78 protein-coding genes, 1 pseudogene and 1 riboswitch (1 of these 80 only partly in view) are annotated in these 104184 nt (G+C 56.3%); of the genes and pseudogenes, 38 read left to right on the top strand and 41 right to left on the bottom strand.

The features are described 5' to 3' along the window. The 3 genes from asnB to ACR0CW_RS12545 all read left to right on the top strand — a co-directional run. A partial coding sequence (gene asnB / locus ACR0CW_RS12555) for an asparagine synthase (glutamine-hydrolyzing) (RefSeq protein ID WP_480788051.1) occupies positions 1 to 1654 on the top strand: 1654 nt, incomplete at its 5' end. Then, complete coding sequence (locus ACR0CW_RS12550; protein ID WP_480788050.1) at positions 1651 to 1794, top strand: hypothetical protein; 144 nt, start codon at positions 1651 to 1653, stop codon at positions 1792 to 1794. The genes asnB and ACR0CW_RS12550, both read left to right, overlap by 4 nt. Positions 1795 to 1819: 25 nt before the next feature. Next, positions 1820 to 2953, top strand: coding sequence for an SGNH/GDSL hydrolase family protein (locus ACR0CW_RS12545; protein WP_480788049.1), 1134 nt, complete (start codon positions 1820 to 1822; stop codon positions 2951 to 2953). A 6-nt stretch (positions 2954 to 2959) separates the two neighbouring features. Here ACR0CW_RS12545 and ACR0CW_RS12540 read toward each other — a convergent pair whose 3' ends face one another. From ACR0CW_RS12540 to ACR0CW_RS12505, 8 genes are all read right to left on the bottom strand, one after another. After that, complete coding sequence (locus ACR0CW_RS12540) at positions 2960 to 3850, bottom strand: NAD-dependent epimerase/dehydratase family protein (RefSeq protein WP_480788048.1); 891 nt, start codon at positions 3848 to 3850, stop codon at positions 2960 to 2962. After that, complete coding sequence (locus tag ACR0CW_RS12535; RefSeq protein ID WP_480788047.1) at positions 3847 to 4881, bottom strand: ATP-grasp domain-containing protein; 1035 nt, start codon at positions 4879 to 4881, stop codon at positions 3847 to 3849. The genes ACR0CW_RS12540 and ACR0CW_RS12535 overlap by 4 nt, the downstream gene beginning before the upstream one ends. 1 nt (position 4882) lies before the next feature. Then, positions 4883 to 5668: a metallophosphoesterase family protein gene (locus ACR0CW_RS12530; RefSeq protein ID WP_480788046.1), complete on the bottom strand. Its 786-nt coding sequence runs from the start codon at positions 5666 to 5668 to the stop codon at positions 4883 to 4885. A gap of 136 nt (positions 5669 to 5804) precedes the next feature. Continuing rightward, positions 5805 to 7127 carry a GDSL-type esterase/lipase family protein gene (locus tag ACR0CW_RS12525; RefSeq protein WP_480788045.1) on the bottom strand — a complete coding sequence of 441 codons (1323 nt, stop codon included), beginning with the start codon at positions 7125 to 7127 and terminating at the stop codon, positions 5805 to 5807. Between the two features lie 558 nt (positions 7128 to 7685). After that, positions 7686 to 9899 (bottom strand): NADP-dependent isocitrate dehydrogenase, encoded by a 2214-nt coding sequence (locus ACR0CW_RS12520; RefSeq protein WP_480788044.1) that lies wholly within the window; start codon positions 9897 to 9899, stop codon positions 7686 to 7688. Between the two features lie 230 nt (positions 9900 to 10129). Next, positions 10130 to 11248: a tetratricopeptide repeat protein gene (locus tag ACR0CW_RS12515; protein ID WP_480788043.1), complete on the bottom strand. Its 1119-nt coding sequence runs from the start codon at positions 11246 to 11248 to the stop codon at positions 10130 to 10132. A gap of 125 nt (positions 11249 to 11373) precedes the next feature. After that, positions 11374 to 12084 (bottom strand): aspartate/glutamate racemase family protein, encoded by a 711-nt coding sequence (locus ACR0CW_RS12510; RefSeq protein ID WP_480788042.1) that lies wholly within the window; start codon positions 12082 to 12084, stop codon positions 11374 to 11376. 3 nt (positions 12085 to 12087) lie between these two features. Continuing rightward, positions 12088 to 12786: a GntR family transcriptional regulator gene (locus ACR0CW_RS12505; protein ID WP_480788041.1), complete on the bottom strand. Its 699-nt coding sequence runs from the start codon at positions 12784 to 12786 to the stop codon at positions 12088 to 12090. A gap of 112 nt (positions 12787 to 12898) precedes the next feature. Here ACR0CW_RS12505 and ACR0CW_RS12500 point away from each other — a divergent pair, with 112 nt between their 5' ends. Further along, positions 12899 to 14593 (top strand): thiamine pyrophosphate-binding protein, encoded by a 1695-nt coding sequence (locus tag ACR0CW_RS12500; protein ID WP_480788040.1) that lies wholly within the window; start codon positions 12899 to 12901, stop codon positions 14591 to 14593. Here the strand turns inward: ACR0CW_RS12500 and ACR0CW_RS12495 are convergent. Further along, on the bottom strand, positions 14554 to 15474 hold the full coding sequence (locus tag ACR0CW_RS12495) for a LysR family transcriptional regulator (RefSeq protein WP_480788039.1): 921 nt from the start codon (positions 15472 to 15474) through the stop codon (positions 14554 to 14556). The genes ACR0CW_RS12500 and ACR0CW_RS12495 overlap by 40 nt on opposite strands. 100 nt (positions 15475 to 15574) lie before the next feature. On the opposite strand from ACR0CW_RS12495, the gene ACR0CW_RS12490 reads away from it, so the two are divergent. The 13 genes from ACR0CW_RS12490 (at position 15575) to ACR0CW_RS12430 (ending at position 28957) form a co-directional block, all read left to right on the top strand. Next, complete coding sequence (locus tag ACR0CW_RS12490) at positions 15575 to 16708, top strand: enolase C-terminal domain-like protein (RefSeq protein WP_480788038.1); 1134 nt, start codon at positions 15575 to 15577, stop codon at positions 16706 to 16708. Then, on the top strand, positions 16705 to 17955 hold the full coding sequence (locus tag ACR0CW_RS12485; protein WP_480788037.1) for an NAD(P)/FAD-dependent oxidoreductase: 1251 nt from the start codon (positions 16705 to 16707) through the stop codon (positions 17953 to 17955). The genes ACR0CW_RS12490 and ACR0CW_RS12485 overlap by 4 nt, the downstream gene beginning before the upstream one ends. A gap of 50 nt (positions 17956 to 18005) precedes the next feature. Further along, the gene (locus tag ACR0CW_RS12480; protein WP_155145669.1) at positions 18006 to 18983 is read left to right on the top strand and encodes a TRAP transporter substrate-binding protein; all 978 of its coding nucleotides are present in this window, start codon (positions 18006 to 18008) and stop codon (positions 18981 to 18983) included. A gap of 70 nt (positions 18984 to 19053) precedes the next feature. Next, entirely contained in the window at positions 19054 to 19587 is a 534-nt protein-coding gene (locus ACR0CW_RS12475) for a TRAP transporter small permease (RefSeq protein WP_155145671.1), read from the top strand. A 4-nt stretch (positions 19588 to 19591) separates the two neighbouring features. After that, positions 19592 to 20905, top strand: coding sequence for a TRAP transporter large permease (locus tag ACR0CW_RS12470; protein WP_480788036.1), 1314 nt, complete (start codon positions 19592 to 19594; stop codon positions 20903 to 20905). Positions 20906 to 20912: 7 nt separating this feature from the next. Next, complete coding sequence (locus ACR0CW_RS12465) at positions 20913 to 21839, top strand: hypothetical protein (RefSeq protein WP_480788035.1); 927 nt, start codon at positions 20913 to 20915, stop codon at positions 21837 to 21839. A 139-nt stretch (positions 21840 to 21978) separates the two neighbouring features. Then, positions 21979 to 22638 carry a DUF4129 domain-containing protein gene (locus ACR0CW_RS12460; RefSeq protein ID WP_480788034.1) on the top strand — a complete coding sequence of 220 codons (660 nt, stop codon included), beginning with the start codon at positions 21979 to 21981 and terminating at the stop codon, positions 22636 to 22638. After that, positions 22635 to 23948 (top strand): hypothetical protein, encoded by a 1314-nt coding sequence (locus ACR0CW_RS12455; RefSeq protein ID WP_480788033.1) that lies wholly within the window; start codon positions 22635 to 22637, stop codon positions 23946 to 23948. Before ACR0CW_RS12460 ends, ACR0CW_RS12455 begins: the two co-directional genes overlap by 4 nt. Continuing rightward, a complete protein-coding gene (locus ACR0CW_RS12450; RefSeq protein ID WP_155145681.1) occupies positions 23938 to 24894 on the top strand; it encodes an AAA family ATPase in 957 nt (318 codons plus the stop codon). Before ACR0CW_RS12455 ends, ACR0CW_RS12450 begins: the two co-directional genes overlap by 11 nt. 35 nt (positions 24895 to 24929) lie before the next feature. After that, entirely contained in the window at positions 24930 to 26174 is a 1245-nt protein-coding gene (locus ACR0CW_RS12445; RefSeq protein ID WP_480788032.1) for a DUF58 domain-containing protein, read from the top strand. After that, positions 26174 to 27169 (top strand): stage II sporulation protein M, encoded by a 996-nt coding sequence (locus ACR0CW_RS12440; RefSeq protein ID WP_480788031.1) that lies wholly within the window; start codon positions 26174 to 26176, stop codon positions 27167 to 27169. The genes ACR0CW_RS12445 and ACR0CW_RS12440 overlap by 1 nt, the downstream gene beginning before the upstream one ends. Beyond that, complete coding sequence (locus ACR0CW_RS12435; protein ID WP_480788030.1) at positions 27166 to 28059, top strand: RDD family protein; 894 nt, start codon at positions 27166 to 27168, stop codon at positions 28057 to 28059. Before ACR0CW_RS12440 ends, ACR0CW_RS12435 begins: the two co-directional genes overlap by 4 nt. Positions 28060 to 28180: 121 nt before the next feature. Next, the gene (locus ACR0CW_RS12430) at positions 28181 to 28957 is read left to right on the top strand and encodes a hypothetical protein (RefSeq protein WP_155145689.1); all 777 of its coding nucleotides are present in this window, start codon (positions 28181 to 28183) and stop codon (positions 28955 to 28957) included. 109 nt (positions 28958 to 29066) lie between these two features. Here ACR0CW_RS12430 and ACR0CW_RS12425 read toward each other — a convergent pair whose 3' ends face one another. After that, positions 29067 to 29951 (bottom strand): LysR substrate-binding domain-containing protein, encoded by an 885-nt coding sequence (locus tag ACR0CW_RS12425; RefSeq protein ID WP_480788029.1) that lies wholly within the window; start codon positions 29949 to 29951, stop codon positions 29067 to 29069. A 99-nt stretch (positions 29952 to 30050) separates the two neighbouring features. Here ACR0CW_RS12425 and leuB point away from each other — a divergent pair, with 99 nt between their 5' ends. From leuB to ACR0CW_RS12400, 5 genes are read left to right on the top strand one after another with little or no spacing between them, the layout of a single operon-like run. Further along, positions 30051 to 31136 (top strand): 3-isopropylmalate dehydrogenase, encoded by a 1086-nt coding sequence (leuB, locus tag ACR0CW_RS12420; RefSeq protein ID WP_480788028.1) that lies wholly within the window; start codon positions 30051 to 30053, stop codon positions 31134 to 31136. Further along, a complete protein-coding gene (locus ACR0CW_RS12415) occupies positions 31133 to 32797 on the top strand; it encodes a GMC family oxidoreductase (RefSeq protein ID WP_480788027.1) in 1665 nt (554 codons plus the stop codon). The genes leuB and ACR0CW_RS12415 overlap by 4 nt, the downstream gene beginning before the upstream one ends. Further along, positions 32794 to 34275: an aldehyde dehydrogenase gene (locus ACR0CW_RS12410; RefSeq protein ID WP_480788026.1), complete on the top strand. Its 1482-nt coding sequence runs from the start codon at positions 32794 to 32796 to the stop codon at positions 34273 to 34275. The genes ACR0CW_RS12415 and ACR0CW_RS12410 overlap by 4 nt, the downstream gene beginning before the upstream one ends. A gap of 13 nt (positions 34276 to 34288) precedes the next feature. After that, the gene (locus ACR0CW_RS12405; RefSeq protein WP_480788025.1) at positions 34289 to 35626 is read left to right on the top strand and encodes an MmgE/PrpD family protein; all 1338 of its coding nucleotides are present in this window, start codon (positions 34289 to 34291) and stop codon (positions 35624 to 35626) included. Beyond that, the gene (locus tag ACR0CW_RS12400) at positions 35623 to 37173 is read left to right on the top strand and encodes a trimethylamine methyltransferase family protein (RefSeq protein ID WP_480788024.1); all 1551 of its coding nucleotides are present in this window, start codon (positions 35623 to 35625) and stop codon (positions 37171 to 37173) included. Before ACR0CW_RS12405 ends, ACR0CW_RS12400 begins: the two co-directional genes overlap by 4 nt. Before the next feature lie 98 nt (positions 37174 to 37271). Here ACR0CW_RS12400 and ACR0CW_RS12395 read toward each other — a convergent pair whose 3' ends face one another. The 7 genes from ACR0CW_RS12395 to ACR0CW_RS12365 all read right to left on the bottom strand — a co-directional run bounded on the left by ACR0CW_RS12395 (position 37272) and on the right by ACR0CW_RS12365 (position 45151). Further along, positions 37272 to 38417: an iron-containing alcohol dehydrogenase gene (locus tag ACR0CW_RS12395; RefSeq protein ID WP_155145701.1), complete on the bottom strand. Its 1146-nt coding sequence runs from the start codon at positions 38415 to 38417 to the stop codon at positions 37272 to 37274. A 65-nt stretch (positions 38418 to 38482) separates the two neighbouring features. Continuing rightward, the gene (locus ACR0CW_RS12390; protein WP_480788023.1) at positions 38483 to 39865 is read right to left on the bottom strand and encodes an aldehyde dehydrogenase family protein; all 1383 of its coding nucleotides are present in this window, start codon (positions 39863 to 39865) and stop codon (positions 38483 to 38485) included. A gap of 90 nt (positions 39866 to 39955) precedes the next feature. Then, the gene (locus ACR0CW_RS12385) at positions 39956 to 41308 is read right to left on the bottom strand and encodes a glutamine synthetase family protein (RefSeq protein ID WP_480788022.1); all 1353 of its coding nucleotides are present in this window, start codon (positions 41306 to 41308) and stop codon (positions 39956 to 39958) included. A 93-nt stretch (positions 41309 to 41401) separates the two neighbouring features. After that, positions 41402 to 42433, bottom strand: a complete 1032-nt coding sequence (locus tag ACR0CW_RS12380; RefSeq protein WP_155145707.1) for a TRAP transporter substrate-binding protein — start codon at positions 42431 to 42433, stop codon at positions 41402 to 41404. Between the two features lie 72 nt (positions 42434 to 42505). After that, positions 42506 to 43831, bottom strand: coding sequence for a TRAP transporter large permease (locus tag ACR0CW_RS12375; protein ID WP_155145709.1), 1326 nt, complete (start codon positions 43829 to 43831; stop codon positions 42506 to 42508). Beyond that, positions 43831 to 44349 carry a TRAP transporter small permease subunit gene (locus ACR0CW_RS12370; RefSeq protein ID WP_170333641.1) on the bottom strand — a complete coding sequence of 173 codons (519 nt, stop codon included), beginning with the start codon at positions 44347 to 44349 and terminating at the stop codon, positions 43831 to 43833. The genes ACR0CW_RS12375 and ACR0CW_RS12370 overlap by 1 nt, the downstream gene beginning before the upstream one ends. A gap of 16 nt (positions 44350 to 44365) precedes the next feature. Continuing rightward, complete coding sequence (locus tag ACR0CW_RS12365) at positions 44366 to 45151, bottom strand: N-formylglutamate amidohydrolase (RefSeq protein WP_480788021.1); 786 nt, start codon at positions 45149 to 45151, stop codon at positions 44366 to 44368. Positions 45152 to 45252: 101 nt separating this feature from the next. On the opposite strand from ACR0CW_RS12365, the gene ACR0CW_RS12360 reads away from it, so the two are divergent. From ACR0CW_RS12360 to ACR0CW_RS12350, 3 genes are all read left to right on the top strand, one after another. Continuing rightward, positions 45253 to 46128 (top strand): MurR/RpiR family transcriptional regulator, encoded by an 876-nt coding sequence (locus ACR0CW_RS12360; protein WP_155145715.1) that lies wholly within the window; start codon positions 45253 to 45255, stop codon positions 46126 to 46128. Positions 46129 to 46606: 478 nt separating this feature from the next. Continuing rightward, positions 46607 to 48277: a type I secretion system permease/ATPase gene (locus tag ACR0CW_RS12355; protein ID WP_170333831.1), complete on the top strand. Its 1671-nt coding sequence runs from the start codon at positions 46607 to 46609 to the stop codon at positions 48275 to 48277. Further along, on the top strand, positions 48277 to 49584 hold the full coding sequence (locus ACR0CW_RS12350) for an HlyD family type I secretion periplasmic adaptor subunit (protein WP_480788020.1): 1308 nt from the start codon (positions 48277 to 48279) through the stop codon (positions 49582 to 49584). Before ACR0CW_RS12355 ends, ACR0CW_RS12350 begins: the two co-directional genes overlap by 1 nt. Positions 49585 to 49632: 48 nt before the next feature. Here ACR0CW_RS12350 and ACR0CW_RS12345 read toward each other — a convergent pair whose 3' ends face one another. Beyond that, on the bottom strand, positions 49633 to 51684 hold the full coding sequence (locus ACR0CW_RS12345) for a dockerin type I domain-containing protein (RefSeq protein WP_480788019.1): 2052 nt from the start codon (positions 51682 to 51684) through the stop codon (positions 49633 to 49635). Between the two features lie 226 nt (positions 51685 to 51910). Here ACR0CW_RS12345 and ACR0CW_RS12340 point away from each other — a divergent pair, with 226 nt between their 5' ends. The 5 genes from ACR0CW_RS12340 to ACR0CW_RS12320 all read left to right on the top strand — a co-directional run bounded on the left by ACR0CW_RS12340 (position 51911) and on the right by ACR0CW_RS12320 (position 61416). Next, positions 51911 to 55774, top strand: coding sequence for an Ig-like domain-containing protein (locus ACR0CW_RS12340; protein WP_480788018.1), 3864 nt, complete (start codon positions 51911 to 51913; stop codon positions 55772 to 55774). Positions 55775 to 55844: 70 nt separating this feature from the next. Then, positions 55845 to 56648 (top strand): SapC family protein, encoded by an 804-nt coding sequence (locus tag ACR0CW_RS12335; RefSeq protein WP_480788017.1) that lies wholly within the window; start codon positions 55845 to 55847, stop codon positions 56646 to 56648. Further along, complete coding sequence (locus ACR0CW_RS12330) at positions 56635 to 57978, top strand: TolC family protein (protein WP_480788016.1); 1344 nt, start codon at positions 56635 to 56637, stop codon at positions 57976 to 57978. The genes ACR0CW_RS12335 and ACR0CW_RS12330 overlap by 14 nt, the downstream gene beginning before the upstream one ends. Further along, on the top strand, positions 57975 to 60122 hold the full coding sequence (locus ACR0CW_RS12325; protein WP_480788015.1) for a type I secretion system permease/ATPase: 2148 nt from the start codon (positions 57975 to 57977) through the stop codon (positions 60120 to 60122). The genes ACR0CW_RS12330 and ACR0CW_RS12325 overlap by 4 nt, the downstream gene beginning before the upstream one ends. Beyond that, positions 60106 to 61416, top strand: coding sequence for an HlyD family type I secretion periplasmic adaptor subunit (locus ACR0CW_RS12320; protein ID WP_480788014.1), 1311 nt, complete (start codon positions 60106 to 60108; stop codon positions 61414 to 61416). Before ACR0CW_RS12325 ends, ACR0CW_RS12320 begins: the two co-directional genes overlap by 17 nt. Before the next feature lie 491 nt (positions 61417 to 61907). Here the strand turns inward: ACR0CW_RS12320 and ACR0CW_RS12315 are convergent, their stop codons facing one another. Then, positions 61908 to 64001 carry a sulfotransferase gene (locus tag ACR0CW_RS12315; protein ID WP_480788013.1) on the bottom strand — a complete coding sequence of 698 codons (2094 nt, stop codon included), beginning with the start codon at positions 63999 to 64001 and terminating at the stop codon, positions 61908 to 61910. A 272-nt stretch (positions 64002 to 64273) separates the two neighbouring features. Between ACR0CW_RS12315 and ACR0CW_RS12310 the strand changes: the two genes are divergently transcribed. From ACR0CW_RS12310 to ACR0CW_RS12300, 3 genes are all read left to right on the top strand, one after another. Continuing rightward, positions 64274 to 69646 (top strand): hypothetical protein, encoded by a 5373-nt coding sequence (locus tag ACR0CW_RS12310; RefSeq protein ID WP_480788012.1) that lies wholly within the window; start codon positions 64274 to 64276, stop codon positions 69644 to 69646. A 141-nt stretch (positions 69647 to 69787) separates the two neighbouring features. After that, positions 69788 to 69907, top strand: a riboswitch (TPP riboswitch). A 109-nt stretch (positions 69908 to 70016) separates the two neighbouring features. Then, positions 70017 to 71807 carry a phosphomethylpyrimidine synthase ThiC gene (thiC, locus tag ACR0CW_RS12305; protein ID WP_480788011.1) on the top strand — a complete coding sequence of 597 codons (1791 nt, stop codon included), beginning with the start codon at positions 70017 to 70019 and terminating at the stop codon, positions 71805 to 71807. Positions 71808 to 71921: 114 nt separating this feature from the next. Continuing rightward, complete coding sequence (locus tag ACR0CW_RS12300) at positions 71922 to 72272, top strand: nucleotidyltransferase family protein (protein WP_170333615.1); 351 nt, start codon at positions 71922 to 71924, stop codon at positions 72270 to 72272. Positions 72273 to 72358: 86 nt separating this feature from the next. On the opposite strand, the gene ACR0CW_RS12295 is transcribed toward ACR0CW_RS12300, so the two are convergent. The 11 genes and pseudogenes from ACR0CW_RS12295 to ACR0CW_RS12245 form a co-directional block, all read right to left on the bottom strand. Next, positions 72359 to 73402, bottom strand: coding sequence for a hypothetical protein (locus tag ACR0CW_RS12295; protein WP_480788010.1), 1044 nt, complete (start codon positions 73400 to 73402; stop codon positions 72359 to 72361). Positions 73403 to 73756: 354 nt separating this feature from the next. Next, on the bottom strand, positions 73757 to 75475 hold the full coding sequence (locus tag ACR0CW_RS12290; protein WP_480788009.1) for a DUF7055 domain-containing protein: 1719 nt from the start codon (positions 75473 to 75475) through the stop codon (positions 73757 to 73759). Then, positions 75472 to 77049, bottom strand: a complete 1578-nt coding sequence (locus ACR0CW_RS12285; protein WP_480788008.1) for a B12-binding domain-containing radical SAM protein — start codon at positions 77047 to 77049, stop codon at positions 75472 to 75474. Before ACR0CW_RS12285 ends, ACR0CW_RS12290 begins: the two co-directional genes overlap by 4 nt. Further along, on the bottom strand, positions 77031 to 79196 hold the full coding sequence (locus tag ACR0CW_RS12280; RefSeq protein ID WP_480788007.1) for a glycosyltransferase: 2166 nt from the start codon (positions 79194 to 79196) through the stop codon (positions 77031 to 77033). Before ACR0CW_RS12280 ends, ACR0CW_RS12285 begins: the two co-directional genes overlap by 19 nt. Continuing rightward, positions 79193 to 80143 (bottom strand): lysylphosphatidylglycerol synthase transmembrane domain-containing protein, encoded by a 951-nt coding sequence (locus tag ACR0CW_RS12275; protein WP_480788006.1) that lies wholly within the window; start codon positions 80141 to 80143, stop codon positions 79193 to 79195. The genes ACR0CW_RS12280 and ACR0CW_RS12275 overlap by 4 nt, the downstream gene beginning before the upstream one ends. Next, positions 80140 to 81387, bottom strand: a complete 1248-nt coding sequence (locus ACR0CW_RS12270) for a glycosyltransferase family 2 protein (RefSeq protein WP_480788005.1) — start codon at positions 81385 to 81387, stop codon at positions 80140 to 80142. The genes ACR0CW_RS12275 and ACR0CW_RS12270 overlap by 4 nt, the downstream gene beginning before the upstream one ends. 362 nt (positions 81388 to 81749) lie before the next feature. Next, positions 81750 to 83261, bottom strand: a complete 1512-nt coding sequence (locus ACR0CW_RS12265) for an AMP-binding protein (RefSeq protein ID WP_480788004.1) — start codon at positions 83259 to 83261, stop codon at positions 81750 to 81752. Beyond that, a complete protein-coding gene (sauS, locus tag ACR0CW_RS12260) occupies positions 83258 to 84679 on the bottom strand; it encodes an acylating sulfoacetaldehyde dehydrogenase (RefSeq protein WP_480788003.1) in 1422 nt (473 codons plus the stop codon). The genes ACR0CW_RS12265 and sauS overlap by 4 nt, the downstream gene beginning before the upstream one ends. Positions 84680 to 84734: 55 nt before the next feature. Then, a complete protein-coding gene (locus ACR0CW_RS12255) occupies positions 84735 to 85694 on the bottom strand; it encodes a tripartite tricarboxylate transporter substrate binding protein (RefSeq protein ID WP_480788002.1) in 960 nt (319 codons plus the stop codon). A 42-nt stretch (positions 85695 to 85736) separates the two neighbouring features. Further along, a pseudogene (locus ACR0CW_RS12250) lies at positions 85737 to 86192 on the bottom strand (tripartite tricarboxylate transporter TctB family protein). After that, complete coding sequence (locus tag ACR0CW_RS12245) at positions 86189 to 87700, bottom strand: tripartite tricarboxylate transporter permease (RefSeq protein WP_480788001.1); 1512 nt, start codon at positions 87698 to 87700, stop codon at positions 86189 to 86191. The pseudogene ACR0CW_RS12250 and the gene ACR0CW_RS12245 overlap by 4 nt, the downstream one beginning before the upstream one ends. Positions 87701 to 87815: 115 nt before the next feature. On the opposite strand from ACR0CW_RS12245, the gene ACR0CW_RS12240 reads away from it, so the two are divergent. Beyond that, positions 87816 to 88859: a LacI family DNA-binding transcriptional regulator gene (locus ACR0CW_RS12240; protein WP_480788000.1), complete on the top strand. Its 1044-nt coding sequence runs from the start codon at positions 87816 to 87818 to the stop codon at positions 88857 to 88859. A gap of 381 nt (positions 88860 to 89240) precedes the next feature. Continuing rightward, positions 89241 to 90239, top strand: a complete 999-nt coding sequence (locus ACR0CW_RS12235) for a LacI family DNA-binding transcriptional regulator (protein WP_480787999.1) — start codon at positions 89241 to 89243, stop codon at positions 90237 to 90239. On the opposite strand, the gene ACR0CW_RS12230 is transcribed toward ACR0CW_RS12235, so the two are convergent. Both ACR0CW_RS12230 and ACR0CW_RS12225 read right to left on the bottom strand, forming a co-directional pair. Further along, positions 90240 to 91373, bottom strand: a complete 1134-nt coding sequence (locus ACR0CW_RS12230; RefSeq protein WP_480787998.1) for a Gfo/Idh/MocA family protein — start codon at positions 91371 to 91373, stop codon at positions 90240 to 90242. It abuts the gene before it with no gap. A gap of 41 nt (positions 91374 to 91414) precedes the next feature. Further along, positions 91415 to 92518 carry a Gfo/Idh/MocA family protein gene (locus tag ACR0CW_RS12225; protein ID WP_155148583.1) on the bottom strand — a complete coding sequence of 368 codons (1104 nt, stop codon included), beginning with the start codon at positions 92516 to 92518 and terminating at the stop codon, positions 91415 to 91417. Positions 92519 to 92630: 112 nt separating this feature from the next. Here ACR0CW_RS12225 and iolC point away from each other — a divergent pair, with 112 nt between their 5' ends. From iolC to ACR0CW_RS12210, 3 genes are read left to right on the top strand one after another with little or no spacing between them, the layout of a single operon-like run. Then, positions 92631 to 93617 (top strand): 5-dehydro-2-deoxygluconokinase, encoded by a 987-nt coding sequence (gene iolC, locus ACR0CW_RS12220; protein ID WP_480787997.1) that lies wholly within the window; start codon positions 92631 to 92633, stop codon positions 93615 to 93617. A gap of 9 nt (positions 93618 to 93626) precedes the next feature. Continuing rightward, complete coding sequence (locus ACR0CW_RS12215) at positions 93627 to 94463, top strand: 5-deoxy-glucuronate isomerase (protein ID WP_480787996.1); 837 nt, start codon at positions 93627 to 93629, stop codon at positions 94461 to 94463. Then, positions 94460 to 95299 (top strand): class II fructose-bisphosphate aldolase, encoded by an 840-nt coding sequence (locus ACR0CW_RS12210; protein ID WP_480787995.1) that lies wholly within the window; start codon positions 94460 to 94462, stop codon positions 95297 to 95299. The genes ACR0CW_RS12215 and ACR0CW_RS12210 overlap by 4 nt, the downstream gene beginning before the upstream one ends. Positions 95300 to 95312: 13 nt before the next feature. Here the strand turns inward: ACR0CW_RS12210 and ACR0CW_RS12205 are convergent, their stop codons facing one another. The 9 genes from ACR0CW_RS12205 to ACR0CW_RS12165 all read right to left on the bottom strand — a co-directional run. Continuing rightward, positions 95313 to 96092, bottom strand: coding sequence for a TIM barrel protein (locus ACR0CW_RS12205; protein WP_480787994.1), 780 nt, complete (start codon positions 96090 to 96092; stop codon positions 95313 to 95315). Positions 96093 to 96124: 32 nt separating this feature from the next. Next, positions 96125 to 96883, bottom strand: a complete 759-nt coding sequence (locus tag ACR0CW_RS12200) for an SDR family NAD(P)-dependent oxidoreductase (RefSeq protein ID WP_480787993.1) — start codon at positions 96881 to 96883, stop codon at positions 96125 to 96127. Next, positions 96880 to 97686 carry a 5-deoxy-glucuronate isomerase gene (gene iolB / locus ACR0CW_RS12195; RefSeq protein ID WP_480787992.1) on the bottom strand — a complete coding sequence of 269 codons (807 nt, stop codon included), beginning with the start codon at positions 97684 to 97686 and terminating at the stop codon, positions 96880 to 96882. Before iolB ends, ACR0CW_RS12200 begins: the two co-directional genes overlap by 4 nt. Before the next feature lie 48 nt (positions 97687 to 97734). Further along, complete coding sequence (locus ACR0CW_RS12190; protein WP_480787991.1) at positions 97735 to 98916, bottom strand: phytanoyl-CoA dioxygenase family protein; 1182 nt, start codon at positions 98914 to 98916, stop codon at positions 97735 to 97737. 49 nt (positions 98917 to 98965) lie between these two features. Next, entirely contained in the window at positions 98966 to 99865 is a 900-nt protein-coding gene (gene iolE, locus ACR0CW_RS12185) for a myo-inosose-2 dehydratase (protein ID WP_480787990.1), read from the bottom strand. Continuing rightward, positions 99862 to 101694 (bottom strand): 3D-(3,5/4)-trihydroxycyclohexane-1,2-dione acylhydrolase (decyclizing), encoded by a 1833-nt coding sequence (iolD, locus tag ACR0CW_RS12180; RefSeq protein WP_480787989.1) that lies wholly within the window; start codon positions 101692 to 101694, stop codon positions 99862 to 99864. The genes iolE and iolD overlap by 4 nt, the downstream gene beginning before the upstream one ends. A gap of 155 nt (positions 101695 to 101849) precedes the next feature. Then, complete coding sequence (locus ACR0CW_RS12175) at positions 101850 to 102671, bottom strand: ATP-binding cassette domain-containing protein (protein ID WP_155148563.1); 822 nt, start codon at positions 102669 to 102671, stop codon at positions 101850 to 101852. Position 102672: 1 nt separating this feature from the next. Next, complete coding sequence (locus tag ACR0CW_RS12170; protein ID WP_155148562.1) at positions 102673 to 103779, bottom strand: ABC transporter permease; 1107 nt, start codon at positions 103777 to 103779, stop codon at positions 102673 to 102675. Positions 103780 to 103839: 60 nt separating this feature from the next. Next, positions 103840 to 104184 carry the end of a sugar ABC transporter substrate-binding protein gene (locus tag ACR0CW_RS12165; RefSeq protein WP_155148560.1) on the bottom strand. It continues 576 nt past the right edge of the window, so 345 of the gene's 921 nt are visible here — the last part of the coding sequence; its start codon lies off the right edge, out of view; the stop codon is at positions 103840 to 103842.

Here is a 104184-nt window from a genome sequence, read left to right as displayed (position 1 = left end):
GCGGGGAACTTCGGATACCGAAGTTTTGCTCGCCGCGATGGATTTGTGGGGTGTACATAAGGCACTAGAGCTTTCGCACGGCATGTTTGCCTTTGCTGTTTATGATCGCAAACAGAACCGCGTGGTTTTTGCTCGTGACCGACTGGGGAAAAAGCCGCTCTACATTGGCCTCAAATCTGGCAAGCTACTGTTCGGATCCGAACTGAAAGCGTTGCGGGCGCATCCGGAGTTCGGCGCACCTGCCGCCTGCCCGCGCGCGGAGGCGCAATATGTCCGCTATGGTTTTATTCCTGCGCCTCTGTCGATTTACCGTGATGTCATCAAGTTGCCCGCCGGAACCTTGGTCGAGGTGCAATTGGATACGCCACCAACCTCAGCAGACGCTTTGTCCGAGCGTATCGAGAGTTTTTGGGATATTCGCCAATGTGCTGCCGAAGGTCTGGCAGAGCCCTACGAAAACGAAAACCATGCGTTAAAGGCAATCGAGGCCGAGCTTGGCCGTGCAGTGCAAGACCGCATGGTCGCCGATGTCCCGGTCGGTACGTTCCTGTCGGGGGGCATCGATTCCACACTGATCACTGCGATCATGCAGGAGCAAGCCCCGTCCAAGGTCACAAGCTTCACCGTCCGCTTTGAAGACAAGGACCTGAACGAAGCGGATCACGCCGCGGCAATAGCCTCATATCTGGGCACCAATCACCACGAGGTGACAGCCACTCCCCGCATGGCGTTTGATCTGCTCGACAGTTTGCCAGCGGTCTATGATGAACCTTTTGCCGATCCATCAGCGATCCCGACCTTATTGGTTTCACAGCTTGCGCAGCGACAACTCAAGGTCGTTCTGTCGGGTGATGGTGGCGACGAGTCATTTGGCGGGTACGAACGCTATGCCCGTATGTTGGCGATGCAGAAGCTGGCGCAAAAACTGCCCCGACCCGCCGCAGCGGCCATTGCCTCGGCGCCGGGAGGCGTCAGCAAGGCGATTATGTCCGTGCTGCGCCCCGCCCTGCCCGGCTCCATACGAGAGCAGATGACACCTGACCGCCTGTCAAAGGTGGCTGACATCGTTCGTCATCCGAATCTGCGCAGCAGATACAACTCGATGTTTAGTCTTTGGGAACCTTCTGCCGCTCTGCGTGCCCAAGTGAATGACACGGGCGTATACCAGGCCCGTGATCTTCCGAATGGGCTAAGCGATACAGACACCATGATGATGCTGGATTCCAGTATCTACCTGCCCGAAGGTATCCTGGTCAAAGTTGATCGGGCCTCCATGTCTGTTGGCCTTGAGGTGCGGGCACCGCTGTTGGATGACCGCGTTGTCGCCGCCGCCTGGCGGTCGCCGAACACACTTCGATACAATGGCAAGGTGGGTAAAGTCGCGTTGCGCCAACTTGTTGACAAACGCATACCCAAGAGCCTCTACGACAGGCCCAAACAGGGATTTGGCGTTCCTATGAACGAATGGCTGCGCGGACCGTTGAAGGAAGTAGCCCAAGGCGTTTTTTCAGGTGACAGCGCGGTTTGCGAGATCTTCGATCCGGCGCTTCTGCAACGGCGCTGGCGTGAACATCTTGATGGTAGCCGGAACTGGGGGCCGCATCTCTGGTTCGTTCTGGCTTACAGTTTCTGGCACCGGAGATGGATGCAATGATCCGACCCAAATCATCCGAAGTGCGACGTCTGCCTACTACCGCATGTGCCGGACATCCGGTCAAACCAACATTCGTTGTCTCAAAGAAGCTGGACCCCTGCGGTTTCGACAACGTAGCCCGTAACTTGTTTGCTTGGTGACGCAAAGGTCAGAGGTAAGTTCAAAGTGCTCAAGAATTTCCTTTTAATCGCTCTCAGTTGCCTGATCACATTGGCCTGTGTCGAGGTTCTTCTGCGCGTATTCGATCCTTTGAATCTGGAACCTCATTCGAGCCCAAAGATTGCAAATGTCACACTACAACATCAGGGCGTCCATTTCTGCGAGGGGGGCCCCGACCGGCTGCGTCGGCATGACACTGTCTATTCACGCGAAAACCCGCTGCAATCGTATTTCGAGTTTCGCAACGATATCGTCTCGTATCACAAATATAATGAACATGGCTTCCGGGGAACGACCGAGCCAGGGGGCGACAAAGGGCGCATACTGGTTCTGGGTGACTCCTTCATTCGTGGCACATTGTCCGACGAAACAGAAACCATTCCAGCACTCCTGACGCGCTGGTCCGAGGACGCGCATTACATCAACCTGGGCACGGGCGGTCATGGCACTTTGCAACATGATCTGACCTATCGTGAATTTAAGGATGTGTTCCCGCACGACACCGTGCTGATGTTCGTCTTCAACAGCAATGATCTGACCGACAACGTCACGTTCAGAAAATGGCAGGAAAACCCGACCCCCTTCGGTCAGAAACAGACTGTCAGCCAGCAACTCAAGACCAAGATCGCGACTTTCCATGTCGGCAAGCTGGTCATACGTTTGAAATCCATGCTGACCAACCGCGACCTCTATCCGTCTGAACCAACAGAGGATGAGACAAACCTGTTCCTGGAATCTCTGCATACGCTCAATCAGGCCGTGACCGACAAGGGCGCCCGACTGGTTGTGGTTTCCCTGCCCAGCGTCTCGGAGTTCGTGGATGAAGGCTATGTAACATTCCGCTCCGATCCAGTTGGCTACAGCGATGCGGTTCGAGCCCTGATTGAGCAATCTGCTGGCGACGAAGGCTTCATCTGGCTTGACCTGAAACCCGGACTGGAAACCATGTCAGATCAGTTGCAGGTTCCGACCGTTGACCTGTTCGGCAGCCCGGATCATCACCTGCAGGAAGTCGGGAACTATGTGGTCGCCTCAGCGGTTGCAAAATTTCTCGAGGAAAATGGCATCGGAGCGTTTGAGATCGAAGACAGCTTTGTCAATCGCATGCAACACGCGCCCGATGCGGTGAGTTGCCCCTGAGCCTTATCAGACTGCAGGAGGCATGACTTGCTGCTCCAGTGTCATCGCCAACCCGGTTGGCAATGATATGAGTGGCACGTAGCCAAACGCATTCGCTGCTGCAGAATTGTCCAGAGCAAAGCGCGTGAAGGGTGGTTCATGATCCGGATGGATCGACAAATCCACCGGACCCGCTGGTCCAAAAGCGGCGATCACCTGACCAAGTTCAGCAAGTCGAACGGGCCCGGACCCTGCGATGTTGAAAACCCCTGTTGCGCCCGTTTCAGCTGCCATCAATGCCGCCCGGCTCAGGTCGTGGGCATGAACGAAATCTATCCTGTTCTCGGGGCCGCTGACCTCGATCCCGTGCCCGGCCCTTGCCGACTGCAACATCCGGATCAGAAACTTGTCTTCGGGCAGTCCAAATCCATAAAGCGATGACGGGCGCAAGATGGTGGCCTTCAATCCATCTGTTTCAGCACACTCGGCGATTACGCTTTCAGCCATCCGTTTGGAAGCGGCGTATGATCCGCCAATCGGACCTGGGCCTGTTGCAGCATCTTCGCGAATGACCGCCGTGTGTGGGTCCCGGTAGACCGAACCGCTTGAGATAAATATCAGGTGTACATTCCGCCCTGCCGCCCATTGAGCCAGGTTCAGAACTGCTCTGACATTTATGTCGTAAAGGTCGCGCAAAGACGACGAGGCATCTGCTTCAACACCTGTCGGTATTTTTGCCGCGCAATGGATGAAAATATCTGCCCCTTCGGTGATTGCGTCAAAGCGGGCGGTATCATTCCATTCGCTCAAATTCCATTTTTGACGGTCAATCGCAACAAACGGCACCCCGCGATCCGTAAGCAAAGCGCAGAGATGCCGACCCAGCAGACCGGTTGCACCTGTCAGTGCAACCTTCATGATCTGCGACCATAGAGGCTGAATTGCGTGCCGGGATCCGGGATCAACTCACCAGTATTTTCCAAGTGGTTCAGCGCTGCAGTGGGCAACACCAGCTCGCTCCAATACCTCAGAACTGCGCTGTCCCAAGCAATCTCAGGCAAATAAGGCATCCCCTGATCGTGTTTGATGTAAAACTCGACCGGATTGAAACCGAGCTGCGAACAGAATGGTGTTGTACCCGAGAAACGTGCGTTGATTTCAAAGACCTTTGGGACACCGTCGTGATCCAGTCGCAGTTGAAAATTGCAGGCCCCCTCAACGCCCAGCTTTTTGGCAATCGCTGTCACATAGGCCTCGACCTCGGCATTTTGTTCGGGGAATGCGCGATAGGTATCGCCGGACCGCAATATACGCCGCAGCGCCAGAACGGGTGAAAGCTTGCCGTTGACCCCAACGATGGTGCAGGTGAATTCTCGGGTATCGTCACCGATCAGTTCCTGCACGATGATCTGTGAATGATCCCCGGGATAGGCGGCAAGCTCTTCTCGGCTGTTTGCGCGCTCAACACCAATGGATCGAAACCCGACGGCGGGTTTCGCAATGACTGGAAAAGGCAGATCGCCAATTTTCAGCGCGTCGACCAATGGCCAGGTCCTTGGATAAGGCAACCCGTTTTCTTTGAGAAACGCCGAAGTCAGCGCCTTGTCATCAGCGATCTGAACCGCATTCAACGGATTGACCACAACCCGCGTCCCAAAGCGTTGCGCGATCTCCTCGCGTTTTTCCGCACACAATGCGAGTTCGATATCAGTACCCGGGATGTAGTAGTCGACGCTTTCAGCTTCGAAGATGCGCGCCAGCGATTCCAGGTATCGCGGCGACCGGCAACCCTCGACCAGAAATACCTTGTCGCAGGCGTAGAGACCTGCAGATTGTGCCGCCATATCAGCGCCAAGGATGCGGATCGGAAGGTCTGTTATAAGCCGCAGCGATTTGATGATCCCCTGACCGACACCTCCGCCAGCGCCTGTAACCAATACCGTGATCAATTCACTTCTCCATAAACGAAACAAGTTTGTCTTTGGTGGCCTTACTCAGGTCCGTCGCAGCAATCTCACGACAGAACTTTGCCCGATCAAAGTCGATGTTTGGAAGGCTCACTTTCACCTCGGACCCATCAAGCTGGATTGTGAGATAGGTAAAACCCGTTCCTCTTGGTTGTCCGACTGTACCCGGGTTCACCAAGAGAACTTCGCCCGCGGCCGGCTTCAGCCAGGCATCGGTTTCAACACTCTCGGCCCGACCCTCTGCATCGACAATCACAGCAAAGGAACGATGAGAATGGCCAAAAACCCCAATACTGAACCCATTGTCGCGTAAGTTCTGTGCAGCAGGAGCCCACTGCTCAGGTTTCGACACATAAGACCAGTCGCCATATTCATACGGGTTGGCATGGGAAAACAGGATCGGACCAAATTCATATCGTGTGCACCACGGATAGCGTTCCCATAGCGGCGGCAGATCAGCGACCTTGGCATGTGTCCAATGGACAGATTCCAGCACGAAATCCGGGATATTATCGTAAAATGCTGAATTGCCGCGATCCAGATCGAAATAGAACTGATCGTGATTGCCGCAGATAAAAACACAATTCTGTTCGGATTTCAGCTGATCGACAGCGTCCAGAACCTCTCGTGGCTGAACCCCATAGGTCAACAAATCTCCAAGCACGACCACAAGTTCAGGGTTGATCAACTTCACCTGCGCAATCGCTGCAACCAGTGCATCTGCGTTCCCGTGAATGTCGGACAGAACGGCGATCGTCTGAATACTCATGAACTTCTTCTGCCTGCACTCTTGCGGTTGGATTCTTGTGGTCGTTCCATCGGCATTCAACCTGTTTGGATCGTACAAGGAAATCTGACCGGCACAAACTGATCCTGTCCCTGCGAAGGTCAATGAATCCCAGAAATCAATTGAGCAATCCGCGCTGACGCAAGGATTGCACAATGGTTTCGGCGGCTACGGTCGCGCCTTTTTCATTAAAATGGGCATCTGCGGCATACATCAAGCGGGGTTCGTCAGCGGCTTCGAACACCTCAGTCAGATCGATCATCTGAAGATCAGCCTGGGTCGCTGCGTCCCGAACCATGTTGCGCAAGGGATCGTGTACAAAATCCTGTGGCAACATGCCCACAAAGCGGCTGATTGTAGGAATGTAGACGACCACCAGCTCTCCATCCCATTGTTCTACCATCTCAGCCGCCCGTTTCAGGACCTGACCATAAACCGGGTTCGGTTCGGCGGCTTTGGGATAGTGAAGCCCCATCACTTCGGTCGTTTTTTGCAGGGCGAAGAAGTTCCGGAATACGCGCTGCTTTCGAAGATAGTCCCGCCAGGACAGGGTGGTTCCACCCCACCATTGATCCATGTGCTGTCTGGCTGCCTCTATCTGCGCCTCAGAGTGCGCGATGACGCCAAAATCCGTTCCAGGCTCTAGCGCAGGCGCTAGCCAGGGCATCTCTTCTTCGCGCTGCAGGTTCTTCCAGTCATTGCCTGCGAAGAAGGCCATGACCGTCACATCCGGCTTGAAATAAGGCCCATACCGGCCAAGCACCGCCAACTCGAACAATGGCCCGGCGCCCCGGTGGCCTGTATTCATCAATTGCGGGATATCTTTGCGTAATTGACTCGCCAGATCGTGCCCATCTTCAAGGCAGAATCCTTCGGCAAACGAGTCACCCAGCAACATGACATCGATATCTCCGTCGTGCACAGTATCGGGGTTTCGGAACCCGTACCGGTCAGGCTGATAAGAAACCGGCTGGCCATTCAGTGAACACAGAAAGATGTCACCCTCGGTCAAAGGTGAGAGCATGGCGGTATCAAGCGTTTGGATGTCTTTTTCATTGTTCAAACGTTTGATTGTATAGGCTGGCGGTATATTTTGTCGGAATTGCCCGGTCTCGGTCGTCTCACTTACGACGCCGAACATACCAAGACGCGCGGGCAGAGACTTGACTGTCAGATAGGCCTCAAACGCGAACAATGTCGCAAACAGCGAGCTTGCGCATATGCCGACAACAAGCCTGGTATCGCCTTTGACCCGCAGGGCAACAAACAAAAGGCACAAAGCCATAAATCCCGGGACCAACACATAACGGGTAATACGCGCAATGCCCGACGCATACTCGGCAGAGTTCAAAACTGCATAGATGACAATCGCAATCAGATAGAGTGCCGGGAGCAGGCACAAAACAGCAGCGAAGCGCCCACCTTTCTCACCGTTTCCCATTTAGCCCCAACCCTTCGGTTTCATGCGAATTGTCCCCACTTAAGCTCGACCATCCATTGATCACTGCTATCGCGATCTCGAATCGTCGGCACGAAGTCCGATACCAATTGGGGCTGGTTGCGCACCGCAGACTTGCCTGTCGAAGCACGAGGATACGACCCCCTTCACCAGAAATGAGGGGAAGCAAAGAATTACAGAGGTGCTTTGCTAGACCCGCTACTCGGGCATAAAAGGAAGGGCCATCTAAGACAGGCTGGAAAACAGCGTATCTCATAAGGCGCGAATCCGATTCCAAACGCAAATTGGAACAATGTATGCTCATAGGCTAAAACACAAAATCACTAATACCAAACACAGATCGTGTTAACACAACGATCCATTATTGCAATTGAGCTTAGGGAACCCTCGCGGGGAAGTCAGGGGGAATTTAACTCTGCGATCCCCACACGACCAATTTGTTTGCGGTAAATTGCACTCTGGTCGTTGAGTATATCGTGTCTATGCATGCGGAGTGCATGAAAATTAGGGGGTCGGCTGTTCGAGCCGACCCCCTAAGTACTAGCTGATAATCGCGTTCAGCGTCGCGCTGGGGCGCATCACGGCTGCAGCCTTTGCCGGATCGGTATGATAGTAGCCACCAAGATCCGCAGCCGCACCCTGAGCCGCAGCCAGTTCGGACAGGATCTGCTCTTCTTTATCAGCCAGCTCTTTTGCAACCGGCGCAAACTCAGCGGCCAGTTCGGCATCTTCGGTTTGCGCAGCCAATGCCTCGGCCCAGTACCGCGCGAACCAATAGTGGCTGTCGCGGTTGTCAGGCTGACCAACCTTGCGGCTTGGCGACTTGTTGTTGTCCAGAATGCCTTGCGTCGCGGCTTCGGCTGCGGCACCCAGAACACCCGCCTTGGCGTTGCCCTTGCTGTCAGCGAGGAAGTTCAGCGATTCACCCAGCGCACAGAACTCGCCCATCGAGTCCCAACGCAGGTGGTTCTCTTCCACCAACTGCTGCACGTGCTTGGGCGCCGAACCACCCGCGCCGGTTTCGAACAACCCACCACCGTTCATCAGTTTGACGATGGACAGCATCTTGGCCGAGGTGCCGAGTTCAAGGATCGGGAACAGATCGGTCAGGTAGTCACGCAGCACGTTACCAGTGATGGCGATGCTGTCCTTACCTGCGGTGATCGTCTCCAGCGACTGACGGGTCGCCTCACGCGGGGCCATGATCAGGAACTTGTCAGCTACGCCAGCCGCCTCAAGGGCCGGTTTGACGTATTTGATCAGCTCCGCGTCATGGGCGCGGTTTGCGTCCAGCCAGAAGATCGCTTCGGATCCGGTCAGGCGCTGACGGTCCATCGCCAGCTGGATCCAATTTTCAATCGGAGCCTTCTTCACAGTGCAGGCACGCCAGATGTCGCCCTTTTCAACCTCGTGCGAATGCAACGTCTCACCATTGGCCAGAACGATACGGATCGTGCCATCGGCGGGTGCCTGGAAAGTTGTCGGGTGCGAGCCGTATTCTTCCGCCTTCTGCGCCATCAGGCCCACGTTGGCCACGGCACCGGCGGTGGCCGGGTTCAACGCGCCGTTGGCTTTGAAGAAGTTGATGGTCTCGTCATAGACGGGAGCATAGCAGCGGTCAGGAATCACACAGTTGGTGTCTCCCTTGGCGCCGGTCTCGTCCCAGCCTTTGCCACCTGCGCGGATCACCGCGGGCATCGAGGCGTCGATGATCACGTCCGACGGAACATGCAGGTTGGTGATGCCCTTGTCGCTATCGACCATGTACATGGAAGGACGGTCCGCCTTGATCGCGTCGATCGCGGCCATGATGTCGGCATTGTCTTTTACGCGATCCAACAGATCACCAAGACCCGAGTTCGGGTTCACACCCAATGCGTCCAGTTCCGCGCCAAACTTCTCAAACACTGGCGCCAGCCAAGCTTTGACTGCATAGCCGAAGATGATCGGGTCCGAGACCTTCATCATCGTCGCTTTCATGTGCAGCGAGAACATGGTGCCGTCTTTTTTGGTGTCTTCAATGGCGTCCGCCAGGAACGAGGACAGCGCTTTGACCGACATGAAGGTCGCGTCGGCAACAGTGCCTTCGGCCAGCGGCCATGCGTCTTTCAGAACGGTCACGCTGCCGTCCTTGCCGACGAATTCGATCTTGGCATCGCCCGCCTGAGCAGCCGTGATGGTGGCCGATTTCTCATTGGCATAGAAATCGTTACCGGACATCGACGAAACCTTGGTTTTGCTGTCCGACACCCATTCACCCATCGAGTGCGGGTTCTTCTGAGCGTAGTTCTTGACCGCACGGGCCGCGCGACGATCCGAGTTGCCCTCACGCAGAACCGGGTTCACTGCCGAGCCTTTGATGGCGTCATAGCGTGCGCGGATCGCCTTTTCCTCGTCAGTCGAAGGCTCTTCGGGGTAGTTCGGAATATTGTAGCCCTGCGATTGCAGCTCTTCGATGGCTGCAACCAGCTGCGGGACCGACGCCGAGATGTTCGGCAGCTTGATCACATTGGCATCCGGCGTCTTCACCAGCTCACCCAGAGCAGCCAGATCATCGGTGATGCGCTGATCTTCGGTCAGGTTTTCCGGGAAGGTCGCCAGAATGCGCCCGGCCAGCGAAATATCCTTGGTGCCGACACTCACGCCAGCGGCCGAAGCGAACTTGCGAATGATGGGCAGGAACGATGCGCTGGCCAGCTCCGGCGCTTCGTCTACAATGGTATACAATATATCGAAGTTCGATTTTTCTGCCATATTCCCTTACCTTTTTTAAGCCTTTCAGGGGCGTGCGATCCGAGAGTTGTGCCACAAGGAGCGTGGCGCGGGAGGAGCGGCTCAATCATACCGCTCCGTCGGTGACTCTGATTTGACAGGGCCTCCATTAAATCAGGATCGACCTGGGATCAATCGCAGTATCGCGCGCATATTGACACGGTTGGGAGATTATAGGCCCTCTTGCTTTTCAAATGTCTTGGCGACGCAATTTAGCCATCCCGCCGTGGAAGCCATGAAAGCTTGAGATCATCATGATCAAAATATTGATCGATGAGTTGGTCGATCCTTGAATTTCGATCCGGAGATTTATCGATATTTGGGATCAATCCGGAATTTTCCAGAGCGTTGATCATACCTTGCTCAGCATCTTGATTAGTTTCCTCGAAATAACTGCGGAACGCCTCGCGAGCCAAATCTCGTCTTCCAAATGTCTCGTACAAGAATGGGCGGTAAGCTAACACATATTCTTGTTCCCAGCTTGGGTTCGAGAACGTGCGTCGAATCCGATTTAGCCAAGATAGCTCTGCGGTTACTTGGTCGGCGCACCATTTGATATATTGATCCGCATACAGGATACCCTTTTGCTCATCCCCGATACTAAGATGAATTGCCACAGGAGACAGTAGTTCGAAATAGACATCAGGCTGCAGCTCCGCTCTTGTCTTTTCAGCTTTCAATGCAGATTCAGCATCGCCCGAATAAAGTATGTGCAGCATAATCAACTGATCATACACCCATGCTTTCTCTGGCCATCGCTCAGCGGCTTTGGATACGAGATCAAAAGCCAACTCATGGTTTCCGCTGTCGGTGTGATATGAGGCTATCTTCTCCGCTACCTCACTAATATTTGGATAGTCAGCATGTAAGCGCTCGTAAATCGCGAGAGCGGCCTCACGCTCTCCGGTATCTTCGAGAAACTTCGCCTTTTTCCAGGTTACGTAAGCCTCTTCAGGAAACGCCTTTGATACACGATCAAAGTCATCCAAAGCCGCATCAAGATCCCCGCTCGCGTGCTTTATCTGCGCTCGCATGACCCAAGTCTGGTAGTTCTCTGGTTGCAGCTCCATTGCATGATTCACATCAGCAAGCGCGCGTTCATAGTGGCCGTTGTAGCTATGAGCCCAGGCCCGTCTGGTCAGAAAGAGATGCCGGTATACGGGCGCAGTATCGTCCTGTTCGATCAACGTCGTACACGCAGCAATGCGTTCAGACCGGGTTGCCTTGCCATTGATACATGTTGCCGCCAGATCATCAGGCCTCGGGTTCCCACCAAACCAAATAATTCCAGCGGCGAGAATGGTGGTCAAAGCGGCAAGGCGTATGCGCATTCAAGCTCCAGTACAGAGTGTTTACTCGCCTCTAGATGGTATTTTTCACAACAATTACAAGCGTATTTACTTTATAACCATTTGAAAAATAGCCTTCCTTCATATCACCCTTAATGTGCAAACAACTAATACCGGGGCGGCGCCAACCCCGCCTGAAACCAGCTGACCAGCGAAACGATAGAATAGACGGGCAAGCCCGTTGCTGCCTGAATGTCGGCTGCATATGGACACATATTGGTGCATTCCAGAACCAGCGCCCCAAGCTCGGGATGCGCCTCTTTCATGGCCATCGCTGCCTCAACATTATCGACCCGCGCCTTTTCAACATCCAATGTCAATTCATTGTCGAGGATGGCTCGGGTAAACTCCTGCCCGCCTTCAGTCGTGCCGATAGGCGTGCCATCAGGAACCCGCGCCCGGGTCAGGTGGTCCTGCGTCAGGGTCGATGCCGAAATGGTCAGAACACCGGCACGCTTGCCCGCCGGCAGGAAGCGATTAACCATCTCAACCTGCATCAGGGAAGAGGTTACGACCGGAACCGGAACCGCCCTGGCCAATTCATCCTGAAACAAAGACAGAAACCCGCAATTGGTGGTGATGCCATCCACCCCGTCACGCACAAGATCGCGGGCAGCATCGATAAAGGCGTCCAGCATACCCTCAGCCTTGTGTCGCACCACCAGATCGGGTGAGGCATCGCGGACGATGCGATAATGCACCGGAAAGGGCCAGGTCAGGGCGTTACCCATGTCGCCGGGGATGCGCGGGAAACGGGCGTCCAACATCAGGATGCCGACCGAAGCGCCATAAACAGATTTTCCGCCCTTAGCGATCATACCTTATCCCTCACCTATGATACGTGCCGAAATGTCGTCCGAGCCTTCCATGTAGATGTTGGAAATCCCGTGACGCACAGCATCCTGAACCTGATCCATCCGCTTGACGATATGTCGACCCAACGCCGCCGCCGCTGCATCTGCATCGCGGTCTATCAACGCCTGCATGACCCGTTTGTGTTCCTCTTTCGACCGTTGAACCCGGTCAAGGCTCATGGAAATCCAGCGGATGTAGCGGATACGCTCATTGATCCGGCGCAGGGTCTCCAAAAGTTCGGCATTCCCCGAAAGTTTGGCGATCCCAAGATGAAATGCTTCGTCCCTGCTGACCGCCTCTTCAACAGTCAAACCGGTGATATCGATCCCGGTTTCATAAAGCTCATCGCTCAGCGAGCGGAGTTCTTCGTCGGACGCTTTTTCACAGGCTGATCGGGCCGCTGCCACTTCGATGATCTGCCGCAGTTCAAAAAGATCGTAAACGCTTTGCGCATCCAGAGGCCGGCAAAAGAACCCCTGTCCCGGTCGAAAATCGAACATCCGCTCAGCGACCAGCCGGTTCAGCGCCTCGCGCAAGGGTGTCCGGCTGACTCCCAGCTCTTTCGACAGCGCAACCTCGTTAAGCCGATCGCCGGGCCGCAGGCGAAACGATACGGCCATCGCCTTTACCTGCTCATAGATATCATCAACGCGTGGCCCAGCCATGAAACCGCCTTTTCCTGCTTTTTGCACAGGTGCCACAGGCGAGACTTGAAATCAATATACAAAACTGTATACAGCTCTGCATGCAGATTCTGCGAGGAAGGAAACGCAAGCTATGACCGGAACCAATTATCTGACCGGCGCCGAAGCGATGGTGAAAATGCTCGAGGCCCACGGCGTCAAACACATGTTTGGCTTGTGCGGAGATACGACCTTGCCATTCTATGATGCGCTGTCACGCATGGATCACGGCATTCAGCACATCCTGACCCGCGATGAACGGCATGCAGCATATATGGCTGACGGCTACGCTCGTGTGACGGGAAAGCCCGGCGTATGCGAAGGGCCATCGGGCGGTGGCGCAACTTACATTCTGCCCGGCGTGATCGAGGCCAATGAAAGCTCGGTCCCGATCCTTGCCATTACGTCAGACGTGGCCACCACCAGCCGCGGCAAGTATCCTTTGACCGAACTGGATCAGCCCGCACTTTTCAAACCACTGGCCAAGTGGAACGCTTCGCTTGATGACGCCACCCGACTGCCAGCAATGGTTCGGGCGGCATTCCGCGCCATGACAACCGGGACACCTGGTGCGACCCATCTGGCCTTGCCGTTCGATACGCAGAAAGGTCAGGTCGACGAGGCAGAAATCTGGGCGGACGCGCGCCACCGCAGCTATCCGGCTGAACGTGCTGGCCCGGATATGGCTGCAATCGAGGCGGCGGCCGAAATACTCGCAAACGCAAAATCAGCAGTTGCAATATGCGGTGGCGGACCTGTTCTGTCTGGTGCCAGCGATGCGCTGCACGAAGTGGCCTCCTTACTGGATATGCCGGTGGCAACAACGGTATCCGGTCAGGGTTCCATCGCCGAAACCGATCCTCTGGCGCTAGGAGTGGTCGGCTCAAACGGGGGCATACCCGCGACCCGCGCCGTGGTGGATCAGGCTGATGTGGTGGTGTTCATTGGATGCCGTGCCGGATCGGTGACAACCGAACGCTGGCGCAGTCCGGGCCGCGATACCACGATTATCCACATCGACAGCGATCCCATGGTGATTGGTGCCAACTATCAGACAGAAGTGGCCATTTGCGCCGATGCACGGCTGGCACTCGAAGCCTTGGCACGATCCCTGAAAGACCGTCGCGATCTGACAAGCCAAGGCGGTGCCGCCAAAGCCAAAGCAGCCTGGGAGGCCAAACTGGCCGCATATGCAGCTCTGGCAAACAGCACGGAAACACCCATCCGACCCGAAGCCGTAATGGCGGCGATGATGGATATACTGGATGATGACGCAATTGTCGTTGCGGATCCCGGCACGCCTTGCCCTTACTTCAGCGCTCACTATCGCTGGGCCAAACCGGGCCGCCACTTTATCACCAACCGGGCACATGGTGCGCTGGGGTATTCGCTGGGTGCCGCGATGGGTGCGCATGTCGGTCGACCGTCGGTAAAGACTTTGGCCGTGATGGGCGACGGATCATTTGGATTCACCTGCGGTGAATTCGAAACCATGGTACGTCACAAAATGCCGATTACGTCGATCGTCTTTTCAAACTCGGTATTCGGCTGGATCAAGGCAGGCCAGAATGCGGGATTTGGACAGCGTTATTACAATGTCGATTTCAATCGGACGGATCATGCGGCGGTCGCCTCGGCCTTTGGCGTCAAATCGTGGACTGTAAAGGATCCCGCCGATCTGCGTCGGGTTCTGAAAGAAGCAATCGAACACGACGGACCGACCCTTGTCGACATCCATTCCCAGCAGCTTCACGAAGCCGCCGCCCCGGTATCCGAGTGGGTCGCGTAAGAAGCAATCGCGGGCGTCAGCTGTGCCAGAAACTCTTGCGCGATGGCTGACAGCGGACGCCCCTTTGCGGTGATGATCGCAAGATCCAGCATCACAGTGGGTCTGAACGGGCGGGTCTGATACCCGCCCTCTTCATCAAACATGACGGTGAACGGGTCGATGACCGCCACCCCCATACCCTGCTTTACAAAGCTCAACAGGTTCTCGGACAGGTGCGTGTGGATTTTGGTGCGCCAGGTACGTCCAGCTGCCTGAAAGATATCGCGTGTCCGGCGATGGGTCTGATGCTCAGGCCCCATAACAATGAAGGACTCATTCTCCAACAGTTCCGGCGTCAGCACATCGTATTGGACCAAATGACTGCCTTCGGGAAAGGTGGCCAGTGTTTCGAAATGGAACTCTTGGTAGTTCAAAGTGTCATGCAGGATCGGCATTTCGACTATGCCGATCTCGAACAGGCCTGAGATAACCCACTCCTGAATCTTCGACGAATACTGAGACTGAAAACTGACCGACAGGTTTGGCCGCGATTCAGCAAAGCGCGCGATCTCACGCGGCATGAACCCGAATGACAACAGATGCGGCGCAGCCACCTGTAACTGCCCCGGATGCTTGTTTTGCAAATCAGTCACGGCCTGCGCCACGTGGTCCAACCCACGAACCACGGTATCGACCTCACGGAACAGCAGTTCAGCCTCTGGCGTCGGCAGTAAACGTCCCTTGTTACGCTCAAACAATGGAAGGCGGGCTTCACGCTCGAGCTGCGCAAGCAGATTACTGATACCCGGCTGAGAAATGCCAAGAACCGAAGCCGCTCCGGTTACAGTGCCGGTCTCCATGATAGCGTGAAAGGCCTGCAATTGCCGGAAGCGAAGAGACACTTTGCCCACCTCATCATTTTTTCTGATACTCTTGCTATAACATAGTATTTGAAATGATATACTAGGCAATGCACGGTTCTTCCCGACCGCCGGAGGAAGAATGAGCAATCTAAATCAAAAAATTACAGGGTTTGACGTGTGGCATCTTGCGTTGCCGGTCACATCCAGACGCGATCACGGGATCGGCTCGGTCGAGGGAACGTGCGAAGTCGTCATTCTGCGGCTAACTTCCGAAGACGGCAATGAAGGATTTGGTGAGGCCTCTCCGTGGTCGGTCTTTACCGGCACGCCCGAGGCCACCTATGCAGCGCTGAACCGGTATATCCGACCACTCGTGATTGGCGAGAAAGTCGGTGACCGGGCGGCGATCATGGCTCGGGCCGCGTATGCGGTCGCACATTGCACCGAGGCGAAGGCCGCGCTGGAAAGCGCCCTGCTCGACCTGTCAGGCCGGATAACCGGCTTACCGGTCTGGTCACTGCTGGGGGGCAAATGTCGCGACATGATTCCACTCAGCTGCTCAATCGCAAATCCGGAGTTCTCGCAGGATATCGACTTGCTGGCGCGGCTTCGAGACGACGGCGTCCGGATCGTCAAGCTGAAGACCGGGTTCAAAGATCATGCCTTCGACATCATGCGCCTCGAATATCTGACACAAAACTATCCGGAGTTTTCGGTCCGTGTGGACTACAATCAGGGGCTGTCAATTGACGATGCCCCAGCACAGGTGCAGGACGTCGCCCAATTTAACCCTGATTTCATCGAACAACCGGTCAGGGCACATCATTACGGCATGATGTCAAAGCTGCGGGATATGATCGACATTCCCTTGCTGGCTGATGAGAGTGTGTTCGGACCCGAAGACATGGAACGCGCCGCCCGCGAAGGCATCTGTGACGGCGTTTCGGTGAAAATCATGAAATCAGGTGGCCTGACTCGTGGACAAACAGTCGCCCGCATCGCGGCGGCACATGGGCTTAGCGCCTATGGCGGCGACATGTTCGAAGCCGGGCTGGCCCATCTGGCTGGCACACATATGATTGCAGCCACTCCGGAAATCACCCTTGGCTGCGAGTTTTATCAGGCCTCTTACTTTCTGGGTGAGGACATATTGGAGGAGCCCTTCCTCGTGGAAAACGGCAGGGTTGTTGTGCCCGAAACTCCGGGACTTGGAGGACGACCTGATCTGAACAAGCTTAACCATTATGCCGTTACCAGAGCTGTTGCAGCATGACTGACAAAAAGACCATAGCCATTGTCGGCGCAGGGATTGTCGGCGTATCGGCCGCTGTTTGGCTGCAGCGCGATGGCCATGACGTGATCCTGATCGACAAGGCAGGCCCGGGAGAAGGCACATCCCATGGCAACGGCGGTGTTCTGGCCTCCTGTTCGATCGTACCCGTGACGGTGCCGGGGCTACTGCAAAAAGCCCCTAAGATGCTGTTCAGCCCATCGCAGCCTTTATTCATGAAGTGGGGGTATTTTCCCAAACTTCTGCCGTGGCTGATGCGCTACCTGAGGCATGCCAATGCAGATGACGTCGAGCGGATCGCTGCTGCCCTGACCCCCATCGTTGGTGACAGCCTGAATGACCACAAAGCGCTTGCTGAGGGGACAGGTGCTGAGAAATGGCTCGAACCGTCCGACTATCTGTTTCTCTATGAAAACAGGGAACATTTCGACGGGGATGCGTTTGGCTGGGGCATTCGTCGCAAGCACGGGTTTCATTGGGAAGAACTGGAAGGTCAGGCCTTTCACGACTACGATCCGATCTTCAGCCAGGATATTGGCTTTGCCGCAAAGCTAGGGGATCACGGTCACATCAAAGACCCCGGTCAATATGTCAAAGATCTCGCAGCGTATGTGGAAACAAATGGTGGACGCATCGTACGCGCCGCTGTCGATGATATCGTCCGCAACAACGGTAAAGTGACAGGCGTACGTACCGAGGGTGAGACCATCGCCTGCGACACCGCAATTGTAACCGCAGGGGTCTGGTCAGGACCTCTTGCCAAACGTTTGGGTATCTCTGTTCCTCTGGAAAGCGAACGCGGCTATCATCTTGAACTGATAGAACCTTCGGCGATGCCGCGCAGCCCGGTCATGGTCGCATCCGGTAAGTTTGTCGCCACGCCGATGGAAGGCCGGATTAGACTGGCCGGGATCGTAGAGTTTGGCGGCCTTGATGCGGCGCCTTCGCGCGCGCCGTTTGAATTGATGCGAAAGAATGCCCGCGCTGCATTTCCGGGCGTGACATGGAAGGACGAAGTTGAATGGATGGGGCACAGGCCTGCGCCAGCGGATTCGATCCCGATCATCGGTGACGTACCCGGGATCGAAGGCGCGTACATGGGTTTTGGGCACCATCACATCGGTCTGACAGGCGGACCAAAGACAGGGCGCCTGTTGGCGCAAATGATTGCGGGCAGAACCCCGAACGCGAATCTGAGCGTTTATGCTCCGGCGCGGTTCAAGACATAACGATGCCGGTGAAAAACACTGGCGCACCTAATTTCAACTGGGAGAAAAAGATGAAAAAACTAGCTGGTCTTCTAACTGCAACTGCATTGACAGCTGCGACCGCCATGCCGGCAATTGCCGAAAAATGGGATATGCCGATGGCGTATTCGGCATCCAATTTCCACTCGGCCACGGGCGCGGAGTTTGCCAAATGCGTCACCACAGGCACCGGTGGCGAGATTGAGATCGTTACACATCCTTCCGGCTCGCTGTTCAAAGGCGCGGATATCAAACGCGCCATTCAGACTGGCCAGGCTCCGATTGGCGAACGCCTGTTGTCCGGTCACCAGAACGAAAATGCGCTGTTCGGTTTTGACTCCATCCCGTTTCTTGCGACCTCTTTCGATGACAGCGCCAAGCTTTGGGACGCCGCAAGACCCTCGATCGAAAATCTGCTGGCTGAGCAGAACCTGACCCTGCTTTATGCCGTTCCTTGGCCGCCACAGGGGCTGTACTTCAAGAACGAAGTGAACTCGGTCGCCGATATGAAAGGCATCAAGTTCCGCTCGTACAACAACGCCACATCACGACTGGCAGAGCTCACCGGAATGCTTCCGGTGACCATCGAAGCAGCTGAAATCAGCCAGGCCTTTGCCACCGGCGTCGCGGACTCGATGGTATCGTCCGGTTCGACCGGCTATGACCGGAAGGTCTGGGAAAGCCTGAACTACTTCTACGAAGTAGACGCCTGGTTGCCGCGCAACTACGTGATGGTCAATTCCGATGTCTGGTCTGGTGTCTCGGACGCCAACAAGAACGTCATCAAAGCCTGTGCCGAACTGGCGGAATACGCCGGCAACTGGCGCGCCAAGGAATACACCGGCTTTACCCTGCAAGGTCTGCGTGACGGTGGCATGACTGTTGGCCCAGCATCCGAGCAGATGACGAACGAACTGAAAGAGATCGGCGTCACCATGACCAATGAATGGCTTGAGGCCGCTGGCGACGAAGGCAAAGCCATCGTCGACGCGTTTAATTCGTCTCAGTAAACAACCTGACCCGGGCGGCAGCTGATCCTGCCGCCCGTTGTCCATTCAATCACAAACAAACGGGGACAGCATGGCGGTATTGAGAGGGCTTCGGTCCGTACTGGATTTCATTTATCTGGCGGCGGGTGTTCTGGCTGCGCTCAGCTTGATCGCCATTCTTGTGCTGATCGTCGTTCAGATGCTGGCCCGATGGACGGGCGAGGTGTTTCCGGGTGCACCGGATTATGCCGGTTACGCGATGGCAGCTGCTTCGTTCCTTGCCTTTGCCAATGCGCTGAACCGAGGCAGTCACATCCGCGTCTCGATCCTGTTGAATTCAGTGCCGGACGGGGTTCGACGCATACTCGAGATTTGGTGCTTTGCCGTTGGCGCTGCTGTGATGTGGTATTTCTGCTGGTACGCCTATCGCTTTGTCTACTGGAGCTGGAAGTTCAACGATATCAGCCAGGGACAGGACAAAACCGCCCTTTGGATACCGCAGTCAGCGATGCTGTTCGGCGCTGTCATTCTTGCCATCGCGCTGACCGATCATCTGATCCACGTGCTGTTCCGGGGTGATCACCGCATCACCCGCGACCTTGCCGACCAAAGCCACGGAGAGTGAGGACATGGAAAACGTATCAATCATCATCCTCTTTCTCTTTGTACTGTTCACCTTGCTTGGCTCGGGTGTCTGGGTCGGCCTTGCCCTGATGGGCGTCGCATGGGTCGGGATGGAACTGTTCACAACCCGCCCTGTCGGCGATGTCATGATCACGACGATCTGGTCGGCTTCATCCTCATGGACCCTGACGGCACTGCCCATGTTCATCTGGATGGGCGAAATCCTGTATCGAACCCGATTATCTGAGGACATGTTCAAAGGTCTTTCACCTTGGATGGCCCCCCTGCCCGGTGGTCTGGTGCACACCAATATTGTCGGCTGTACGGTCTTCGCCGCTGTGTCCGGATCCTCGGCCGCTACACTGACCACGGTCGGCAAGATGTCGATCCCGGAACTGAGAAAGCGAAACTACCCCGAACGCATGATCATCGGCACTCTGACAGGTGCTGCAACGCTGGGCCTTATGATCCCTCCGTCGCTTACGCTTATTGTTTACGGCGTCACCATCAATGAATCGATCACCAAGCTATTCTTTGCCGGTATCCTGCCCGGGCTGGTGCTGGCCGCGATGTTCATGGGTTACGTGGCGATCTATTCGAAATTCGGCAAAGACTGGAATCCCAACAACGAAGGCAAGCTGAGTTTTTCGGAGAAAATCAAGAACTCGCGCTTCCTGCTGCCGGTGATCCTGCTGATCATGGTGGTAATCGGATCGATGTATCTGGGATATGCCACCGCGACCGAGGCTGCGGCCTTTGGTGTGATCGGAGGGCTGCTGCTGGCCGCAGGTCAAGGGTCACTGACTTGGAAGACATTCACCGAAAGCCTGATGGGTGCCACCAGAACCAGCGCGATGATTGCACTGATCCTTGCGGGTGCTGCGTTCTTGTCCCTATCCATGGGCTTCACCGGACTGCCGCGCGGACTGGCCGATCTGATTGCCGGGTGGGAGCTGACGCGGTTCGAACTGCTGATGGTCCTGCTGGTCTTCTACATCATTCTGGGCTGTTTTCTTGATGGCATCTCCTCGGTGGTGCTGACGATGGCTGTGGTCGAACCGATGATCCGGGACGCAGGCATCGACCTGATCTGGTTCGGCATCTTCATCGTTGTCGTCGTCGAGATGGCGCAGATCACACCGCCGATCGGGTTCAACCTGTTCGTGATGCAGGGCATGACCAACCACGAAATGAGCTATATCGCACGCGCTGCCATCCCGATGTTCCTGATCATGGTTCTGATGGTGTTTGTCCTGATCTGGTTCCCAGAACTGGCCACTTGGCTGCCAGAGAACCTGCGTCAAAGGCCGGGAGGATAACCCGGCCTTGAACCCGCTCCATCTTGCGGCCCGCCACGGACCTTACGTATTGGTCGCAGGTCTGATGGCGGGTCTTGCATTGCCAGCACTTGCTGAACCGATGCGAGATTTTCTGCCGCCGCTAGTCGTGCTGCTGTTGTTCGTCACCGTGCTGCGAATGGAGCCTGCAGCCATTCTGGGTTCACTGACAGAACTGCCGAAAGTGATGTTGACGGTTCTGAGCATTCAGCTGCTTCTGCCAATGGTTATCGTAACAGCGGGGATTGCGGGTGGCTGGATCGGCACTCCACTGTTTTTGTCGATGATCATCATGGCCGCGGCGCCGTCGATTTCTGGCAGTCCCAACATGTGCTTGATGATGGGGCATCCGCCCGAACACGCCATGAGGTTGATGGTTGTAGGTACCGCCCTGCTGCCTCTGACGGTAGTGCCCATTTTCTGGCTGTTGCCCGAGCTGGGCGGGGTAAGCGCGGTATTATGGGCTGCGCTTCGGCTATTCCTGACGATTGCCCTAGCTACAATTGCTGCTGTGGCGGTGCGGCGGACCGTTTTACGCAATCCATCCGAAAACACGCTTCTGAGCCTCGAAGGCGCCGCCTCGATCACGCTTGCGGTTTTTGTTATAGGTCTCATGCCATCCGTCAGCGCAGTCGCGTTGGCCGAACCGATGCGCGCTGCCTTCTGGATCGCCTTTGCCTGCGCTGCCAATCTGGGGGCGCAGTTCATCACGTTTCAGTTGACCCGCAACAGGTTGTCGATGCCAAATGCGACTGCCCTTTCGTTGATCGCGGGGAACCGGAACATCGCACTATTTTTTGTTTCACTTCCACCCGAGGTTACCGCCCCGATCATGGTCTTTATCGGTGCCTATCAAATACCGATGTATCTGACGCCGCTGATCATGCGACCGCTCTATCGCAGAGATCAGACCTGACGAACTGCAACACCTTTTGCTCTCATTTAGATACCGGGAATTTGTCGTATTGCATGCAAAACACCGGTGATCTATCGATACGCTAATGCGTTGTGTTTTTGCGTTGATTTTCTCTTTTTTCGCGTGCGCGGCTTCCCATGTGATCGCGCAGGAAGCGGTCATTGATCCTCCTGAACTCAGTGAGTCCGGCAGGGCCTATTTGGATGCGATCCGATATCACGGCATTGACAGCGACGTCGTGTATTTTGATCCGACGCGACCAGCCCCACCGCTGGAAACAGATGCCAAGCCAAAGCCTGAGCGTTCAGAGGAAAACCGTTCCTGGACCTTTTCAGGAGGGTCTCAAACGACAACCGTCATAATCATGCTGTTGATTTTGGGGATCCTGGTGGCATTCGTCTACTTCACGGCAGGTGGAACATCCGTTTCATTCGGCAAAGGCGTAGAGAACACTCGGCGCAAATCGAGGCAGAAATCCAACGGTGAAGGGCCTGACCCAGCGGACCAATCTGATCTGGATACAATCCTCAATATTCCCGACCGCCAGCTTGCGCTCATTGGATTGGCGCAGCTTGCCCTGACGCGATGCCTCAATGCAAACGGCGTGCTGTTCAAACGCAGCTGGACACATCGCGAAGCCCTTCGAAAACTGCCGCAAACACTGTCTTACATACAAGACCTGCGGGCGCTGGTTCTGGACAGTGAACGTGTTCATTTCGGCGGCCGCTCGATCAGCGAAAGCGACTTTGCAGCACATGTTGCGCGGGTTCGACCGATATTGCGGGAGACACGCGCATGACCGACATCAGCCAGACCAGTCCCCCACCTCAGATCAGGCTGGATTGGATCATAATCGCTCTGGTGGTTCTGCTGTCTCTGGGTGTTTTCCTGTATCTCGCCGCACAACGCCAATATGTACTGCGCGAATCCACCAACGGTTTTGACGGGCTAAAAATCTGGTTGAACAGCGAGTCTCAACCGACCCAAAGTTTCACCGGTGGCTGGCCATTGGATCGCAGCACCATCGGTTTGTTGGTCCAGCCGATATTCGACACGCATCCCGATACAGATCGAAAGGCTGCCCGAACCAAAGAAGAATTGCTGCTGCAGACGGATGAATTTGATCAGCAGATCGATATCATTCAGGAGAAAGCCGGTTCCGTTCAAAGCCTGATCATTCTGCCCAAGTGGCGCAGCGGCATGCGGCTGACAGGGTACGGTCATCCTTTCCTGCTGGCGCCCCGCGGTGATGTTCAAACGGTTCTGCATCAGATCGTCGGCCCGGATGTGGGTCAGGTGTTCTACATGCGCACTCCTTTCTCGGACTTCGATTATGACGGGGATAGGGAAGTGCTGGCCGCCCGAGTTTACGCAGGACAGGCGTTTGAAGGGATCGGATGCGAGCCAGTTATCGGCAGGCCGGGCGCGATGCTACTTGGCCTTTGCCCATTACCTGGCGACGGAGACCGGGATCAGGCCTATGTACTGTCCGATCCGGATGTTCTGAACAATCACGGTTTGCGACTTGGTGAAAACGCTCTGATTGCCGCGCAACTACTGCCGCAAATCGCAGGGGAAAACCGGATTGTCATCGACTACAGTGACAGAAACTGGCTGACCGAGCCGGAGCAGATCGTCCAGAGGGAAAGAACCTGGGAGGATCTGGCGCGTTTGTTCGAGTATCCGTTCCGGATTTTGTGGATCGGGGCGGCATTGCTTCTGGCGCTTGCGATCTGGCGCGGTGGCATTCGTAACGGGCCGGTTATCAATCAGGGTCCATCGCTTGGCACTGGGAAGCGTGCAGCCAACCGGGCGCGGGCGCGATTAATGCGGCTGACCGGGCAGGACGGCGCATTGCTGTCAGATTTCGTCGATACCCGGATACGTGCACAAGCAGCCGAGGTATTTGGGCCGGGGCATGTGGTCAATGGCGGCGTCGAAGCCGCCTACCTGCGATACATGCAGACGCGCCAGCCTGCGCTGGCCGCTGAACTGACTGACCTGCTGGGAACAATCCGGGGATTGCCTGCGCATCTGAATGCCAGCGACGCCATCACTTATGTAGACAAATTTGAATCGATACTGGAGCGATTTGCCGATGACGCTTGATGAATTGTTTGCCCATGCCGAGGCTCTGCGCACGGAGATCGGCAAAGTCGTTCAGGGACAGGAAGAGGCCATCGACCTGCTGCTGACTGCCCTGTTTTCACGCGGTCATGTGCTGCTGGAAGGGCCGCCGGGAACAGCCAAAACCCTGCTGGCGCGCAGCTTTGCAGGTGCCCTCAACCTTGCATTCGGACGTATTCAGTTTACGCCTGACCTGATGCCGGGCGATGTTCTTGGAACTTCGATTTACAATTTTCAAACCAGCGAATTCGTTCTGACCAAAGGGCCCGTCTTCAGTCAGATCCTTCTGGCGGACGAGATCAACCGGGCGCCCCCAAAGACACAAGCAGCGCTATTACAGGCCATGAACGAGCGGATGGTGACCATAGACGGAACTGACCACGATCTGGGATCGGAATTCATGGTAGTCGCCACTCAGAACCCGATTGAGCAGCAGGGAACCTACCCACTGCCCGAGGCGCAGCTTGACCGCTTTCTGTTCAAGATAAACCTGACTTTCCCGCCCGAAGATGTCGAACTTGCCATTCTGCGCCAGCACGCTGCTGAACCTCTGGATTTCCTGACGGCAACACAGGCGGTTGCACCGCTATTGGACGGCGAAACCACCGCCGCTGCGCGCAGCCTGATCGATGGCATCGTTCTGGATGACGATATTCTGGCCTATATCCTAAGGCTGGTGCGCGCGACGCGAGAGAGTTCGGACATCGCCTTTGGTGCATCGACCCGGGCTGCAGATGCTATCGCCGGGGCCGCCCGTGCGACTGCCGCCCTGAACGGGCGCGACTTCGCCATTCCGGATGACGTCAAAAACCTGATTATTTACGCTTTGCAACACAGGATCGTTCTCAGCCCCTCTGCGGAAATCGAAGGGCGCAGCGCCCGGCAGGTTCTTGAGAACATCCTCAACCAGATCGAGGCACCCCGCTGATCCGACCATCGCAAAAATTGCTGGTTGCGGCCTGTGTGGCCCTTTGCCTGTCACTTGCAGCGATCGTGCTGGGTGACGCAACCCGAAACGTGGCCGTCATGCCCTGGATTTTGCTGGGTGTGATCGCTGCGGTGGATCTGCTGTTGTCTTGGCCCCGCCGCCGATCAATCTCAGTGGAACCGGTGGGGGAGGTCTTTGTTGGCGAACCTTTCGGCATAGCGCTGGAGGTTTCACCTTCCACGGCGGGCCTGCGCGGGCATCTTGATTGGCCCGAAGGCCTGAAGGGTCCGTCAGAATTTGATCTCGGGATCGGCAAGGCCACAATCAAAGGCGAGGCCGTGCGGCGTGGCACATGGGTTTTTCCAAACGTGTGGCTGTTCTGGTCCTCGCGCCTGACACTGTTCGAATTTGTGCCCAAGATCGGTTTCGGGCTTGAGGTCGCAGTCGTACCCAATATCCGCCGCGTCCAGTCAGGTGAAATATCCACGACCGTTCAATCCCGGCTGTTTGGAGTCAAGGAAAACCGCGCCATTGGTGAAGGGACAGAGTTCCATCAATTGAGGGATTTTGTACCCGGAATGGATGCCAGTTCAATCGACTGGAAACGGTCAGCGCGCCATCGTTCGCTGGTCGCGAAAGAGGTTCGCGCAGAACGCAACCATCATGTGATCATCGCGCTCGATAATGGATATCAAATGCGCGAAGAGATCGCCGGGCTACCAAAGATCGACCATGCGATTACCGCAGCTTTGGCGACGGCATGGGCCGCAGCAATCGGCGGCGATCTGGTTGGGTTGTACGCCTATGACGCAGAACCGCGGCTGTTTTTGCCACCAGAACCCGGGCGCGCAGCCTTCACACGACTGCGGACCCGTACCGCAGAGCTAAGCTATGAAAGCCGCGAAACAAACCATACGCTGGCCATGACCGAACTGAACAGGCGTACACCAAAACGCAGCCTGATCATCGTGTTTTCCGATTTTGTCGATACTACCTCGGCCGAGTTGATGGTCGAGAATGTTGGTGTTCTGGCAAAGCGGCATCTGATCGTGTTCGTTGCACTGCGCGACCCGATCTTGGAAGCTCAGGTAAAAGGCACTCCCTCAGACATGAACGGCGTCGCCGAAACGGTGTCCACCGGACAGTTGCTGCATGAACGACGCGTAGTGCTCGAGCGTCTGCATCAGCTAGGGGTCACCATCATCGACACAGAGCCGGGTAATGTTTCAGCACGGCTGATTTCGACCTATCTGGAAATCAAAGCGCGGGAGATGATCTGATGTCAGACAGTGACCTGATCCGCTCTGCCCGTTTCCGGCAGGAACGCGAAGCCGACTGGGTAAAGCTGTCGGCGTTGGTCGACAAAGCCGAAAATCAGGGTATGCACCGCCTGAGCTTTCAGGAAGCGCGTGATCTGGCCGATCTTTATCGTCAGGCAACCACATCGCTGTCCATTGCGCGTGAGATTTCACTGGATCGCGGGCTACTGGACTATCTCGAGGCACTTACAAGCAGGGCATATCTGAGCGTTTATGCGCCACAGCAACGGCTAGGCGGGATCATCCGCAGATTTCTAACCAGTGGAGGGCCAAGGGCCATGCGCGCCTCGTGGCGGGTTTTGTTGCTTGGGTTCCTCTGCATGGCAGCAGGGGCGGTGGCTGGCTATTTCTTTTATTTCGACAATCCCGAATGGTTCTACGTCTTCATGCCTTCGGAACTCGCCGGGGGGCGCAGCCCTGACGCCAGCACCGACTACCTGCATGCGCAACTCTATGGAGAGGAAGACGGATCGGGGCTTGGCGCATTTGCGACTTATCTCTTTTCGCATAACACCCGCATTGCCATTTTCGTTTTTGGTCTGGGTGCCTTTCTGTGCGCACCATCCATCCTGCTGACATTCTATAACGGGCTGATCTTAGGTGTTTTCTTTGCACTTCATGTCGACCGAAACCTTGGCTGGGATCTGTTTGGCTGGCTCTCCATTCACGGCGTGACCGAGCTTTCGGCGATCTGCATAGCCTGCGCCGGTGGCCTGAAGCTTGGGCTTGCTGTGCTGTTCCCCGGCAATCAGACCCGCGCTTCTGCATTGCGGGCTGCAGGCCACGATGCAGTCAAACTGGCCATGATCGCGGCCATGATGCTGGTCGTTGCTGCATTACTCGAAGGGTTCGGGCGTCAGCTTGTTCAGGACCAGAGCACACGCATTGCAATCGGCTGGGGTGTAGGTGCTTTGTGGTTGCTGTGGTTTGCACTGGGTGGAAGGGAGCGGTCATGACCATTCGCCCGATGGATCAGTTGCTGCCACCCGAAGGGGTGCCACTGAATTTCAGGATCGCTGGCATCGGTGTGCGGACAACGGCACAAATAAGCGATCTGCTGATCACAGGGATCGGTGCTTTGGCGCTGTTTCTGCTGACGCTGGCCTTGGACATCGTGACGCCTGGAACCGCGATTGCCATCGCCTCGATGTTGTTCTTTTTCATCCGCATCCCCTACTACGCGATGTCTGAACTGATCTGGAATGGCCAGACCATCGGCAAGCGGCTCATGAAGATCAAGGTCGTTGCGTCGGATGGGCAGGCGCTGACAACGCAATCACTTGTCGTGCGCAACCTGATGAAAGAGGCCGAGATTTTTCTGCCGGGCACCCTTCTGCTGACACTGGATGCGAACCAGATGGTGCCCTCGATCATATCACTTTTATGGATCATGGCCGTATTGGCTGTTCCGCTGTTCAACAAACGTCGCAGACGGCTGGGCGACATCATTGCGGGAACATATGTAATCCACCTGCCCAAACCGGTTCTTCTTGAGGACATGTCAAAGGCGATCAGGCAACCAGTGGCAGACGAGCAGAAGTTTCGTTTCCTGACCCATCATCTGGAACATTACGGCGCGTTCGAGCTGCAAACACTTGAAGGGTTCCTGCGCGCAAGCGACAGGCCCAAAGGTCCCGCAGCCTACAAGCGCCACAAGGAAACCCTTGCAGCAATCGTTGATCAGATCAGGCGTAAGATCGAATATGCCGATCCCGTCCGGGCACAGGATCAGCAAGCCTTTCTTGAGGCTTTTTACAAAGCGCAACGCGGATATCTTGAGCAACGGCAGCTCTTTGGCGACAAACGCGCTGACAAATATCATGCCGCGCAGGATGATCAGGCCTGAGATAGCCTGTTGTAATTTTACACTGACGAGAGCAGGCTCTGCGCATTTCTTCTTGCGGATGAGTGCCGCTGCGAGGCTTTATCTCAATCAGATAGTCTAAGATATTGATGAGGTATTCAGTATGACAGATGCAGTTAACTCTGGGGCACATACCCCTTTTGGTGTCGGATCGGTTGTCGGCGACTCTTTTTCAATTCTGTTCAGCAAGCTTCCCGTGGTCGCGCTTCTGGGCTTCATTCCGGCGTTGTTCGATGTAATTTTGACCAACTCCATGAACTTGGACACCACCACAAGCCTTGAGCCGGGTGCTGAATTCGACACAGCCGGTTTCGTTGGCAGGTTCGGTGTGGCGTTTCTGTTCAGCCTGGTGATGATGTCGATCATTACGGCAACTCTGGTTCAGTTTTCTTATGACGCCAAACTTGGTCGGTCGGCTCAGATTGGTCGCTATTTTTCCACCGCAATCAGAAATCTACCTGCCATCATTGTGTTGTCGATTGTAGCTTCGATCCTGTACGCAATCGGCTTCATGCTGTTGATCATACCCGGTATCTGGCTTTACGCCGTTTTCTCGATGCTCGTACCTGTCATCGTAATCGAAGGTGCGGGATTTAGCGCCCTAGGTCGCAGCGCCGAACTGACCAAAGGTTACCGCTGGCCGATTATCGGGGCATTGTTCCTGATATTCCTCTGCCTGTTCCTGTTCGGCTTCGTGACCGCCTTTATCCTGGCAGCTATATCAGGTGGCTCTCTCTTTGGACTTGGAGTGCTTCTTGAGACAATCATCAACGCAATCTCTTATGGTTTGGCGAGTATCGCGATAGCGATGATCTTCGCACGCCTTAAAGAGATCAAAGAAGGTGTCAGCGTTTCCGATCTGGTGGACGTGTTCAAATAATCACGACGCACGGCGCGCAAAAATTAAACCAGCAGCCCTTTCGTAAGGCTGCTGGTTTTTTAATTCTACGGCCAGACGATTAGTGCATTGAGCCTGGCGCACTACCCACTCAGTTAACCTCTCCAATCCAATCCAGAAACAAACCCGTTCCTGGCTTTGATTGCCCTGCGGACGTAATCGAACAAAAGTAACCCCGCTTGGTGTTGCACTCATGTGCGCTGGCCAGTGCCAGTGCGCCGCTGCTCAGATACTCATCCAGTAAGGGTCGCCAGCCGATGCCAATGCCCAATCCGTTCTGGATGGCTCTCAGGTAAACCATGTAGCTGAGGTACGCATCATGGGCCGGTGGCTTTGGGATTTCGATCCCTGTTCCTTCAAAGAACCTTTTCCAGTCACCGTTATGATCCAGTTCGGACATGTGCAAAAGCTTGCGTTGCGCCAGCTCAGCATGGGTTAAACTCTGCCCGTTGTTCAACAGATCGGGATGGCAGACTGCAACCATCCGCTCAGCGAAAATTCGACGACTGCTGGTGCCCGGAACACCCTGTTCACCGAACAATATGACCACGTCACACTTATTGGCGTTGAAATCAGGGTTCTGATCCCGGGTCACGATCTGAATCTTCGTAGACGGATGCAAGGCCTGAAACTCCGCCAGACGCGGTAGCAGATACAGGCTGGTAAAGCCGATACTGGCGCTGACCACGATGGTTTCATCACCGCGCCTGGCCCGTAAGGCATCCATCCCATTGCTGATCGCATCAAAGCCGCGCGACACCGCATCCGCCAGCAACACGCCATCCTCTGTCAATGTAAGGCGCGGCTTGGTCCGCAAGAAAAGCCTGACCCCAAGCTCTGCCTCCAATGCCGCGACATGGCGGCTGATTGCCGGCTGAAGCACATTCAACTCCTCGGCCGCCCGGGAAAAGCTGAGACGGCGCGCTGCTGCTTCGAACGCTTTAATCTGTTGCAGCGGAAGAGATTGGCGCGACATATTCATTCCTTTCAGGAACTATTGTCATTCACCATTTCCATCTTTTTCTCTCATTTCAAGCGCGCAAATCTATCTCAGCGACCGGTTAGGGAATGATCTATGGAAAAACGGATCCTGGCTTTGGGCGGCGACGGGATTGGCCCAGAGATTTTGGGGTATGGCTTGCGCACGGCAGAGGTTCTGGCGCGACAAACTGGTATCAAGCTCATAATCGAACAGGATTTGCTGCATGGCGCCTCTTGGGATGCGTTGGGCACTTTCTGTTCGGACGAGGTTCTGCAAAAGGCCCGTCAATCCGATGCGGTTCTGGTTGGTGCTGTTGGCGGCCCTCAATGGGACAACATCCGCGTCCCGGGCGGTGCTGAGAAACAGGATGGCCTTATGTATCTGCGGCACCATCTGCAGACCTACCTTGGCCTGAGGCCGGCGCGTGCCTGGAAACCTTTGATGCGCCAAACACCATTTCGATCGGGCCTCGCGGACACAGCAGATGTTCTGATCCTGCGCGAAATGTGTGGCGGGGCGATGTTTGCGCACGAACGTGGCCAGCGCATCAGGAATGGTGCGCGACAGGGATATGACCTGACTGCCTATGATGAGGATGAAGTATCGCGTTTCGCGCGTGGCGGGTTCGAACTTGCGCGCGAACGGCGTGGACGGCTGGTTAGCTGCGACAAATCCAATGTGATGGAAAGCTACAAACTGTGGCGCACAGTGGTGACAGAGGTCGCGCAGGATTATCCTGACGTGGCTTTTGAGAACATGTTTGCGGACAATTGCGCTTATCAACTGATGCAGCGCCCGGGAGATTTTGATGTGGTTCTGTGCTGCAACCAAATGGGCGATGTACTCAGTGATCTGACGGCCGTTTATGCCGGTTCGCTGGGAATGCTACCGTCGGCGTCATTGTCCGCCAATCCCGCCTGCGGTCCGGTTTTCGGCATGTATGAAAGCACCGCCGGATCAGCCCCCGACATTGCCGGGCGCGGCATCGCCAATCCGGTCGGTACAATCCTTTCGGTCGGCATGATGTTCAAATACAGTTTCGGTCTGCCTGAATTTGCATCTCTGTTAGAAAACGCTGTCGAAGAAACACTGTATGACGGCATTTTGACGCCGGATCTGGGTGGTGAGGCAAATGGTTCTGAAATGACCGATGCAATCCTTGCACGGGTCAACGGATGAGCCCTGCCTACGACTATATCATTGCCGGTGGTGGCTCGGCGGGATGCGTACTGGCGGCCCGGCTCTCAGAAAACCCGGATGTATCGGTCTGTTTGATCGAGGCAGGTGGCCATGGACGCGACCTTTTTATCCGGATGCCAGCCGGAAACGGATTTGTATTTGGCAATCCACGGCTGGATTGGGGTTACACTTCGGTCCCGCAAGCCGCCCTGAATGGGCGCAGCATCTACTATGCGCGCGGCAAGGCATTGGGTGGATCCTCCATCGTCAACGGTATGATCTACATGCGTGGCGTGGCAGCCGATTATGACAACTGGCGTCAATTGGGGTTGGAGGGGTGGTCTTATGCGGATGTCCTGCCCTACTTCCGCCGCGCCGAAGGGTCACGCGATCGTCGGGATGAATGGCACGGCACCAATGGACCGCTCAAAACGGAACCAGCGCGTAATTTCGGTGAAATCGAACGCGCCTTTATCTCAGCCGCCAAGGCAGCAGGACACACAGAGCTTGACGACTTCAACGGATCTGAAAGAACAGGCGTCGCGCGAAACGACAGCACCGTATCAAACGGCATCCGACAATCTTCGGCGATTGCGTATCTGCAGAACCGTCGCTCGAATCTGACGGTCCGTACAAATGCCCAGATCGGGCGGATCATATTCGAAGGTAAACGCGCAATCGGGGTTGAAACCACCGACGGTGAGGTCGTCCGCGCAAATCAAGAAGTCATCGTATGTCAGGGCGCTTTTGGTTCGCCGCAGTTGCTGATGCTTTCAGGTATCGGGCCAGCGGATCATCTGCGCGATCACGGAATTGATGTCGTCTCGGATTTCCCTTCGGTTGGAGCTCACCTGGCTGATCACCCGAATGTTTCGATGCAATACGGATCAGAGCGGATCGATCTGAGCCACGCAAAACACCAGCGGCTGGACAAGGCCGCAATCTTGATGGGCAAGTGGCTGCTGAATGGCTCTGGCCTCGGCGGTGGCGCATTTTTTTCAACCGTGCTCTTCCACGCTTTCGAGGACCCAGCCCTGCCTGAGCTTGAGGTATTTATGACGCCCATGGTGGTCGAGGAGAACCTGGGAAACGGCGCGGATGAGAATGTGCCTCTGCTTCAGCGCCTGGGTCGCAAGCTGTTGGTCCGCGGCCGCAAGATGGCCCGGCCGGGAATTCAGATCGACATCAATCTTGAACGGCCTCAATCAACCGGAACCGTTCGGTTGGCCAATTCCGATCCACGCACGCATCCCTTGATTGATCCGAATTATCTAGCCCACACAAAAGATCTGGATGATCTGAGAAAAGGCGTTGCCGTCATGCGTGAGGTGATGTCTCAGCCCGACATCGCCCGATACCACACGGGCGAAATCGGGGTTTGGAAAGATGCGCATACGAAGGCTGAAGTCACCGAAGCGATCCGTCAAAGCGCCTATACAGGGCATCATCCCTGCTGCACAGCTCGAATGGGAGATGTGTTGGATAATGAACTGCGTGTTCAGGGCGTCGACGGGCTGCGCGTTTGCGACGCCTCTGCGATGCCCACTCAAATCACTGGAAACCTCTACGCAACCGTTGTCATGATGGCTGAAAAGGCTGCTGACATGATCCTTGGACGCGCAGCTTTGCCACCTGAATACCCCGGAAAGAGACCCGAATGACCGAGACACGTATCTTTCAGTACTTCGTCAGCAATCAATGGCATGACCCGGCTGAAGGGGAATACATCGACAGCGAAAACCCCGCTACCGGAAAGGTCTGGGCCCGTATACCCGATTGCCGAGAAGCCGACGTAAACCGGGCAGTGGCCGCAGCAAAATCCGCCTTTTACGACGGACCATGGGGCCGAATGCAACCTGCCGAGCGTGGGCGGGCATTGCGTCGGGTTGGCGATGTCATCTCAAAATACGCTGACCGTCTGGGTGCGATCGAGACGCAGGATAACGGCAAGCTTCCATCGATGATCACGCCGGGGCTGAAACCGGCCCAATGGCAAGTGGACAGCTGGCATTATTACGCGGGTATGTGTGACAAGTTCGAAGGTCGCGTCATCCCTGCCGAAGCACCGAACATTCACAATTACATGACATGGGAGCCGTTCGGCGTTGTGGCGCAGGTTTTGCCGTGGAACTCACCGCTTGGAACACTGATCTGGAAACTAGCGCCCTGTCTGGCTGCGGGAAACACCGTGGTTCTGAAACCTTCTGAGCATTCCAGCTGCTCGACGCTGGAACTGATGGATGTTCTGCTCGAGGCAGACCTACCTCCGGGTGTCCTGAACGTGGTCACCGGCTATGGGCCGACGACGGCAGCTCCGATGATCGAACACCCCGATGTCCGAATGGTCAGCTTTACGGGCGGCACCGCAGGTGGAAAGGCGGCAGCAGTCGCCGCCGCGCAACAGGTCAAGCCCCTGGTGATGGAGCTTGGTGGGAAATCCCCTCAGATCGTCTTCCCTGACGCGGACATCGAACTTGCCGTCAACGGAGTTGCAGCCGGGATTTTCCCGCCGGGCGGTCAAAGTTGCATCTCGGGCTCTCGACTATTGGTTCATGCAGATGTCATCGATGAATTCACCAACGGGCTGGTCGAAGTCGTTCGCAAAGCCCGCGTCGGTGACCCTCTGGATCCGGCAACACAGATCGGTCCAATGGCGAACCGGCCACATTACGAGGCCGTATTGAACCGGATCGCAGCCGCCGAAGCAGCGGGGCACACCCTGCTGCTGGATGGACGCTCGGCCTGCCGAGACGCCGGGTACTACATCGGCCCGACCATCTTTGCCGATGTTCCAAACAGCTCCAGTCTTGCCCAGAACGAGGTATTTGGCCCCGTTGTAAGCACCGAAGCCTGGACAGATGAGGCAGACGCAATCCGCATTGCCAACGATACCATCTACGGTCTTGCCGCCGGTATCTGGTCGCGGGATATGGCCCGCGCGATGCGGTTTGCAGATCGCATCGAGGCAGGCACCGTTTACATCAACAATTACTTCAACGCCGCCACCCAATCACCAGTCGGTGGCATGAAGCAGTCTGGCTATGGCCGTGAAAACGGTTGGGAAGGGATGCGTTGCTTCATGCAGACGAAATCTGTCTGGCTATCGACCGACCCGCATCAACCCGATCCATTTGAATGAAGGACGGCCAACCGTGACTGCAACAAAGCGCCTCGCAAATTTCGCCACATCCGCAAACCCGAGTGATGAGTTGCGGCAGATTATTGCACCCGCTGTCGCTGATTGCTTTGGATGTATCCTCGCTGGGGCCGACGCCGAAGTCACACAACGTGCAATTCGTGCCTTGAGTCGAACAGGCACCGGATCGGCGACAGTCTACGGTAGCGATCAGAAACTGGCGGCGCCCCACGCGGCACTGGCCAACGCGGTTGCAGGTCACGCTTGGGATCTGGACGACTGGGAAGAGCCGGGAAACACGCACCCGACTGTCGTGCTGCTGCCTGCCCTTTTGGCAGCCACCCATCTCAGCCCTACCAGCGGCAAAGAACTGAGCAACGCTTATGCCATCGGGGCCGAGATCATCATGCGGCTCGGTGAAGCTGTGTCGCTGGATCACTACGCCCGTGGGTTTCACAGCACAGCAACACTAGGAACCATAGGCGCGGCCGGCGCCGTATCCCGATTGCTGCGACTTTCACCCGAACAGACGTCGCATGCGCTGGCACTGTCCGTGTCGCAGGCGACGGGCCTGACCCTTCAGTTCGGCTCGAATGCCAAACCATTGCAAGCCGGATGGGCAGCACGAAACGGTCTTGAAGCCGCCTTGATGGCAGCTGAGGGTGTTTCGGCGCAGGTCCATGTTCTTGACCATCCTCGCGGTTTCGCGGGCCTTTTGGGCGATCACAGTGAAGCGCGGTTTGAAAGGGCTTTCGCCGGTCTGGGCGCACCATGGGCCTTGCAGCAATATGGTCTGATCCTCAAACCCTGGCCCTCTTGCGGATATACGCATCGGTTGATGACGGCCGCGTTGGAGCTGCGCCCGCAAATCATCGATCGGTTGGAAGAGGTCACGGCCATATCCGCGACCCTGCCTGACTTTCACTTTGAAATCCTGCCCTTTCAGAACCCCGTCACCCGGAACGAGGCATTGTTTTCAGCGCCTGCCTGTGTCGGACAGGCACTTGTGGCAGGTGATCTGACATTGAACGATAGTGAAGCTTGTTTCTGGGAAAGCCCTGAGGTTGCGCGGTTGATCCAGTTGACGACAGTGACGGCAGAACCCGCTCTCAATCCCGACCTGAACTACGACCCGGAGCAGCCCGATTGTCTGCGGGTTGAATTTTCAGGGGGCGAAATTCTTGAGACCCGCTGCGCCTATCCACTTGGTGCGCCCCAGAACCCGATGACGAATGAACAACTCGCCAACAAGTTCGCCGAAGTCACCGGTCGCGACAAAGACGGTTTCTCAAAGCTCATGAACTGGCCGGACGCGCCAGATGTTGCAAATTTTTTCAGCGAGATAGCCAAATGACAGCACGCAGACGCAGCGGCGGGCGCGCAGCCCGAAAAGAAGCGCGCAACGAAGGTGCCGGTTCGGGACCAAGCACTGCTATCTGGCCCGGTATCGAAGGCGGGCAATATGCCCCTCTGACAAACGACGAAATCAGGATGATCGATGAAACGGCGATGCGCGTCCTTGAAGAGATCGGCGTCAAAGGCGCGACCCGAACCTGTATAGATACTGTCTGTGCCGCCGGAGGCTCATTGACCGGAGATGGACGCCTGCTTTTTCCCGAACACATGGTGCGGGAAACACTCAAGGGAGCAGGTCGAGATTTCAAACTGTTCGGGCAGAGCCCGCAGTTCGATCTGGACCCTTCAGGCGCACGCACTCATTTCGGCACATCAGGGGCGGCTGTGCACATTATCGACAGCGAGACCGGTGACATTCGCGATACCACGCTGCAGGACCTCTATGACATGGCGCGACTGGCCCATGTTCTGCCAAACATCCACATGTTCCAGCGTACGGTTGTCGCACGGGATCTTTCTGATCCACGCGAGATGGATTTGAACACAGCCTATGCCTGCCTGAAAGGAACTGCAAAGCCAACAGGAACCTCGTTCGGCTCGACCGAGGCAATGGAAGACGCTGTTCAGATCCTTGAGATGATAGCCGGTGGGCCAGAAGCCCTGCGGGCACGACCGCCAATCTGTGTATCGACCTGTTTCATCGTGCCGCCCCTGACCTTCGCCGAAGAGGCATTGGGCGTCATCGAATGTGCCGCCCGTCACGGTATCCCTCTCAAACTGGTGTCCGCCGGGCAGGCCGGGGCGACCAGTCCTGCCCCACTGGCCGGTGCCGTCGCACAACAAACCGCCGAAGTCCTGGCGGGCATCGTTTATGTCAATCTGCTGAACCCAGGTCATCCCGCCACATTCGGTGCCCTGCCCTTTGTCAGCGACCTGCGCACCGGCGCAATGTCCGGGGGCAGCGCAGAACAGGGTCTGCTGATGGCCGCCTGTGCGCAGATGGCCCGGTTCTACGGCATTCCCTGCGCCGTCAGCGCAGGCATGACGGACAGCAAGTTGCCTGATTTTCAGGCCGGGTTTGAGAAGGGGTACACCGAATTGCTCGCCTCCCTTGCCGGCGCCAATCTGATTTATGAGGCGGCGGGCATGTACGGCTCATTACTGGGCTGCTCACTCGAAAGTTTCGTTCTGGACAATGATCTGATCGGTTCGGTCATGCGCGCAACACGTGGGTTTGAGGTCTCAAAAGAGACATTGTCTCTTGAGGCGATACGCGAGGTTTGTGTGGGTGGGCCGGGTCATTTTCTGGGGCATGGTCAAACCCTGAACAGGATGGAAAGTGACTACTTTTATCCCGCGCTGGCCGACCGGCGCACACCGCAGGAATGGGCAGCGGCCCCCGACAAGGATCTTCTTGAGCGGGCCCGCATCAAAACCCGTGAACTGCTTTCGATGCCTGCGCCCTCTCACATATCGGATAAACTGGATCAGGAGATCCGAAGCCGCTTTCCCATTCGCAAGCTCGCTGGAAATTCTGACCGTTAACCGGCTACCAACGCAAAACGGCTGAGAGCTTTGTTCACAAAAAAGGGGCAGGGAAACTGTCCCCTGCCCCGTACTGCTCTGCCTGTTTTTTGGTTGTATCAAAGCGCCGCTTTGAACAATTGCGTCAGGTTTTCCTCGGTCAGTTCGATTGGGTTGCCACCGCAGGATGGGTCAATGATTGCGCCCTTTACCAATTCAGGGATCGATGCCTCGGTCACACCCAGTTCAGACAGTTTGCGCGGTATGCCCAATGAATCATTGAACTCCTGCACGAAGGCACGGAACCCGTCGAAACCGCCCTCGATACCCAGATAAGCTGCCGCCGCGTTGAACCGATCTGCAATAGCCGACGCATTGAAATCCAGAACCGCTGGCATACAAACCGCGTTGGTCGTGCCGTGATGAGTGTTGAACACCGCGCCAATAGGATGGCTCATGGCGTGGATTGCACCCAGACCCTTTTGGAACGCAGTTGCGCCCATCGCCGCAGCACTCATCATCTGGGCGCGCGCCTCGATATCGGTTCCATCTGCATAGGCACGTGGCAGGTATTCCTTGACCAGACGCATGCCTTCCAGCGCAATACCCTGGCTCATCGGATGGTAGTGCGGGCTGGAATAGGCTTCGACACAATGTGCAAAGGCATCAAGGCCGGTTCCCGCTGTGATGAACTTGGGCATGCCCACTGTCAGCTCAGGATCACAGATCACGACTGTTGGCAAAACTTTGGGATGGAAGATAATCTTTTTCGCGTGCGTTTCAGAGTTGGTGATGACGCTGGCGCGTCCGACCTCGGAACCCGTACCGGCCGTTGTCGGAACGGCGATGATCGGCGCGATGACGTCAGCGTCTGCGCGGGTCCACCAGTCGCCGATGTCCTCGAAATCCCAAACGGGCCGCGTCTGACCGGCCATAAAGGCCACCATCTTGCCCAAGTCCAGACCTGAGCCACCACCAAATGCGATTACACCGTCATGGCCGCCCGCGTTATAGGCAGCAACGCCAGCTTCCAGGTTCTTTTCATTCGGGTTGGGATCCACATCGCTGAACAGGCCGCGACCAAGACCGGCCGCCTCCATGATATCCAGCGTCGCTGTGGTGATCGGCAAATCGGCAAGCCCTTTATCCGTGACCAGCAGAGGCTTTTTCATGCCCGCAGCCGCACAGGCTTCGGGCAGTTCCTTGATGCGCCCGGCACCAAATTTGATTGCGGTCGGATACGACCAGTTTCCAACAAGGCTCATGTCAGAGTTTCCTTCAAGATAGAGGCCTACCTCGCCGAGGGGGAAGCGAGGCAGGCATGTCGTCCTTAGCCCGTTACCTTTTTGAGGTGGTAGGATTTGGGACGTGTCAGGTTGTGATAGCCGATGACGGACAAGCCACCGCCGCGCCCGGTATTCTTGCAACCGGTCCAGCAGAGACCGGGGTCCAGGTAATCCGCGCGGTTCATGAACACGGTGCCGGTTTCGATGGCGTCACCTACTCGTGCCGCGCGATCCACGTCGCGGGTCCACAGGCTGGCGGTCAGGCCAAACTCGCTGTCGTTCATCAACGCGATGGCCTCGTCATCCGACGACACTTTCATGATGCCGACCACCGGACCAAAGCTCTCATCGCGCATCACACGCATGTCATGGGTGACATTAGTCAGGATCTGTGGCGTCAGATAAGCGCCCCCATCATCCTTGGCGAAGGTATCAATATGGGCAACCGCCCCGGCTTCGACAGCCTCGGCGATCTGCGCTCGGACCTCATCAGCGAACCGGACATTGGCCATCGGACCAATTGTCGTCTCGGTGTCCAGCGGATTACCCAGCTTGTAGCCCTTTACGACCTCAACCGCCTTGGCAACGAAGTCGTCATAGAGGCTTTCATGCACGTAAATCCGCTCGATTCCGCAACAGCACTGGCCCGAGTTGAACATTGCCCCGTCGATCAGCGTATCAACGGCTGCATCCAGATCGGCATCTTCCATGACATAACCGGGATCTTTACCTCCCAGCTCGGTGCCAACTCCAGTAAACGTACCCGCCGCCGCACGCTCCATCGCCTGACCGCCACCAACCGAGCCGGTGAAATTCACGAAATCAAACGCGTTGCCTGCAATCAGGTCATTGGTCACGTCATGGCTCAGAAACACATTCTGGAACACATCCTCAGGCACACCTGCGGAATGGAAGGCCTGTGCCATACGCTCACCCACCAGCAGTGTCTGAGTGGCATGTTTCAGGATCACAGTGTTTCCTGCAATCAGCGCGGGTGCGACCGTGTTGATTGCAGTCATGTAGGGGTAATTCCACGGCGCGACCACAAAAACCACGCCATGCGGGATACGCTTGATGTAACGCTTGAATGTCTCATCCTCGCCCACGGCGATATCAACCAGAGACGCCCCGGCGATTTCGGCCATATGGCTGGCGCGCTCATTAAAGCCACCAAACTCACCGCCATAACGCATCGGGCGGCCCATCATATGCGCAAGTTCGGGCACGATCTCATCGTTCATGGCCCCAACAGCAGCCACGCCCGCCATCACAAGATCAATCCGATCCTGCAACGGGCGCGCAGCCCATTCAGCTTGTGCCGCCCGTGCGCGGCCTGCGGCTTCAAACGCAGCCTCACGCGACAGAACTTCACGTTCCGCATAAACCGATCCATCGATCGGCGAGATGCATTTCAGTGTCTGGCTCATGCCATCAACTCCACATAGAGGGCGTCTGCGCCCTGCTTCTTCTTTCAGTAACTCTGATAAACATGTGAGGTCGGCCTCACATGCCGTCTTTTACGCCCGCTCAAACCCGCGAGCGACTTCCCAATCCGTCACCACGCGCTCGAATTCCTCGATTTCGACTTCGGCAGCACGGGTATAGTGATCGACCACCTCGTCACCCATGGCCGCACGTAACATGGCCGAGCCATGCAACGCATCCCGCGCTGCGCGCAGGTTGCCCGGGATCATGCCGGTTTCGCCTTGGTATACATCGCCTTTGGTGGGCGGCTGCAACTCCAGACCCTCTTCGATACCTGCAATCCCGGCCGCCAGCATTCCGGCCATTGCCAGATAGGGGTTCATGTCCGAGCCCGGGATCCGGCATTCAACTCGAACCGCCTTGGTCCCATCCCCGCACAGACGGAACCCGGCAGTCCGGTTGTCGACTGACCAGATGATCCGTGTCGGTGCAAAGGTGCCCTTCATGAAGCGTTTGTAGCTGTTGATGTAAGGGGCCATGAAATAGGTATAATCACCGGCATATTTCAGCAGACCTGCCATGTAGCTTTTCATCAGCGCCGACATGCCCAACTCATCCGATGCGTCGTAGAAGGCAGGTTTGCCATCAGCCCAGAGCGACTGGTGCACGTGCGAGGAACTGCCGACCTTGTCGTGGTGCCATTTCGGCAGAAACGTAGCGGCGTGGCCATGCTGCCAGGCAATCTCTTTCACTGCGTTCTTGGCGATCGAGTGATACTCGGCCGTGTCCATCGCCTGTGCGTATTTGATGTTCAGCTCTTCCTGCCCAGTCTCGGCTTCACCCTTTGTGTTCTCGACCGGTATGCCCGCATTCCACAGATGGTTGCGGATCGGGCGCATCACATGCTCTTCCTTGGTGGTCTGCAGGATGTGATAGTCTTCGTTATAACCCGAGATCGGCTCCAGATCGCGGAAGCCTTCCTTGCGGATTTGGTCAAAGCTCTTCTCGAACAGGAAGAATTCCAGCTCGGTAGCAGTCATCGCGTCATAGCCCATGGCCTTCAGACGATTGACCTGCTTTTTGAGGATGGCCCGAGGTGAATGTGGCACTTCTTCATGCGTGTGGTGATCCAGCACATCACACATCACCATCACCGTACCTTCCAACCACGGCACAGGGCGCAAAGTATCCAGATCGGGTTTCATGACGTAGTCGCCATAGCCCCGCTCCCAACTGGTAGAGGCGTATCCGTCGGGCGTGCCCATCTCAAGATCGGTGGCCAGCAGATAGTTGCAGCAATGGGTCTCTTCCCACGCGCCTGCCACAAAATGCCCTGCATGAAACCGTTTGCCCATCAACCGGCCCTGCATGTCCACCATGCAAACCAGAACCGTATCTACGGCCCCTTCTGAAACCTGGGTCTTGAGATGTTCGAACGTGAGCATGTGCCACCTTTATGCTGACCGGGCCCTGAGATCACCGGCTATTCAATCCGTTTGACCCGCCCCACGAAAGGGGCGGGTCGTTATGGCAAAGTCTTAGCCGTAGCGATAAGGCCGGCCAGCTTTTTGCATGGTTGCGTTGTACTGTTTGAAGATTTCGACAACCTTCGCCTTTACAGGGCTTTCGGCTGCGATTTCGTCCCAGAACTTGACGGCAGCCTCTTCGACCTGCGCCCATTCTTCATCCGGGATCGTGGTCAGTTTCAGCTTGTCGCCATTGACGCGCAGGGACGCTTCGCCACCCCAATACCACCACTGACGGTAGTAATGTGATTGGTCACAGCAGACCTTGAACAGGGTCTTCAGATCTTCGGGCAGTTCGTTCCAGCGATCCATGTTGGCAAAGAAGTGACCCGCCCATGCGCCCGACACGTTGTTGGTCAGGAAGTAGTTGGTCACGTCCGCCCAGCCGACTGTGTAGTCTTCGGTGATGCCGGACCATGCGATGCCGTCCAGCTCGCCGGTCTGTACCGCAACTTCGATGTCTTCCCATGGCAGGGTGACAGGAACAACGCCGAACTGCGACAGGAAGCGACCCGCTGTCGGGAAGGTAAAGATGCGCTTGCCCTTCAGGTCCGCCAGACTGTTGATCGGGTCTTTGGTCGCAAAGTGGCACGGATCCCATGCACCGGCAGAGATGTGCTTTACGCCGACCTTCGAGTATTCCTCGTCCCAGATCTCATTCAGACCGTACTGGTTGAAGAGAACCGGCACATCCAGCGAATAGCGCGATGCAAACGGGAAGTAGCCGCCAAACACGGTCACTTCGGTTGGGGACGCCATCGAGTCATCATCCGACTGCACCGCATCAATCGTGCCGCGCTGCATGGCGCGGAACAGCTCGCCCGTCGGAACCAGCTGATCTGCATAGAACAGCTCGATCTGCATCCGGTCACCGGCGATGTCGTTGAACATCTTGATTGCAGGGTCGATCACATGCTCGGCCAGTGCCGGGCCCGCATAGGTCTGCATCCGCCATCTGATCGTCGATTGCGCCAGCGCCGGTGTTGCCAGAGCAGCAGCAGGTGCCGCTGCGGCCCCTTTTAGAAATGTACGTCTGTTCGTCATTCTCTCTCTCCGTTGGTCAGTTTCAAATTTGCGAAAGGATATCCCCTCACCCTTGTCCCGGTTGGTCCGGGATCATTTGTTGTAAATGTAATCCGGCAGCCACAGCGCGATCTGCGGAAAGGTCATGATGATGGCCAATGCAAGTGTCATCACCAGAACGAATGGCAGAATAGAACCGTAGATGTCGCGCAGTGAAATCTCGGGCGGAGCCATGGCCCGCATCAGGAACAGGTTATAGCCGAACGGCGGCGTCATATAGGCGATCTGCGTGGTGATCGTATAAAGCACACCGTACCAGATCAGGTCGAAACCCAGCTCACCCACTAGCGGGACGTATAGCGGGGCAACGATCACCAGCATCGCGGTATCGTCCAGAAAGGTGCCCATCAGGATAAAGCTGAGCTGCATCAGGATCAGGATCATCCACGGGTTCAGGCCCAGACGTTCCGTGAACAGATTTTCGATCGCACGCACCGCACCCAGACCATCGAACACCGCGCCAAACGCCAATGCGGCAAGGATAATCCACATGAACATGCAGGTGATGCCAAGGGTTGAGCGAACAGAAGTTTCAAAGACCTCACGGGTCATTCGCCCCTTCAAAACGGCTGCCGCAAAAGCGGTCAGCGCACCAATGGCCGAGCTTTCAACAAGCGAGGTCCAGCCGTTGACAAAGGGAACCATCATCGCCGCAAAGATCCCGATCGGCAGCAGACCCGCGCGCAAGAGGCGCAGCTTTTCCGCCATCGGCACATCTCGCTCTTCCTTCGGCAGCGCAGGACCCAATTCCGGATTAATCTTGCAACGGATCACGATGTACAGAATGAACATCGCCGCCATCATCAGGCCCGGCAGAATACCTGCCAACCAAAGCTGACCAACCGGTTGCCTTGCAATCATTGCATAGAGCACAAGTACCACGGATGGCGGCACCAGAATCCCCAGGGATGACCCGGCCTGAATGACCCCGGTCACCATCTTCTTGTTGTAGCCGCGTTTGAGCAATTCCGGCAAAGCGATGGTGGCACCGATGGCCATACCGGCAACGCTCAATCCGTTCATGGCCGAAATCAGAACCATCAGCCCGATTGTACCGATGGCCAGACCACCGTTCAGCCCGCCCATCCAGACGTGGAACATCTTGTAGAGATCGTCGGCGATTTTGGACTCTGCCAATACATAGCCCATGAAGATGAACATCGGCAGCGTCAGCAGCGGATACCATTTCATCAGCTTCATGGCGGCGGCAAAGCCGATATCGTACCCCCCACGGTCGCCCCAAAGCAAAAGCGCGGCGACGACGGCGACAAACCCGATGGCACCGAATACACGCTGCCCGGTCAGCAGCATCAGCATCATGGTCGAGAACATCAGGATGGCGATCAATTCGTATGACATCAGATCACCTCACGCGGGATGTCGTCGCCCTTGAGGCGGAGAATATCTTTGAAAAGCTCGGATATGGCCTGCAGCAGCATCAGGAACAGGCCAAAGACCATGATCACCTTGATCGGCCAGAGATAGGGTCGCCAGGCGGTCGGGCTGCGCTCGCCATATTGCAGCGAATAGCTCAGCGAGTCGTACCCGCCATAGATCATCACGCCGAGATAGACGATCAGGAAGAAAACGGTAATCGCATCGGTCCAGGCCCGCCTGCGATGCGACCATTCACTGTACAGGAGGTCCATCCGTACATTCGATCCCATCTGAACCGAATAAGGCCCGCCAAGGATGTAGTAGGCAACCATCGCGAACTGCGCCATTTCCAAGGTCCAGAGCGAAGGAAGAAAGAAAGTTTTTGAGACCGAGGACCAGAGCAGAATGCCCATCATCACAAAGATGCCGTACATGACCACACGGCCAATCCAGCGGTTCATACGGTCAATGACCGCCACATATCCCCGCATGAACTTCATGCTTGCCTTCCTGCTCTCATATCTTTGCCTCAACCTGAGAAAGCTCATCGACCACTGATCGCAGGATCGGCGCCAACTGACCGGCGATGCGATTTATGCCTGTGGGTGTGTCGATCAGATCGTTGCGCACTTCGATCATCACATTTGGAATGCCACGTGAGATCGCATGTTCACGCAACGTGTGCGTGACACCATCGGTGGCGGAATAAGGTTCGTTCAATGCCACGCGCAGTCCACAGTCTTTGGCATGGCGAAGCATGATCTGAGCCGCACGATCATCCGCATCGTGCAGAATGCCCAGTTCGACGGCCCGAACCTCACCCCTATACACCGGTGTAAAGCTGTGAATGGTAATCAGCACAGGCGGTGCGGGCCTTGCGTCCAATGTCGATGCCAGCAGCTGCCGAAATGGTTCATAAACCTCCCGTATCCGCCGGGTCCGTTGATCATCGGACAGGTTTTGGTTGCCGGGAACCGGGAACACTTCGCTTAGCTGAGGCATCGCATCCGCGCGTTCTGGCGGGCGGTTGCAGTCATAGACCAATCGGCTGACACGCGAGTGAACCAATGGCGCGTCCAGCGCCCCCATCAGTTCCACAGACAACTCAAACGCACCGATGTCCCAGGCCGCGTGCGAACGCGCGGCGGCCTCATCCAGCCCCAGCCCGTTCAAAGACGCCGGGATAAAACGACTGGCATGCTCGCAGACCAGAACGGCAGACGCACCGCCCCGCGCATTCAATGCGCGCGCCGCTGGTGCCTCGGTCGGCTGTAGCAATGATGACTCGGTATCAATTGGCATAGGTAACATTTGCTACAGCGGAAACTAACCTGTCAAGAAAATTACTGTAGACAAAATTACAAACACAAATATTCTGTAGAGAATTGAAAAAAGAGGTGCCGATGGCAACCGTCGCCAAACTTGTCAAACAGCGAATACAGGATGAGCTTGATGGCCTGACCCGGTCAGAGCGCCAGCTTGCCTCGATCCTGTTGCAGGACTATCCCATGGCCGGGTTGCAATCGATCACCAAGCTCGCGGCAGCGGCTCAGGTTTCGACCCCGACTGTGATCCGCATGGCGCGCAAGTTGGGTTTTGACGGGTTCCCGGACTTGCAGGAAGCGCTTCGCGAAGAGGTCGCAGCGCAGATCAAGAAACCGATCTCCAAGCGCGACGCCTGGGTTGTGGATGACGAGGCCGAGCATCCTATCACCCGGTTTGCACAGGCCGTCTGGACCAACATGCGCCACACGCTGGAGCGCCTCGACAAAGAGATGTTCGACGCGGTTGCTCAGCTATTGGCAGACACGGATCGGCATCTTTATGTGGTTGGCGGGCGCATCACCCGATCTAACGCCGATTACCTGTTCAACCATATGCAGATCATTCGCCCCAACGTGACCATGTTGGGCAATTCCGCCAATGTCTGGCCTCAATATCTGCTGGATATGGACGAAGCATCGGTCTTGGTGATCTTCGACATCCGCCGGTATGAGGCACATCTGGAGAAGCTGGCTCAGGTTGCGTCAAGCCGTGGAGTTACGGTGGTTCTGTTCACCGACCAATGGGGTTCTCCCATCGGCAGGACCGCTGATTACACCTTTCATGCATTGGTCGAAGCCCCATCCAGCTGGGATTCGACCATCGCCCTGCAACTGATCTCGGAAACTCTGATTGCAGAGGTCCAAGAAGCGCGCTGGGACGAAAGCAAGGAGCGAATCGAAGAGCTGGAACGCTATTTCTCTTCGACTCGGATTTTTCGCAGCCACGAAACGTAACGGCTAAAATCATTACATTTCAATCGCATTGAAGTGCTTAATCTCATTTGACCTGCCACAAGCTCAAGACTAACTACTGATATAAGTTAGTATTATCAGAGACTTGGATTTGCTGCGGCAGTGGCACAACTACACCGCCTGTTCTGACAATCCTTTGCCGTCAGTAAATCAAAACAGGAAAATTATTGCCTACCAAATCCATCATATTTTCAGCATTCTCGCAAAACGTGAGAGAAAACCAGCCGGGCGAGCAAACTATCGCCAGCTTTCACCCTTACGTTGCCAGCGCCTCTACAGCTAGTTGTTCGCTACTGATACGCACAATGGGCATATTGATATCTGTTGGCCAAAACCTGTACCGCTTTGGCCTGTCAAAGATGCCTCGAATGAAAGACAAGGGCCACGCATCGTGAGTTTCAAAAACCAAGCATCTAAACCGCCGCGCCACGAGCTTCGTAAAGTGCGCAATCAGGGGACGATGTTCCTTGCCCTGGCTTTTTTGTTCAGCATCTTCGTAAACCTGCTGATGCTGACGGGTCCACTGTTCATGCTACAGGTCTATGACCGGGTGTTGGGTTCACGTGCGGTTGAGACACTGACTGCGCTCTTCCTGCTGGTGGCTTTGCTCTATGGGCTGATGGCGATGCTTGATTTCGCCCGGGGCCGCATTGTGGCCCGGTTCGGAGCTCGGTTTCAGTCCACACTGGATCAACGCGTTTTCGATGCCACCCTGCGCCGCGCTCTGCTTCCGCAGGCGCGTTCCGCCCCGGCAACGGCGTTGCGCAATCTGGAATCGATTCAGAACCTCTGCTCATCGCCTATTTTGCTGGCGGTGATGGATATTCCATGGACCCCGGTTTTTCTGGCGGCAATATTCCTGTTTCATCCCCTGCTGGGGTGGCTCGCCGTAGGTGGTGGTGCATTGCTGATCGTGATCGCAATACTCAATCAGGCACTGACCCATCGCAAAGTGGCGGCGGCGCAATCTGCCTCGGCGCGCGCAAACTCATTCTCGGAACACGCACGTCAGGCAGCCGAAGTCGTGCGCTCGCAGGGCATGCAGGAAGACGTCACAAAGCGCTGGTTGCAGCAACGCTCTGACGCGCTGTCGCAAACGATCGCTGCCAGTGACTGGACCGGCAGCTTTACCTCACTGACAAAATCCCTGCGCCTGTTCCTGCAATCCGCGATGCTGGCCTTGGGGGCGTGGCTGGTGCTGCAAAACGAAATGACGGCTGGCGCAATGATCGCAGGGTCCATCCTGTTGGGCCGCGCGTTGGCGCCCGTGGAACAGGCCGTAGGGCAATGGGGCACGATCGAGAGAGCACGATCAGCGTGGTCCTCATTGAATCAGTTCCTCGATAGTACGCCACCCGAAGCGCCTCGAACCAAACTGCCGGTTCCCGAAGCGCGGCTGACGGCAAAGGGTCTGACGGTGATCCCCCCCGGTGCAACTGGACCGACCTTGCGCAACGCTTCGCTGCAGCTCGAACCCGGGAAGGCCCTTGGCGTTATCGGCAAAAGCGGCTCAGGCAAAACCACCCTTGCCAAGGCCTTGCTGGGCCTTTGGCCGCCTGCGGTCGGCGAGATCAGACTGGGTGGTGCCACACTGGATCAATACGATCCGAATGATCTGGGTCGCCACGTGGGTTACCTACCGCAACAGGTCACGTTGTTCAATGGAACGGTGGCGGAAAACATCGCCCGAATGTCACAACAGCCAGATCCTGACGCGGTCGTCGCCGCTGCCAGAAAGGCAAACGCGCATGAACTGATCCTGAGCCTGGAAAAGGGATACGATACGTTCCTGGAAGGAAATGACAGTCAGCTTTCCGGTGGTCAAAAACAAAGGATCGCATTGGCAAGAGCGTTATATGGCGACCCGGTTCTGCTGATCTTGGACGAACCGAACTCGGCCCTTGATGCCGATGGGACTGAGGCATTGAACGCAGCGATCCGCGGCCTGAAAGCAGAAGGCAAAGCAGCAATTGTCATGACACACCGACCACAGGCGATCTCGGAATGTGATGATCTGGTTGTCATCGAAAAGGGGCAAGTCGTCAAATCCGGCAGCCGAGACGAGGTACTGGGTTCGATGGTGCAGAACGCCAATGTCATCAAGCGGCAACTCAACAAGGTGGGTGAATAATGGCGGGTAACCAAACACGGCCAGCCTGGCGCATTACCGGTCCGGCCATTGTCGGCTTTGTCGCACTGGCCATCCTTGTCGGCGGCATCGGTGTATGGAGTGTTCGGACCCGTCTGGCCGGCGCAATAGTCTCTCAGGGCGTGATCGAGGTTCAAAGCAACCGGCAGGTGATCGAGCACCCTGACGGGGGTGTTGTTGGGGAAATCTTCGTCCGCGACGGTGATGAGGTTGCTTCCGGTGCCATGTTGCTGAGGTTGGATGATACCTTTCTGGCATCTGAAAAGTTCATCGTTGAATCTCAACTGTTCGAGCTGCTGGCCCGCAAAACCCGACTGGAAGCTGAGCGTGATGGTGTGGACAAGGCCATGCTGGACGCAAAATTGCAGGAATTGAAAGATCAGGAACCAATCGATCCGGGGCTTTTGGCAGGTCAGGCCCGCCTGTTTGCGGCACGTCTGGAAACTCTTGCCCAGAAGACCGACCAGCTTGGTAAGCAAAGAATTCAGATCGAAAGTGAAATCGATGGAACCGAAGCCCAGTTGGTTTCGTTGCGCCGACAAGTTGAACTAATCGGCGAAGAGCTGGAAGATCAGCAGAGCCTGCTGACGCGCGGCCTGACCCAGGCCAGTCGCGTCTCGGCCCTGCAACGAGAAGAAGCCAGCCTGACTGGCCAGATCGGCAATCTGGAAGCAGCAGTCGCGCGGCTCAAAGGGCAGATTGCAGCAACCGAAATTCAGATTGTCGAACTTGCTGCCACCCGGCGGGAAGAGGCAATTACCCAATTGCGGGATGTTCAGTCACAGGTCGTGGAATTGTCGGAACAAAGGTTGTCGCTGACCGAGCGTCTGTCACGCCTCGACATTCGTTCGCCGGTGTCGGGGACGGTCTACGGCAGTCAGGTCTTTGCTGTGCAGTCGGTGATCCAACCCGCTGAACCGATGATGTATGTTGTGCCACAGGACACGCCATTGCTGGTAGCCGCCCGGGTGGATGCCATCCATGTGGATCAATTGCATCTGGGTCAGCCTGTTGCCTTGCGATTTCCAGCTTTCAATCAAAAGGACACACCAGAAATCGAAGGTCATGTAATCAACGTGTCCGCTGATACCTTCACCGATGAAAACTCGGGTCTGACCTTCTATCGCGCCGAGGTTGTTCCGGATGATGGGCAGGTCGAACGCCTGAATGGGCAAAACCTGTTGCCCGGCATGCCGGTCGAAACACTGATCAAGACGGATGAGCGCACACCGCTGTCATATCTTGTCAAACCGCTGGCGGATTACTTCAATCGGGCCTTCCGAGAGTAACCGGGTTGAAAGCGCGCTGCCTGAGATCGGGTCTCAGGCAGCGCGCATTCAAACGGCTTCGAGATTTCCCAGCAGGATCGAGGTCATCTCGGTTGTCACCACCCCGTCGACCGCTGTGACTGACGCACCTGTTTCGTAGTCGACATTGGTTCGGGTCATACCGGACAGATCGGCATCAGCATCCAGAAAAACCCACTTCGCTTCATGCGGAGTAGGTTGACCAACGGCAACCTGAAGAATGGCCAGCGCATCAAGCGCGTTGATCGTCCCATCCTGATTAATATCCGCCGCAATCAGGTTCTCTGGAGCGGCGGGCCCCCATGTCGGATCCAGACCGACGGACATGCGCAATACCTGCAACGCATCAAGCGCAGTAATCTCAGCACTGGCCGTGGAGTAACTTTTGACGACGTCAAACTCGCCCTGAAATGTTCCGTCAGGCAGACCAAAGTCAAACCGTCCTTCGGAATCTGCAGTGGCTACGACGGTCCCTCCACCCTGTGGTGTAAACCTGATTTCCGCATCAGCGAGCGCCGGGTTGGCTGTTTCCGTGCTGATATTGACGTCCCCCAAAACACCGGGCGAACCGGGCGGGGTCAGGCCACCGAAATCCCCAAAATAAACCGGAACGTGGTCAGGTCCGTCAAAACCGCTGCCAAACACATCCGCACTTGTCAGTGGTCCACCTACTGCTGAAATGACCTCGATCGTTTCGTCACGGTATTCGATCCGGGCACCCTGCGCCGTTGAGTTGAAACTTAGCTGGGCCGGGCTGCGCAACAGCAGATAGTCGAACATATCCAACCTGTCGGTTCCGGCTTCGAAATCGGTAATCGTGGTCAGTTCGCTGCCAGAACGCATAACAAAGATGTCCGCTCCGCTTCCGCCACTCATCGTCGTGGCACCCGCCCCCGCGATGAGAATGTCATCTCCATCTCCGGCCATCAGAGTTGAGCTGAGGATACTACCGGTCAACATATCATCCTGTGCCGAGCCTGAAACCACACCAGACCCCTCACGAACAACACCCAGATCCCCAACCGAAACTGTTAGCTGAGTCAGACCTGCATCCTCTTGCGAAGCCGCAAATATCTGCAGTTCGTCCCCCACATGGGCCACAGTCAGTGTCTGAACATTCTGCAACCCGCTGGCCAACGTATCTGCGAAACTGTCCAGATGGATGAGCTGGCCTTCGGGCGTCATGGTGAACAAAGTGATCCCGTCATCCCCCCCACCTGCCACAACAAACACTCTGCCATCGACCTCAATGACTGACAGGTCCTGAACCGATTCAAATCGGGTATCGAGCGTGTCCAGTACGTGATCGGTAGGCGTCAGTTTTCCGTCCGCAGCCATATGCATGACACTGATTGAGTTGCTGCCCGCGCCAGCCACGACAACCCAGGAATTTCCGTAAGCCTGCACCACTTCAACTGCAGTTGGGGCGTTGATTCCAAGCGTCGCAATCGCATCCCCGTTGTCGATGGTGTTCAGCACACCCGAATTCGGATTGATCCCATAAGTGTTGATCGAATTGCTGGCCGCATCCGCCGCGACGATGAACTGCCCTGTACCCACCTGCAGTGTCTGAAGCGAATCGGCCACCCCCGAGGTTGCTCCGGTCAGGCTCAGAGATCCGTCTGCGTTCACACTATACGTGTTGATCTGGTCGGTATCTTCATGCGCAATGGTCAGGAGGCTTGTTGTACCCAAAGACACCTGAACCACTGCAGAAATATCGCCGCCACCGATCAGCGTTCCGGTTTCCTGTAGTGCGCCAATGGTTCCATCCGCGTTTAGTGTGTATCCAACAAGGCCCGTAGCTGCATCAACATCCAATATCAGTTGATCATTTCCCGCCAGTGACACGGGCACACCACTGCGCCCGACCTGCATACTGATCGAACCAGTAAAGTACTGTTCATCGATAACTTGCGGAGCACCACCCTCCACAATCTGCCAGGCTACGACACCGCCGCCAGGACCGGTCGTGCTGTACATATACGTGACACCGTTAAACGTTTTTAAAGCCGTATCGCCGATACCTGAATCGAGCGCCGGCTTCCCCGTTGCCACCACTCTTTCGAACTGAAGCGTCATTGCAAATCACCCCCGTGCCACCGCTGGCATTGAAATCAGGATGATCAGGCGCCCGGACCGAAACCAGAGCAGGAATGTGGTGAAAACGAGAATTTCGGCTCCAGTTTAACTCAATTTTTCTGGTCCGACCGCATGGATAACCGGGTGACAAGAACAATGAACAGAATTCGGCAAATGCCGAACTGTCGCCGGATTGCTTGCGGCCATCAAAGGTGAGGGCACGATGATGAAAGAACCCGTTTCGAATAAACAAGCGAACTCGGAAAATCTGCCTGAAGACGGGCGCAAAAAGCATGTGAGGCAATGGCTGGATCGCAAGATGCGGCAATGGGCTGGTCGCGGAATTGCGGGAGGATTAGGTTCAAGTCTGATGGCATTGCCCGCGCTGGGTCAGGCCAGCATCGACGACCTGTATGCATTTCAGTTTGCCGAAACCATCCCCGGTGTACGGTCCGCCAAATTGCTGAAGAATGGCGATGTTCTGTTGAAGATGGCTGATGGCCGTTCGCTGATCGTGGCCGCTGAGAACGTACAAGTTCTCGACGGCGGCGCGATCATGATTGCTGAGGGAGTCGTGGCCGAAATCGCTCAGTTCAGCCTCGCGGCCGAAGCAGGCGGAGCAGCGACCGGCGGCCTAGGTGGCGCAGGCGCCGTACTTGGCGGAGTTGGCCTCGCAGGAGCTGCGGCCGCCGGAGGCGGCGGTGGCGGTGGTGATGATGCCCCTTCCACGGGTGCGGTACCGACACCCCCTGCCCCTGTTCCCAACGCGCCACCACCTGCGCCTCCCGCGCCTAAAATACCTAGCCTGAACCTTTCAGAGTTGCAGACGACTGGACTCAGCAGCGACAACCTGAAACTGGCCCTCCCCCAGGGCACGGAAACGGTGGAGGTTACGATTGGTTCAGTAACAAAGACGGTCACGCCGGAGCCTGACGGAAGCTGGATGATTTCCCTGACCCCAGCCGAAGCCGCCGGTCTGTCTCAGGGCCTGACAACCATCACTGTCAGAAATCTGGATAGCGATGGAGAGGAACTCTCCACTGAAACCGTGGAATTCGTGGTTGATACCCAACCGCCAACACTGGCGATCACCGGGTTCTCGGTTGGCGCTGTGATGAACGCTCTGGAACAGGGCAGCGACCTGACGATCTCGGGCACAACTGACGCCGAAAACGGTCAGTCGGTAATGGTCACGCTCAACGGAGAAACCTACACTGCAACGGTTTCAGACGGACAATGGAGTGTGACTGTCCCCGCCAGCGATCTGGCAGCCCTGCCGGACGGGGTCACCGTCACAGCCACGGCAGTTGTTTCCGATGCAGCAGGCAATCCGGCAGTTCAGGCAAGCAGCAGTTTCGACACAGATTTTGGCGCCCCCAACATCTCGCTCGACACCGTTGCAGGTGGTTCAATTGACCTCGCCGATGTGGCGAATGACCTAGTTCTGACTGGTTCGACAAGTGCCGAAGACGGGCAAACAGTGACGGTGACATTCGAAGGGCAGACCTATACCGGAACCGCATCGGGCGGAAGCTGGAGCGTTACCGTCCCGCGCGCTGATCTGGCGGGGCTTTCGACTGGCACTCCGGCGGCGATCAGCGTTGCGGTCAGCGATGCGGCCGGGAACCCTGCAGTTCCGACATCGGTATCTGTTCCCGTTGATTTGACAGGACCTTCGATTGCGATTTCGCCTTTATCTGTTGGCGCAGTCCTTAATCTGGCGGAATCCGGGTCGGATCTTGTCATCAACGGAACCACGGGCAATGTCCCTAACGGTCAGCAAGTCACCGTCTCGCTCAATGGGCAGAGCTATACTGGCACGGTGTCTGGTGGGACCTGGTCTGTAACCGTTCCAACCGCTGATCTCGGCGCGTTGGCTGACGGCAGTTCTTTCACCGTCACTGCGGATGTCGCGGACTCAGACGGGCTTGCCGCGCCACAAGCTAGTGTCGGCGTATCCACAGATACGTCACCACCAACATTGAGCATTGACACCTATTCCGGTGGCGCAGTCCTGAATGCCGCGGAGCAGGGCACCGATCTCACGATCTCTGGGTCCACTTCGGCCGAGGATGGGCAAACCGTAACCGTTTCAGTGAATGGCCAGACCTACACAGGCACCGCTGCCGGTGGCGCGTGGAACGTGAACATACCTGCAGCCGATCTTGGTGCCTTGTCGGATGGGTCGACAATTGCAGTTACGGCAGATGTTTCCGACGCCGCCGGCAACCCGGCGACACAGGTAACCGGCAGTTTTGACACCGATTTCACCGCACCTGCGCTGGCTATTGCAAACCTGTCGGACGGGGCTGTTATGAATGCGGTTGAACAGGGAACAAATCTGACGATCTCCGGCACCTCTGACGCCGCAGATGGAACCACCATCACCGTTGAAATCATACGTGAAGACGGGACTGTCGATATCACTGGCACCGCAACGGTAAACAGCGGCACCTGGACCTACACCGCCACCGCCCTCGGCGGGCTACAGGATAGCGAAACTTATGACGTGACCGCAACGGTCAACGATGCCGCTGGCAACAGCAATAGCGCCACAAGCAGTTTTGAAACCGATTTTACGGCCCCAACCATCTCGGTGAACCCGTTATCGGTGGGATCAGTTCTTGATGTTGTGGAAAAGGACACCGATCTGGATATTTCCGGCACGACGACCGCCGAAGATGGCCAGACCGTTACGGTCAGTCTTGGGGGGCAAAACTACACCGCAACTGCCTCTGGCGGCAATTGGCAGGTGACGGTCCCGGCTTCCGATCTGGATGCATTGGCGGATGGCGGAAACTTCACTGTCACGGCATCTGTAGAAGATGTTGCGGGAAATCCGATTTCCGACGCAACAACAACACTTGCTACCGATTTCCGGCCGATCCTTGGAATGAACGCGGTTGGTCCAAACAACGCGGTTTCGCTTACCGATGCAAAGTCTTCGGGCATGACCGTCTCGGGCACCTCAAGCGGACTTAGTGCGGGGCAGACCGTGGATGTCACGCTCAACACTGTATCCGTGGGTACCGCAACCGTCGCAGCCGACGGTACCTGGAGCCTGACGGTGCCGTCATCTGCTTTCACTGCGATTGACGCCGGTGACAGCCTTGATTTTTCAGCTGCTGCGACCGTTTCAGGTGGAACCAATCCGCTGCCCGTCAATGATCAGGCTGTGGCACATATCCCCGCCGCCTATGTGATTACCGAAGCGGGACGCAGTGGCAATACTGTTACGTTTGAAATTCACGCGGACCCCGACGTCAACATCTCAAGCGGCTTCGCAATCACAGCCGAGCTGGGTTTTGATCCATCAGTCGTCACTTACGATACCGGATCAGAGGTAGAAAACAGCGATTTCAATCTGTTCCTCGCAAACCCGAATGGTGGTTCTGCCATCAGTTTTGCAGGTGCCGCAACAAGCTACAACGACCTGTCTCAACCCGTTGTAACGTTTACCATGACGGTACAAGATCCGACAAAGCCTATCGAACTGACCATCACAACTCCGGATGGCGGACCAACAAAGTGGCAGATCGGAACCGACGGCGCCGACAACTTGACCTCATCAAACATCGACGACGTGATCCGCGGCGGAGATGGCGATGACACGATCGACCTGACCGGCGCGGGCAGGGATATTGTTGTCTTCGAGGCCGATCCCGCGGCCAATGGCACAGACACGATTACCGGGTTCACAATTGGTCCTGCTACAGATGTGACGGATGCGCTGATGTTCAGCGGTCTGGATGTCTCAACGCTGCGGGGCGATGGAACTGATGTGGAAACCCTTGGCGTAGGTGACGCGATAGGTGCCAATACCGGTTTCGTCGGATTGACGACTACGTTGACAGATCTTGACGCGGACACAATCGCCACAGCGATCGAAGGCCTGTCCGGCGCTCAGGCGGGGGACGAAATCTATGTCCTCGCGACAGACGGAACCAACAGTGTTTTGGTCAAGGCAGATTATTCATCCCCTGTCACTGCAAACGTTCAGACTGTCGCCCAGTTTGACGGATTGGCGGATCTGACCGGATTGAATGCAGACAACATCCTTCACACAGATCCAACCGGCGCCACTGCCTAAACCGCTGAAAATACAGTGACTTGCGATGCCCGATATATGGGCATCACACAATCAACCTACCGGGGGGCGCATGACTCAGAATGGTCTTTATCCTGTAAGCCGCGACCGACACAAAGATCGCTACTGGCAACGTTTCACGTCGTACAATTTTGCACGAGAACTCTCAGAATGCCCGTTGGTACATACTGAGGTTTGTCAGGCCGCTGCCACTTTCCCGATCCTGTTCCGCAAGACTGAATTCGGCATCCGACCGTTCGCAGTATTGTCGTTAACACAAAGGGAGACACCTTTTGTTTCCACTCAGGGACGCTGGTTGGCAAGTTATGTCCCGTCCGCATTGCGCTGCTATCCTTTCAGCGCAGAGACGCTAATTGCTACCACTCCAAATTCCACTCAGCAGTTCCGTCTACTGGTGGATGAAGCGTCGGGATTGGTGACGGATGATGTCCAAGACGAGCCATTCTTTACGGCTGACGGAACCCTGTCACCTGATCTTTGCGCGGTCAGGACTTTTTTTCAAAATCTGACAGCCGCCGAGGCCGCAACAAACCGACTGTGCGGCATCATTGATAAGATGGATCTCTTTACGCCGGTGCGGCATCACGACGGGATCGATTTGCCGCCGGATTGGCTAGGGGTCGACTTTGCTCAGATCGAAGCGCTTTCGCCACCGCACAAACTGCTTCTCATGAACAACAACGCGATGGGTCTGATCCACGCCCACCAGGTTTCCCTTTCTCATTGCGCATGGTTGTTCAAAGCACAGCAAAAACAACTGCATCGATCACCAGATGCCGAAAGTCCGGAACTGAACGGGTTCCTGTGCGCCATGGCAAGCGCCCAGCAGTTGGAGGGCATCCATGCAGGTTATTAAAAAACTCTGGAAGGCTCTGACCATTCTGATCCCTGCCACTCTGATATCGGCCTGTGAGCCGATTCCGGATCTGGTCCCGGTCGAGATGTCCTTCTCCGCAGGCTCAGCAGGGGCTGGGGCAACCCAACCTTCAGCTGCTCTTACCCAAAGTACATTTGGCAAACGCGTACAGGACGCGGTTCAAACCAGTCCAACACTAGCACAGAGCAATACCAGGCTTGAGGCGGCAAAGGCCGGGCGTGACGCTGCAAAAGGAGCATTCCTACCGGAAGTGTCTCTGGGTCTCAATGCACGTTCACAACGCGTGGACTCGGATATTGCCGATACAACGCCTTATCTGCGCGTCTCGCAACTTGTTTATGATGGCGGCGCGGCCGCAGGCAATCTGACTGCAGCGCGGGCACGTGTTCTGGAAAGCCGGGGCGATCAACTACAGACCGCTTCTGCTACCGCACTGGCGGCGATCGAGACATACGTTTTGGTGCTAAACCAACGAGAAATCGTAGAAATCTCACGCCGCAATGTCGAAGTGCACGAAACAATCGAACAACAGATTGCCGATCGGACAGCCAGTGGTGCAGGATCAAACGCAGATGTTTTAACCGCACGCTCACGTGTCGCGGATGCCCGCACCCGCTTTGCTGATGCCAGAGCCCGCTCGGATCGCGCAAACGCCCGGTTTCGCGAAGTTTTTGGCACTCCGCCGGGCAGTCTCACTGCGCCCGTCCCCGCTCCGAACCTGTCCCGCAGCGATCTGCAGATCGTGCTCGATAGTCCTCAGATCAGGCGTGCCGACGCCACGCTGGCGGCCGCAAAGGCTGAGAGAGCGGCCGCATTGGCCCGCCGCCAACCAGATATCCGTGTCTCAGCCTTTGCTGATCAAGACGTTAATCGGGATGCCAATTTTGGCGTGGACCTCTCGGTCAACTACGAACTGGATAGCACGGGCAAACGCCGTGCCGCTATCGCTGCAGCTGAGGCGCAGGTTAAAGAGGCTGAATTTGCACGCGAGACACTGATCCGCGAAATCACAAGAGAACTCGACTTCATTCGCTCTGACCAACAAGCCGGAGCGCAGCGCCTGCGCGAGGCCCGGATTGCTGTTCGGGCCAACGCCGACAGTGTCGCCGCTACACAAGAACAATTTACAATCGGTCGCAGCAGTCTGATCGAAATTCTGGATGCTCAGCGCGATTATGTGAATGCACAGGAACGTTTGATTTTAGCCGAACAGAATTTTTTTCTCACCAACTACGCAGCACTTGGTCTGACTGGCGACATCGTGGATCTGCTGGGGATTAAGCTTACAAATTGGGATGGCTTGCAATGACCGAAAACGGTACCCCGTCCGGCCTCGACACCCTCTCCTCGCTGGAAGCGTGTGTTCTCCATGTTGCCACCACGCTGCAGCGCCCATTGACGAAGGCTGCTCTTTACGCAGCGCATTCCAACCCATCGGGCGCTCTGACCCACCGGGACGTGATTACCGTTGCGCAGCAGGCCGGAATGCAGGCGGGTTTTGGGGCCCGCAAACTCAAGGAGTTCGATGGCAGCCTGGCTCCGGCAATCCTGCTGATGGAAGGGAACAAAGCAGTTGTCTATCGCGGGCGTGCAGAAAACAACGATCTTCTGATCTACGATCCAGCCCTTGGCGAAGGTGTTGGCGAAGTACCAGAGAGCAGCTTTCGCGAAAGATACACAGGCTATGCCATCCTGTTTCGCCGGGAACATCGCGAAGAGATTGCCGAAGGGTTCGTCAAACCGGCGGGGCATTGGTTCTGGTCAGCCCTTGTGGCAAATCGCTGGTCTTACACTCAGGTTGCTCTGGCAGCAGCTCTGACGAACATACTGGGCTTGTCGACCTCGGTCTTTATCATGATCGTATACGACCGGGTCTTGCCAAACGAGGCAACAGAGTCGCTGATTGCTCTGACGATCGGTGTTTGCCTAGCGCTGCTATTCGACTTTATTCTGAAGATATTGCGAGCAGGGTTTATTGATCGCGCCGGGCAAGATGCGGACAAATTCATGGGCCGCCGCATATTCGACCAGTTACTGAACATCAAAATGAAATCACGCACCGGATCGACCGGAGCAATGACAAGTACCGTGCGCGAGTTCGAAACGCTGAGAGAATTCTTCACCTCGGCGACACTGGTTGCGGTTGTTGATCTGCCATTCATCGGATTGTTTGTCTTCACCATCTACATGATCGGCGGATCGCTTGCACTGATACCCGCCTTGGCAGTGCCAATCGTGCTGCTGACGGGGTTGGCGGTTCAACCGCTGCTCTCTCGCCTTGCAGAACAAAGCTTCTCGGACGGTCAGTCAAAACAGTCTGTCTTGGTCGAAGCCGTGACAGGCTTGGAAACTATCAAGACGACGGCCGCAGGACGACAGATGCGCTCGCGCTGGGATGAGGCCGTCGCGCGCCAGTCAGAGCATGGAATGCGTAGCCGTGCGGTTACGCAGCTGGCTCTCAATCTGACAGGTTTTACACAACAGGCGGCACAGGTGCTAATCGTATTCTACGGCGTGTTCCTGATCTCGGATGGACAGACCAGCATGGGGGCCTTGGTCGCGTCGGTTATGCTAACCGGACGCGCTTTGGCACCACTCGGCCAGCTGGCGCAGACGTTGACCCGCGTGAATCAGGCCCGGAGCGCGTTTCGAAATCTGAATGCGTTGATGCAAGCTGAAAGCGAACGCCCCGAGGGACGCAGCTGGATCAGCCGTCCCCGATTTGACGGGCGCATCACATTCAACAATGTACACTTTGCCTATCCCGATCAGGATGAGGATGCTCTGAAAGGTGTGAGTTTCACCATCAATCCTGGCGAAAAGGTTGCGATCCTTGGTCAGATCGGATCGGGGAAAAGCACTGTCGCGCGATTGCTGCTGGGTCTCTACCAGCCCCGTGTCGGATCGGTGATGATGGACGGGTTGGACCTCCGTCAGATTGATCCGGGAGATCTGCGCCGTAACGTCGGATCTGTATTACAGGATATCTGGCTGTTCTCGGGCACTGTTCGCGAAAACATCACCAGCGGCGCCATTCGACCTCGGGACGAGGATCTGATCCGTGCCGGGCGGATTTCCGGAGTAGAAGATTTCATTGCCAGACACCCGAATGGATACGACCTCCGGTTGGCCGAACGTGGTGAGGGCCTGTCGGGCGGTCAGCGTCAGGCCATCGCACTGGCACGGGCGCTGATCGGGCGACCGCCTGTTTTGCTGTTTGATGAACCCACCAGCGCAATGGACGTCAAAAACGAAGCCGAAATCATCCGAAGACTAAAAGAGGCAACACAGGATTCAACTATGGTGGTGGTCACGCATCGCACCAGCCTGTTGGAACTGGTTGATCGGGTGATAGTGATCGAAGACGGCAAGGTCGGAGCAGACGGGCCAAAGAGCCTGTTGACTCAGCATGCCCCCAAAAAGCGGAGGCATCTGAATGTCGCGGCATCCTGATCTCGAAACCCTCGCGCGGGAGATGCGCGGGCGCTCTTCGTTACGTGGATCGCTGCTGTTGTTGGTTATCTTGTCATGCCTCATCGCAGCCGGGCTGTGGGCCTATCACACCGAACTGGATGATGTGGTCCGGGCAGAAGGGCGCGTTGTTCCCTCGGCTGACATACAACTGATCGAGGCAACAGAACCGGGCGTGCTGCAACAGGTGTATGTCCGCGAAGGGCAGATGGTCGACAAGGGCACGCTGTTGATGGAGTTCGATACCACCCAGATCGACGGTGAGTTGGGGCGGGAACAGCAGCGCGCTTTTGGCCTGATGGCACGAGCACAACGGCTTTCGGCCGAGATAAACGGGACCGAGCTGCGATTTGACAACATCCTGATCAACGAGGCCCCGGAGCTGGTTCGTTCGGAAACTGCATTATTTCAGGGTCGACAAGCCGAATTGCTGGCTGAGATAGCCATTCTGGAACGACAGCGTCAGCAACGGCAGCGCGAGTATGAAGAGGGGTTGGTGGATCAGGTCACGGCAGATGAGACCCTAAAGGTTCTTGCCGAGGAGCGCGCGATGTTGGCCCCGCTTGTGCAACGCCGTATGGAACCGGCCACAACTTTGCTGGCGTTACGCCGAAGCGAAGCGGAATGGCAGGGACGCAAAATCAGAGCCAAGGCCGTGGTCAGCCGGCTGGAAACTGGCCTGGTTGAAGTTGATGACAAGATTGCGGCAGCGCGCAGCAGGTTTCGCAGCGCGGCTTTAACCGATCTGGCTCTGGTCACCGCTGAATTGGCGGCTTTGAAACCCACCCTGCCCGCGCTTCGTAATCGTGCTTCCCGGGCTCAGGTTCGTGCTCCGGTCAAAGGTGTTGTCAATCGAATACATCGCACGACACTTGGCGGCTTGGCGCGCGGCGGCGAAGAGTTGATCGAGATCGTACCACTGGACGACACCTTGCTGGTCGAAGCCTATGTCAGACCTAGCGACATCGCGTTTTTGCACGCAGGACAACGGGTCAAGGTCAAGATCACGGCGTATGATTACGCGAGATATGGTGGTCTGAATGGAGAAATCGTCCGCATCGGCGCAGATACGATCACCCGATCCGAACGGAATGATGAAGAGGTTTTTGTCGTCGAAATACGGACCAGAAACGCAATTCTGGATGCAGGCGGTGTAGCAGTCGAAATCATTCCGGGAATGATCGCCGAGGTCGACATCCTGTCGGGGCGCAAATCCGTGATGGATTACCTGATTCAACCCGTATTGAAGATCAAGGACCAGGCTCTGCGTGAATAAAAACCATCGCGGATTGGGGTTCTGACCGAGCAATTTTACTCCGCTTGTAGCGGGTTCAAAACACAGGTGCGGGTCGGATGATTAGTCCTGGAAGCGCTTGACGGTACTTGAGGAAACTCTTGGAGCTTAACCGTTTTAAGTTCTTTTGATTGTGGTGATCGTGTCTACAAAACTGTGTTGGCCACAATCAAATTACACGATTCAAGTGCAGTGATCCCACGCTATTTTCTTCCACCCCGTTACGGCGCTTCTCGCCAAGATAGGGCGAGCTATCAAGAATGCGCTGCGGAACAGCGCATGGAGATAGTCCTTGTGCACCTAAGGTAGCCCGGGCTGGTGCCGTTAGTTCTATTGGCCCCCGGAACCACAACGAACCAAGGGGGAACTAGCACAAAACGAAAGGGCCTGGTTCCAAGAATGACCCATTACAAAAGATCACCATGACCAAACTATTTGCTTCTGAACCGCCGGAGATGAGTTGAGCTTGTGGTTCAAGATACAATCCGACGGTCACCTATCGTATCGATCAGGGGCTGCAAATGGCGTTCATACCGACGCCACTTGGCCTTGGACGAAGAGTAGAGCGGCTGGCGCACCTGTTGCACACTGGCGGTTCTTACACGTCGCTTACCCGAGTAGAACTCAAGGCAGGCATCGGTCCACTCCAGCCCGCAATAGTCGATGATCCCGCGTGCCACGCTGTCGATATCGTCCACCAGCTCCTCATAGCGGATGCTGTGAAAAGCGCCTTTGGGCAATGTCGCGTGCCAGTGGTTCATAAGACGCACGTAGTTGTTGTAATACCGTCCAAGCTCTTCCTGATCATAGCTGTGCAACTGGCTGCGCTCGAAAAGGCGGGTATAGCAGGACAGACATATGTCCAACGGATCGCGGTCGATATGGATGATCTTTGCGTTGGGCATGATCCCATGAATCAGACCGATCAACTGAAAATTCGCAGGCATTTTATCAACGACGTGACCAGCACCCGGCGCATGAAGAGACAAAGCATCCACATAGTCTTCAGCGCGGCGGGTCAGGGTCTCATCAGTGACTGAGCGTACAGATCGCGGCACGTTCGATGCCCCATCATCCAGACGCCCAAAAAGGTTCTGCAGGTCGTTCAGTTCCCCGGCGCCGACCACCTCGGGATGTGCATCCAGAATTGACTCGGTCAACGTTGTGCCCGAACGCGGCATGCCAACCACAAAGATTGGCTTTTCACTTGAAATGGAGTTGCCGCGCAAACGTTCAATCATGGACTGGTCAAACGTGGCGATCAGGTCATCCGTCAGCTCATCGGTTTCTGATGGGTCGTAGGCAACAAGCGAGCGCTTGATCCGCGCCCCTTTCTCGTAATTCTCAAAAGCTTCATCATAACGCCCCAGCTTTTCATAACAGTCACCCATTGCATAACGATAGGCGACCGCCTTTTGCGGCAGCATATCCGCAGCGTCCGGCAGGACGGCTTCCAACTGCTGGAATACGGGACTTTCTTCGGTGACTTTTTCCAGCCGCGCCAAAGCGATCAGAGCGCTAAGCTTATCATCAGCCGATTCTGCCGCGGTCTCGAAATGCTGACGCGCAATCTCAAAATCGCCTTGTTCGATAGCCAGATGGCCCAATGCAAGACGGCTTGCGGTCAGATCCGGTTTCAGCTCCATGGCGCGTTCATACAAAGCTGTCGCGCCCGCGACATCGCCCAAATGAGCCTTGGCCATCGCTGCCTGATGACACGCCGTTGCACTGTTTTCATCCAAGCGCAGTGCCTGCTCGGCTTCGATAAGGGCAAGCTTTGGATGGTTCTTCTCAAACAGAACCTGCGACAGACCAACAAAGCTGTCGGCTTTGTTCCCATCCAGTGAAATGGCGTTTCGAAACGCATTCTCTGCCTTGTCCAAATCGTTTTCGAGCATGAACAACCGTCCGAAATTCCGGTGCAGCTCGGCGTCACGTGGTGTCTTCTCCAACCGGTTTTCCGCAACGCTGCGGGCCTCGGACAGTTTTTCCACCTCAATCAGCACCGAGATGAGATTGTTGGCCGTCTCGGCAGATGCCGGATTGAGCCTCAGCGCCTTTTGATACAGCAGTGCCGCCTTATCCCGATCACCGTTGTCGCGCGCGATGCTTCCCAGATTGTTGATCGCGCGGTCGAATTCGGGGGCCAAAGCCAGCGCACGTTCCTGAGACGCTTCTGCCTGATCAAGATGGCCCTGATCATAGTAGACCAAACCGAGATTCGAATGAGCCGCGGCGCTGCCGGGTACGATTCGCGCCGCGCGCTCTCCAATCTCTCGTGCCTGATCCAATTGACCGGCAACGCGCAGTACTTCGGTGAAGTTCGTCAGGAAGTTACCATTCTCAGGCTGCAATCGCACGGCCTCACCAAGCGCTTTGACGGCGGGATCAAGCTGGCCGGTTTGAAATGCGATCAATCCAAGCATGTGATGCGCCGGTGCAAATTGTGGTGCTGCGCGAACAATCTCGGAAAACAGACCCACAGCAGGTTTGAGATGTCCCTTTTCATAGTGAGACATGCCTTGTGAGAACGCATCCTGCACCGAAAGCTGCTGCTGCCTTGCCATTAGTGTTACCTCATTCCTGCAGCGTTTTTGACCTGCAAAAGCGCATGTTTTTTGGATCGACCAGCTACTCGTAGAGCATTCTTATAGCCCAGTCTATTGGCCAGATTTTCCGGATAACACCAAGTATCAAAACGATATGTAGTGTGTGGTATGTGCAATACCGCAAAATATTTGAAAGGTTTATACAAAAGTCACATTTGTGCCCAGCTTCGCAGCTAGCTAGCTAATTTACCTATAGTAAACAAATAAAATTCCGAGGGGGTTTTCGGAAAATGAAGAGTAGCGCAATAAAGCGCCCACACACTCGTGTGGCGCGCGGGGGTCGTATTGTGAAATGGAAAGGGCAAGTGGCGAGTGTTGCGCCGTCGCTGTTCCTTGTTTCGGCTTCTGTTGTGGCATTGTCGGTCGGGACTGCGCAATCGCAGGTCATTTCGACGACACAAAACACCCGAGCAGTTGTTTCCACCGATGTGGATACCACAATTACGGCAACCGGAGCGGTCAACCTGACCACCAGCGGCGGTCCGGCCGTTCTCATTGATACGGACTATTCCAGCACAGCGATCAACAACGGCACAATTTCGGGCCCCTCTTCGGCCAGCGCCACCGGATTCGGTGTACTTCTGGACGGGGATCTCAGCGCGACCGGTGAGATCATCAACAACGGCACGATAGCTATCAACGCCGGCAGCAGCACCTATGGGGCGGCATTTGGTTTCCTGATGGGCGGAGACTATAGCGGTGCATTTGTGAACACCGGCACCGTCACGGCGAATGCACAGGCCACCAGCAGCGGCAGCGCAAGCGCACTTGGCGCGCTGTTCACAAACGGCGTTGAATCGACAGGTTCAGTTTTCAACTCGGGCACAATTTCAGCCACCGCAAGCGCAGCTGGAACCAGCGATGTTTCTGCACTTGGGCTTGTGTTCGTCGGCGATGTCGGCACGAATATCGACAACAGCGGCACGATCAGCGCCACTGCTGAAAACGGCTCGACCCTCGAGGCCCGCACGATCCTGATTACCGGGGCGCTGAATGGCGATGTCAACAACTCGGGTACGCTGCAGGCCACAGCGACCAATAACGGCACCAACGCCGAGGCTATTGCCGTTGAAATTCAGGGCAACGCCAACGGCAACTTAATCAACAATGGCAACGTGCAAGCCGTTGCAACCGGGCAGACGACGGCCACGGCCTGGGCCTACCACTTGGAAAGCGATCTGAACGGAAGCTTCAACAATACCGGAACGATTACAGCAACGGCGACTGCGACCTCTGGCGAAGCTGATGCCGCAGGACTGTATGTAGAAGGCGACACGACCGGAAACGTGGTGAACAGCGGTTCAATCAACGTTCGCGCCAACGCAAGCTCATCGGCCACCGCCGCCGCCGTCTATCTGTCCGGCGATTTCGATGGCAGCTTTTCGAATACCGGTTCTATCTCGGTTGTCTCGAACTCAACCGACGACGAAGGCGTTGCCAATGGTCTCTACGTGAGCGGAGCCATGACCGGTAACATCGTCAACGGGGGCAGCATCGATATTCGGGCCGAGGGCGTTTCTTCGGCGACAGCAGCAGCCTTTGATATCCGTGGTGGCCTGACCGGTAACTTCGTCAACACCGGAACTGTAACCGTCAACGCCACAGACACCACTGATGACGAAGCCGAGGCCTATGCCCTGACCGTGCGTGGTGGCATGGAAGGCGATATCTTTAACAGCGGCACCATTGCTGTCCGGGGCGACGGCTACTCATCGGCGACCGTCGCAGGATTCGAGATTCGCGGTGGACTGGAAGGCAACTTTCACAACACCGGATCGATCACTGCCATTGCGACTGATGAAACCGAAGAAGCTGAAGCCTATGGCCTTTATGTCAGCGGCGGCATGACTGGCAATATCGTCAACTCCGGATCGGTTCAGGCGATCGGACATGCGTATTCCTCTGCGACCATTGCCGGCTTTTACATCACAAGCGGCCTGACCGGCGATTTCAACAATTCCGGTTCGGTGACCGCTATTGCCACAGATCAGACCGATTCCGCCGAGGCGTATGGCCTGTATGTCTCAAGCGGCGTGGACGGTAACGTCACCAACAGCGGGACGATCTCGGCTACGGCATTTGCCGAAGAGGATGGAGCTTATGCATACGGCATATACTCGTCCTCCGATGTGAATGGCGATTTCGTCAACACCGGCGCGCTGATTTCACAGGCGACGGAAACCGCTGACTTTGCATCTGCTGTCGGATTCTACAGCGGTGGCGATGTGACAGGGAATGTCGGCAACAGCGGTTCGGTGGTTGTGCGCGCGTTGGGACAGACCTCTGCCTCTGCACGCGGTTTCCATTTCGGCGAGGGGCTGGACGGAGCCTTCTTTAATTCGGGCACCATCGACGTCAGATCGGTTAGCGCCGCTGCTCGGTCACGACCTGTTCCCCCTCCACCACCATTTGCAGTTGTCCCACCGGATGCAAGCGGCGTCTTCGTAGACGGCGGTGTCTCGAGCGATTTCATCAACACTGGTTCCGTCGCAGTGCGTCACGATGCAGTGACCGAGGCCAATGCCGCAGGCTTCTACATTGGTGAAGATCTTGATGGCAACTTCGTAAACCAGGGCTCCATCTCTGTCACGGCCAACTCAAGCGATGACGAGGGCGTCGCCACCGGGTTGTACGTTGGCGGCGCAATGACCGGAAGCATCTTCAACTCCGGCAACATCAACATTCGTGCGGATGGGGTATCATCAGCTACGGCGATCGCATTCGATATACGTGATGGGTTGACAGGCGATTTCGTCAACACCGGAACGATTACGGTGCATGCACGCGATGTCGTGGATGATGAAGTCGAGGCTTTTGGGCTTCAAGTTCGCAATGGCATGACCGGAAACATCATCAACACTGGCACTGTCGACATTCGTGGAGAGGGTTATTCCTCGGTCACTGCGACAGCCTTTGAAATCAGTGGCGATTTCAACGGAACCTTCCGCAACAGCGGAACGATCAGTGCCGTCGCCATCGACCAGACGGATGAGGCTTATGCCTATGGTCTGTATGTCAGCGGCGAAATGGAAGGCGATATCATCAACACCGGCACCATCTCGGTCCGAGGTGAGGGGAATTCTTCAGCAACCGTCGCGGGTATATACATCCGCAATGGCCTTGAAGGTAACTTTGTGAATTCCGGTTCAATCAGTGCAGTCGCGACTGACGAAACGGAAGAAGCAGAAGCCTACGGCCTGTATGTCAGAGGCGGGATGACCGGCAATATCGTCAACACCGGTTCGGTGAGCGCCCGAGGAGAGGGTTACTCATCTGCGACCGTCTATGGATTCTATATCCGCAGCGGACTTACCGGAGACTTCTTCAATTCCGGCTCCGTCAATGCCTTTGCACAGGACGAAACATCCTCGGCCGAAGCCTATGGCCTGTATGTCAGTGGTGGGTTCGAAGGTAATGCGATCAACAACGGCGTCATAACCGTGCAGGCGATCGCCGATGAATCCCAGGCCTATGCATATGGCATCTACTCATCCTCAACGCTGGATGGTGACTTTACCAATACCGGCACGATCTCGGCACAGGCAACTGCACCCGATTCCTTTGCTTCGGCAGCCGGTTTCTATGCCGGTGCGCTTGTAAGTGGGAACATCGCAAACAGCGGCACGATATCAGCGCAGGCGCAGGGTCTTGGCTCTGAAGCGCAAGCGTATGGCATCTACGCGAGCGGAGTAGACGGCAACGTTTCGAACAGCGGAGCAATCACGGTTAAGGCCGATGGTGAAACCTCTGCAACAGCAGGCGGTGTCTATATCAGCAACGCGTTAGCGGGCAGCTTCACCAATGCGGGTTCGATCAACGTGACCTCCACGGATGCCACGGACGAGGCCGAAGGATATGGTCTCTATGTCGGGGACGATGTCGCGGGCGACATCACCAACAGCGGCTCCATCACTGTTTCAGCCAAGGGTGAAACAAGTGCGTCGGCTTATGCAGGCGCCATCCAGATCAGGGACGGTTTTGACAGCACGCTCTCGAATTCTGGCACCATCAGTACCACCAGTATTTCAGGTGCAGATGATGCTACCGCGCGTGGCGTCTATGTGCGTGGGAACACCGGGGGTCGCGTTGCGAACACCGGCAGCATCATGGTTCGGGCCGAAGGTGCCCAGAATGTCAGAGCGCAGTCGATCCTGCTCTATGATGAGGTCACCGCAGACATCTCCAACACAGGCACCATCAGCGCCGCTGCAGCAATAGCGAACGGCACTAACGATGCCGAAGCGCTGGCTGCGGGTATCTGGGTCGAGAATATGCAGGGCACGTTCTCAAACACCGGATCTATCACGGCAAGCGCAACGGGTGGTCCCGCTGCGAATGCATATGGTCTGTATTTCGAGAACTTTGACGGCGTGATTACGGATGTAGGAACCATCTCGGCCACTTCCGACGGCGGTGATGCTTATGCGATCTATCTGGGAACCGGCAAAGGTGTCCTGAACGTAGATACGAAAGACAACATCTCGGGCCGGATCCGTGTTGGTGATCACGATGTGAATCTGGACGCACAAGGGGGTAGCAAAGTCTTCAGCTTTGAGGACGCCGCACCAACTGTGGGAACATTCACCACCAAGATTTCGGATCAGGACTCTGCCTGGTTTGTCCAGAACGAAGGTGGGGCAGCTCCGGTATATGCTGTCGTTGACGGGACCGACGTTGCAACGCCGGGCGATGTCGTCGCCATGTTTGGCAGCGTAGTAGGCAGCAGCGGCAATGCGCTGCAGTTCCAGCAAGCCCCGCAGGTAACACAAGGTGTTTCGTTCAGAAATGCGCCCGGTGCGACTTTCGGTGGGTTCCGCCCGTTTGCAATGATCGACGCAGAATATCGCGAGTTCGAGAATGATCCTGACGTCAAAACCGATGTGAAGCTGTTCAACGGCAGTGCCGGACTTTCCGGCCAGACAGAAAACGGCATTGCACTGGCTTTTGGTATGGGCGTGTTCACGGCCGATGGTGATAGCCGCACGACCGACTTTGACACCACCGGCTTCTATCTGGATGCAGCGGTGGGTCGCCAGTTTGGCGCGTTCACGGTTGAGGCCGGGCTTGGTTACGGCTGGCTTTCGACTGATCGAACACGTCAGATCACGGGCAGCGCCGATGCAAAGGCAGATTATGACAGCACACTGCTGACTGCACATATCGGTGTTGAGCGCGCGTTCGATGTCAGCGACAATTTCGGGCTGATCGGTTTTGCAGACGCCAGATATACCAATCAGAAGGATGATGGTTACACGGAAACCGGCTCGGTCGCGAATGCCACGGTCGGAGACATCACAACCGAGGTGATCGAAGCCCGGTTGGGTGCCGAAGTTGAAAAACAATTCAACAATGGCGGAGTTCTGTCAGGCCAGCTAAGCGGTGTGCTGCGCCGTGGTCTGGGGGATTCGCAGGCCGATGTCTCCGTCTTCTCATCAACTCAGAATGTGATCTTTGCATCGACAGACTTTACCGGTGCAAGCGTCGCAGTTGGTTATGAGAAAGATCTGGTTCAGGACATGCTGCTGGAGCTGAAGGCCGAACAGGAGATCGGCGATAATGCTCAGGGCCCGTTCCTGCGCGCCGGTCTTAAGTGGTCGTTCTAAAATAAAAATCTCTGCGGCACCTACCCGGTGCCGCAGAGACAAATTCCTGATGACAGCGCCCTCCTACCTAACGCTGTGTTTATGTAAATCGAAACATGGCTGAATAAGGGCTTGTCTCAGACGTGGTGCCTGAGCTAACCAAAGGTCACGCAGGGGAGTCCCACCGAGGGGACTGAGAGGCTGACGGGGCATTGCCCGGCGACGCGACCCTTTGAACCTGACCCAGTTGATACTGGCGTAGGAAGCTAGGGCGCGCAGGCCATGGATCCGGGCGGGCGCACTCCGAACAGGGGGCCGTACACCCTCTCGTTTCCCCAAGCCAAAACTCATCTGGTGTCTTTTTGAGTTGAACTGCTTGAGGAGCACCAACATGAATGTCCCCAACCCCAAAATCACCACAGGTGAACTGCCTGCTTCGTGTAAGATCTATGTGAATGGCACACTGCACCCTGACGTCCGCGTTCCAATGCGCGAGATTTCGGTCCACCCGACAGCGGGTGAGCCGCCGTTGCCGGTCTATGACAGCTCCGGCCCCTACACCGATCCGAACGTGATCACCGACATTCGACAAGGCCTGACACCATTGCGTCGCAAATGGATCGAATCGCGCGGCGATGTCGAGGAGTATGAAGGGCGCGAGATCAAGCCCGAGGATAACGGGTTTGTAGAAGGCGACCGCCTGACGCCCGAGTTTCCGGTGCGCCCGCGGCCTCTGCGCGCAACAGATGGCAAGGCGGTGACGCAACTCGCTTACGCCCGCGCCGGGATCGTGACGCCAGAGATGGAGTTCATTGCCATCCGCGAAAACCAGCTGCGCGAGGCCGTGGCCGAGCAACGTGAAGGCAATGATTGGGGTGCCAACATACCGGACTATGTGACTCCGGAATTTGTGCGGGATGAGGTCGCCGCAGGTCGCGCGATCATCCCCGCCAATATCAACCACCCCGAAAGCGAACCTATGATCATCGGGCGCAATTTTCTGGTCAAGATCAACGCCAATATGGGGACCTCGGCGGTGACCTCTTCGATGGAAGAGGAGGTGGACAAGATGGTCTGGTCGATCCGCTGGGGCGCCGACACGGTCATGGACCTGTCCACAGGCCGCAATATCCACAACACCCGTGAATGGATTATCCGCAACTCACCGGTTCCGATCGGCACCGTGCCGCTCTATCAGGCGCTGGAAAAGGTGAACGGCATTGCCGAGGACCTGACATGGGAGGTGTTCCGTGACACGCTGATCGAGCAGGCCGAACAAGGCGTGGACTATTTCACCATCCATGCGGGCGTGCGCCTGCACATGGTTCCAATGACGGTGAACCGGGTGACGGGCATCGTGTCGCGCGGCGGATCGATCATGGCCAAGTGGTGCCTGCATCACCACAAGGAAAGCTTCCTGTATGAGCATTTCGATGAGATTTGCGACATCTGCCGGGCCTATGATGTGTCGTTCAGTCTCGGGGACGGTCTGCGTCCCGGCTCCATTGCTGACGCCAATGACGAAGCACAGTTTGCCGAGCTCGAGACGCTGGGGGAGCTGACTAAGATCGCCTGGGCAAAGGACTGTCAGGTAATGATCGAAGGCCCCGGCCATGTGGCGATGCACAAGATCAAAGAGAACATGGACAAACAGCTGGAGTGCTGCCACGAGGCCCCCTTCTACACGCTTGGCCCCCTGACCACCGACATCGCACCCGGTTATGACCACATCACCAGTGGCATTGGCGCGGCGATGATCGGCTGGTTCGGTTGCGCGATGCTCTGTTACGTCACGCCCAAGGAGCATCTGGGGCTTCCGGATCGGGACGACGTGAAAACCGGCGTGATCACCTATAAGATCGCCGCCCATGCGGCGGATCTGGCAAAGGGACTTCCAGGCGCGCAACGCCGTGACGATGCCCTGTCGCGTGCCCGGTTTGAATTCCGTTGGGAAGATCAATTCAACCTGTCGCTCGACCCCGACACCGCGCGCGAATTCCACGACCAGACTCTGCCGAAACAAGCGCACAAGGTCGCTCATTTCTGTTCGATGTGCGGGCCGAAATTCTGCTCGATGCGGATCAGCCACGACATCCGGTCCGAGGCGCAAAAAGAAGGAATGGAGGCCATGGCCGCCAAGTTCCGGGAAGGTGGAGATCTTTACCTGCCTGTTGAAGACTGACCGGTATGGCGAGACCGGTCCAACCGGTCTCGCATCCGTCTGAAATACGGACCTAGGAGATGTTACATTGAACACCTAAATAGACCGCATCAGGCAAAAAAACAGGGTTTACCGGTGACTAACGGACTGAGTGAGCAACACAGCAACGCCATAAAATATTGGGCAAAGCAGCATTCAATTATTCGAAAAGTGATCCTCTTCGGCAGCCGGGCTCGTGGTACGCATTCCGCAAACAGCGACTTTGATCTGGCAATACAAGTGTTCCCGGCCAGCCCGCATCACTATGCTCAGATGGCCTATATGGACTGGCATGACCGCCGCGTGGAAGATCTGGAAGCTGCGCTGAATCACAGGGTTCAGCTTGAGTGGTTTGCACCGGGGGCAGGACTGGCCATCGAAAGATCGATAAAATCCGAAGGCGTCACGGTTTTCTTTCGTCAGTACTTCGAAGACGAGGCCGGTTAGTTGTTGCGTATGCGGCTGACTTGACTCGCAAAGCTTCGAAAACTGGTGCAGCGACTGCCGAAACGGTTGGCGAAGCCCGAAGGGCTTCAGCCAGTCACTGTATAGACGGTGCTGAGTATCCACAACGCAGCGGCCAGCAATGCAAAGGTCGCTACCGTGGATACTCCGAAACCCAGCACATTGGCATTGCGATACGGGCGCATCAGATTGTCAAACCCTGATTGGTTCAGGGGCCCTTCACTCACCTTAAGTTCTGCAATGAAGTGAGACATCATGGGGGTGTTTCTGGCAATCAGCGTACCCAGACCACGGCACATGATCCACAACGTTGGCAGGAGGGGCGGAATACAGGCAATGCTCAGCACAATGGCAGCCGGAACACCACCCTCACGGAACGGACCTACCAGGTTCACCCAGTCGTTACTTACGCTCTCAGGTGTCAAAACCAAGATCGCATAGAGAACGAACACCATCAGAAACGGGATAATCAGCGCTAGCACAAGTCCGATCGCCGCAATGCAGACCAGCCCGGCGAGGATGGCCACATCACCGGCATCATGCCATCGCAACGCGCTGAGAATTTCGACCATCGCGACAAACGCAAGCCACGCACTGACGGCGATAAATAGGATGAAGATCAACATCGCTCCGTGGGTCGCACCCAGATTACCCAGATACCCCAACACAAATGCCGCAGACAGAGCCAACCCAAGCACAAAGGCCATCTTGCGCTCGTTCGGCACCAAAGTGACCAGGAAACCGGACATCATAAACAGCCCAGTGTTTTCGAAGACCCGACTATGCACAATCAGAAACACACCGTAGCCGATCTGATACGCCAGATCATAGTAAGTATCTGATCCCCCGAAGAAACGGGCACTCAGCTTGTCCCGATCTACTGCCGCCGCCACAAACGCAAACATGGGCAGCACGCTGATGGCTGCCTGAAACCAACGCTTGTTCGCTGGAACGTCATCGTTAAAAAAGCTCCACGCTCCGTAGGTTGTGATATCAAAAAGCGCCCAGCCCAAGTAGATTGCACTGACCACAAAGACGGAGGATAGCCCAAGTGCCCAAGCCACCGTTTTCAAAGTAAACGGACTTTCGCCGTAGCGGAAACTAAACAACATCGTTGGGTCCGCGCTGGGGTCAATGAATGTGTAAGGCCCACGCAACAAATACAGGCCAATTGTCCCCTGCCGGGTTTGTGGGTTTGCGATCAGGTCGATTTCTGCCGGCCGCGGATTGCGAGACCGTAACCCCACTAATATTGCGAATAAGCCTGCGACCAAAACGATTGAATTCATTGTCATAAATAAGATCCGAACTGATGCTTTGGATTTTCTCTCATCCGAGAAGGTGGTGAAATTAAGGCTCGTGTCCGACTATGAGAATTCTAAGTTCAAATTGGACCGTTTCATCAATCCGCAGGTTGGGTGGTATCAATCAGGCAAACAGCGCTGCAAGAGCGGCGTTTGCTTGTTTCAGTAATCATAGACCCTGACAAAAATCGGCTCGGGTGCAGGAATCGGATGGAGGCCGGAATATGGTTTGTGCGCAGGCAGCAGGAAAACAGGCCAATCGACAGCGCCATCCAAACGCACGCGATTTGGCCCTGGTTGCAACAACACCGGTAGCTGCACTGGTTCGTCCTCGACCAACAATGACACCGCCACTGGTTGCCCGCTTTTGTCGAACAGTCCGAATTCCTGCTCAAGAGGCGTTTCAAACGTCACTTCGCTGACATCCGATAAGCGAACTCCCGGAATGCCAATGTTCGGCGCAACCCGAACATAGGAGTTTTTAAGAAACGGTTTCATCAGCTCGCGCAGTTTTTGGGTTCGGTAGGTGTCAATGATCAAATGCGGCGGTACGGCACGCAGTTTGCGCATGAAGTCCGAAGCTTCGCCTTCGGTATTCGCGATGTGAACCTGTCGCGTATCAAGCCACCGGCGCTGAGATTCCGCGTGGTTTGACAGCATACCGATACCATCAAAGTACTTTTCGTTGGGCCCAAGCAGAGTTTCGACCTGCCGGATGAGATCAATCTCAGCCCGGTTGTCGTGTTCAATATACGTGATGTTGCGGGCAAAGCTGAGAAGAACGGCAACGATCCATACCGCATGGATCAATTTGGCCTGAAACTTGCCGCGTGCCGCGTAGTCCAGTGTGGCCGGGGCCCAAAGGCACAGAAACGGGATCACCATGATAAACACATAGGGCCAGGGCTGATTATGACGTGCAATCAGCACGATCATGACAAGGGTGAAAACCAGCGCAACCCTATGCCCGGACGTCAGCGTCCTCCATCTGTAGAGACTTGCCAGCAGTCCAAAAGCGGCGAGCAGATAAGGAAGCAGATTTCGCTCGATCGTCTGCCCATAAAACATCCCCAAAGTGGTGTAATAGACATGTCCGCTTGTGGCGACCCTGAGCGGACCTTGGAAAAGAGAGGTCAGTATCGTCAGACTGTCCCAGCCACCGAACGCGATGCTGTAGACAAGAATGGGAATGACCCACCCGGCGACCAGCATTAGGCCGCGCCTAAGTGCAGTTAGTAGATCCAGACGCAAAAGCGCCTCAACCACCAGTCCAAGGCCAAGCGCGAGATTGAAGTAAACCGCCTTTTGCGTCGCGATGAAGGCAAGCCCGCTGAACAATCCGGCGATCAGAATAGTCTTTGCACGAGATATGTCTCGGGGCACGATCCAATACAGCGCAGCAGTTGCGAAAAACAGCGCCAGAGACTCGGATCGGGTACGAAATACCCGCTCGATAAAGGTTGAAAAGCTGAGGGCCAGCAGAATGACCAGCAACGCGCGTACCCGGTCCTGACCCAGTTTCCGCGCGATGCCATACAGCAGGGCCAGCGTTCCGCAGGCCAGTAAAGCGGTCTGCAAGCGGCCGATCATGATGGCCGACACCGCATCCCAACCCAGCCAATGCGCCGGTTTGTAAAACACCGCATAGCCGACCGCCTTGGCCGGCCAGATCGTATCAAAGAACCCATTGCCCAGATATTTAGACTGCCCGAATTGCCAGAATTCGTCCATCACGAACTGGGTGTTGAACGCGAAGAACACCAAGAAGCCGAGCTTGGCGCATAGTGCAACACGTATGGCCCACTGATAGCGCAGCATAGGGTCACTGGTTTCACCAGCACGGGCGTATTGCAGATCTGAGGCTTGCAACGTCTTACTCAACTGGCGCGTTTAAGCTGGCTTTTCTTTCCTTCGATCATTTCCATCCGTCCGCGCGGCACCCGCGTCCGAGCGTTCCAGGCTTCGTCAATTTCGGTTTGCTTTGGCGGCAATGCACTGGTCACCGCTTTGTCACCACGGATGATCGACAACAGGAAATTCTTGAATGCGTTTACCGAACGCAGGCCTTCCTTGGGATTTGTAACCGCCTGCAGCGCTTTGCGCACCATATAGGTCGGACGGAAGTGGAACTTGCGCACTGCGTATTCGCAAAAATCCTCAAGATCCTTGGGCGACAGGCCAGGCAGGTCCAGAACACATCGGTGCTGACCATCGGGATTCAGCCATTCGTCGAAATTGGTTGTGGCCAGATAACCGCCCTCCTGTGCCCATTCATAGGCACCGGTGCCCGGATAAGGCATCACCGGATAGAACTGGGCACTGTCGGGATTCAGTTCTTTGGCCAGCTCAAGGGTCTTGGCCAGCGTCTCTTTTGTTTCACCGGGGAATCCAACCATAAAGCAGCCGTGGACGAGAATACCCAGCTTGCGGCAGTTCTCCATAAAGTCCTTTTGTTGCTGCAATGTCTGACCCTTGCGCATGTTGATCAGCAGGGTCTGGTCACCGGATTCAAACCCGGTCGCACATTGCCGAAGCCCGGCTTCTTTCAGGGCTTTCAACGTTTCGTAATCGACATTGACGCGGATGTTGGCAAACCATGGCAGCGTGATACCGGCCTCTTTGACCAGCCGGGCAATTTCCTGTGCCCGGACCCGGTCTGAGGTAAAGGTGTCATCCTCGAAAACGATCTCCTGAACTTCAGGCATGTTGTCCTGAATCCACTTCATTTCGTTTACGACATCTTCGGGCGACCGACACCGATAGCTGTGGCCATGCATCACCTGCGGATAGACGCAGAAAAAGCACCGCGCCTTACAGCCCCTACCACCGATCAGCATGACCATGGGCTGGTTCGCGATCGTGAACAGATAGTTTTCAGGTGTCAGGAATTGCTTGTAGACCGGGGCCACCCAAGGCAACGCATTCATATCACTGATCAGGGTGCGATCACCGCTCCGCTCCGAACTATCGCCCGATCGCCACGCCAGACCGTCAACCGACGAAATCGGCTGCCCCTGCTCAAGCGCCTCGGCAAGCTCGGATATGGTAAAGTCGTATTCGCCAATCGCGACAAAATCCAAGGCCTTGCTTTGGGTCAGGGCCACTTGCCACTCAGCCGTTACATGGGTTCCAGTACAGCAGAACCTGGCCTGCGGCAGAGTAGCCTTGAACAGATCAACGGTTTCCAGATCATGGTTAACGCTGGGGGTTGATGTTTCGATCACCACCAGTTCAGCGTCGAAGTCACGCAATCTGTCGATGGTGTCCTCGCGCGACAGCTCGTCAGCGGCGCAGTCCAGCAACAGACATTCATGGCCTCGCGACATTGCCAATGCAGTGGCATGCGCCAACCAATAGGGATAGTACAACGTCCCCGATTTGATCACCCCGGGACTGCGTTGAGACCTGGAAAAACGCCAGTCTCTGAGAGGCGGATTTACAAAGGCGATTCGCATTGCGTTGGTCCCTTTCCGTGTGCGGGTATTGATGTCTTTCCCACGCCAGACAACCATTGTTCAAGCAGTTGATAACCCGAGTTCAGGGCCGCGATCTGCGTTGACCGGATCGACGAGATCTGGGCCGCATCTTTGGTTGGTTGGTCAAGCTTTTGCAGCACCGTATCGGCCCAGCAGGGGTCATTCAGTTCAACCACACGGTCCTCGTACCCAGCCTGCTTGCAAAAGGCGCGGACCTTGGCCGCGTAGTTCAGAGCAACAAACGGCGTGCTGCTGTTCGAGGCGAAAATCACCGGATGAAGCCGCATTGAAATGAGCGCTGACGATGCGGCGATATGGCCCTGCACCTGAGAAGGCAGTAGTTCCTCGGTTTCAATACATTCGATGTCGCAGCCCGTCTTTTGGACGATCTGTTCGGCAAAGGCGCGATCTTCAGGATTCATGGTCGGCAGCATGGCCAGTTCGCGCCCGGCCTCGGTCAATCGGGTGACCAGTTTGGTCCAGTTCTGAAAGCTCTCATCGATCTTTGCCTGATCCAGTTCATACAGGTTCTCGAAATTGGCCCAGGCGCAGGGGGATATCAGTATGCGGTTCGCAGATGCCGTGACCGGTGAGGTTGGCAGCAAAAGCGCCGGATCGGCTGCTGTGCTTGCATGACTCAGACCACAATCCTGCAGCAGCTTGGTCGAGGCGTCATCGCGGGTAATGACAAGGGATCGGCGGCCCAAAGCCCATCGCGTCAACCAGCGGGAAAAACCTCGCTGCAATGGCCCGACCCCGATACAGAACACGCCGGTTCGCGTGCGAAACAACCGACCAAAGGCAAAAAGCGAACAGACGACCACGTGCTTGGGCAGGCTCAGATCATGCAACCATTGCCCGCCCGAGATAAAGATGCCCTGAAAGCCCGAAAACACGACAAGGCTGCGCATTGCATCAGGTATAAGGGTAAGGGGCTGAACCGCTCGCGAACTGCTGGCTGGGGCCAGCGCGTCCAGAATGACACGTTCCCGCGCTTCTTTGCTGGCGGGCAGCGGACGGGTGTCAATTCCACTTGGTCCGAAGGCAATCAGATATGGGTCCACCGCATTTCCGGGCTGGGACAGGAATTTCTCCAGCCGTTCGGACACCGCGCAAAGAATTGCCTCATCCCCTTTGTTTCCCGCGTTCTTGAGCGCAATCATCCCAACGCGACAGCGTTTGCGGCGCGCATCGAGATTGTCGCCGCTGATGAACAGCCCGGCGATCTGACCCAAACCGTATGGAAGATGCGTCATGGCAAAAAGGGCGGTCAATCGCAGCCAAAGCGCCGGTTTTCTAACCCCAATGCACAATGCTAGGGAAACCACTGCAATGCAGATCAAGTAAATTGGCAGCACCAGCAGCACCAATGGCGGAACAAGAAACACCGGCGACCAGGCGTTCGGGTGACGTCTGATCAGCCAGGTACGGCCTTTTCCATACGCGTACATGTTCTTTGCCCAGCTTCTCAGATCAGCACGCTGATGATGCACGACAACTGCATCCGGAATTGCCACCAGCGACTGCCCGATGTCACGCAACCGCCGGGAAAGGTCTTCGTCCTCTCCCATGCGCGCGAAACGCGGGTCGAAACCGCCCGCCCGTTCAAGCGCTTCTCTTTTGTACAGCACATTGAGCGTTGGAATATGCGGCACCGTTGCTTCAGACATGGGTATCTGTCCCTGCAAAGAACCGCGTGACCCCATATAGGATGAAAGCATTATGGCCAGCGCATCATAATGTGCGCTCTGGCCCGCTGGCGGTGCATTGCCTCCACCCACTGCGGCAACGTCGAGCCGAGTTGCCGCATTCAGCAGGTTCTCAAGCCAGTGCGCAGGGGCTTCGCAATCCGCATCCAGAAAGGCAACAAACTCGGTACTGGCCGATCTCCAACCGACATTCCGGTTCTTGCTGATCGAACGCGTGGCACTGGTGATGACCCTAAGGCCGGGAAAGGCCTCATTGGCGAGCTTGACCGTCTCGTCGGACGACCCGTCATCAACCAGTATCACCTCGGACGGTGCGCGGTTTTGCTGATGCAGTGACCTCATGCACATGCTGATTGTCTGCGCGGCATTCCGGGCGACAACGACAACGGTCGCCTGTGGCTGTGACGTTTCGGTCATGCCAGCACCTTCCGTTTCGTAAACGCTGGGGCCATCAGAAGCGGCGCGATGATAGTCATACTGGCAAAACCCACGACCCGCAGTGCAAGCGCAAACTCCAATGCCTTTTCAAAGCCATACCCCAGAAACGCCAATACCCCGGACCAGCCCCATTCCTGAAGGCCCAGATTTCCCGGCGTGAATGCGGCAAGCTGTGTGGTCTGAACGATGGTAAAGCCCTGGGCCGCGTCCAGCGACGAAATCGAGTACCCAAGGGCAATCACAACCAGTGGCGCTTTGACCAGTATGGATAGATAGCGCAGGACCGACAGGCCATAAAGCTGGGATACCGTCGACGCGGAACATATCCGCGCGATACCACGATCATCCTGCAGAGCCGGATGTTCTGCCAATCTTGGATGAAGCCTGCGCAATACGGGGATCAGATGGTCCAATTGCATGGACGCCAGCATACCTAGACTGAGAACACTGATGGTACAGGCAAACCATGTTATTGCGCCACCACCAATGGTCCAAGTAATCAGGGTTCCCAGTGCCATACATATCAGGACAGCCACGTCAAAGAACTGCTCGAAAACCGAGCTGCCCGCCCCGCGAGTAAAGGGAATATCGTGGAACCTGCGACCGGCCCAACCCCGAACCACGATCGACGAAACATAGGTGGTCAACAATTGCGACAACAGCGCCGAAGCTGATGAGCAGGCCAGAAAAAAGGAAAACTCCTGCGGCGCCTGATCAGGGGTTATCTTGCGGAAGACTATGCGCCATTTCAGCGCCGATATAGATATTTGTAGACCGGTCAGCGCAAAAAAGCTGATCAGCAACCACTGCGGCGCGTCAGACAAACGACGCACCAGATCACGAAGGTCGAGGCCACTCCAAAGGACCGCGCAGGTCACGAGGACCAGCGACAATACCAGAAACACTACTGATCTTAGCCAAGTCATGCCGGTTGATTGAGCGCCGCAGCGCTGTGACCAGAGATGGCCGTTTCGCGTGCAGGCAGAACCGCATCATGGCGGGATCTGTTTCCGGCAACGATGGAAAGAAGAAAGCCCGAAAAGAACAGCTGCACGCCGATAATGATCATCGTGAAGGCCGCGATCAGTGGCCGCATTTCGTTCAGAGACCCGAAGTTCGACGCAATCCAGCCGGTGGTGATTGTCGCAACCCAAAAAGCACCAATAAGTGCCAGAGATGCGCCACCGAGAATCCAGTATTGCAGGCGGGAAAAGCCCAGCCAGTACCGCGCCCTTTCTGTCGGAACGCGTAATTCATCACGATAGCTGCCCATCAGCGCAGCCAGCCACAGCACAATGGTCTGGGATGCCAGAACCATCGATGCGCTGGCAACAACAGCCCAGTGGTCGCCGAACTTGAACCCACCAATCAATACCATTTCCTGGTCACCGCCCAACTGCAGCAACACAGTGATCGCAAAGCCGATGGCAAACAGGAAAAGGGCAGGCACCAAAAACAGCCATGTAGGGCTGAGCATCAGCATGTAGATCAGGTGCCTTAGTCCGTCACGCCACGGATTCAAGTGCGGCGCGCGTCCGCGCCCGTCTGGTGACAACGTAATCGGAACTTCGGCGATGGCGAATTTCCGTAACACGGATTTCAGCAACATCTCCGACGCGAACTCCATGCCCGTCGAAGACAGGTTAAGTCGGTTCAACGCCTCTTTTTTGATCGCACGGAGACCACAATGCGCGTCGCCGATCTCGGTACGGAACAGGAACCGAAGGATACCCGATAGGGCAGGATTGCCGATATAGCGGTTTTTCCAGGGCATCGCGCCTGGTTTGATCTCACCGCTGAACCGGTTACCCATGCACAGATCGGCACCATCCATCAGGCGCTGGATCATCGGAACGGCTTCGACAAAATCGTAAGAGCAATCGCTGTCACCCATGACCAGATAGGCCGCGTTGGTTGCAGCAAATCCACCGATCAGCGCAGCGCCGTATCCGCGCTGCGGGACATTGACTACGCGCGCACCGGCATCTTCTGCCAGTTTCTGACTTCCATCCGTGCTGCCGTTGTCAGCAACGATTACTTCCCCGGTCAGTTGGTACTCGTCTTTTAGCAGCACCAACGCCTCACGCGCGCGACTGACGCAGGCCGAGATAGTCTCGGCCTCATTCAGGCACGGCATGACGATGGCGACGGAGTTTTCGTGCGGTACCATTGCTCTGAAGGCTCCCGATGCCCGTATGATTCATTCAACAAAAGCTAAAAAACAGGGTAATTGCGTCCAAATCGTGACCGCAACCTGACGAATTCGAGCTTGGCGGGGACTTCAGCAAGCACATCCAGCGGCACACGACGAACGATTGTCACCGCAACAGCATTGCAGATCATTTAACCCGCGCATCCGAAACATGGTCCTAGTGGACGTAATATACATTAATCACAATACCTTACGCAGGCATCGGGCGGCCCGTATCTACTACCACGCCTGCCACCCTCTGCAGATGGCGAGCCACGGAGATTCAGAAAAGCTGTGAAGCGTCCGAGGCATCGATTTCACACCCTAAAAAGATCCAGACCCTATGACGTCGTTGCATCAGCCTTTTCATTGATCGATGCGAGTATCCTGTTTCGCTGAATCTTCCCGGATGGCCCCTTTGGCAAATCGGCCAATATGTAAATCTCATCAGGCGATTTGAACTTACCCAACCTGCTTTCACATATGCCCAACAGATCCAGCGGCGTCAGGTTTGAACCGTCTCGAATCTTGACTGCTGCCGAAACTGTTTCGCCATAGCTTTTACAGGGCCGGGCAAAGGCTGCAGCCTCAATGACATCGGGGTGGGAATACAGCGCTTCGTCAATCTCACGAGGGGCAATATTCTCGCCACCCTTGATGATCAGCTCTTTCAATCGCCCCGTCACATAGACGTAGCTGTCTTCATCCATGCGCGCCAAATCACCCGTTCGCAACCAACCATCCGGAGTGAAAGTACTCGCCGTCGCATCAGCATTCCTGAGATATTCCAACATCACGTTTGGCCCACGAATGACCAACTCGCCCTCGGTACCGGCTGGCACCTGTTTCAGGTTTGCGTCAACTATCGCTGCTTCGTTCCCATAGGCGATACCGGGTGAGCCGATCTTGCGAACACCGGGCGGGAGCGGATTTGACAGGATTTGCGCTGCCGTCTCGGTCAGGCCCATGGTTTCAACGATCGGTATCCCAAAGCGATGTTCAAATGCTTGCTGGACATCGGGAGCCAATGCGGACGAAGCCGAACGGCCAAAGCGAACGCGCTGGCGGGTTTCGTCATCGGGGTCGATATCAGAATGCAACAGGTGCGATATGATGGTGGGCACAACCGAGAACCATGTTGCCTGCGACCGCACCAGATTCCCCCAGAAACGGCTCGCTGAAAATTTCTCACACATGGCCAGCGAACCTCCGGACACGAGTGTACCCATGACGGTCACGCAAAGCCCGTTGATGTGATAGATCGGCAGAACGCAAAACCCGCGGTCGGCTGCGCTCAACTCGTGGGCGATGGCCGTCGTCCAGCCACCGGCCAACAAGCTTGCTTGGCTGTGCACGACCCCTTTCGGGCGCCCGGTGGTGCCCGATGTGTACATCAACAGCGCATGATCGCCCGCTGATACATCATGTAGCGCAGTCGCCGCTGGCTCGGTGGTTGGAACTTGCAATGCAGTGATTGTCGATGAATCTGCGGTCCGCTCGAACAGGTCAGCCTGACCCGGATGCACAAATCCATATCGCGCGCCGCTATGTTCCAGCGCATAGGAAACCGCGCTGTCGCCAGCGACCAGATTGATCATGGTCGCCCTGAGCCCGCCGTATAGAATACCAAAAAGAACCTCCAATGCCTCTCGGCTGTTTGGATACAGGATGGCGATGCTTTCCCCTTTTGCCACTCCCATTTCGGTCAGCATAGTCGCTATACGGCGAGCGGTGTCACGCAGCTCTGACCAACTCAGGTCTGGCGCCCCGTCAGGAAACACAAAGCCTATTCCGCCCTGCCCGGCCCGCAGGTCCAGCCAGTCACGGACGGTTCCTTTTGGTGGCTCGTTCATCGACCGGCCTCCGCCCAGTACTGGCCGAATATCTCATCCAGCTCCGGTTCACGTGGCGCAATCTCGCGGACGATTTTGGTGGTTTGTACGAAATGCCTCCAATGAAGATTGGTATCGATGGAGTTTCCGCCCCAGCTGCCGCATCCCATGGATAGGGAAAACGGCATCCCATTGGTGAAACTGCCACCTGTCGCAAAGGTGTGAGCTTGATTCACAATCACCCGGCAGGTGGGAAGATCGCGCCCCAATTCTACTGCGCGGTTGTCATCGGATGTGTGAATTCCAACCGAATGACCCGCCCCCTGATACTCCAATATCCGCGTGGCCAGTGCCTTGGCTGTTTCGAAATCCGGTGCCCTGTACAGTGCCAGAACCCGGCTGAGCTTCTCTCCGGACAGGGGGTGATCCGGTCCGATCCCATCGGTCTCGACCGCCAGAAATCTGGTGTCACCGGGAACTTTGTTTGCCATCCCCAGGGCTTCAAGCATCTTGTCTGCGTCCTGTGCGATGGCCGAACGGTTGAGATGTCCGTCTGGCCACAGCCGTGCCACGATACCATCGGCGTCTGACGCCGGAACTAACGCTCCCCCCTCGTCGGCCATCGCGGCAACAAAGTCGTCATAGACCGCATCTACCACGACAACCGCATTCTCGGATGAGCACGAGGTTGCGTTGTCAAAACACTTGGATGCCGTGATTTTGGCCGCCGCGCCCACAAGATCGGCGGTTTCATCCACAATCACGGTCACATTGCCCGCGCCGACGGCGACTGCGGGTGTGCCGCAAGATTGTGCGCGGTGTACGTTGTTCTGGCTTCCGGTGCAGATCACCCGGTCGCATGCTTCCATCAGTCGTTGGGTTTTTGCCTTTGAACCCGGCGCGGGGATCATCTGGACCAAATTCCGATCCAAACCCAACTTGTCGAATTCAGTATGGATGTAGCTCAGCAGCAGTTCACATGAGGCGACCCCCTTAGGTGACGGGGCAACGATGATTGCGTTGCCGCCCTTTAGCGCGTTGATGATGTTATTCGCCGGCGTCGCGGCAGGGTTGGTTGAGGGTACGACCGCTCCAATGACCCCGATGGGCCGGGCAATCTCGGTAATTCCCGTTTCAGGATCGTCACTGATGACGCCGTGTGTCTTTGCCTCAGCAATGTCGCGCAGCAGGCCCAGCGTCTTGCGGTGGTTCTTGGTGATCTTGTCTGGCACGTTGCCCAGACCGGTCGTCTCCACCGCCAGTTCAGCAAGCATCTGGTTTCGAGCGGGCTCCATGATCGCCCAGCCTGCTGCAAGTGCCGCCTTGTCATAGAGAGCTTGACTGCCCGATGCCTCAAAAGCGATCTGGGCTTGGCGGGCCTCTGCCACGATCCGGTCAATTTCCGCAATCTCAGGGGCTATGTCGTTCGGAGCGTTCATCTTGATCCTCGATTGATTGTCCGGGGCGGATTGATCCCGCCCCGATTTCGGCCTTTCAGAGACCGGCCAGCAATTCATTCAGGGTTTGCTGGCGCTGCGCCCACATCTCGATCACTTCGTCACGTGTCATGATGTGCATGGGTGAACCGCCCGCCTCCATCTTCTTGGCGACGCGGGAATTGGCAAACATCTCGGGCACGGTCACTGAGAGTTTCTCGATCACCTCGGGAGGTGTTCCTTTGGGCACCATCACACCCCGGAAATTGACCGACGAATTGTCCACGTCCAGACCCTGTTCCATCATGGTCGGCACATCCGGCAGGAATGCGTTCCGCTCCAGATCAGCAACACCAAGGATTTTTACATTGCCTGCCTCTTGTGCGCGGAAGGCGTCGGACAAGTTGTTGATTCCGCCCATAACTTCACCAGCGATCACGGCTTTCATGGCCGCTGCACCGCCACCCTTGGTTGGGATGTAAGCCATCGTGGTTCCGGCGGCCTTGTCGATCTGCAACGCAGCGATGTGGTGGCCCACGAAAAGACCTGCGCCAGATACGGTCAGCTTGCCGGGATTTTCTTTGGCATAGGCAACAACATCTTCCATCGAATTGAATGGGCTGTCCGCGCCCACGACAAACACGGCCGGGTCTGCGCCCCAATTGGCGATGGGCTCAAAGCTGTCAGTCGAGTATTCGACACCACCTTTGATCGACTGCGCGATGAAATGCGGTACATTATAAGCGGCCAGAGTGTATCCGTCGGGGTCAGCCTGAGTGGCAAACCAGTTCCAGCCCACACGCCCGCCTGCGCCAGGCTTGTTGATGATGGCGATGGGCATTCCCAAAGCATCCTCGTTTCCGGCGGTCATGGTGACGATCCTTGCCTGAAAGTCTGTCGCTCCACCGGCCCCGTAGCTGACCATCATCATCAACGGTCGTTCAGGGTATTCCTCGGCCAAAGTGGCTCCTGTCAGACTCATAAGGGCTATTGCTGCCCCTGCAATCAGTCGTTTCATTTTACGTTTCCTCCCTGATTTGGTTCACCCGCGCAGGCGCGGTCAGAACAGAATTTCCCTTGGTGTGTAGACGTTCAGAAGCATGGCAAAGAGCCCGTACATCACCGCCACGAAGACCGCCGTGATGATCCCGCGTTTGAACCAGCTTTTGACCTCGGAATGCGGTGCGGGGTCGTAGATCGACAGCAGGATGAAGAAGGCGATGGTTGTTGCGGTGTAGAAACCCAGCGTCTTTGCGGCCCAAAACACGTAGATCAGGGTGATGACCAGCCCCGGCAGCATGTTGATGAACATTGTGCGTGTCACACCGCTACCGACTTTGGACAAACCCATGATCGCCTTGCCAAACGTCCACCCGGCCAGAACCACAAAGACAGTTGCGATCAGACGGGGGAACAGGAATGCTTAAGCTGGTTGCTGGGTATAGCTGACCCATGTGACCCATAGCCCAACGGCAAAGACCAGGCCCGAACCAAAGATATGTTGTGTTCGGTTCATGCCTGCGCCTCCTCTTTGGTGGTGTAACGGCGGCTGCGCAGTTCCATCCAAACCGAGTACATAATCGAGGCCAGAACCACCGCGATCAGGAACAGGTTCAAGCCCCCGGTCAGGAAGTATGAGGCCTTGCCGACGGTCGCGTCAGCGATCATCCCACCTTGAATGAAGTTGGCTTCAGCAATCGGCCCAAGGATCAAGCCCAGCACCAGCGGTGCAGCAGAAAATCCGAACCGTTCCAAAAAGAACATTCCGATGCCGAGGCAGGCCATGACATAGACGTCCCCCATCGAGCCCTGAACCGAGTAGGCCCCGAAAACTGACAGAGCCAGAACGATGGCCGCCATCACTGATTGCGGGACCTGCGCGACCCGCGCAGCCAGCCCGGCAACATAAAGGCCGAAGATACACATCAGCACCTGCCCGATCAGCATTGAGTTGATGAAGGTCCAGGCCACATCCGGGTGATTGTCGAACAGGTCCGAGCCCGGGAAGATCCCGTGGATCAGCAACCCGCCAAGCAAAACGGCGGCGGTCGGGCTGCCAGGAATCGACAGCGTAAGCAGCGGGACCAGCGACGGGCCGACCATGGCGTTATTGGCGGATTCCGCAGCAATCACACCCTCGGAATGGCCGGTGCCGAACTTGTCCTTCTCGGATGAAAACTTCTTGGTCTGGTCATAGGCAACAAGGCCCGCAATCTGCCCGCCGACGCCCGGGATAAGGCCAATGATTGATCCGGTCAGCGTGCCGATGCTCAGCGCGCGGGTGCGGCTGAATAATTCTCTGAACGCGGCCGTTATCGAGTGGCGCTGTACCTCGATGACCTCGGCCCCGGTGTTGTGGCGGCCCTTTGCGAACATGGTCAGAACCTGAGGGATCGCAAACAGACCGATCAGCGCAGCGATGATGTTAATACCACCTCCCAAAGCTGGGTGAAAAATGAACCGCTGCGCCCCCATGATGTCGTCGAAACCGATGGCGGCCAGCCACAACCCGATACAGCCCGACAGCAAGCCCTTGACCACCGACGCAGAATCCAGCGTGCCGATCACCGTGACGCCGAGTATGGCAAGCCAGAACAGGTGCGACGGACCAAATGCCAGCGCCCATTGGGCCAGAACCGGTGTGAGGAAGATCAATAACAGCACACCAAAGATGCCACCAACAGCCGAGGCCAGAAACGACAGTTGCAGTGCCCGGGCACCCTGACCTTGTTTGGCCATGGTGTGGCCGTCCAGAGTGGTGGCGATATTGGCCGGGGCGCCGGGGATCTTCAGCAGAATGGCACTAACAGCCCCACCGGCAACGGTTGAGGTATAGGCAGCGCCCAACAAGATCAGACCCTGAGCAGCCTCGAGCTGAAAGGTGAACGGGATCAGCAAGGCGACGGCCATTGTCGGTGACAGGCCCGGGGTCGCTCCAAGGATCAGCCCACCGATCGTGCCGCCCAGAAGCAGCAGGAACGACAGCGGCGTGAACACATCTCCGAAGTAGTAAATGAATTCCATCCAGGGCCTCCCAACCCGTCAGATCGTGCACTTTTCTGTTTGTTGACAAATCAGGTTAGGGAATGAAAATAGTATTGCAAATGTTTTCATAAATTCGACCGTGAAGGAGGGATTTATGCCTGATTATCAAAAAGGTAAGGTTGATATTGTTGCTGTAGCAAAGGCTGCAAAGGTATCCCCGTCCACAGTTTCCCGCACCTTCAATCACCCTGATCTGGTGAGTCCGGCGACTCGGAAAAAGATCAACAGGGCAGTGCAAAGACTGGGCTATATCCGCAACCGCGCGGCCCAAACGATGCATGGCAAACGGTCCGGGACAATTGGCCTTGTCGTGCCAACGATCAACCATGCCATTTTTGCCGAAGTCATTCAGGCATTCTCGGATTCAATCGACCGGGCCGGATTCAGCCTCTTGCTGGCATCACATGGCTATGACCTCGATCGGGAATACGCGATGGTCCGCAAGTTTCTGGAACATCGCGTGGATGGCGTGGCGTTGGTCGGGCTGGAGCATTCCGAAGCAACCCGACGCCTGATCGATCAGCAGAAAATCCCTGCGCTGGCGATCTGGAATTATGCTGAAGATTCAGAACTACCTTGCGTTGGGGCTGACAATCATCTTGCGGGGCGTCAGGCAGCAGAGCACCTGATTTCCCTTGGTCATCGGGATGTTGGTTTGATTTTCCCTGACACTCAAGGAAATGACCGCGCGCGTCATCGTCTCACTGCAGTTGTTGACTATCTCGGCAGTCACCGGATCACGATCCCGGACAACCGTAAATCCGAAGCGCCTTACAGCGTGTCGCAGGCAAAGCAGGCAGCACTGGAGTTGCTGGCTGACCCTCCGCTTCCAACTGCGCTGCTCTGTGGCAATGACGTCATCGCTCAGGGCGCGCTTTATGCAGCACATAAGCTTGGCCTGAACATCCCTCAGGACATTTCGATCATCGGTATCGGGGATTTCAAAGGGTCGGCGGATATTGAACCCGGTCTGACGACAATCCGGATACCTGCGGAGACGATTGGGACGTTGGCAGGTGAAAAATTCACCAGCTACATCACATCAGATACACCGGAGCCGTTCAGAATTTGTTGCGATCTGGAATGCATTGTCCGAGACACAACCAGTTCGGCTTCACTTGAACGCTTCGAGAGTTGATGATGCCCTTGGTCTAACTCTAGAGAATTGCCAGATTGAGTTTGGGTCAAGATAAGCGCTGCTGCCTTTCATATTGTTCTTTGTCATCATGTTAATCCCCAGTGGGCTCCCGTGATAACCTTGAACTAGTGCTGTCTGTCGTGTGTCTGGTGATCTTCAGCGAAACTAAAATTCAGGTCAGTCTATGGGGCGCCGGCAAAGTTAGCAGGACAGTTGCGACCAGACCGCGAAACGATATGCATTGCAGCGCAGACACTGAAACAGCAGGATTATCAGCGCGGTCTTTGCAACCGATTGCAAGTTTCTTGCAATAGTGCATAGTGGACCCGCTATGAATATCCCGGTGAATACCCCAGAAATCCGTGGCCGGAACCGCCAGCGATGAGTGTAACCCTGAAAGAGGTCGCAGCGCTTGCAGGCGTGTCCCGATCAGCCGTCTCACGCACCTTTACCGAAGGCGCATCCGTTTCTGCAAAAACCCGCAGCAAGGTTGAAAAAGCAGCACAGGCACTGGGCTACAGTCCGAATGCGCTGGCTTCATCCCTGACAACCGGTCGAACCAAGTTGATCGGACTTATCTCGAACAACTTTCACAACCCGATTTTCCTTGAGGTCTTTGATCAATTCACCCGTGCGCTGCAGGAACGCGGCCTGCGCCCTTTGATCGTGAACCTGACTGATGAGACTGAGCCGGCAAATTCGGTCCGAATGCTGAGGCAGTATTCGGTTGATGCAGCGATTGTCGCGTCCTCAACCCTGCCGCCCAGCTTTGCCAAAGCCTTTCATGATGCAGGCGTGCCCGTGGTTCATACTTTCGGCCGTTCCGCCATCTCGCCTGAGGTCCATGTCGTCGGGATCGATAACGTCGAATGCGGTCGCATGGCGGCACGAGAGCTTTTGGCAAGGGGGTATCAGCGCGTTGGATATTTGGGTGGTCCCAAAGATGCAACCTCGGCGCTGGACCGGCATCGTGGGTTCATGGAAGAACTCAACAACCACCCGGATATTGACGTAACGCATTGTTTTGCAGGGGCGTATTCGTTTGAAGCCGGACGAGCCGAGATGCTGCGATTGCTGGAGGGCTCACCTGCCGAGGCGTATTTCTGCGGTGACGATATCCTGTCGATCGGAGCGCTGTCGGCATTGTCAGATCACGGGTTGAATCCCGGCAAGGACATCGGGATCATCGGCCTGAATGACATGGAAATGTCGCGCTGGGAAAGCGTCGATCTGACCACAATCCACCAACCGATCAAACAGATCATCACGTCGTCTGTCGATCTGGTTGAGGAAATGCTGAAAGAGCCCCAGCGCTATCCCGAGGCTCGAATTTTCCCGTGCCGGGTGATTGAGCGGGGTACATTACGGCCCCGCCCCTGATCAGCGAAACATCGGTGGGCGCGCATCTTTCCAGGCGCCGTCCTCCCGGCCAGAGGCCACTGCTGCGTGGACCGCTGCGATAGACCGAACACCGTCTGATGCATTTGGCAATCCGTCGCGCTGCTCACCCTGAATCGCATCGGCCAGATCGCAATAGATGTTCGCAACGGCCAGCGGAAACCCTTCGGGATGCGCGATCGCGACGCGTGAAAGGCGCTGAACCTCGTCATGCAATCCGCCTTCGCCTTTTTCGATGATCTGGGTCCGGCCTCCAACAGGTGTGTAAATCAACTGGTTGGGTTGTTCCGATGCCCAACGCAACCCACCTGTTTCGCCAAACACCTGAATGTCGAACCCATGCTGTCGTCCAATGGCAACGGATGAGGTCCAAAGGCGTCCGACAGTTCCGCCCTCCATCCGGAAATTGATCATCGCGTCATCTTCAAGCTCGCGACTCGAGATGGTGGAGGCCAGATCGGCGGACAGGTTTTTCACCTCGTCATCGCAAATGAAACTAGCCATGTGCAGTGCATGAATACCGCAATCGGCGAACTGACCCGATACGCCCGCCATCGCAGGATCATAGCGCCAACGAACACGCGGATTATCTGCGTCAGTGGCATCCCCATGATGCCCGTGGCTGAAGTTGGTCACGACCAGACGCACCTTGCCGATGTCGCCCGCCCGGACCATTGCACGGGCCTGCCGCACCATGGGATAGGCGGAATAGCAATAGTTCACCGCGCAGATCTTGCCGGACGCTTCGGCCACGCGGACGATCTCTTCCCCCTCTTCCACTGTCATGGTCATCGGCTTTTCGCACAACACATTGAACCCGGCTTCGAGGAAGGCTTTCGCGATCTCAAAGTGGGTCGAGTTCGGTGTCGCGATAGTCACCAGATCAATCCGGTCTGCGCGATCCTTTTCCCCTGCCAACATCTCGCGCCAGTCACTATAGGCGCGATCGGCGGCGACACCCAATCGTTGGGCATATTCGCGACCAACGTCAGGGCGGTGATCCAATGCGCCAGCGGTAAATTCGAACATCCCGTCAGCCAATGCGCCCAGACGGTGTGCGGGCCCGATTTGGCTGCCTTCGCCACCACCGATCATGCCCCATTTCAGCTTTGCCATGGTTCGTGTCTCTCTTCAGAAGTCTCGTTGTGTTTCAGCGTCTAAAAATCGCCAATTTCCTGCCATTGGCGCTGCTCGGACGAGGCCAGAGCTGCCGCCAGAACCCGATTGACTTCGTGCCCATCCCGGAATGTTGGCCAGATTGCCTTTCCGGTGTGAATGGCCTCAAGGAAGTCCTTCGCCTCAATGATGATCTGGTCCTGGTATCCCGTTCCGTGCCCGGGCCCCTGACAGAAGGGTTCGTAATCCGGGTGTGCCGGTCCGGTCAGGATCTTGGTGAAACCTCGCGTCGCCTCTGGCCCGTCGTGGCGATAGTACCAGAGGGCATTCTGGTCTTCCTGATCAAACCGAATGGCGCCTTTTGTGCCCGAAATCTCATAGGCATAACCCATCTTTCGGCCAGTCGAGATACGACTTACATAGATGTTGCCCATCGCGCCGTTTTCGAAGCGGCACATGATCTGAGCGTGGTCGTCATTGGTCACATCCCCGCCGGGGCGCGTATGATGAACGGTTTCAACTTCGGCCATGACCGCAGCAATGGGCCCGATCAGTGCCAGCGCACCATTGACCATATGTGGGGCAAGGTCGCCCATCGTTCCGTTCGCCATTCCTGTGGTTCGCCACGTGGCCGGGGCCTGCGGATCAGCATAGAAATCTTCGGTGTGCTCGCCTCGAAACCAGGTGATGTCCCCCAGTTCACCATCCGTAATGAGCTGACGTGCATATTGGGTCGCGGGCGTCCGAACGTAGTTGAAACCAACCATATTGGTCACGCCAGCCGCTTCGGCGGCCAAAACCATGGCCCGGCCATCATCAAGGGACGCGCCCAGGGGTTTTTCGCACAAAACCGGCTTACCAAGCGCAACGGCGGCTTCGGCAATTTGACGGTGGGTCGATTGAGGTGAGGCAATTACAATGGCCTCAACCGCGGGATCGTTGACCAGCACCCGCCAATCCTCGGTCGCGCGATGAAATCCGTAAGCCTGACGGTATCGTTCCGCGCTTTCCGCGCTTGAGGCACATATCATCTCAAGCCGCGGTCGCAGCACAGTGTTGAACACGGCCCCTACAGCCGACATGGCAACCGAATGGGCCTTGCCCATATAGCCGCCACCTACGATTCCAATTCCGATTTCAGGCATCTATCACGGCTCCGAACATATTATTTGCAACCGGTTGCAAAATCAGTATCGTGTGAATCGATTCAACGCAAGGTCCAAACTTTGCTGACCCCTTTTTGCCGGAGGACATGACTTGAGCGCTTTGATAGATGGTATCAAAGGAAACCGGTTCGCTGTTTTGGGACGCGCAGGCATGGACCTGTTTGCTGACCCCATTGGCGTCAAAAGCGAAGACGCTGATACATTTCGGGCCGATCTCGGGGGTTCGTCCGCGAATATCTGTGCAGGGCTGGTCAAGCTTGGCAGTCAGTCATCGCTGATCACGTCGATTGCAGATGACGCCATCGGTCGGTTCTGCATGAATCGCCTGAATCACTACGGTGTGGATACGTCATATATTCGCGTTGTTGGCGGCGAATATCGTATGTCGCTTGCGGTTTATGAAAGCACGCTGGAGGATTTTCAGAATGTAATCTACCGCAATGGCGCGGTTGATTTTCAGGTCACCGAAGAAGACATGGACCAGGTCGACTACGGCAAGTTTACCGCGCTAATCTCGGCCGGAACGGTCTTTGCGGCCGAACCTTCGCGTAGCGCCACATTTCGGGCGATCGACAATGCCCGCAAGGCCGGACTGCCAGTTATCTTTGACATCGATTACCGACCCTACAGTTGGCCCTCGCCCGAGGTTGCCGCAGATGTCCTGTCGCGCGCCGGTGAAGCAAGCGATCTGATCGTCGGAAATGACGAAGAGTTTGGGTTCATGGCCGGCGGCATTGAAAGAGGATTTGAAAAGGCCAAGGAACTGGCCCAGAAACCTGGACGTATCGTCATCTACAAGATGGGTGAAAAAGGTGCCATCACACTGGTCGATGGTGAGGAAATCCACACTGGGATCTACCCCGTCACCGCCGTGAAACCCAACGGGGCAGGCGACAGTTTCATGGCAGGTCTGTTGGCCTCAATCGCCGCTGGGCATTCATTGCGGGACGCGGTCATGCGTGGATCTGCCTGTGCCTCAATCGTTGTGTCACAACCTGGCTGCGCCCCGGCCATGCCGACAACCCCAGAGCTGAACGAATTTCTTGCGTCCCACCCGGGCCCCACAGCGGCCCCATAGGAGACAATCATGCATATCGCGCCATATGACAATCAGAACAAACCAATCGTCGATGCGGATGACCCAACGGTTCCGCTGAACTACTTCAACATCGTCAAACTGAAAAAAGGCGAAGCTTTCGAATATCAGGTGCCGGGCTATGAGACCTGCATCGTTCCTGCAACCGGCAGTGTCGATGTTGAAATCGAGGGCCTTCAGTACCCCAAGCTTGGAAACCGGGGAGAAGACGTCTGGGATGGTGAGCCCGAGGGCGTTTACGTCCCTGTAGGCGCTAAGGTGCAGCTGGTCTGCGTGTCGGATGAAACCGAAGTCTTCATCGCGGGTGCCAGGTACGACAAGGTGTTGGAACCCTTTGATGTGCGCGAACATGACCTTGTTCAATACGGCAGCGACGACACCAAGACCCATCGCAAGATCAAGCACATCCTCGGTCAGAAACAGCACGACAAGGTCGGCCGGCTGCTGGTCAGTGAGTTGTTCACAGTTGGTCAGGGCGGCTGGTCCGGTTTTCCCAGCCATAAGCACGACACCAACCGCCTGCCGGATGAAACCCGTCATGATGAGACGTACAACTTCCGCTTCAAACCCAACTGGGGGTCGGGCCTGCAGATGTTGCAGCGTGAAGACAATGAGCCTGGGGATGCCTATCATATCGTCGACGGCTCAACGATCTGCATCGACAAAGGCTATCACCCTTGCTGCGTTCTGCCGGGGTACGAGATGTACTATTTCACTATTCTCGGCGGCCTGAGCCAGCGTTCACTGGTACAGTATTTCCAGCCCACCCATGCCTATCAGATCGAAACGATCCCTGGCATCAAAGACATGATTGCAAAGTTCAAATGACCCTTGTCACACTCTCTGACGTTCTGAAACCGGCTTATGAACAGGGCTACGCCGTTGGTGGTCTTGTGACTTTGGGTTGGGAAGACATGCGCGCCTATGTGGCCGCTGCTGAAGCCGAAAACGCACCCGTGATCCTGCAAGCGGGACCCAGCTGCCGCGAGCATACTCCGTTGCCGATTTTAGGCAAAATGTTCCGGCATCTGGCCGAAAACGCATCCGTCCCGATCGTAGCGCATCTGGATCATGGCTACACGTTCGAAGACTGCAAAATCGCGCTCGACAGCGGGTTCACGTCGCTGATGTTCGACGGCTCCAGAAAACCGCTGCAACAGAACATCGATGAAACCGCAGCCATCGCGGAAATGGCACATGCAGCAGGTATTTCCTGTGAGGGCGAGATTGGCTTTGTCGGCTATTCCGGCGGAGAAGGGTCCAACGGTACCGATCCTGACGAGGCGGCTAAGTTCGCGCGCGAAAGCGGTGTGGATGCGATGGCCATCTCGGTCGGCAATGTTCATCTGCAGGAAAACAAGGAAGGCGGGCTGGACGAGGCACGCATCACACAGATCGATGCTGTGACCGACGTACCTCTGGTCATTCATGGCGGATCTGGCGTGCCGGTGGAACAACGCAGCCGATTGGCCCGCGAGACCTCGATCTGTAAGTTCAATATCGGGACTGAGTTGCGCATGGCATTCGGTGCAGCATTGCGCGAAGCGGTGAATCGCGATCCCGATCGCTTTGATCGAGTGACGATCCTGAAAGAGACTATTGATCCGGTCGAGGCCACCGCCCGCACTGTGATCCGTGCCTTCGGAGCGCCACCCCAAAGGTAGGCGCCCCTTCAGGTCAGACAGTGAATGCGGTCCGGAATGCCTCTAGGGCCGCTTCCGGATCGCCCGAAGCAAAGGCCTCCATCCCCACCGGACCGCGATATTCGAGTTCATAGAGCGCCTTTGCGACCATCTTGTAATTGATCTCGCCCGATCCGGGTTCGCAGCGGCCCGGATTGTCCGCCACCTGTATTTCTCCGATCCATGGCAGGCACTTATCGCACCACCGGATCAGATCCCCCTCGCCGATCTGCGTGTGATAGAGGTCGAGATTGATGCGTAGTTGTGGTCGATCGACCGAAGACACCAATGCAAGCACATCAGCCGTGGACCCAAACGGGCAACCGGGATGGTCCAGCAGATTGAGGTTTTCCAGCGTGAATATCACACCTTCCTCCTCGGCCAGATCGCTGATGCGGTTCAGAGTATCACGCGCCTTGAGCCACATGTCTCCGCTCACGACATCATGCTGCCAGATCGGAATGCCACCATCGCCAAGCCCGGTGCCATGCAGGTTCAATCTATCTACATTCAGCCGCTTGCCGATCTGCGCTGTTTCCCGTGCTGAACGAAGCAGCATCTCTGCACCCTCATCATCCGCCAGACGCCCCTCGAGATAGCCGTTCATGATGGTGAAGTTGGCGCCGACAGCTTCGAGTTTTGCAAGATCCAGATCAGGCCAGTTCCAGAGCCCGACACCAAACCCCATCTCGGTCAGGCGGGCGGCACGCCAATCCATGGGTTTGTCCAGCCAAAGCATTTCGGCGCAGGCCGCCAGTTGGAAAGGTTGGGACATTCCCACTCTCCTATTTGAGTTGTAGTGCGATTTCAGATGGAACCGGCTTCGACCATGAAGTTGCCGGCGCTGCACATCGCTGCATCATCCGAGGACAAAAACAGCACCATGCGGGCGACATAAATCGGGTCAATCGGATCCGGCAAGCATTGGCGATCAATCTGTTTGGCCAAAGCTTCAGGTGTGATCCACAATTCCTTCTGGCGCTCGGTCATGATCCAGCCGGGCACGACTGTATTCACGCGAATACGGTGATCCCCCAACTCGCGTGCCATGGTTCGGGTCAGCCCGTGAACTGCCGACTTCGCGGTCGCATAAGCCGGAAACCCTGCCCCCGCCTCCCACCAGGAGTTCGAGCCTATATTGACGATCGATCCACCACCCTTTTCCATCATGCCCGGAGCGACGGACTGAATGGCGAAGAACATGTGGCGGATGTTGGTCGCCATACGCTCGTCCCAGTACTCGGGGCTGACCTCGCGCCAGTCATGGCGGTCATCATGGGCGGCGTTGTTAACCAAAACATCGGCATTGCCCAGTTCCTCAATCATCTGGCTAAAAGCATCCCGCAGGGCTTCGATATCCCGCAGGTCGCATTGGGCAAAGACATGCTCACTCTCCAGATCAGCCAGCAACGCATGGCCGGCATCCGCGTTGATATCCAGGAAGCCGACCTTGGCGCCTTGCGCGGCAAAGCTGCGAACAATGTCTGCTCCGATCCCAGCCGCACCGCCGGTTACAAAAACAGTCTTGCCGTTCAGGCTTGGGTAGTTCGCAAAGGCTTGGGTCAACTGTCACGCTCCATGATCCATTCCACCTCGGGGGCCGCAACGAAGCGCCATTTCCGAAGTGGTCCGGCCATGACGTTCAGGTAATACATCTCAAACCCATAAGGTGCACCGCAAGGGTGATGGCCACGCGGGACGGTCACAACATCGCCATCAGACACCGCCATGGTTTCGTCCAGTTGGCCGTCATCCGTATAAACCCGCTGAATGCCGAACCCATTGGCGGGATTCAGGCGATGATAATACGTCTCTTCAAGATAAGTGATGCGCGGAAAGTCGTCTTCGTCATGACGGTGGCTGGGATATGACGACCAGTGCCCGTTTGGCGTGAACACTTCGGTCACAAGCAGGCTGTCGGCGTAGTCCTCAGCCTCCATCGCGATGTTATTGATATAGCGGGTGTTCACACCCTTGCCGCGTTCAGTCAGTGTGATCCCGTCCGGGCCGATCCGCCGGGCCTCGTGGCCTCCTTTGCCGGGGGCCGAACACACGGCGATCACGCAATCGGTTTCGGCCACGGCCTCCCATTCGGTTCCGTTTGGCAGATAGAGGCAATGAGGTGGGGTCTTTTCAAAGACGTTCATCCGGTCGCCCAATACGCCCCAATCCTGATCCGCGCCGGTAATGCGCGCCTTGCCTTCAACCATCACAAGGATGACTTCGCGGTCTCCGGTTACCTCGGCTGCCCGGTCCCCCGCTTTCAAATGGTAGAGCCCGAAACCCACATATCGCCACCCGGCACTGGCCGGGGTGATGTCGTGCACCTTGCCACGGGTGCCAAAAGGTTTCTTGAGCAGGTCTGCCATATTTGTATCTCCTTAAAAGGCGGGCATTGGTTGCCCGCCAATAATGCTTCATGCAGCCTGCCGGGATTGCAGCGCAGCAAAAACCTTGGACAGTTGCTCCTCAGTCCAGCCTTCGGAAACCGCGCGTCGCAGGATATCCGCCTGACTTTCCGGTGCGTTACCTCCCACAGGCGGGTCCGTATCGAGATTGGTCGGGAAGGGGTAACCCTCTGCCGTGGCCGCTATGGCCGCGTCCAGTTCCGCTGCCGTCAGATCGCCCCGTTGTTTCAGTGCAATCAAAGATAGGAACACCGCCTCGGACATGGATCGTCTGTCGATGGCCTCCATCGCGCGGCCAAAAGCCGAGGAAATCTGCAACAAGTTCGCCATTCGGTGAATATCTGCGCTGCTGTTTTCCCCTGCCGCATGGAACAGTGCCGGGTTGAAGAACACCGCATCGCCCTTCTCCAACGGCAACTGGATGTAGCTTTCCTCGAAATAGGCTCGATGTGCCTCATCATGGAAGGCAACGTATCCCGGTGCATAAAGCTGCGAAAACGGCAACAGCTTGGTGGGGCCACTTTCAATCGGCATATCGCAATGAGCCACGGCCCCCTGCAATGTCAGCGTTGCTGTCACCAGATGGGCATGAACCGGGTAGCGCGCCGCGCTATCGGCGCATTGGAACCCCAAGTGGTAATCACGATGCGCCTGCTGGGCCTTGCCTCCGGGGCGCACCTGATTGATTTGCGCCGTGACCTGATAGTTTGGTCCCAACCACGCTTCACACGCCGCCGCTATCGCCGTGTTCCCGAAATAGAGCGCAAAGCCATCGGGGTCGCGCAGGCACTGTTTCTGCAGCGCATTCCAAATCCGGTCATTGGCCCCGGACGCAGCAAAGTGATCGCCCTCACCGCCACTGCCTTGACGCTCTTCCTCTATGATCTGCCGAAAGACAGCCGTGGCCCGGTCGATCACCGAGGTATCGGCAAACGCCCCTTTCAGAACAATCACCCCGGCCGATTTATCCAGAACATGCCCCCACTCGGCCAACAGAGCCTTGCGCTTGATGGAATCCTCAAGCGTGGGTCGCAGCGTATGCATGTCATAGATTGGAACGTTATTTTCGATCGAGGCGGCATGCGGCACCGCCTCGGCCAACAGGTTCTGCGAGGTCAACACCTTGAATTCATCCAGATCACAGGATTCCCGGTCGAAATAGCCGACGAAACCGAGTTCTTGATGCACCATGATTTTTCTCCTCTTTCATGGCTTCGGTGTTGCCCCGAAGGGCGGGTTGTTACGCTTTGATCTCCAATCCTGCCTGACCGCAGACTTCGACAATGTGGTCAAAGCCCTTCTTGGAGTACTCATATGGCGGCGCCTTGGCGGGGTCCTGTTCAGCCTCGACCACAATCCAGCCTTCGTAATCCATGGTTTTGAGCGCATTCGCGACCGCTTGGAAATCGATGCAGCCATCGCTCGGCACCGTGAATGCACCGGCAATCACAGCATCTAGGAAGCTACGATTATTCTCACGTGTGTCCTGCACCACTGCTGGGCGGATATCCTTGAAATGTACATGGTGCACACGATCGCCCCAGCGGTTCAGCGTGGCCATCACATCGCCGCCACCAAACAACAGGTGGCCGGTATCAAAGCACAGCTTCACTTCCGGCCCTGATCCTTCCATCAGCCAGTTCACGTCATCTTCGCTTTCGATGATCGTGCCCATGTGATGGTGATAGGCCATGGTCATGCCCTGATCCGCCATCCATTTGGCCAGTTCGGTGATCTTTGCACCGTAGGCCATCACCTCGTCTTTGGTCAGCTTTGGCCGGTCATTGACCGGCGTCCCGATCTGCCCCTGAACTGTGTTCGAGCATTCGGCGTAGACGATACACGGGCTGTTCAGCGCCACGAACTGCTCGACCTGTTCCCGCACAGCCTCGCGTTCGGTTGTAAAGTCGTTGACCAGAGACGCGCCCGAACACCAGCCGCCACAGAGTGCGATGTTGTTCCCGTCGAGATAAGCACGCAGACCTTCGGTATCGCCAGGCATCCGCTGCCCGCGTTCGACGCCGATATATCCGATCTCGCGCGCCTCTCTCAGCGCCTGCTCCATGGTATAGGCGGCTGTCAGGTCCGGCAGATCGTCATTTTGCCATGCGATCGGAGAAATCCCGATTTTCACGCTCATTTCGTGTTTCTTTCCTTGATGGCGGCTTCATAGGCCACGCGTTTTTCATTCACTTCGGGACGGATGCTGACTTCGGGCACTGCCACTTCCCACCACGTTCCGCCATATTCGGTCGATGGATAGGGATCTGTATCGATGACAACCACATAAGGTCCCTTGATATCGGCCCGTTTTGCCAGTGCCTCTTCGAGTTCGGCGATCGAGCTGACCTTGACCGATGTCGCACCCATCGAGGCCGCGTGGGCGGCAAAATCAATCGCTGAAGGCGACTCATGCACCGCGTGATCCAGCAGGTTGTTAAACTCTGCTCCGCCAGTGCCCATCTGCAAGCGGTTGATGCAGCCAAAGCCACGGTTGTCAGTGATGACTACGGTAAAGGACACGCCCATCATCGCGGCCGTCGCCATTTCCGAATTGGCCATCATGTAGGTGCCATCACCCGTAAAGCAGATCACATCGCGATCCGGCTGGGCCATCTTGATACCCATAGCGCCTGCAATCTCGTAGCCCATGCAGCTAAAGCCGTATTCCATGTGATAGGCCCCGGGGCGCGGTGCCTTCCAAAGCTTATGCAGCTCTCCGGGCATCGTGCCGGCTGCGCACATCACAACTGTGTCGTCGTTCGAGGCTCGTTGAACCGCACCCACAACCTGCATATCTGTCGGCAACGCATTGCTGTCGGCGGGCGCATCAGTAAGCGCATCCACCTTTTCGAACCAATCGGATTTCAGCGTATTTGACACAGACGGTGCCTGATAATCGCCCAAACCGGTTCCCAGCTCACCCAAGCCAACACGCGCGTCCGATTGCAGCGGCATAGCACCATGCTTTTCGGCGTCATACGCAGCGGTGTTCAGACAGACCATTTTGCGTTCAGGGTTTGAGAACAGACCCCAGGACCCTGTGGTGAAATCCTGAAGTCGCGTGCCTACGCCCAACACCAGATCGGCCTCGGCACACACGGCATTAGCAGGCTCTCCGCCAGTTACGCCAACAGGGCCAATATTAAGGGGATGATCCCACGCAAGCGATGACTTGCCGGCCTGCGTTTCTGCGACAGGCACATTGTGGGTTTCGGCAAAGCTTTGCAATGCGGCAGTGGCATCCGAATAGTGCACCCCGCCTCCGGCTACGATAACCGGACGTTTGGCGGCCTTGATCGCTTCGACGGCACGCGCAAGCTCACCTTCATCCGGACGAATACGGCGCTGTTGCCACACGCGGGGCTCAAAGAAGCTTTCGGGATAATCATATGCCTCGGCCTGAACATCCTGACAGAAGGCCAACGTCACCGGCCCGCAATCAGCAGGGTCCGTCATGGTGCGGAATGCGCGCGGCAATGCTGTCAACAGATGTTCGGGGCGGCTGATCCGGTCGAAATACCGGCTGACAGGACGGAAGCAGTCATTTGCACTTACGGTTCCGTCGCCGAAATCTTCGATCTGTTGCAGCACCGGGTCCGGACCGCGCGTAGCGAACACATCACCCGGCAGCAACAGAACCGGCAGGCGGTTAACATGCGCCAGCGCTGCTGCAGTAACCATGTTGGTCGCGCCAGGCCCGATTGAAGATGTCACGGCCATTGCGCGGCAACGACCCATCTGCTTGGCATAGGCGATAGCCGAATGCGCCATGGTCTGCTCGTTATGTCCCCGATAGGTTGGCAAACTGTCTTTCACGGCGTGCAGCGCCTCACCCAGACCGGCCACGTTACCGTGCCCAAAGATGGCCCAGACGCCTGCGATGAACGGCTCTCCGGCCTCGTTCATCTGCGCCCCCAAATAACGCACCAGAGCCTGCGCCGCGGTCAGTCGGACTGTCTTGCTCATCACGATCCCTTTCAACACGAAGCCGCCATCGGCCTTCCGTTGGTTGTCACATTTGCGAAAGTGTCAGGCTTTTTGCCGAGCCTGCAATCAGTGTGGCGTCCGGTGCCACCTTCCCTTTCGGATGCCCCAGTAGGGGGCATCCGGAAAATCCTAAGTTAAACCGTGCCGCCCAGCGAACCTTCAAGCTCGGCCATTTCCTGACCACCCGCCATCAGGTCTTGCAGCTCTTCGGGCGTGATCTCACCGCGTCGTGCCGTACCAAGCGTTTTGCCCCGGTTCAGCACGGTAAAGCGGTCACCCACAGCCAGCGCATGGCGTACGTTGTGGCTGATGAACACCACACCCACGCCCTGACTGCGCACGCGATCAATGGTAGCCAGAACGTTCGAGGTCTGACGCACGCCAAGTGCCGAGGTCGGTTCGTCGAGGATCAGAATCTTGGCACCGAAATATACCGCCCGTGCGATCGCAACGGTTTGGCGCTCGCCGCCTGACAGCGTTCCGACAGCCTGATCGGGGCCGCGCAGGTTGATGCCCATCTTGCGCATCTCTTCCATGCAGACATCGTTTGCCTGTTCGACATCAAACCTTTTTAGCAAACCCCGGCCTTTGGTCGGTTCGCGCCCCATGAAGAAGTTGCGCGTAACGCTCATCAGCGGGATCATCGCCAGATCCTGAAACACGGTCGCAATGCCTGCTTCCATGGCATCTCTGGGTGTATCGAAGTGCAAAGGTTTGCCTTCGAACAAGATCTCGCCTTTGGTGGGTTTATGAACCCCGGACATGGTCTTGATGAAGGTGGATTTACCCGCACCGTTGTCGCCCAGCAGACAGTGACACTCGCCCGGCTTCACATCAAAACTGACACCAGCCAGAGCGATGATGTTTCCAAAGTGCTTTTCGATGTCTTTCATCTCAACGATCGGAGCGGCGTCGGTGGCGGAGTCCCCGTGATGGAATTTGGTATCCTCGGTCATATCAGCGCTCTCCCGTTACGCGTTTACGGATCGCGTTGTTGAACAGAACGGCAATCAGCAGCATCGCGCCCAAGAAAACCTGGAACCAGTCCTGATCGAAATCAGTATAGGTCAGGCCGATGACAACCATGCCAAAGATGATTGAGCCGAAGAATGCACCGATGGCTGAGCCATAGCCGCCGGTCAGCAGACACCCTCCGATAACAGCGGCGATGATCGCTTCGAATTCTTTCTGGAAGCCACGGCGGGCATCGGTCGATCCAGCATCCATCACTGTGATGATGGCAACCAGAGCGGCACAGCATGCGGTCAGCATGAACAGCGAGATCTTGACGCGGTTCACCGGGACGCCCGAGTTTGATGCGGCGGTCTTGTCACCGCCCGAGGCGAAAATCCAGTTCCCTGCAGGGGTACGCAGCAAAACATATGTTGCCGCCAGCGCCAGCACGACAAACCACAGAATTTCCACCGGAATACCCGGCACTTTGGGTGCGCCGCTTTTGAATGTATCGATCATTCCGTTTGCGGCGAGCCATGCGAACAGGCTGCCAAATGCTTCACCTGAGAACATCGGCGACAGCCAATCGTTTTCGACCGCGTCACGGACGCCACGCAACTGTGTCGACCCGCCGGTAGCTGCCTTCAGACCCACCAGCGACAGACCGCGCAGGATGAACAGGAAAGCCAGCGTGACGATAAAGGATGGCAGGCCCGAGCGGATCACGATCGTGCCGTTGATCGCGCCGACAAAAGCCGCAAAAACAAATGTCATAGGGATCGCGACGATCAGTGGCAATTGCCATGTCACCACGCAGACGCCGAAAAACAGGCCAGAGAACGCCACCATCGAACCGATGGACAGGTCGAATTCACCCCCGATCATCAGCAGCGCCGCGCCGATCGCCAGAATGCCCAGCTGCGCCGCAGGCGTCATGAAATTCATGATCCCGGCAAGAGTAAACATCGAGTCATCCGCCGTAAGGGCGAAGAAGATGACGACCAGAACCACCCCGGCCATGGCGCCAAGCTCGGGCCGTTTCATGAGCTTGGTCAGGAAAGGCTCTTTCTTGACCCTTTCATCCCCTGCGAGTTGAGCTGAATCACTCATCGTTTCCTCCCATTCGGTGGGAACGGCGCTGGTGCGCCGCCCCGTTTGTTCAGGTGTTGATCAACGGATGCCCTGCGAGGACAGCTCGATCACCTGAGCTGCTTTGTCCTGCGTGATCAGGTTCGGACCCGAAGGTACATTGCCACCCGGCATCAGGCCGTACTTGGCGTGCAGACCCATGAAGTTCACCGACAGGTAACCCTGCAGATACTGCTGCTGGTCGATTGCAAAGGCTGCGTCGCCATCCGCGATCGACTGCAGGAAGTTGGCCGACAGGTCGAAGGAGGCAACATTCACATCGCGGCCCGAACCCTTGACAGCTGCTACAGCAGGCTCACCGGCTGAGCTGGCGCCCAGTGCCATGACGGTGTCGATGGCTTCGTTCGCAGCCAGAGCAGCAGCAAC

Source organism: Ruegeria sp. CH6 (assembly GCF_056537005.1).
Note: the sequence above shows the minus strand (reverse complement) of the source record. Positions and strands in the feature narration are given on the sequence as shown.

Coding starts and splice junctions, on each gene's coding strand:
- ACR0CW_RS12550 (WP_480788050.1), top strand. CDS start 1,651: ATGATCCGACCCAAATCATCCGAAGTGCGACGTCTGCCTACTACCGCA.
- ACR0CW_RS12540 (WP_480788048.1), bottom strand. CDS start 3,850: ATGAAGGTTGCACTGACAGGTGCAACCGGTCTGCTGGGTCGGCATCTC.
- ACR0CW_RS12530 (WP_480788046.1), bottom strand. CDS start 5,668: ATGAGTATTCAGACGATCGCCGTTCTGTCCGACATTCACGGGAACGCA.
- ACR0CW_RS12525 (WP_480788045.1), bottom strand. CDS start 7,127: ATGGGAAACGGTGAGAAAGGTGGGCGCTTCGCTGCTGTTTTGTGCCTG.
- ACR0CW_RS12520 (WP_480788044.1), bottom strand. CDS start 9,899: ATGGCAGAAAAATCGAACTTCGATATATTGTATACCATTGTAGACGAA.
- ACR0CW_RS12515 (WP_480788043.1), bottom strand. CDS start 11,248: ATGCGCATACGCCTTGCCGCTTTGACCACCATTCTCGCCGCTGGAATT.
- ACR0CW_RS12510 (WP_480788042.1), bottom strand. CDS start 12,084: ATGATCGCTAAGGGCGGAAAATCTGTTTATGGCGCTTCGGTCGGCATC.
- ACR0CW_RS12505 (WP_480788041.1), bottom strand. CDS start 12,786: ATGGCTGGGCCACGCGTTGATGATATCTATGAGCAGGTAAAGGCGATG.
- ACR0CW_RS12500 (WP_480788040.1), top strand. CDS start 12,899: ATGACCGGAACCAATTATCTGACCGGCGCCGAAGCGATGGTGAAAATG.
- ACR0CW_RS12490 (WP_480788038.1), top strand. CDS start 15,575: ATGAGCAATCTAAATCAAAAAATTACAGGGTTTGACGTGTGGCATCTT.
- ACR0CW_RS12485 (WP_480788037.1), top strand. CDS start 16,705: ATGACTGACAAAAAGACCATAGCCATTGTCGGCGCAGGGATTGTCGGC.
- ACR0CW_RS12480 (WP_155145669.1), top strand. CDS start 18,006: ATGAAAAAACTAGCTGGTCTTCTAACTGCAACTGCATTGACAGCTGCG.
- ACR0CW_RS12475 (WP_155145671.1), top strand. CDS start 19,054: ATGGCGGTATTGAGAGGGCTTCGGTCCGTACTGGATTTCATTTATCTG.
- ACR0CW_RS12470 (WP_480788036.1), top strand. CDS start 19,592: ATGGAAAACGTATCAATCATCATCCTCTTTCTCTTTGTACTGTTCACC.
- ACR0CW_RS12455 (WP_480788033.1), top strand. CDS start 22,635: ATGACCGACATCAGCCAGACCAGTCCCCCACCTCAGATCAGGCTGGAT.
- ACR0CW_RS12450 (WP_155145681.1), top strand. CDS start 23,938: ATGACGCTTGATGAATTGTTTGCCCATGCCGAGGCTCTGCGCACGGAG.
- ACR0CW_RS12440 (WP_480788031.1), top strand. CDS start 26,174: ATGTCAGACAGTGACCTGATCCGCTCTGCCCGTTTCCGGCAGGAACGC.
- ACR0CW_RS12435 (WP_480788030.1), top strand. CDS start 27,166: ATGACCATTCGCCCGATGGATCAGTTGCTGCCACCCGAAGGGGTGCCA.
- ACR0CW_RS12430 (WP_155145689.1), top strand. CDS start 28,181: ATGACAGATGCAGTTAACTCTGGGGCACATACCCCTTTTGGTGTCGGA.
- ACR0CW_RS12425 (WP_480788029.1), bottom strand. CDS start 29,951: ATGTCGCGCCAATCTCTTCCGCTGCAACAGATTAAAGCGTTCGAAGCA.
- leuB (WP_480788028.1), top strand. CDS start 30,051: ATGGAAAAACGGATCCTGGCTTTGGGCGGCGACGGGATTGGCCCAGAG.
- ACR0CW_RS12415 (WP_480788027.1), top strand. CDS start 31,133: ATGAGCCCTGCCTACGACTATATCATTGCCGGTGGTGGCTCGGCGGGA.
- ACR0CW_RS12410 (WP_480788026.1), top strand. CDS start 32,794: ATGACCGAGACACGTATCTTTCAGTACTTCGTCAGCAATCAATGGCAT.
- ACR0CW_RS12400 (WP_480788024.1), top strand. CDS start 35,623: ATGACAGCACGCAGACGCAGCGGCGGGCGCGCAGCCCGAAAAGAAGCG.
- ACR0CW_RS12395 (WP_155145701.1), bottom strand. CDS start 38,417: ATGAGCCTTGTTGGAAACTGGTCGTATCCGACCGCAATCAAATTTGGT.
- ACR0CW_RS12390 (WP_480788023.1), bottom strand. CDS start 39,865: ATGAGCCAGACACTGAAATGCATCTCGCCGATCGATGGATCGGTTTAT.
- ACR0CW_RS12385 (WP_480788022.1), bottom strand. CDS start 41,308: ATGCTCACGTTCGAACATCTCAAGACCCAGGTTTCAGAAGGGGCCGTA.
- ACR0CW_RS12380 (WP_155145707.1), bottom strand. CDS start 42,433: ATGACGAACAGACGTACATTTCTAAAAGGGGCCGCAGCGGCACCTGCT.
- ACR0CW_RS12375 (WP_155145709.1), bottom strand. CDS start 43,831: ATGTCATACGAATTGATCGCCATCCTGATGTTCTCGACCATGATGCTG.
- ACR0CW_RS12370 (WP_170333641.1), bottom strand. CDS start 44,349: ATGAAGTTCATGCGGGGATATGTGGCGGTCATTGACCGTATGAACCGC.
- ACR0CW_RS12365 (WP_480788021.1), bottom strand. CDS start 45,151: ATGCCAATTGATACCGAGTCATCATTGCTACAGCCGACCGAGGCACCA.
- ACR0CW_RS12360 (WP_155145715.1), top strand. CDS start 45,253: ATGGCAACCGTCGCCAAACTTGTCAAACAGCGAATACAGGATGAGCTT.
- ACR0CW_RS12355 (WP_170333831.1), top strand. CDS start 46,607: ATGTTCCTTGCCCTGGCTTTTTTGTTCAGCATCTTCGTAAACCTGCTG.
- ACR0CW_RS12350 (WP_480788020.1), top strand. CDS start 48,277: ATGGCGGGTAACCAAACACGGCCAGCCTGGCGCATTACCGGTCCGGCC.
- ACR0CW_RS12345 (WP_480788019.1), bottom strand. CDS start 51,684: ATGACGCTTCAGTTCGAAAGAGTGGTGGCAACGGGGAAGCCGGCGCTC.
- ACR0CW_RS12340 (WP_480788018.1), top strand. CDS start 51,911: ATGAAAGAACCCGTTTCGAATAAACAAGCGAACTCGGAAAATCTGCCT.
- ACR0CW_RS12335 (WP_480788017.1), top strand. CDS start 55,845: ATGACTCAGAATGGTCTTTATCCTGTAAGCCGCGACCGACACAAAGAT.
- ACR0CW_RS12330 (WP_480788016.1), top strand. CDS start 56,635: ATGCAGGTTATTAAAAAACTCTGGAAGGCTCTGACCATTCTGATCCCT.
- ACR0CW_RS12325 (WP_480788015.1), top strand. CDS start 57,975: ATGACCGAAAACGGTACCCCGTCCGGCCTCGACACCCTCTCCTCGCTG.
- ACR0CW_RS12320 (WP_480788014.1), top strand. CDS start 60,106: ATGTCGCGGCATCCTGATCTCGAAACCCTCGCGCGGGAGATGCGCGGG.
- ACR0CW_RS12315 (WP_480788013.1), bottom strand. CDS start 64,001: ATGGCAAGGCAGCAGCAGCTTTCGGTGCAGGATGCGTTCTCACAAGGC.
- ACR0CW_RS12310 (WP_480788012.1), top strand. CDS start 64,274: ATGAAGAGTAGCGCAATAAAGCGCCCACACACTCGTGTGGCGCGCGGG.
- thiC (WP_480788011.1), top strand. CDS start 70,017: ATGAATGTCCCCAACCCCAAAATCACCACAGGTGAACTGCCTGCTTCG.
- ACR0CW_RS12295 (WP_480788010.1), bottom strand. CDS start 73,402: ATGTTGTTTAGTTTCCGCTACGGCGAAAGTCCGTTTACTTTGAAAACG.
- ACR0CW_RS12285 (WP_480788008.1), bottom strand. CDS start 77,049: ATGCGAATCGCCTTTGTAAATCCGCCTCTCAGAGACTGGCGTTTTTCC.
- ACR0CW_RS12280 (WP_480788007.1), bottom strand. CDS start 79,196: ATGACCGAAACGTCACAGCCACAGGCGACCGTTGTCGTTGTCGCCCGG.
- ACR0CW_RS12275 (WP_480788006.1), bottom strand. CDS start 80,143: ATGACTTGGCTAAGATCAGTAGTGTTTCTGGTATTGTCGCTGGTCCTC.
- ACR0CW_RS12270 (WP_480788005.1), bottom strand. CDS start 81,387: ATGGTACCGCACGAAAACTCCGTCGCCATCGTCATGCCGTGCCTGAAT.
- ACR0CW_RS12265 (WP_480788004.1), bottom strand. CDS start 83,261: ATGAACGAGCCACCAAAAGGAACCGTCCGTGACTGGCTGGACCTGCGG.
- sauS (WP_480788003.1), bottom strand. CDS start 84,679: ATGAACGCTCCGAACGACATAGCCCCTGAGATTGCGGAAATTGACCGG.
- ACR0CW_RS12255 (WP_480788002.1), bottom strand. CDS start 85,694: ATGAAACGACTGATTGCAGGGGCAGCAATAGCCCTTATGAGTCTGACA.
- ACR0CW_RS12245 (WP_480788001.1), bottom strand. CDS start 87,700: ATGGAATTCATTTACTACTTCGGAGATGTGTTCACGCCGCTGTCGTTC.
- ACR0CW_RS12240 (WP_480788000.1), top strand. CDS start 87,816: ATGCCTGATTATCAAAAAGGTAAGGTTGATATTGTTGCTGTAGCAAAG.
- ACR0CW_RS12235 (WP_480787999.1), top strand. CDS start 89,241: ATGAGTGTAACCCTGAAAGAGGTCGCAGCGCTTGCAGGCGTGTCCCGA.
- ACR0CW_RS12230 (WP_480787998.1), bottom strand. CDS start 91,373: ATGGCAAAGCTGAAATGGGGCATGATCGGTGGTGGCGAAGGCAGCCAA.
- ACR0CW_RS12225 (WP_155148583.1), bottom strand. CDS start 92,518: ATGCCTGAAATCGGAATTGGAATCGTAGGTGGCGGCTATATGGGCAAG.
- ACR0CW_RS12215 (WP_480787996.1), top strand. CDS start 93,627: ATGCATATCGCGCCATATGACAATCAGAACAAACCAATCGTCGATGCG.
- ACR0CW_RS12210 (WP_480787995.1), top strand. CDS start 94,460: ATGACCCTTGTCACACTCTCTGACGTTCTGAAACCGGCTTATGAACAG.
- ACR0CW_RS12205 (WP_480787994.1), bottom strand. CDS start 96,092: ATGTCCCAACCTTTCCAACTGGCGGCCTGCGCCGAAATGCTTTGGCTG.
- iolB (WP_480787992.1), bottom strand. CDS start 97,686: ATGGCAGACCTGCTCAAGAAACCTTTTGGCACCCGTGGCAAGGTGCAC.
- ACR0CW_RS12190 (WP_480787991.1), bottom strand. CDS start 98,916: ATGGTGCATCAAGAACTCGGTTTCGTCGGCTATTTCGACCGGGAATCC.
- iolE (WP_480787990.1), bottom strand. CDS start 99,865: ATGAGCGTGAAAATCGGGATTTCTCCGATCGCATGGCAAAATGACGAT.
- iolD (WP_480787989.1), bottom strand. CDS start 101,694: ATGAGCAAGACAGTCCGACTGACCGCGGCGCAGGCTCTGGTGCGTTAT.
- ACR0CW_RS12175 (WP_155148563.1), bottom strand. CDS start 102,671: ATGACCGAGGATACCAAATTCCATCACGGGGACTCCGCCACCGACGCC.
- ACR0CW_RS12170 (WP_155148562.1), bottom strand. CDS start 103,779: ATGAGTGATTCAGCTCAACTCGCAGGGGATGAAAGGGTCAAGAAAGAG.